This is a genomic window from Lentzea indica (genome assembly GCF_012184385.1).
Taxonomy (GTDB): Bacteria; Actinomycetota; Actinomycetes; order Mycobacteriales; family Pseudonocardiaceae; genus Lentzea; species Lentzea indica.
In genome coordinates, this window is sequence record NZ_VSRL01000006.1 from 1 (window position 1) to 94640 (window position 94640).

General features: G+C 68.1%; 97 protein-coding genes and 3 pseudogenes. 39 read left to right on the forward strand and 61 right to left on the reverse strand.

Annotation, left to right across the window (positions count from 1 at the left end):
- Together FXN61_RS02835 and phoU are read left to right on the forward strand one after the other, a co-directional pair.
- The coding region (locus FXN61_RS02835) for an LCP family protein (RefSeq protein WP_223165293.1) at positions 1 to 1998 on the forward strand (1998 nt) is incomplete at its 5' end.
- A 72-nt stretch (positions 1999 to 2070) separates the two neighbouring features.
- Entirely contained in the window at positions 2071 to 2736 is a 666-nt protein-coding gene (gene phoU, locus FXN61_RS02840) for a phosphate signaling complex protein PhoU (RefSeq protein ID WP_167969922.1), read from the forward strand.
- Positions 2737 to 2740: 4 nt separating this feature from the next.
- Here phoU and FXN61_RS02845 read toward each other — a convergent pair whose 3' ends face one another.
- From FXN61_RS02845 to FXN61_RS02880, 8 genes are all read right to left on the reverse strand, one after another.
- The gene (locus tag FXN61_RS02845; protein WP_167969924.1) at positions 2741 to 3901 is read right to left on the reverse strand and encodes a hypothetical protein; all 1161 of its coding nucleotides are present in this window, start codon (positions 3899 to 3901) and stop codon (positions 2741 to 2743) included.
- Between the two features lie 95 nt (positions 3902 to 3996).
- On the reverse strand, positions 3997 to 4299 hold the full coding sequence (locus tag FXN61_RS02850) for a hypothetical protein (protein ID WP_167969926.1): 303 nt from the start codon (positions 4297 to 4299) through the stop codon (positions 3997 to 3999).
- Positions 4300 to 4486: 187 nt separating this feature from the next.
- Complete coding sequence (pstB, locus tag FXN61_RS02855) at positions 4487 to 5263, reverse strand: phosphate ABC transporter ATP-binding protein PstB (protein WP_167969928.1); 777 nt, start codon at positions 5261 to 5263, stop codon at positions 4487 to 4489.
- Positions 5264 to 5278: 15 nt separating this feature from the next.
- Positions 5279 to 6193, reverse strand: coding sequence for a phosphate ABC transporter permease PstA (gene pstA, locus FXN61_RS02860; protein ID WP_167969930.1), 915 nt, complete (start codon positions 6191 to 6193; stop codon positions 5279 to 5281).
- On the reverse strand, positions 6190 to 7167 hold the full coding sequence (gene pstC / locus FXN61_RS02865) for a phosphate ABC transporter permease subunit PstC (RefSeq protein WP_167969932.1): 978 nt from the start codon (positions 7165 to 7167) through the stop codon (positions 6190 to 6192). The genes pstA and pstC overlap by 4 nt, the downstream gene beginning before the upstream one ends.
- 80 nt (positions 7168 to 7247) lie before the next feature.
- A complete protein-coding gene (gene pstS, locus FXN61_RS02870; protein ID WP_167969934.1) occupies positions 7248 to 8369 on the reverse strand; it encodes a phosphate ABC transporter substrate-binding protein PstS in 1122 nt (373 codons plus the stop codon).
- Positions 8370 to 8568: 199 nt separating this feature from the next.
- Entirely contained in the window at positions 8569 to 9444 is an 876-nt protein-coding gene (mshD, locus tag FXN61_RS02875; RefSeq protein ID WP_167969936.1) for a mycothiol synthase, read from the reverse strand.
- A 10-nt stretch (positions 9445 to 9454) separates the two neighbouring features.
- On the reverse strand, positions 9455 to 10210 hold the full coding sequence (locus FXN61_RS02880) for a response regulator transcription factor (RefSeq protein ID WP_246290612.1): 756 nt from the start codon (positions 10208 to 10210) through the stop codon (positions 9455 to 9457).
- Positions 10211 to 10386: 176 nt separating this feature from the next.
- Between FXN61_RS02880 and FXN61_RS02885 the strand changes: the two genes are divergently transcribed.
- The 11 genes from FXN61_RS02885 to FXN61_RS02930 all read left to right on the forward strand — a co-directional run bounded on the left by FXN61_RS02885 (position 10387) and on the right by FXN61_RS02930 (position 19601).
- On the forward strand, positions 10387 to 11109 hold the full coding sequence (locus FXN61_RS02885; RefSeq protein ID WP_246290613.1) for an alpha/beta hydrolase family protein: 723 nt from the start codon (positions 10387 to 10389) through the stop codon (positions 11107 to 11109).
- Positions 11106 to 11942, forward strand: coding sequence for an LmeA family phospholipid-binding protein (locus tag FXN61_RS02890; RefSeq protein WP_167969940.1), 837 nt, complete (start codon positions 11106 to 11108; stop codon positions 11940 to 11942). The genes FXN61_RS02885 and FXN61_RS02890 overlap by 4 nt, the downstream gene beginning before the upstream one ends.
- Entirely contained in the window at positions 11939 to 12370 is a 432-nt protein-coding gene (locus FXN61_RS02895; RefSeq protein ID WP_167969942.1) for a thioredoxin family protein, read from the forward strand. Before FXN61_RS02890 ends, FXN61_RS02895 begins: the two co-directional genes overlap by 4 nt.
- A 72-nt stretch (positions 12371 to 12442) precedes the next feature.
- The gene (locus tag FXN61_RS56145; protein WP_355300619.1) at positions 12443 to 12514 is read left to right on the forward strand and encodes a putative leader peptide; all 72 of its coding nucleotides are present in this window, start codon (positions 12443 to 12445) and stop codon (positions 12512 to 12514) included.
- A gap of 73 nt (positions 12515 to 12587) precedes the next feature.
- Positions 12588 to 13025: a DUF4395 domain-containing protein gene (locus FXN61_RS02900; RefSeq protein WP_167969944.1), complete on the forward strand. Its 438-nt coding sequence runs from the start codon at positions 12588 to 12590 to the stop codon at positions 13023 to 13025.
- 34 nt (positions 13026 to 13059) lie between these two features.
- Positions 13060 to 13905, forward strand: coding sequence for a sulfurtransferase (locus FXN61_RS02905; protein ID WP_167969946.1), 846 nt, complete (start codon positions 13060 to 13062; stop codon positions 13903 to 13905).
- 5 nt (positions 13906 to 13910) lie between these two features.
- Complete coding sequence (locus FXN61_RS02910) at positions 13911 to 14210, forward strand: DUF1416 domain-containing protein (RefSeq protein ID WP_167969948.1); 300 nt, start codon at positions 13911 to 13913, stop codon at positions 14208 to 14210.
- Positions 14211 to 14815: 605 nt separating this feature from the next.
- On the forward strand, positions 14816 to 15436 hold the full coding sequence (locus tag FXN61_RS02915; RefSeq protein ID WP_167969950.1) for a heme-binding beta-barrel domain-containing protein: 621 nt from the start codon (positions 14816 to 14818) through the stop codon (positions 15434 to 15436).
- An 86-nt stretch (positions 15437 to 15522) separates the two neighbouring features.
- Positions 15523 to 16110, forward strand: coding sequence for a 5-oxoprolinase subunit PxpB (gene pxpB / locus FXN61_RS02920; protein WP_167969958.1), 588 nt, complete (start codon positions 15523 to 15525; stop codon positions 16108 to 16110).
- Positions 16107 to 16958 (forward strand): 5-oxoprolinase subunit C family protein, encoded by an 852-nt coding sequence (locus tag FXN61_RS02925; protein WP_167969960.1) that lies wholly within the window; start codon positions 16107 to 16109, stop codon positions 16956 to 16958. Before pxpB ends, FXN61_RS02925 begins: the two co-directional genes overlap by 4 nt.
- Before the next feature lie 84 nt (positions 16959 to 17042).
- Complete coding sequence (locus FXN61_RS02930) at positions 17043 to 19601, forward strand: glycosyl hydrolase family 18 protein (RefSeq protein WP_167969961.1); 2559 nt, start codon at positions 17043 to 17045, stop codon at positions 19599 to 19601.
- A gap of 3 nt (positions 19602 to 19604) precedes the next feature.
- Here the strand turns inward: FXN61_RS02930 and FXN61_RS02935 are convergent, their stop codons facing one another.
- Entirely contained in the window at positions 19605 to 20447 is an 843-nt protein-coding gene (locus FXN61_RS02935) for an aminodeoxychorismate lyase (protein ID WP_167969963.1), read from the reverse strand.
- A 71-nt stretch (positions 20448 to 20518) separates the two neighbouring features.
- Between FXN61_RS02935 and FXN61_RS02940 the strand changes: the two genes are divergently transcribed.
- From FXN61_RS02940 to FXN61_RS02960, 5 genes are read left to right on the forward strand one after another with little or no spacing between them, the layout of a single operon-like run.
- Positions 20519 to 20908 carry a Fur family transcriptional regulator gene (locus FXN61_RS02940; protein ID WP_167970075.1) on the forward strand — a complete coding sequence of 130 codons (390 nt, stop codon included), beginning with the start codon at positions 20519 to 20521 and terminating at the stop codon, positions 20906 to 20908.
- Positions 20905 to 21966 carry a CAF17-like 4Fe-4S cluster assembly/insertion protein YgfZ gene (gene ygfZ / locus FXN61_RS02945; protein ID WP_167969964.1) on the forward strand — a complete coding sequence of 354 codons (1062 nt, stop codon included), beginning with the start codon at positions 20905 to 20907 and terminating at the stop codon, positions 21964 to 21966. Before FXN61_RS02940 ends, ygfZ begins: the two co-directional genes overlap by 4 nt.
- A gap of 18 nt (positions 21967 to 21984) precedes the next feature.
- Positions 21985 to 22809, forward strand: coding sequence for a beta-keto acid cleavage family enzyme (locus FXN61_RS02950; protein WP_167969966.1), 825 nt, complete (start codon positions 21985 to 21987; stop codon positions 22807 to 22809).
- Between the two features lie 60 nt (positions 22810 to 22869).
- The gene (locus FXN61_RS02955; protein WP_167969967.1) at positions 22870 to 23439 is read left to right on the forward strand and encodes an RsiG family protein; all 570 of its coding nucleotides are present in this window, start codon (positions 22870 to 22872) and stop codon (positions 23437 to 23439) included.
- A gap of 57 nt (positions 23440 to 23496) precedes the next feature.
- Complete coding sequence (locus FXN61_RS02960; RefSeq protein ID WP_167969969.1) at positions 23497 to 24678, forward strand: MFS transporter; 1182 nt, start codon at positions 23497 to 23499, stop codon at positions 24676 to 24678.
- On the opposite strand, the gene FXN61_RS02965 is transcribed toward FXN61_RS02960, so the two are convergent.
- Positions 24621 to 25481, reverse strand: coding sequence for a DUF8083 family protein (locus tag FXN61_RS02965; protein ID WP_167969970.1), 861 nt, complete (start codon positions 25479 to 25481; stop codon positions 24621 to 24623). The two genes, FXN61_RS02960 and FXN61_RS02965, sit on opposite strands and share 58 nt — an antisense overlap.
- 173 nt (positions 25482 to 25654) lie before the next feature.
- Here FXN61_RS02965 and FXN61_RS02970 point away from each other — a divergent pair, with 173 nt between their 5' ends.
- A complete protein-coding gene (locus tag FXN61_RS02970) occupies positions 25655 to 25843 on the forward strand; it encodes a DUF3073 domain-containing protein (protein ID WP_167969972.1) in 189 nt (62 codons plus the stop codon).
- A 72-nt stretch (positions 25844 to 25915) separates the two neighbouring features.
- Here FXN61_RS02970 and FXN61_RS02975 read toward each other — a convergent pair whose 3' ends face one another.
- The 11 genes and pseudogenes from FXN61_RS02975 to FXN61_RS03025 all read right to left on the reverse strand — a co-directional run bounded on the left by FXN61_RS02975 (position 25916) and on the right by FXN61_RS03025 (position 37229).
- Entirely contained in the window at positions 25916 to 26905 is a 990-nt protein-coding gene (locus FXN61_RS02975) for an NADH:flavin oxidoreductase/NADH oxidase (protein WP_167969973.1), read from the reverse strand.
- 84 nt (positions 26906 to 26989) lie between these two features.
- Positions 26990 to 27922 (reverse strand): pentapeptide repeat-containing protein, encoded by a 933-nt coding sequence (locus FXN61_RS55050; RefSeq protein WP_167969975.1) that lies wholly within the window; start codon positions 27920 to 27922, stop codon positions 26990 to 26992.
- 52 nt (positions 27923 to 27974) lie between these two features.
- Positions 27975 to 29829 (reverse strand): annotated as a pseudogene (gene iolD, locus FXN61_RS02985) (3D-(3,5/4)-trihydroxycyclohexane-1,2-dione acylhydrolase (decyclizing)).
- Complete coding sequence (iolB, locus tag FXN61_RS02990; RefSeq protein ID WP_167969977.1) at positions 29826 to 30713, reverse strand: 5-deoxy-glucuronate isomerase; 888 nt, start codon at positions 30711 to 30713, stop codon at positions 29826 to 29828. Before iolB ends, iolD begins: the two are co-directional and overlap by 4 nt.
- Entirely contained in the window at positions 30710 to 31615 is a 906-nt protein-coding gene (locus FXN61_RS02995; protein WP_167969979.1) for a Cgl0159 family (beta/alpha)8-fold protein, read from the reverse strand. The genes iolB and FXN61_RS02995 overlap by 4 nt, the downstream gene beginning before the upstream one ends.
- On the reverse strand, positions 31612 to 32544 hold the full coding sequence (gene iolC / locus FXN61_RS03000; RefSeq protein ID WP_167969981.1) for a 5-dehydro-2-deoxygluconokinase: 933 nt from the start codon (positions 32542 to 32544) through the stop codon (positions 31612 to 31614). The genes FXN61_RS02995 and iolC overlap by 4 nt, the downstream gene beginning before the upstream one ends.
- Entirely contained in the window at positions 32541 to 33311 is a 771-nt protein-coding gene (locus tag FXN61_RS03005) for an ATP-binding cassette domain-containing protein (RefSeq protein ID WP_167969983.1), read from the reverse strand. Before FXN61_RS03005 ends, iolC begins: the two co-directional genes overlap by 4 nt.
- On the reverse strand, positions 33308 to 34357 hold the full coding sequence (locus FXN61_RS03010) for an ABC transporter permease (protein WP_167969985.1): 1050 nt from the start codon (positions 34355 to 34357) through the stop codon (positions 33308 to 33310). Before FXN61_RS03010 ends, FXN61_RS03005 begins: the two co-directional genes overlap by 4 nt.
- Before the next feature lie 15 nt (positions 34358 to 34372).
- Positions 34373 to 35356 (reverse strand): sugar ABC transporter substrate-binding protein, encoded by a 984-nt coding sequence (locus tag FXN61_RS03015; protein WP_167969987.1) that lies wholly within the window; start codon positions 35354 to 35356, stop codon positions 34373 to 34375.
- A 14-nt stretch (positions 35357 to 35370) separates the two neighbouring features.
- Entirely contained in the window at positions 35371 to 36231 is an 861-nt protein-coding gene (locus FXN61_RS03020; protein ID WP_167969989.1) for a TIM barrel protein, read from the reverse strand.
- A 2-nt stretch (positions 36232 to 36233) separates the two neighbouring features.
- Positions 36234 to 37229, reverse strand: a complete 996-nt coding sequence (locus tag FXN61_RS03025) for a Gfo/Idh/MocA family protein (protein ID WP_167969991.1) — start codon at positions 37227 to 37229, stop codon at positions 36234 to 36236.
- 133 nt (positions 37230 to 37362) lie between these two features.
- On the opposite strand from FXN61_RS03025, the gene FXN61_RS03030 reads away from it, so the two are divergent.
- The 5 genes from FXN61_RS03030 (at position 37363) to FXN61_RS03050 (ending at position 41517) form a co-directional block, all read left to right on the forward strand.
- On the forward strand, positions 37363 to 38364 hold the full coding sequence (locus tag FXN61_RS03030; RefSeq protein ID WP_167969993.1) for a LacI family DNA-binding transcriptional regulator: 1002 nt from the start codon (positions 37363 to 37365) through the stop codon (positions 38362 to 38364).
- Positions 38361 to 39854, forward strand: coding sequence for a CoA-acylating methylmalonate-semialdehyde dehydrogenase (locus tag FXN61_RS03035; protein ID WP_167969995.1), 1494 nt, complete (start codon positions 38361 to 38363; stop codon positions 39852 to 39854). The genes FXN61_RS03030 and FXN61_RS03035 overlap by 4 nt, the downstream gene beginning before the upstream one ends.
- 274 nt (positions 39855 to 40128) lie before the next feature.
- Complete coding sequence (locus FXN61_RS03040) at positions 40129 to 40455, forward strand: hypothetical protein (protein WP_167969997.1); 327 nt, start codon at positions 40129 to 40131, stop codon at positions 40453 to 40455.
- Positions 40456 to 40756: 301 nt separating this feature from the next.
- Positions 40757 to 41035, forward strand: a complete 279-nt coding sequence (locus FXN61_RS03045) for a hypothetical protein (protein ID WP_167969999.1) — start codon at positions 40757 to 40759, stop codon at positions 41033 to 41035.
- Positions 41032 to 41517 carry a hypothetical protein gene (locus FXN61_RS03050; protein WP_167970001.1) on the forward strand — a complete coding sequence of 162 codons (486 nt, stop codon included), beginning with the start codon at positions 41032 to 41034 and terminating at the stop codon, positions 41515 to 41517. Before FXN61_RS03045 ends, FXN61_RS03050 begins: the two co-directional genes overlap by 4 nt.
- Here FXN61_RS03050 and FXN61_RS03055 read toward each other — a convergent pair.
- Genes FXN61_RS03055 through FXN61_RS03065 form a run of 3 tightly spaced genes read right to left on the reverse strand, consistent with a single transcriptional unit; the run spans position 41409 to position 44395 of the window.
- Positions 41409 to 42926: a tripartite tricarboxylate transporter permease gene (locus tag FXN61_RS03055; protein ID WP_167970003.1), complete on the reverse strand. Its 1518-nt coding sequence runs from the start codon at positions 42924 to 42926 to the stop codon at positions 41409 to 41411. The genes FXN61_RS03050 and FXN61_RS03055 overlap by 109 nt on opposite strands.
- Complete coding sequence (locus FXN61_RS03060; RefSeq protein ID WP_167970005.1) at positions 42927 to 43430, reverse strand: tripartite tricarboxylate transporter TctB family protein; 504 nt, start codon at positions 43428 to 43430, stop codon at positions 42927 to 42929.
- A complete protein-coding gene (locus FXN61_RS03065; RefSeq protein WP_167970077.1) occupies positions 43427 to 44395 on the reverse strand; it encodes a Bug family tripartite tricarboxylate transporter substrate binding protein in 969 nt (322 codons plus the stop codon). The genes FXN61_RS03060 and FXN61_RS03065 overlap by 4 nt, the downstream gene beginning before the upstream one ends.
- A 130-nt stretch (positions 44396 to 44525) precedes the next feature.
- Here FXN61_RS03065 and FXN61_RS03070 point away from each other — a divergent pair, with 130 nt between their 5' ends.
- Together FXN61_RS03070 and FXN61_RS03075 are read left to right on the forward strand one after the other, a co-directional pair.
- On the forward strand, positions 44526 to 46064 hold the full coding sequence (locus FXN61_RS03070; protein WP_167970007.1) for a sensor histidine kinase: 1539 nt from the start codon (positions 44526 to 44528) through the stop codon (positions 46062 to 46064).
- Positions 46061 to 46732 carry a response regulator gene (locus FXN61_RS03075; RefSeq protein WP_167970010.1) on the forward strand — a complete coding sequence of 224 codons (672 nt, stop codon included), beginning with the start codon at positions 46061 to 46063 and terminating at the stop codon, positions 46730 to 46732. Before FXN61_RS03070 ends, FXN61_RS03075 begins: the two co-directional genes overlap by 4 nt.
- Here the strand turns inward: FXN61_RS03075 and arfB are convergent.
- From arfB to FXN61_RS03105, 6 genes and pseudogenes are all read right to left on the reverse strand, one after another.
- Positions 46715 to 47143, reverse strand: a complete 429-nt coding sequence (gene arfB, locus FXN61_RS03080; protein ID WP_167970012.1) for an alternative ribosome rescue aminoacyl-tRNA hydrolase ArfB — start codon at positions 47141 to 47143, stop codon at positions 46715 to 46717. The two genes, FXN61_RS03075 and arfB, sit on opposite strands and share 18 nt — an antisense overlap.
- Positions 47144 to 47153: 10 nt before the next feature.
- Positions 47154 to 48299: a SigE family RNA polymerase sigma factor gene (locus tag FXN61_RS55055; protein ID WP_167970014.1), complete on the reverse strand. Its 1146-nt coding sequence runs from the start codon at positions 48297 to 48299 to the stop codon at positions 47154 to 47156.
- 61 nt (positions 48300 to 48360) lie between these two features.
- Entirely contained in the window at positions 48361 to 49422 is a 1062-nt protein-coding gene (gene purM / locus FXN61_RS03090) for a phosphoribosylformylglycinamidine cyclo-ligase (RefSeq protein WP_167970016.1), read from the reverse strand.
- 47 nt (positions 49423 to 49469) lie between these two features.
- Positions 49470 to 50974, reverse strand: a pseudogene (gene purF, locus FXN61_RS03095) (amidophosphoribosyltransferase).
- A gap of 216 nt (positions 50975 to 51190) precedes the next feature.
- Positions 51191 to 51529: a putative periplasmic lipoprotein gene (locus tag FXN61_RS03100; RefSeq protein ID WP_167970018.1), complete on the reverse strand. Its 339-nt coding sequence runs from the start codon at positions 51527 to 51529 to the stop codon at positions 51191 to 51193.
- The gene (locus FXN61_RS03105; protein WP_188134611.1) at positions 51529 to 52275 is read right to left on the reverse strand and encodes a maleylpyruvate isomerase N-terminal domain-containing protein; all 747 of its coding nucleotides are present in this window, start codon (positions 52273 to 52275) and stop codon (positions 51529 to 51531) included. The genes FXN61_RS03100 and FXN61_RS03105 overlap by 1 nt, the downstream gene beginning before the upstream one ends.
- Before the next feature lie 83 nt (positions 52276 to 52358).
- On the opposite strand from FXN61_RS03105, the gene FXN61_RS03110 reads away from it, so the two are divergent.
- Entirely contained in the window at positions 52359 to 52694 is a 336-nt protein-coding gene (locus FXN61_RS03110) for a DUF2563 family protein (RefSeq protein WP_312877514.1), read from the forward strand.
- Complete coding sequence (locus FXN61_RS03115) at positions 52691 to 54724, forward strand: alpha/beta hydrolase (protein WP_167970020.1); 2034 nt, start codon at positions 52691 to 52693, stop codon at positions 54722 to 54724. Before FXN61_RS03110 ends, FXN61_RS03115 begins: the two co-directional genes overlap by 4 nt.
- Here the strand turns inward: FXN61_RS03115 and FXN61_RS03120 are convergent.
- Positions 54721 to 55067 (reverse strand): annotated as a pseudogene (locus FXN61_RS03120) (sterol carrier family protein). The gene FXN61_RS03115 and the pseudogene FXN61_RS03120 sit on opposite strands and share 4 nt — an antisense overlap.
- 89 nt (positions 55068 to 55156) lie before the next feature.
- On the opposite strand from FXN61_RS03120, the gene FXN61_RS03125 reads away from it, so the two are divergent.
- Positions 55157 to 56683, forward strand: coding sequence for an FtsK/SpoIIIE domain-containing protein (locus FXN61_RS03125; protein WP_167970021.1), 1527 nt, complete (start codon positions 55157 to 55159; stop codon positions 56681 to 56683).
- The gene (locus FXN61_RS03130; RefSeq protein ID WP_167970023.1) at positions 56680 to 58935 is read left to right on the forward strand and encodes an FtsK/SpoIIIE domain-containing protein; all 2256 of its coding nucleotides are present in this window, start codon (positions 56680 to 56682) and stop codon (positions 58933 to 58935) included. The genes FXN61_RS03125 and FXN61_RS03130 overlap by 4 nt, the downstream gene beginning before the upstream one ends.
- On the opposite strand, the gene FXN61_RS03135 is transcribed toward FXN61_RS03130, so the two are convergent.
- The 5 genes from FXN61_RS03135 to FXN61_RS03155 form a co-directional block, all read right to left on the reverse strand.
- Positions 58930 to 60573 (reverse strand): glycosyl hydrolase family 28-related protein, encoded by a 1644-nt coding sequence (locus FXN61_RS03135; RefSeq protein ID WP_167970024.1) that lies wholly within the window; start codon positions 60571 to 60573, stop codon positions 58930 to 58932. The genes FXN61_RS03130 and FXN61_RS03135 overlap by 6 nt on opposite strands.
- Before the next feature lie 56 nt (positions 60574 to 60629).
- A complete protein-coding gene (locus FXN61_RS03140; protein ID WP_167970025.1) occupies positions 60630 to 61436 on the reverse strand; it encodes an ESX secretion-associated protein EspG in 807 nt (268 codons plus the stop codon).
- Positions 61437 to 61478: 42 nt separating this feature from the next.
- Complete coding sequence (locus tag FXN61_RS03145; protein WP_167970026.1) at positions 61479 to 62666, reverse strand: PPE domain-containing protein; 1188 nt, start codon at positions 62664 to 62666, stop codon at positions 61479 to 61481.
- A 15-nt stretch (positions 62667 to 62681) separates the two neighbouring features.
- Positions 62682 to 63050, reverse strand: coding sequence for a transcriptional regulator (locus tag FXN61_RS03150; RefSeq protein WP_167970027.1), 369 nt, complete (start codon positions 63048 to 63050; stop codon positions 62682 to 62684).
- Positions 63051 to 63173: 123 nt separating this feature from the next.
- Entirely contained in the window at positions 63174 to 63767 is a 594-nt protein-coding gene (locus FXN61_RS03155) for a DUF3558 domain-containing protein (RefSeq protein ID WP_167970028.1), read from the reverse strand.
- Between the two features lie 150 nt (positions 63768 to 63917).
- On the opposite strand from FXN61_RS03155, the gene FXN61_RS03160 reads away from it, so the two are divergent.
- Entirely contained in the window at positions 63918 to 66563 is a 2646-nt protein-coding gene (locus FXN61_RS03160) for a glycoside hydrolase family 2 protein (RefSeq protein WP_167970029.1), read from the forward strand.
- Here FXN61_RS03160 and FXN61_RS54100 read toward each other — a convergent pair.
- From FXN61_RS54100 to FXN61_RS03180, 4 genes are read right to left on the reverse strand one after another with little or no spacing between them, the layout of a single operon-like run.
- Entirely contained in the window at positions 66556 to 66936 is a 381-nt protein-coding gene (locus FXN61_RS54100) for a glycoside hydrolase family 15 protein (protein WP_376770571.1), read from the reverse strand. The genes FXN61_RS03160 and FXN61_RS54100 overlap by 8 nt on opposite strands.
- Complete coding sequence (locus FXN61_RS03170) at positions 66921 to 68348, reverse strand: glycoside hydrolase family 15 protein (protein ID WP_167970031.1); 1428 nt, start codon at positions 68346 to 68348, stop codon at positions 66921 to 66923. Before FXN61_RS03170 ends, FXN61_RS54100 begins: the two co-directional genes overlap by 16 nt.
- A 20-nt stretch (positions 68349 to 68368) precedes the next feature.
- Positions 68369 to 70534: a putative bifunctional diguanylate cyclase/phosphodiesterase gene (locus tag FXN61_RS03175; RefSeq protein WP_188134612.1), complete on the reverse strand. Its 2166-nt coding sequence runs from the start codon at positions 70532 to 70534 to the stop codon at positions 68369 to 68371.
- A 60-nt stretch (positions 70535 to 70594) separates the two neighbouring features.
- A complete protein-coding gene (locus tag FXN61_RS03180) occupies positions 70595 to 71407 on the reverse strand; it encodes an SAM-dependent methyltransferase (RefSeq protein WP_167970032.1) in 813 nt (270 codons plus the stop codon).
- 74 nt (positions 71408 to 71481) lie between these two features.
- On the opposite strand from FXN61_RS03180, the gene FXN61_RS03185 reads away from it, so the two are divergent.
- Positions 71482 to 72387: a hypothetical protein gene (locus tag FXN61_RS03185; RefSeq protein WP_312877515.1), complete on the forward strand. Its 906-nt coding sequence runs from the start codon at positions 71482 to 71484 to the stop codon at positions 72385 to 72387.
- 862 nt (positions 72388 to 73249) lie between these two features.
- Here the strand turns inward: FXN61_RS03185 and FXN61_RS03195 are convergent.
- Positions 73250 to 74143 carry a LysR family transcriptional regulator gene (locus tag FXN61_RS03195; RefSeq protein ID WP_167970033.1) on the reverse strand — a complete coding sequence of 298 codons (894 nt, stop codon included), beginning with the start codon at positions 74141 to 74143 and terminating at the stop codon, positions 73250 to 73252.
- 78 nt (positions 74144 to 74221) lie between these two features.
- On the opposite strand from FXN61_RS03195, the gene FXN61_RS03200 reads away from it, so the two are divergent.
- Positions 74222 to 75061, forward strand: a complete 840-nt coding sequence (locus FXN61_RS03200) for an aldo/keto reductase (RefSeq protein WP_167970035.1) — start codon at positions 74222 to 74224, stop codon at positions 75059 to 75061.
- A gap of 35 nt (positions 75062 to 75096) precedes the next feature.
- Here the strand turns inward: FXN61_RS03200 and FXN61_RS54105 are convergent, their stop codons facing one another.
- Positions 75097 to 75219 (reverse strand): hypothetical protein, encoded by a 123-nt coding sequence (locus FXN61_RS54105; protein WP_281360296.1) that lies wholly within the window; start codon positions 75217 to 75219, stop codon positions 75097 to 75099.
- Between the two features lie 64 nt (positions 75220 to 75283).
- Between FXN61_RS54105 and FXN61_RS03205 the strand changes: the two genes are divergently transcribed.
- Positions 75284 to 75895 carry a lysozyme gene (locus tag FXN61_RS03205; RefSeq protein ID WP_376770572.1) on the forward strand — a complete coding sequence of 204 codons (612 nt, stop codon included), beginning with the start codon at positions 75284 to 75286 and terminating at the stop codon, positions 75893 to 75895.
- A 60-nt stretch (positions 75896 to 75955) separates the two neighbouring features.
- Here FXN61_RS03205 and purL read toward each other — a convergent pair whose 3' ends face one another.
- The 4 genes from purL to FXN61_RS03225 form a co-directional block, all read right to left on the reverse strand.
- Positions 75956 to 78208 (reverse strand): phosphoribosylformylglycinamidine synthase subunit PurL, encoded by a 2253-nt coding sequence (purL, locus tag FXN61_RS03210; protein ID WP_188134630.1) that lies wholly within the window; start codon positions 78206 to 78208, stop codon positions 75956 to 75958.
- The gene (purQ, locus tag FXN61_RS03215) at positions 78208 to 78879 is read right to left on the reverse strand and encodes a phosphoribosylformylglycinamidine synthase subunit PurQ (RefSeq protein ID WP_167970038.1); all 672 of its coding nucleotides are present in this window, start codon (positions 78877 to 78879) and stop codon (positions 78208 to 78210) included. Before purQ ends, purL begins: the two co-directional genes overlap by 1 nt.
- Complete coding sequence (gene purS, locus FXN61_RS03220; protein WP_167970039.1) at positions 78876 to 79115, reverse strand: phosphoribosylformylglycinamidine synthase subunit PurS; 240 nt, start codon at positions 79113 to 79115, stop codon at positions 78876 to 78878. Before purS ends, purQ begins: the two co-directional genes overlap by 4 nt.
- Before the next feature lie 105 nt (positions 79116 to 79220).
- Complete coding sequence (locus FXN61_RS03225; protein WP_167970040.1) at positions 79221 to 79475, reverse strand: hypothetical protein; 255 nt, start codon at positions 79473 to 79475, stop codon at positions 79221 to 79223.
- Between the two features lie 152 nt (positions 79476 to 79627).
- Between FXN61_RS03225 and FXN61_RS03230 the strand changes: the two genes are divergently transcribed.
- Positions 79628 to 80608, forward strand: a complete 981-nt coding sequence (locus FXN61_RS03230) for an NAD-dependent epimerase/dehydratase family protein (RefSeq protein ID WP_167970041.1) — start codon at positions 79628 to 79630, stop codon at positions 80606 to 80608.
- Here FXN61_RS03230 and FXN61_RS03235 read toward each other — a convergent pair whose 3' ends face one another.
- Both FXN61_RS03235 and FXN61_RS03240 read right to left on the reverse strand, forming a co-directional pair.
- Positions 80609 to 80797: a trypsin-like serine peptidase gene (locus tag FXN61_RS03235; protein ID WP_167970042.1), complete on the reverse strand. Its 189-nt coding sequence runs from the start codon at positions 80795 to 80797 to the stop codon at positions 80609 to 80611.
- Positions 80788 to 81741: a trypsin-like serine peptidase gene (locus FXN61_RS03240; RefSeq protein WP_167970043.1), complete on the reverse strand. Its 954-nt coding sequence runs from the start codon at positions 81739 to 81741 to the stop codon at positions 80788 to 80790. The genes FXN61_RS03235 and FXN61_RS03240 overlap by 10 nt, the downstream gene beginning before the upstream one ends.
- A gap of 66 nt (positions 81742 to 81807) precedes the next feature.
- On the opposite strand from FXN61_RS03240, the gene FXN61_RS03245 reads away from it, so the two are divergent.
- Entirely contained in the window at positions 81808 to 82431 is a 624-nt protein-coding gene (locus FXN61_RS03245) for an MBL fold metallo-hydrolase (protein WP_167970045.1), read from the forward strand.
- Here FXN61_RS03245 and FXN61_RS03250 read toward each other — a convergent pair.
- Together FXN61_RS03250 and FXN61_RS03255 are read right to left on the reverse strand one after the other, a co-directional pair.
- A complete protein-coding gene (locus tag FXN61_RS03250; RefSeq protein ID WP_167970047.1) occupies positions 82394 to 83044 on the reverse strand; it encodes a polysaccharide deacetylase family protein in 651 nt (216 codons plus the stop codon). The genes FXN61_RS03245 and FXN61_RS03250 overlap by 38 nt on opposite strands.
- Positions 83045 to 83094: 50 nt before the next feature.
- A complete protein-coding gene (locus FXN61_RS03255) occupies positions 83095 to 83970 on the reverse strand; it encodes a phosphoribosylaminoimidazolesuccinocarboxamide synthase (RefSeq protein WP_167970049.1) in 876 nt (291 codons plus the stop codon).
- A gap of 91 nt (positions 83971 to 84061) precedes the next feature.
- On the opposite strand from FXN61_RS03255, the gene FXN61_RS03260 reads away from it, so the two are divergent.
- The gene (locus tag FXN61_RS03260; RefSeq protein WP_167970051.1) at positions 84062 to 84493 is read left to right on the forward strand and encodes a hypothetical protein; all 432 of its coding nucleotides are present in this window, start codon (positions 84062 to 84064) and stop codon (positions 84491 to 84493) included.
- On the opposite strand, the gene FXN61_RS03265 is transcribed toward FXN61_RS03260, so the two are convergent.
- The 7 genes from FXN61_RS03265 to FXN61_RS03295 are packed head-to-tail and all read right to left on the reverse strand — an operon-like array spanning position 84490 to position 89908.
- Entirely contained in the window at positions 84490 to 85284 is a 795-nt protein-coding gene (locus tag FXN61_RS03265; protein WP_167970053.1) for an MOSC domain-containing protein, read from the reverse strand. The genes FXN61_RS03260 and FXN61_RS03265 overlap by 4 nt on opposite strands.
- A complete protein-coding gene (purB, locus tag FXN61_RS03270; protein ID WP_167970055.1) occupies positions 85281 to 86699 on the reverse strand; it encodes an adenylosuccinate lyase in 1419 nt (472 codons plus the stop codon). The genes FXN61_RS03265 and purB overlap by 4 nt, the downstream gene beginning before the upstream one ends.
- 25 nt (positions 86700 to 86724) lie before the next feature.
- On the reverse strand, positions 86725 to 87480 hold the full coding sequence (locus FXN61_RS03275) for a hypothetical protein (RefSeq protein ID WP_167970057.1): 756 nt from the start codon (positions 87478 to 87480) through the stop codon (positions 86725 to 86727).
- Positions 87477 to 88010, reverse strand: a complete 534-nt coding sequence (locus tag FXN61_RS03280; RefSeq protein WP_167970059.1) for a SigE family RNA polymerase sigma factor — start codon at positions 88008 to 88010, stop codon at positions 87477 to 87479. The genes FXN61_RS03275 and FXN61_RS03280 overlap by 4 nt, the downstream gene beginning before the upstream one ends.
- Before the next feature lie 57 nt (positions 88011 to 88067).
- Positions 88068 to 88652 (reverse strand): TetR/AcrR family transcriptional regulator, encoded by a 585-nt coding sequence (locus FXN61_RS03285; RefSeq protein WP_167970061.1) that lies wholly within the window; start codon positions 88650 to 88652, stop codon positions 88068 to 88070.
- 27 nt (positions 88653 to 88679) lie between these two features.
- Positions 88680 to 89366: a hypothetical protein gene (locus FXN61_RS03290; RefSeq protein WP_167970063.1), complete on the reverse strand. Its 687-nt coding sequence runs from the start codon at positions 89364 to 89366 to the stop codon at positions 88680 to 88682.
- Positions 89367 to 89389: 23 nt separating this feature from the next.
- Entirely contained in the window at positions 89390 to 89908 is a 519-nt protein-coding gene (locus tag FXN61_RS03295; RefSeq protein WP_167970065.1) for a SigE family RNA polymerase sigma factor, read from the reverse strand.
- Between the two features lie 182 nt (positions 89909 to 90090).
- Between FXN61_RS03295 and FXN61_RS03300 the strand changes: the two genes are divergently transcribed.
- Together FXN61_RS03300 and FXN61_RS03305 are read left to right on the forward strand one after the other, a co-directional pair.
- Positions 90091 to 91032, forward strand: a complete 942-nt coding sequence (locus FXN61_RS03300) for a threonine aldolase family protein (protein ID WP_167970086.1) — start codon at positions 90091 to 90093, stop codon at positions 91030 to 91032.
- Position 91033: 1 nt separating this feature from the next.
- Positions 91034 to 91630: an HAD-IA family hydrolase gene (locus tag FXN61_RS03305; RefSeq protein ID WP_167970067.1), complete on the forward strand. Its 597-nt coding sequence runs from the start codon at positions 91034 to 91036 to the stop codon at positions 91628 to 91630.
- Here FXN61_RS03305 and FXN61_RS03310 read toward each other — a convergent pair.
- The 4 genes from FXN61_RS03310 to FXN61_RS03325 form a co-directional block, all read right to left on the reverse strand.
- The gene (locus tag FXN61_RS03310) at positions 91574 to 92299 is read right to left on the reverse strand and encodes a potassium channel family protein (RefSeq protein WP_167970069.1); all 726 of its coding nucleotides are present in this window, start codon (positions 92297 to 92299) and stop codon (positions 91574 to 91576) included. The two genes, FXN61_RS03305 and FXN61_RS03310, sit on opposite strands and share 57 nt — an antisense overlap.
- A gap of 38 nt (positions 92300 to 92337) precedes the next feature.
- Positions 92338 to 92487, reverse strand: a complete 150-nt coding sequence (locus FXN61_RS03315) for a hypothetical protein (RefSeq protein ID WP_166049133.1) — start codon at positions 92485 to 92487, stop codon at positions 92338 to 92340.
- 154 nt (positions 92488 to 92641) lie between these two features.
- Positions 92642 to 93772, reverse strand: coding sequence for a pyridoxal phosphate-dependent aminotransferase (locus FXN61_RS03320; RefSeq protein WP_167970071.1), 1131 nt, complete (start codon positions 93770 to 93772; stop codon positions 92642 to 92644).
- A gap of 468 nt (positions 93773 to 94240) precedes the next feature.
- The coding region (locus tag FXN61_RS03325; protein ID WP_167970073.1) for a transglycosylase SLT domain-containing protein at positions 94241 to 94640 on the reverse strand (400 nt) is incomplete at its 5' end.

Sequence of the window (94640 nt, forward strand, 5' to 3'; positions counted from 1 at the left end):
CCGAACGGGGACATGACCGGCAGGCAGCCGATGCCGTCACGCGCGGAGTCCAGCGGCCCGCGGCCGATGCCCCCACGGGCAGAGTCGAGCGGCCCCCGCCCGATGCCCGGTGGTGGCATCTCCAACCGGCTCGTCGCAGCGCCGGACGGACCCGCGCCGATCGAGGAGCCCAAGGCCGACTTGCCTGGCCCCGAAGCCACCCAGATCGCCTCGGCGGCGGGTGTGGCCAAGATCGAGACGCGCGACGAGATCGACCCTGCGTGCCTCACCACCGAGATGGAGGCCATCGGCGACGACGTGAAGAAGCGTCGCGAGGTCGACCACACCCTCGCGCGGTTCTCCGCGGTGCACGACGAACTGCTCGAGCAGGAGCGCCAGCGCAAGGAGCGGCGCGCCAAGCTCATGCCGTGGGTCAAGGACGGCGACGAGGATCTCGAGGAAGCCACCCAGTTCGCGGACCCGGTGACGCTCGGCGAAGAGGACCACGAGCCGAAGGTCACCGGCCGCACGCCAAAGCAGCGCAGGATGATGCGCGGGGCCAAGGTCGGGGCGATCGCCGCCGCGGCCGCGGTGTTCGCGTCGACCGGCATCGGCTGGGCCGCGATGCAGTGGGCCGACTCCAAGATCCAGAGGATCGACGCGCTCGGCGGCAACTCGCAGGCGGTGCAGCAGGCGGAGAAGCAGCTCGGTGACGAGAACTTCCTGCTGGTCGGCTCGGACACCAGGGCGGGCGCGAAGGCCGGCGACAACGTCGGCACGACGGCCACAGAGGGTGGCGCGCGCTCTGACGTGATCATGCTCGCGCACATCCCCGCCGACCGTAAGCGCATGGTCGTCGTGTCCCTGCCGCGTGACGTGCGGGTCAACCGGCCCGCGTGCCGCAGCTGGAACCCGGACAACGGTCAGTACGGCGGCCCGCTGGCGCCGGAGAAAGAGGTCCTGGCCAACTCCGTCTACAACGACGGTGGGCCCGAGTGCGTCGCCAACATGATGACGCAGCTGTCCGGCCTCAAGATCAACCACTTCGTCAGCATCGACTTCGTCGGCTTCCGCGAGATGTCGACGGCGATCGGCGGTGTGCAGATCTGCACGCCCATCGCGATCAAGGACGAAGAGCTCGGCGTCGTCATCGAAAAGCCGGGCAAGTACACGCTCAAGGGCGACCAGGCGCTGCAGTACGTGCGCGCCCGCAAGGTCGCGGGCGACGGCGGTACGGACTTCGACCGCATCAAGCGGCAGCAGCAGTTCCTCTCGGCGATGCTGCGCCAGGCGCTGTCGAACGAGGTGCTGCTGAGCCCGACCAAGCTCAACAACTTCATCAACGCCCTCACGAAGTCCACGGTCGGCGACAACATCGGTGTCGCACAGCTCCTGGAGCTCGCGAACTCGTTGCAGAGCCTCGACGCGGGCCGCGTCTCGTTCGTGACGATGCCGCACTGGACCGACGAGGGCCCGACGAAGTCGAACAACGACAACATCGAGCGGCTGCGGGACAACGAGGTCAAGACGCTGTTCCAGACGATCATCGACGGAACGCCGTTGCCGCAGGAGAAGCCGACCGACCCGAAGGCCGGTGACCCCGGCAACGCACCAGCGCAGCAGCCCGGCACGGTGATCGACCCCAAGGAAGTCTCCATCCAGGTGCTCAACGGCGACCCGACGAACGCCGGCGCCGTCGCCAGGACCTCGACCGCGTTGGAGCAGAAGGGCTTCAAGGTCGCCCGAAAGGACAACTCGCCGGAGAAGGCCGCGAAGACCACCATCAAGTACGCGAAGGGCAACGAGAACAAGGCCGCGACCCTCAAGGCCGCGGTGCCCAGCGCGGAACTGGTGGAGTCACCCGACATGGGCGGGGCGATCGTGCTGACCATCGGCGAGAACTTCGACGACAAGGTCGTGGCACCTCAGGCGGGCACCCAGGCCGGCAACCAGGGTCAGGGACAGACCGGCGACAAGCTGGACGTCGTGAACGCGGCGCAGGACCCGTGCGCGAAGTGATTCGCCTGCGGTTCACCTGCGGTTCATGCTGGAATGTCGCTGCCGCGATGGTCGGGACGTAGGCTGAGCGCCATGCGCGAGGCCTACCATGACCAGCTAGAACAGCTCGCCGACCGACTGGCCGACATGACCGGCATGGTCGCCGAGGCGATGGAGAACGCGACCGCCGCCCTGCTGCAGGCCGACCTCGGCCTTGCGGAACAGGTCATCAGCGGTGACCAGAAGGTCGACGACGTCCGCTCCAGCATCGAGGAGCAGTCGTACGCACTGCTCGCGCTGCAGGCGCCGGTCGCGACCGACCTGCGCACCGTGCTCGCGGTGATCCACGCCGCCGAGAGCGTCGAGCGCATGGGCGACCTGGCCCTGCACGTGGCGAAGGCCGCGCGGCGCCGGCACCCGGCGTCGGCGCTGCCCGAGGACGTGCAGCCGTACTTCGCCGAGATGGGCCGGATCGCAGTCAAGCTCGCCACCGCGGCGGCGGACATCATCCGCAACAAGGACGTCGACCGCGCGCGCAACCTCGAGACCGAGGACGACGCGATGGACGACATCCACCGCCACCTGTTCTCGGTGATCATGGACAAGGAGTGGCAGCACGGTGTCGCGGCCGCAGTCGACGTGACGCTGCTCGGCCGCTTCTACGAGCGCTACGGCGACCACGCCGTGTCGGTCGCCAAGCGCACGGTCTTCGTCGTCACCGGCCGGATGCCCGGCTACGGTGGCGACGAGAGCCTCTAACAGCTCAGCGGAACTGCCCATCGCGCTCGGCCGCGAGCTCCGGATCGGCGTAAGCCTCCGAGAACTCGGCGAGCACGGTGGGCAGTTCTTCGTCCCACGCCGCCCGCGCCTCGTCGCGCGGCAGATCCCGCGCGTCCACGGTGAAGTACGCCCACGCCCGCACGATCTCCGGCAGCAGCGCCAGATCCGCGTCGGAGACGTGCACGCGCGCGGCCACGTTCAGGATCAGCACCGCGGTGAGCGACGCCGGCCCGTACACAACGGGATCCCTGTTCTGCTCGACCGCCGCACCGGCGACGATTCGCGCGAACGCCCGCGCGGCCTCGACGTCCGGCAGCCCGTGCTCTGAAGCCAGAAACGCCTCGACCACCTCGTCCGTCCTTTCCGGACTGAGCGAGGGGATCTCGTACCCGTCGGGCACCAAAGCGCTCACGCGTGCGTCAGCGAGCGCGATCAGCTGAACGGGGTGCCGCACGTCCTCGTCCCCGATCAGGCCCTCTTCTGCTTCGTCGTCGGGCCCGTCCGCCCAGAACTGCTCGATGTCCGGCCACACCCGGTCGTAGACGTCCGTGGCGCTCAACGGCGTGATCGCGTCCCGGAACGCGTCCGGCGTCGAGGCGATCATGTCCTCCAGCAACGCCACGGTGCCCTCGTCGGGGGTCGCGAACAGCTCGATGGCGGTGGCCCCGAGCACGGGCTGGCGCATGAACAGGACGGTCTCCGCGGCGCCCGCACGTTCCTGGGTGATCGCGACGACTTCCACGTCCCCCAACAGGTTCGTGACGAGGAAGGCCTCGCGGAACTCCAGCGAGGCACCGGCGGAGTACCACGAAGGCTCGGCGACACCGCGTGCCGCAACAGTTTCCGCGGCAGCGGCCGCATTGGCCCTGATCTCCGCTGAGCCCACACCGGACAACGCGCGCAACGCGGTGAGCGCCGCCGGGTCGTCCATCGCCCGCAGCGCCGCGATCAACGGGTCGTACCCGGATCCGGCGAGCCAGAGCGTGGCGTACAGCTCGCTCGCCCAGGCGTCCGCGAGCAACCACGACTCCGAACGCAGCGCGGCCGCGGACTCGAGCAACGCCCCGTACGGGGACTGCTGCTCCGGCCGGCGGGCGGGTGCCTTGCCTTGCTTCTTCTTGCGGGACTTGCTCTGCGGGCTCACCCGCGTGAATTTAGCCGAGGCAGCCGGAGATGATGGCATCTGGGCAGCGAAAGGCCCGCGTCACCGGACACGGGCCTTTCCTCATGCACGAACGATCAGCAGCTCTCGCCACTCAGGTAGGCGCTGCGAATGCTGCTGTCCGCGCCGATGTGGTGCGTCTGGCCAGCACCGATGCACGCCCGGTGAGTCTGGCCCGCGGGGAAGTAGTACTCCCAAACGCCCCAGCGGGCGTAACCGGAACAGTTGGTGATGTTGCCACCACCGCTGCCGTCCACCCAGTAACCGCACGCCAAGGTCCCGACGCCCTCAGACGCGCTGGCGCTGCCCGCGCCCACCAGCACGAACGCCGCCACGAGCGCTCCGGTGAGCAACGAGCTCACCGTTCGAATCTTTCCCATTGTACCCCCATACAATTAGAAAATCGTTCACTTGCCATTAATCTGACAGGCCCGGAAAACAGAAAGCGTCAACAGACGCAAGAAACCCCCCAGAGCCCCCAGACAAGTCGACCTTATCGGCGCGGGCAGAACAAGGCAATGCCCCGCCGCGACAGTTCGCGACGGGGCATCCGTTCAGGAATTCGAATCAGCCGAATCGGCCGGAGATGTAGTCCTCGGTCGCCTTCTGGCTGGGGTTGGAGAAGATCTTCTCCGTGTCGTCCACCTCGATCAGCTGTCCCGGCTGACCGACACCCAGCAGGTTGAAGAACGCGGTCTGGTCGGACACGCGCGCGGCCTGCTGCATGTTGTGAGTCACGATGACGATCGTGTACTCCTTCTTCAGCTCCGTGATCAGGTCCTCGATCGCCAGCGTGGAGATCGGGTCCAAGGCCGAGCAGGGCTCGTCCATCAGCAGGACGTCCGGCTGCACCGCGATGGCACGCGCGATGCACAGACGCTGCTGCTGACCACCGGAGAGGCCGCCGCCCGGCTTGTCGAGGCGGTCCTTGACCTCGTTCCACAGGTTGGCGCCACGCAACGAGCGCTCCGCGACGTCGTCGAGCTGCTTCTTGTTCTTCACGCCCGCGAGGCGCAGGCCCGCGACCACGTTGTCCTTGATGGACATCGTCGGGAACGGGTTGGGGCGCTGGAACACCATGCCGATGGTGCGGCGCACCTCGACCGGGTCCACGTTGGACGCGTAGATGTCCTCGCCGTCCAGCAGCACCTTGCCCTCGACGCGCGCGCCGGGGATCACCTCGTGCATGCGGTTCAGCGACCGCAGCACGGTCGACTTGCCGCAGCCGGACGGGCCGATGAACGCGGTCACGTTACGCGGCGGCACGGCGAGGTTCACGCTGTTCACCGCGTGGAACTTGCCGTAGTAGATGTTCAGGTCCTTGATGTCAAAACGCTTGGCCATCGGTCTTCCGCCGCTTCACTTGGTCTTGATCGCGGAGAACCGCGAGATCAGGGTCGCCACGAGGTTGAAGAACATGATGAGGAGGATGAGTGTCAGCGCGGCGCCCCACACCCGCAACTGACCCGCCTCTTCGGGGTTCAGCAGCTCGTTGTAGATCAGCAGCGGCAGCGAAGCCATGTTGCCGCCGAAGACGTCGAAGTTGATCGAGCGGCTGTACCCCACCAGCACGAGCACCGGCGCGGTCTCACCCATCACGCGGGCGGTCGCGAGCATCACGCCGGTGACGATGCCGGACAACGCGGTCGGCAGCACGATCTTCACGATCGTCTTCCACTTCGGCACGCCCAGCGCGTAGGAGGCCTCGCGCAGCTCGTCCGGCACCAGGCGCAGCATCTCCTCGGTGGAACGGACGACGACCGGCAGCATCAGCAGCACGAGCGCGAGCGACACGGCGAACGCACTCGTCTCGAAGCCGAGCGTGGTGACCCAGAGTGCGAACACGAACAGCGCGGCGACGATCGACGGCACACCGGACAGGATGTCGACCATGAACGTCGTGATCCTCGCGAACCGGCTGTTGTTGCCGTACTCGACGAGGTAGACCGCGGCGAGGATGCCGATCGGCACCGCGATCACCGCGCACACCACAGCCTGCACGATCGAGCCGTACAGCGCGTGGTACACGCCGCCCGTGAACTGCTCCGGCAACACGCCCTTGAGCGACTTGGACCACCAGTCAGCGTTCACCAGCGCCTCGTAGCCGCTCACGACCACCGTGACGAGCAGCCAGACCAGCGGAATCACCGCGACCACGAACGCGAGACCCATCAGGCTCATCGCGAGGTAGTTCTTGAACTGCCTGGCTCCACTGATCTTCTGGAACGCCGGCGTCTGCGCGGGGCGGTTGGGGTCGGTCAGCGTGGCAGTCATGATGCCTTCGCCTTTCCACGGCCCGCGACATAGCGCGCGAGGGCGTTCACGGCGAACGTGAACACGAACAGGACCAGACCGGCAGCGATGTACGCGCCGGTCGACAGCGGCTCGCTGAACTCCGGCGCCGCTGACGCGATCTTGGACGCGAACGTGTAGCCGCCGTCGAAGACGCTGAACGACGAGGGAAGGGGCGAGGAACGCAGGATGAGCAGCACCGCGACGGTCTCACCGAGCGCGCGACCGAGACCGAGCATGGAGCCCGCGATGTAGCCGCTGCGCCCGAACGGGAGCACGGTGGTGCGGACCATCTCCCAGCGGGTCGCGCCGAGCGCGAGCGCGCCCTCGATCTGCATGACCGGCGTCTGCTGGAACACCTCCCGGCTGACCGCGGTGATGATCGGCAGGATCATGATCGACAGCACGATGCCCGCGGTGAAGATGTTGCCGCCACCGGCCAGGGAGACGTTGTTGCCGGAGAAGAGCGGGAACCAGGACAGCTTCGTGTTGAGGAACGTGGCGAGCGGCTCGAGTGCCGGGCCGAGCACCTTCGCGCCCCAGAGGCCGAACACGATCGACGGCACCGCGGCCAGCAGATCGATGACGTAGGCGAACGGCCGGGCGACCCTGGGCGGCAGATAGTGCGTCAGGAACAACGCGATGCCCATCGCCACCGGCATCGCGATGACGAGCGCCACCAGCGACGACAGGATCGTGACCACGAGCAGGTCCCGGATGCCGAACCGGAGGTTCGCGACGTCGCCGGTAGACCACTCCGGGCTCGTAAAGAAGTTGATGTTGTCAACGAGCAGTGAGGGAACGGCCTGGATGAGCAGGAACAGGCCGATCAACACGATGGAGACCACGATCGCGAGGCTCGAGCCCGTGGTCAGGGAACGGAAGATGCCGTCGCCTCGGCGACGGCTCGTTGACCTGGCAGCAGGCGGCGAACTGCCGGCGACTTCGTCAGTCATAGCGCCAATCATCCGTAGTCGGCCGGGAGCGTCCACTCGTGGTGAACGCTCCCGGCGCGGTCCAACTACTACCTAGCTGCTCAGGCGATCGCCTTGATGGCGGTCAGGAGCTTCTCCTGGAACGAGGCCGGAACCGGGCTGTAGCCGGCGTCCTCCAGGCCCTTCTGACCGTCGGTCACGGCGACCGTGAGGAACGCCTTGACGGCCTTGCCGACCTCGGCGTCGGTGTACTTGGAGCAGACGATCTCGTACGCGGCGAGCACCAGCGGGTAGGCGCCGGGGGTCTCGGTCGCGTAGATCGACTTCAGGTCGAGGATCAGGTCGTTGCCCGTGCCCTTGATCTTGACGCCCTCGATGGACTTGCCCGCGCTGGCGGTGCTCAGCTCGACCGGCTCGCCGCCACCAGAGTTGATGATCTTGGCGATCTGCAGCTTGTTGGACTTGGCGAAAGACCACTCGTTGTAGGTGATGGCACCCTTGGTGTTCTTCACCGCGGCCGAGGTCTGCTCGTTGCCCTTGGCACCCTCACCGACGCCACCGTTGAACGCCTTGCCGACGCCCTTGGTCCACGTGCCCTTCGACGCGGCCTCCAGGTACTTCTGGAAGTTGTCGGTGGTGCCCGACTCGTCGGAGCGGAAGACCACGACGATCTTGTCGGCGGGCAGCGTCTTGCCGCTGTTCAGCGCCGCGATGGCCGGGTCGTTCCAGGTGGTGACCGCACCACTGAAGATCTTCGCGATCGTCGCGGCGTCGAGCGCGAGGCCGTCCGCGCCGGGCACGTTGTACGTGATCGCGATCGGGCCGAACACGGCGGGCAGGTTCCACGCGGGAGCACCGTCGCAGCGCTTGGCCGCGTCGTCGGTCTCCTTCTTCTCCGCGTTGAGCACGGAGTCGGAGCCGCCGAAGTCCGTCTGCTTGCCGATGAACTCCTTGACGCCGGCGCCGGAGCCGTTGGAGTTGTAGTCGAGGCTCTGTCCGTCGCACGCGCTCTCATACGCGGTGACGAAGCGAGTCATCGCGTTCGCCTGCGCCGAGGAGCCACTGGCCTTGAGCTTGGCCTTGCCACCGCACTCGACCTTGGAGGCCGCGTTGCTGGTGGTGTTGCCACCCGCGGGGGCGTTGTTGTCGGAACCGCACGCGCTGAGCAGAAGCGCGCCGGCCGCGACGAGGCCGAGCACGGCGCCGTGCCGCTGGATCTTCACTCTGAGTCCTCCACCTTGCGGGAGCATTAGCGGTTTCGCGACGGACGTCGCCGCTTGCTACGGAAGGTAGGTAGCCAGGGTGGACAAACTGCCTAGACGAGGTGAACGCGAGGTGAACAGAGGACGGGAAGTGACCAGGCACACCGCCGGACGGGTGACGCCGTGACCTGCGCGTATGCGGTTTGTGACGTTTTGTTCACTACCGGGCGTACTGGACGTCAGCATCCCAAAGAGTGAAGCCCAACCCAGTGTAAACGCGCACTGCCGGAGCGTTGTCAGCCTCCACGTAGAGCATCACTTCCTTGACCCGCTGCTCCTGCAGATGGCGCAGCCCGGCGAGCGTCAGGGCCTTGCCCAGGCCGCCGCCCTGTGCGTCCGGATCGACGCCCACGACGTACACCTCGCCCAGCTCAGGCGTGTGGACCTTGGTCCAGTGGAAGCCGGCGAGCCGGTCGTCCGCGTCGAACGCGAGCAGGAAGCCGGCGGGGTCGAACCAGGCCTCTTCCTCCTTGGCGCGGACGTCCTCGATCGACATCGAGCCCTGCTCGGGGTGCCAGTCGAACGCGCGGTGGTTCACGTAGACGACCGCGGCCTCGTCCTTGCCGGGGACGAACGGCCTGATGGTGACGCCCTCGGGCAGCTTGGGCTCCGGAAGGTCGTTCTCGACCCGCAGCCGCATCCGCAGCAGCTCGCGAACCTTGCGGAAGCCGAGCTTCTCCGCGAGCTTCTCGGCGTCGGGGTGGCCGCCGTGCGCCCAGACCCGCAGCGACTCCTGAGGGAGCGCTTTCACCAGTGCCTCACCAACGCCCTGGTGGCGGTGCTTCGGGTGCACGGCGAACTCGGCCACCTTGTGGCCGCCGGAGTCACCGAGCATGTCGACGTGCGCGTACCCGGCGAGCTCGCCGTTCAGGTGCGCGAGGAGGTGCCTGCTGCCGGTGGCGCCGGGGCGCATCCGCAGTCGCACCGCCTCGCCGACCGGGGCCACGCCGTCGGTGCTCTCGGCGGCCGCCAGCAGCTGCCCGACTTCGGCAGCCTGCTCACTCGTCAGCTCGTCGTACCAGCTCAGTTGCGCCACACAGGCGAACCTACCGCGCGATCAAACGCTCATCCAGGACGTGGACCGAGTCATCCACCTCGGTGACCTCAGCCGGTCGGCGGGAGGAGCCGGGACGCGGAGGGCGGACGAACTTGTAGCCCACGTTGCGCACGGTGCCGATCAACGCCTCGTGCTCGGGGCCGAGCTTCGCGCGCAGACGTCGCACGTGGACGTCAACGGTGCGGGTGCCACCGAAGAAGTCGTAGCCCCAGACCTCCTGCAGCAGCTGGGCGCGGGTGAACACCCTGCCCGCGTGCTGGGCGAGGTACTTGAGCAGCTCGAACTCCTTGTAGGTGAGGTCGAGCGGGCGGCCCTTCAGGCGCGCGGTGTAGGTGGCCTCGTCGATCACGAGGTCGCCGAGCTGCAGCGCGCCGTCGCCACCGGGCTGGGTGGCGCCGCGGCGCGAGCGCACCAGGCGCAGTCTGGCGTCGACCTCGGCGGGACCGGAGGTCGGCAGCAGGATCTCGTCGACCGACCAGTCGGAGTTCACGGCCACCAGGCTGCCCTCGGTGACCACGGCCACCACGGGCACGTCCACGCCGGACGAGTCGAGCAGGCGGCACAGCGAGCGGGCGCCGACGAGATCAGTGCGGGCGTCGACCAGCACGATGTCGTGGGGACCCGCTTCGAGCAGTGCGGAGACCTCGGGGCGAAGCGGGCGCACGGCGTGCGGGAGCAGCGCCAGCGCGGGCAGCACGGCCTCCGGGTCTGAGTCTGTCGTCAGCAGCAGCACGTCGATGCTCATCGCGGCGCCCTCCTAATCGGCCGTGGTCTGGTCACCCCTGACCAGCACACGGGCGTACGGTGACCGGGCCCCGTTGCCTGCGGATGACGGAGACAATACCTGTGCAACCCCAGAAAGTCCCAGGTCAAGAAGTCGTGCTCACAGTTGTTTCCACAAGCGTCACGCCTGTTACATCCATGTCACACGACGGAGTGCGCCTGCACGGCGTCCACTACAAGGGTGAAAGCGACCTCGTTTTCGTTGTGGGGCATGGGTTCACGAACAACGTGCAGAAGCCGTACGTCGCGCGGGTGCTTGCCCGTTTGGCCACGCACGCCGGCGTCATCGCGTTCGACTTCCGCGGGCACGGACGCTCAGAGGGGCGCTCCACGGTCGGCGCGGACGAGATCCACGACGTGGAGGCGGCCGTCCGGACGGCACGCGAGCTGGGCTACCGGAAGATCGCCACGGTGGGGTTCTCGATGGGCGCCTCGATCGTCATCCGGCACGCGGCACTGGGGGAGACCAGGCCGGACGCCGTCGTGTCGGTGAGCGCACCGGCGCGGTGGTGGTCGCGGGAGACCGCGCCGATGCGCAGGGTGCACTGGTTGCTGGAGCAGCCGCACGGCAAGCTGGCCGCACGGGCGATCGGGGTTCGGCTCGGCGACAGCTGGGCACAACCGCCGGAGAGTCCGTTGGAGGTGGTGGCACGCATAACTCCCACTCCACTGCTGATCGTGCACGGTGACCTGGACCACTATTTCGGTCCGGATCACGCCATGTCACTGCACCGCGCGTCCTTGGGACATGCCGAGCTGTGGATCGAGCCCGGGATGCGGCATGCGGAATCAGCCGCGACTCTTGACCTGGTAGACCGGATGGCGGCATGGGTCGCCGGCAACCTCGAGGACGAGGAATGACTACAGGGTTTTCTGGACAGGCCGCGACGCGCGCCAAGCCGAAGAAGAAGTCACGGCGCGGGAAGTTCCTCATCATCACCGTGCTCGTGCTGGGCGTGCTGCTCGTGGCGGCCGACTTCGCGCTGGCGGCGGCAGGCGAGTACCAGATCGCCCAGCGGATGCGGGAGAAGCTGCAGCTCAACGAGGACCCTGCGGTGAGGATCAACGGGTTCCCGTTCATCCTGCAGGCGTTGCGCGGCGACTACCAGCACGTGGAGATCAACGCGAACGGCGTGCCGATCAAGGACGAGCAGCAGGGCGTCGACCTGCGCGACCTCGACATCCGGGCCGACCTCCGGCACACCCGCGTCGAGCTGGCCGACCTGCTGGCCGGCAACGTCTCCAAGGCGACCATCGACCAGGTGGACGGCAGCATCAAGATCAAGGCGCTGGACCTGAACCGGCTGGCCAACCAGGTCACGCCGTTCGACAAGCTCTCGATCGAACCGGACAACCGCGAGGCCACGCCCACGCCGGCCGCCGACCCCAAGGCGCCCAAGACGACCGCCGCGATCAAGCTCGCGGGCCAGACCAACGTCGCGGGCAAGGTCGTGACTCTCACCGCGTACGGCCAGATCGCGCTCGTCAGCGGTTCCATCCAGATCAACATCGACGACATCGAGCTCGACGACGCCTCGCTCAAGCAGATCATCCCGCAGCTGCGCCAGGCGCTCGCGATCAAGATCGACCCCGGCACGCTGCCCTTCGGGGCGACGCCCACCGCCGTTGAGGTGGAGAGCGGTGCGTTCAAGCTGAGCGGCGTCATCACGGATGTACCGTTGGTCCAACGATGACTGGTGTGTGGGCGCTGCTGGGCGCGCTGGCCGTGGCCGGTGCGATCGGCGTGCTGCTCAAGGGCCGCGAGGGCCGCATCTCCCCCAAGGACTCCACCGGTTCGGCCGCCGACCTGCCCGCTCCCGTGCGCGACCTGCTCGCGCCGGGAGTGACGCTGGTCCAGCTCTCCACCACGTTCTGCGCGCCGTGCCGGCACGCGAAGGTGATCCTGCGCGACCTCGCCGACCGCACCGACGGCCTCAGGCACGCCGAGCTCGACGTCACCAACCTCCCCGACGTCGCCGCCAGCCTCGGGGTCATGCGCACCCCGACCACGCTGGCCCTGACCGCCGACGGCACCGAAGTGTTGCGAGTCGGTGGCGTGCCGAAACGCGACACGTTGCTGGAGGCGCTGCGACCCCATTTGGCGGGTAATCCAGTCGAGTGAACCTGGGTTGTTCCACCCAGTGGACATACCTCCCGGACCGAGGGATCGCGTACTACCCTCGCTGGCATGACCATGCTGCTCACGAAGCGACGCGCGGTTGACCTGTGCCGCGTGCGCAGCAGCCTGTGTCGCACGACGAGCTGATTGGGCCGCTTGACGCCCAGCAGCTGCCTCTGACGGACTGAATTTCTCCTCGTCCGAATGTCCGGAGGTCGTCGTGCCCAATGATGCCCCAGTAGACCCGCGCGGACCGCGCTTCTCCGCCTGGATGACCACCGTCGTCCTGGCCATCGTGCTGCTCACCGGCTGGTGGCGACTCCTCGCCGCCCAGACGGTTCTCTTCGCGATGTGCGCGTTCATCTCGCTGAAGCTCAACCCGTGGGGCCACGTCTACCGCTTCGCGATCCAGCCACGCATCACCCCGACCACCGAACGCGAAGAGGCGGCACCACTGCGCTTCGCCCAGGGCGTCGGCTTCGTCTTCGCACTGATCGGCACGCTCGGTTACGCCACGGGCCTGACCACGCTGGGCATGGTCGCAACCGGCTTCGCACTGGTCGCAGCACTGCTCAACGCCGCGCTGGGCCTGTGCCTCGGGTGCGAGGTGTACCTGCTGCTGCGCCGGTACGCACCCGCTCTCGCACGTCCGCAATAAAGACACGCACGCACTAATACAGGAGCAACTTCCCATGAGCCGTGAGAACGTGCTGGTCTCGGCCGCCTGGTCCGAGGAAAACCTCCAGACGCCCGGCGTCGTGTTCGCGGAGGTCGACGAGGACACCACCGCGTACGACGGCGGGCACATCCCCGGCGCCGTCAAAATCGACTGGAAGAACGAGCTGCAGGACCCGATCCGCCGCGACTTCGTCGATCGCGAGGGCTTCGAGAAGCTGCTCTCCGCCAAGGGCATCTCCAACGACGACACCGTGATCCTCTACGGCGGCAACAACAACTGGTTCGCTGCCTACGCGTACTGGTACTTCAAGCTCTACGGCCACAACGACGTGAAGCTCCTCGACGGCGGCCGCAAGAAGTGGGAACTGGACGGCCGCCCCCTGGACAAGGAAGAGGTCGTCCGCCCCACGACCTCCTACTCCGCCCAGGAGCAGGACCTCTCGATCCGCGCCTTCCGCGACGAGGTCGTGGACTCCATCGGCAACAAGAACCTCGTTGACGTCCGCTCCCCCGACGAGTTCTCCGGCAAGCTCCTCGCCCCGGCCCACCTCCCGCAGGAGCAGGCCCAGCGCGGCGGCCACATCCCCTCGGCGGTCAACGTGCCGTGGAGCAAGGCGGCCAACGAGGACGGCACCTTCAAGTCCGACGACGAACTCCGCGAGATCTACGCCGAAGCAGGCTTCGACGGCTCCCGCAAGACCATCGCCTACTGCCGCATCGGCGAGCGCTCCTCGCACACCTGGTTCGCCCTGCGCGAGCTGCTCGGCCACGAAGACGTCAAGAACTACGACGGTTCTTGGACGGAGTACGGCTCGCTCGTCGGCGTGCCGATCGAACTCGGTTCCGGCAAGGAGGCCTGATCATCATGAGCAACGGCTGCGGCGCGCCCACCCAGGGCGGCTCAATCGACGTCTCGACCACCGAAACCGTCCTCGAGGGCAAGGTCCTCAACGACGGCACCCCGGTAGGCGGCGCCTTCGTCCGCCTGCTCGACTCGACCGGCGAGTTCACGGCCGAGGTCGTCTCCTCGCCCGAGGGCGACTTCCGCTTCTTCGCGGCTCCCGGCAGCTGGACGGTCCGTGCCCTGCACAAGACCGGCAACGGCCAGGCCGACGTCTCAGCCTCGGGCCCAGGCGTCCACGCGGTGGAAATCGCGGTCGCCTAAGACCCGTTGAACGACAGAAGGCCCCGGCAGGTCACCGCCGGGGCCTTCCGCTTTTCACACAGCCAGTGGGTGGGGTGGTCCCGTCACGAGTCGTGCCGATGCCTTTGCCGCGCCCGAGGAGGAGGGTCAAGTCGACACGCTTTTCGTCGACTTGACCCTCCTCCTCGGGTGTGGCTGCCTTCGCGTACGACTCGTGACGGGACCACCCCACACCAACAACACCACCTACGCAGCAGCAAGCCGCCAAAAGCAACAGGCGTGCCATCAACCCGCGCACGGCGCTGGACAGGTCTTTGATCAGATTGGCGGGGTCTGGGGCGGAGCCCCAGAAAGCAACCGGCACACCAGCACGCAACCCGACCACCTACGGACAACAAACCGGCAGCCGCCAACGAAACAGGGAGACGGCCAACGCAACCCACGCGCAGCCCGACCAGCGGACCCAGCACCCGGCGGTGTCCTCCACCACCACAACCCTGCACGTCAAACCAGGCGAGATATCCTCACCGCGTGGAACACATCTTCACAGGACTCCTGGTACTAGTGACGATCGCCGTAATGTGGTTCGCCGGCTACGTCGTCTACCGCCTCTACTCAGACCAGCGATGACCGTCCCAGGCAGCGGCGACGAGGCCATCCGCCTGGCCGAAGAACGAGCGGCAGCCACGCGTGCACGCAACCTCCCGCAGTTCACCGACATGCCGATCCCCGGCGACACGGCGAACCTGCGAGAAGGCGCGAACCTGAACGACGCCCTGCTGTCGGTGCTGCCCCTGGTGGGGGTCTGGCGCGGCGAGGGAGAGATCGTCTACCCGACGATCGACGGACCGTTCCGCTTCGGCCAGCAGATCACCTTCGCCCACGACGGCCGCCCGTTCCTCGTCTACGAGGCCAGGTCGTGGCTGCTCAACGAGGCCGGCGAGGTCATCCGTCCCGCGGCGCGCGAGCAGGGTTTCTGGCGTCCCCAGCCCGACGACACGATCGAGCTGCTGCTCACCCACAACACGGGCATCGTCGAGCTGTACTACGGCAAGGTGCGCACCCAGACGTCCTGGGAGTTCGAGACGGACGCGGTCATCCGCACCGCCACCGCCAAGGACGTCAAGGGCGCGCAGCGCCTGTACGGCATCGTCAGCGGCGACCTCGCGTACGTCGAGGAGCGGGCGATGGTCGGCCAGCCGATGCAGCCGCACGCATCCGCGCATCTCAAGCGCGTCGTCGGCTGACAGAACCGCCCTCGAACGCCGACACGCGGGCAAACTCGGGTCGTGGGATTGTTCAACAATCCCACGATTCCCCGTAGCATGTACCCATGCTGCTGCGGCGCTGCGGAACCGACGCACTCCTCGTCGAGGTCGACTCGCTGACCGAGGTCTCGGCCGTACGCGCAGCGCTCCAAGGCCTCGAAGGCATCGAGGAACTCGTCCCCGCCGCACGGACCGTTCTGGTCAAAGGCGCGCTCAACCAGGTCAGGGAAGCCCTCAAGGACATCGACCTGACCAAGGTGCCCACGACCCACCCCAGCGAGGTCACGATCCCCGTCATCTACGACGGCCCTGACCTCGGCCTCGTCGCGGAGACCGCCGGGATCAGCCAGGACGAGGTCGTGACGCTCCACACGGATGCCGTGTACGAGGTGGCGTTCTGCGGCTTCGCCCCCGGCTTCGCCTACCTCACCGGACTGCCTGAGAGCCTCCAGCAGCCGCGCCTCGACTCGCCGCGCACCAAGGTCCCCCAGGGCTCGGTCGGCATCGCGGGCGAGTTCACCGCCGCCTACCCGAGAGCGACACCGGGCGGCTGGCGGCTCATCGGCCGCACCGAGATCACGCTGTTCGACCCGAAGGCCGAGACACCCGCGCTCCTGCAGCCCGGCGACCAGGTCAGGTTCGTGGTCGCGTGAACCGCACCGTCACGATCATCCGAACCGGCCCGCAGGCGCTGATCCAGGACCTCGGCCGGCCCGGCAACGCGCACCTGGGCGTACCACCGTCGGGCGCGGTCGACCCGCACTCGCTGACCCTGGCCAACCGGCTCGTCGGAAACCCGGAAACCGCGGCCGGGCTGGAACTCCTGCTGGGTGCCCTCACGATCCGCGCCAACACCAGCTGCACGGTCGCCGTCACGGGACCGGCGGTTCAGGTCCACGTCGGCGAGAAGCTCGCCGACTCCCACCACCCGATCCACCTCAGACCGCACGAGGTCCTGGAGATCGGCACCCCGGAAACCGGGCTGCGCAACTATCTCGCTCTCTCCGGCGGCATCGACGTGCCGGAGGAGCTCGGCAGCCGCTCCACCGACCTGCTGTCCGGAATCGGTCCAGACCCGTTGCGGGACAACGATGTCCTCGAACTCGGCACCCCCAGCCCGGCGAACGACGCCGACGTCGTGCCGCCGCACCAGGCACTGCAAACGTTGGTCATCCCGATCAGGCTCGGCCCGCGCGACGACTGGTTCGAAGACGCGGAAACCCAGCTGCGCCAAGGATCTTGGACGGTGTCCGACCGCAGCAACCGGGTCGGCACCAGGCTGAACGGCACCAGGCTGAATCGTCGTGACGGGGAGATTCCGAGCGAGGGTGTGATCACCGGCGCGGTCCAGGTGCCGCCGGACGGCCAGCCCGTGGTCTTCCTGAACGACCACCCGACGACGGGTGGCTATCCCGTTATCGGCGTCGTCGACCGTGATCACCTGCGGTTTTTCGGCCAGGCGCGGCCGGGAACGAGCGTCCGGTTCCGCCCGATCGTCTGAGGACCACGGCGTTGACGCAGTGGTCCAGACCAAATACCGTAACAACCAGGCCGCCGCGGAATCTCTACCAACCTGGAGTTCCGCATGCGCCGAATCCCTGCACTGTTAGCAGTTCTGGTCGCGGTACTGGCTCTGGCGGTGCCCGCACAGGCCGCCACGGGCATCACCGCGTCGTTCTCCCGCACCGGCACGAGCGGCAAGTTCGTGGTCACCAACGCGAGCACGACCGCGCTCAACGGGTGGTCGATCAAGTTCGACCTGCCGTCCGGTGTCACGGTGAGCAACGTCCAGAACGCGACGACCACCCAGAACGGCACGAGAGTGACGCTCACTCCTGCCTTCTACATCAACAACCTTCCGCCGGGACGCAACACCGAGCCGTACAGCCCGGCGTTCACGTTGAGCGCCGCGGCCGACCCGACCGCCTGCACGATCAACAACATGGCCTGCGACGGCAGCGGTGATCCCGCGCCGGCGCCGACCGGCCTCACGGCTGACTACTCGGTCGCCGGTGGCACGGCGAAGTTCATCGTGCGCAACCACACCACCGCCGCGGTGAACGACTGGTCGATCATCTTCACGTTGCCCAACGGCGTGACGGTCAGCAACGGCCAGAACGGCACGGTCTCCCAGAGCGGCAACCAGGTCACCGTCACCCCTGCCTACTACAACAAGACGGTGGCCGCGGGCGGCAGCACCGAGCCGTACAGCCCGACGTTCTCCATCAGTTCGAACGTCGACCCGGTGACCTGCCGGATCAACAACGCGAACTGCGATGGCAGCGCGGACACTCCACCAAGTGCCCCAACGGGTCTCGCCTCACCGACGAAGACCACGCGCACGGTGACCTTGCAGTGGAACGCCTCCACTCCGGGCTCGCTGCCGATCGCCGGCTACGACGTCTACAACGGCTCGGCGCTCGCCGGCAGCTCCACGACGACGTCCACGATCATCACCGGCCTGAACCCGAACACCGCGTACTCGTTCACGGTGCGGGCCAAGGACACCAAGGGGACGCAAAGCACCCCGAGCCCCGCGCTGAGCGTCACGACCAACAACCCCGCCGACGACACCACGCCCCCGACCGCACCCGGAAACCTGCGCGCCACGGCGAAGGACGCGGGCAGCATCACATTGGCGTGGAACGCATCCACCGACAACCGCGGCGTCGCGAACTACGACGTCCACGTCGGCACGACCGTGAAGATGACGGTCAGCGGCACCACGGCAACAGTGACCGGCCTTGCACCGTCCACGAGCTACACGTTCACCGTGCGCGCACGGGACATCTACGACAACGTCTCCGCGCCGAGCAACGCGCTGACCGAACGCACCGGTGACATCGTCGCGGGACACGCGAAGGTCGGGTACTTCGTGCAGTGGGGCATCTACGGCCGCCAGTACTTCGTGCGCAACCTCGACACGTCGGGCTCGGCAGCCAAGCTCACCCACCTCAACTACGCCTTCGCCAACATCGACCCGGTCAACCTGACCTGTCTGCAGGGCGTCACGAAGGGCACGACGCCGAACCCGCAGGACCCGAACCAGGGTGACGGCGCGGGTGACGCGGAAGCCGACTACAGCAGGCCGATGAGCGCCGCGCAGTCGGTCGACGGCGTCGCCGACACGGGCTGGGAACCGTTGCGCGGCAACTTCAACCAGCTCAAGAAGCTCAAGGCCAAGCACCCCCACCTCAAGATCCTCATCTCGCTGGGCGGGTGGACGTACTCGAAGTACTTCTCGCCGGCCGCCGCCACCGACGCGTCGCGCAAGAAGTTCGTCTCGTCCTGCATCGACACCTACATCAAGGGCAACCTGCCGACCTACAACAGCGCCGGCGGACCCGGTTCGGCGGCGGGCATCTTCGACGGCATCGACCTCGACTGGGAGTGGCCAGGCGCGGAAGGACACGCGGGCAACATCGTCAGCCCGAACGACAAGGTCAACAACTCGTTGCTGATCGAGGAGTTCCGCCGCCAGCTCGACGCGCTCGGCGCCACGACGGGCAAGCGCTACCAGCTGACCGCGTTCACGCCGGCCGACCCGGCGAAGATGGACGCCGGCTGGGAACTGGCTCGGGTCGGGCAGTCACTGGACATCTTCAACGTCCAGGGCTACGACTTCCACGGCGCGGGCAGCGACAACTCCTGGGAGCCGAACAGGACCGGGCACCAGGGCAACAACCACGTCGACGTCGACGACCCGTACTCGTTCCACTTCAGCAACGAGGTCGCGATCCAGAAGTACCTGGACGCGGGCGTCAGTCCGCGCAAGCTCACCATCGGACTCGCGTTCTACGGCCGCGGCTGGCAGAACGTGACCGATGGCGGCAAGCGCGGTGAATGGCAGGCAGCCGGTGGAGCCGCACCTGGCCAGTTCCCCGAGGAAGCAGGCACGCGCGGGTACTCGAACCTGATCGCGTCGGTCCCGAACTGCACGATCCACCACGACACCCAGGCCGTGGCGACGTACTGCTACACCGGCAACGGCGGTCAGTGGTGGTCGTTCGACGACACGTGGTCGATCCAGCAGAAGACCGCGTGGCTGCGCGGCAAGGGCATGCTCGGCGCGATGATCTGGGAGATGTCCGGTGACACGAGCAACGGCACTCTCATGAGCGCCGTTGCCACGGGTCTGCCGTAAAGATCAGTACTCGGACTCGTACAGGCCCTGCAGCTCGGTCAGCAGGGCCGACGAGTCGGGCAGCTGCTTGCCGTCCAGCGTGTTGACCCGCGTGATCTTGCGGACGCTGGACGCGAGGAACACGCCCTCGGCGTCGTAGAGCTCGCCGGTCTGGATCGGCTCCACGAGCACGGTCCAGCCGGCGCGCTCGGCGGCGCGGAACAACGCGTACTGCGTGGTGCCGGGCAGGATGCCGAGCTTCGACGGCGGCGTGACCAGCGTCTTGCCCCGCACCAGGATCACGGTCGAGGTCGGGCCCTCCAGCACGGAACCGTTCGACGTCGTGAAGATGACCTCGGCGGCACCGCGGCGCTCGGCCTCGCGGATCGCGGCCATGTTGATCGCGTACGACAGCGACTTCGCGCCCAGCAGCAGCCACGGCGCGCGGTCGGCGAGGTCCGGCTCGATGCCGCGGTCCAAAGTCACCGCGGAGAGACCCTCCGCGCGCTGCTTGAGCACCTTCGCGCCGATCTCCATGCCGAGCGCGAAACCGGTGGGCGTGCCGTCACCGCCGTCGACACCGCGGGTGTAGACGAGCTTGAGCGCGAACTCCCTGCCGCCGGTCCAGTTGCCGATGACGAGCTCGACCGCGCGCTCGAACTCCGCACGCGGAGGAGGCTGCATGTCGAGCATGGCTGCGGACCGGTCGAGCCGGTCCAGGTGCGGCGTGAGTTCGCGGGGCTTCCCGTCGACCACGAGGATCGTTTCGAACACACCGTCACCGCGCATGAGTCCGAGATCGTCGACGCGGATCTGCGGCGAGTCGGGGTCAGCGAGGGTTCCGTCGAGCAGTGCCAGCACGCGCATGCGCCGAGCCTACTAACATCGGTGATGTGGAGACCGCAAGAGGCCTGCGCAAAACGCTGCACGACCGCGGCATGCGGATGACGCCGCAGCGCCAGCTCGTGCTGGACGCGGTCCGCACGCTCGAGCACGCGACGCCCGAGCAGATCTGCCAGCGCGTCCAGGAGACCGCGCCGACCGTCAACATCACCACGATCTACCGCACGCTCGACCTGCTGGACAGGCTCGGGCTGGTGCGGCACACGCACCTGGGCCACGGCGCGCCCAGCTACTCGGTCGACGAGCATCAGCACGTGCACCTCGTGTGCCACGTCTGCGGCCGGATCGAGGAGATCCCGTGTGAGCTTCTCGACCCGTTGGTCGGAACATTGCGGGAGCGCGACGGGTTCGAACTTGATGCAAGCCATCTCGCGCTGTCCGGCACGTGCCGCGACTGTTTGAAGCAGGAGCAGGAGACCGAGTGACCCTCCCCGGAGCCGTCCCGCCGCCCGACGATTCCATCGACGCCGGCGTTGCCTGGCACTACGGCGACCCGTTCGCCGAGCAGCGCTCCGCCGCCCGTTCCGTCGTGGTCGTCGACCGTTCGAACTGCGGCATCATCGCGATTCCGGGTGAGGACCGGCTCACGTGGCTGCACCAGCTGACGAGCCAGCACTTCGAGCAGCTCGGCGAGGGTGCCGCCACCGAGGCGCTGCTCCTCGACGCACAGGGCAGGCTCGAGCACCACATGGTCGTCGCGAACGTCGGCGGCACGGTGTTCCTCGACGTCGAGAAGGTCGACGACCTGCTGGCGTACTTGAAGAAGATGGTCTTCTGGTCCAAGGTCGAACCCCGCGACGCCACGGCTGAGTTCGCGCTGCTGACGATCGTCGGGCCGGACGCGCCCGCCCTGCTGGAAAAGCTGGGCATCGGGCTGCCGGCGGACGTGGACGCGCTGGGCGAGGGCTTCGTGCGCCGGACGTCGTGGCCTGGCCAGAACTCCTTCGACCTGCTGGTGCCGCGCGCCGAGCTGGCGCAGTGGTGGCAGCGGATCACGGACGCCGGCGCGCGACCGGCCGGCAGCTTCGCGTTCGAGGCACTGCGGGTCGAGTCGCTGCGGGCGCGGCAGGGCGTCGACACCGACGAGCGCACGATCCCGCACGAGGTCAATCTGATCGACAGCGCGGTGCACCTGAACAAGGGCTGCTACCGCGGCCAGGAGACGGTCGCGAAGGTCCACAACGTGGGACGCCCGCCGCGCCGGATGCTCCTGCTCCACCTGGATGGTTCTGCCGACGGGCAACCGGAGACCGGTGACCCGGTCACACTCGACGGGCGCGTGGTCGGCCGTGTGGGCACCGTTGCTCTGCACCACGAGCTAGGCCCGGTCGCGTTGGCGCTGGTCAAGCGGTCTGTTCCGATCGAGTCGGACCTGGTCGCGGGCGCGCCCGAACGTGAGGTCCAGGCGCGGATCGACCCCGACTCGGTGCCGCCGGACACCCCAGGACTGGGCCGGGAAGCCGTTCGCAACCTGCGGGGATGAACCCCTAGAGTCGCGCCTATGTCCCTGGGCACGCTCATCACGGTCGCTCCCACCGGAGCGGAACACGCGAAAGCCGACGTCCCGCAGCTTCCAGTGACCCTGGAAGAGCTGGTCTCGACGGCTCAGAGCTGCGAGCAGGTCGGCGCGGCGATGATCCACGTCCACATCCGCGGCGCGGATGCCAAGCCGTCGCTGGACCTCGGTCTTCTCAAAGCCACCGTCGAGGCTCTGCGCGAGCAGACCGCTCTCGTCGTTCAGCTCTCCACCGGCGGGTCGGTGCACGACCCGGAGTCGGACCGGCTGCGCGTGCTCGAGGCGATGCCGGACTCGGCGTCCTGCACGATGGGCACCGTCAACTTCGGTGACGACGTGTTCATGAACCGCTGGGAGTTCATCGTCTCCCTGCACAAGGGCATGCAGGAACGCGGCATCGTGCCGGAGTACGAGATCTTCGACATCGGTCAGCTGGCGTCGTTGAAGCGCCTTTTGGACCAGCACGGGCTGCCAGCGGGTGGCCACGTGCACGTGGACTTCGTCATGGGAGTGCCCGGTGGCATGCCCGGCGACGCGGCCACGCTGGTCGCGGCCGTCAACGCTCTGCCGGACGGAGCAACCTTCTCCGCCACCGGGATCGGCCGGACGACGCTGCCGGTGATGTTCACCGCATTGGGCGCGGGTGGCCATCTTCGTGTGGGCATGGAAGACACGATCAGCTATTCGCGCGGTGTACCGGTGCGGGACAACGCACAGCTCGTGGCACGTGCGGCCGGGTTGTCGAAGATCGCCCAGCGGCCTCCTTTGACCCCGGACGAGGCGCGAAAGCTCCTGGGCGCACACATTTGAGACAAGTTTGGTGCATGGGATGTGTTGGCGGGTGAGGAGGATCTACCGCAGGATGGACACGTGATCGAGGTGCGTCCTGGCGGGCGCCGCCGAATCGACCGGGTGCTCGCCCCCGACTACACGGAGGGCGTCGAGCAGCGCCCGCTCGTCGAGGTGCGCGAACTCCGCGACGAGGCAGCGCAGGAAGAGACCGACCTGTCGTACCTGCGGCGGCTGTTGCACGCGCGCATCGACATCGTGCGCGCGGAACAGGAGCGCCGCAGTTCCGGTGGCTCGGCGGTGGTCGAGCAGCTGGCCACGATCCTGTCCACGAACGCCGTTGGGCCGGCGACCGGTCTCGGCCGGTACCAGACCCATGAGCCGTCACGTGCTGATGCGCATCAACGGCACGTCGAGGCGCTCGTCTCCGACGTGGACCTCTCCGACGTGAGCAAGTTGTCCGACGATCGCCTCGGCGAGGCGCTGGAGACGTTCATCTCGGAAGAGGCCTCGGTGTCGGTGCGGCGGCGCGAGGTACAGGTGGTCGTGGACAAGCTCAACGCCGAGATCGCGTCGCGCTACCAGCGCGGGAGCGCGTCGGTGGACGAGCTGCTGGCTGCCGAGCGCGGGCACCACCGGCGCAAGAGCTGACTCCCACGATCTGGGACGGTCGTTCCACTTTCTGAGCGGCGGACCTAGCGTGCCTGCATGGGGTATCGCTGGGTCGTGCTGTGCATCGGGGCGTTGGCGCAGGGCACGAACGCGGCCGTCTTCCTCGGTCTGCCCGCCATCAGTCCCCAGCTCCAGCAACACTTCTCCCTGACGTTGCCCCAGGTCGGGCTGCTTCTCGGTGCCGTCAACCTCGGCACGATGATCGCGCTGGTGCCGTGGGGAGTCGTCGCGGACCGGCGCGGCGAAAGACTCGTCATGACCATCGGTGGCCTGGGGGCTGCCGGCTGCCTGCTGTCCGTGGCGCTGGGCAACGCCTGGCTCGCGGGTCTCGCGTTGCTCGGGGCCGGGCTGTTCGGGGCGAGCGTGAACGCGGCCAGCGGCCGGGCGGTGATGTCGTGGTTCAGCAGCGGGTCCCGCGGCCTCGCGATGGGCGTCCGCCAGACGGCGACCCCGCTGGGAGCGGCCCTCACGGCGGCCGTCCTGCCCGGAATCGCGATCTCGGCCGGGGTGCCCACGGCGTTCGTCGTGCTGGCGGGCGTGACGGCGTTCGTGACGCTCGCAGTCGCCGTGCTGGTGCGGGAACCACCCGGTGCGGTCAGGGCGAGCGCGGACCACGGGCTGGTGCTTAAGGACCCGAAGCTCCTGCGGCTGTCTCTCGCCAGCGGACTGCTCGTGGTGCCGCAGTTCACCGCCACCGCCCTGCTGGTGCCCCTCCTGCACGAACATCGCGGCATGAGCGTGACGGCCGCCGCGGCCGTCTTCGCCGTCGCCCAGGCGATCGGCGGGGCCGGACGGCTGGCGGTCGGCGTGTGGTCGGACCGGGTGCGCAACCGAATCGGGCCTTTGAAGATCGTTTCGGTGCTCACCGCAGTGGGGTTCGTGCTGGTCGCGGTCCTGGACCAGGCGCCGTTGCCGCTGCTGATAGCGATCCTGGTGCCGACGAGCGTGCTCGCCCTGTGCTGGAACGGTCTCGCCGTCACCGAGGCCGGCGAGCTTGCGCCGGACGGCCGCAGCGCCACGGCGATCGGAATGCAGAACTCTGCGAACTACCTCAGCGCCGCGACCACGCCGTTCATCGCGAGCTTCGTCGCGGTGCACGTGGCGTGGCCCGCGGCGATGGTGCTCGCGGCGATGGCGGCCGTGGCCGCACGGGTGCTGCTTCAGCCGTGGCGTTCCCTGCGGGCCAGCTCGCCCCAGAACTCGCGCAGCGTCTCGTAGCGCAGCGCCACCTCTTCGGCGTCGCCGGTCTCCAGGGCGTCGACGATGGCGTTCACGTCCGCCGCAGAGGTGTCCTCCAGCAGGTCCTTGTCCTCGAGCAGCTGCACCAGGCCGCCGTAGTCGAGCTCGACGGCCGAGTGCGGGTGGAAGTGCTCCAGCCAGCGGCCCGTGTCGGCGAGGATCTTGGCCGGCCCGTCTTCGCCCAGCGAGCCCTTCACGACCTTCAGCGCCCGTGCCACCCTCCGCCGGGCGTCGGCCATCGCCACACGCCACGACACCTGCCGTTCCGGGTCGTCCTGGGCGCTCGCCAGCACCACGCGGCGCTGGGCCGGGTCGACGAGGGAGAACCACGGCAGCGGCACCGTCCAGGTCGTGGAGATGACGTGAACCGCTCCTGCCGCCAGTTCGGCCATCACGGCCGAGGCGCGCGCTCGGACCGTTTCCGGGGCAACGTTGAGAGCCGCGTCCTGCAGGATCGGCGGCGCGGTGGCCAGGAAGCCCACCAGAGCGGCGGCGGAGCGGGCCCTGAGGTCGAGCGGGCAGACGAGTGGTCCCGGGCCGACCTTGGCGGCTTCAGAGGTCGGAACCTCGGCCGGACTGATCGTCATGACGTCGAACGACTCGCCCGGAAGCAGCTTTTGCCCCAACTGTGATCGCAACCACAGCTCCCGTTCCCGGTCCCCTACCTCCGAGCGGGGGATCGGGCCCTTTTCCAGGGCTTTCTCGACCTTCGCCGCTAGCGGTGCGTCCAATACCGATAACGGTTCGTACACCCGTAGGTAGGCGACGAACGGTCTGGGCACCTGTGCATCCTTCCACGCGAGGGCGGCCGCGAGATTTGGCGGTACGTGTCACGCCTACCGCGTCGCGAGGAACCCCATCGGCACGGTACGGTAGTTACCAGGAACTAGTTGTCGAGACGAGTGGGGCCGCCGTTCCCCCGGCCGCCCCCGTCCCTGTGCGAGGGGGTCGAGCCATGGGGCGCGGCCGAGCGAAGGCCAAGCAGACGAAGGTCGCCAGGGAGCTCAAGTACAGCTCTCATGAGACCGACTTCGCTGCGCTGCAGCGCGAGCTGTCTGGTGGCGAAACGTCGTTGTCGAACGGGAGTAGTGGTGAAGAGCACCACGACGACCCGTACGACGACTACGACGACTACCGGCGCTGAATTCAGCCTGACGGGTTCAAGGGTTGGGTGGCTGATCATCAGCCACCCAACCCTTGAACTCTGAAGGCGCTTTCAGAACGCCCTGGCGTACTGCCTCGGCGCCCGGACCTCCACACCCAGCTTCTGTGCCGCGTGCAGCGGCCAGTACGGGTCGCGGAGCAGTTCGCGCGCGAGCAGCACCAGGTCGGCGGAACCATCCGCAAGCACCTGTTCGGCCTGAGTCGCCTCGGTGATCAGGCCGACCGCACCCGTGGGCACGTCTGCCTTGCGTCGCACCGCTTCGGCGAGCGGCACCTGGTAGCCGGGCCCGACCGGGATTTCCGCCTGCGCGGTGTTGCCACCGCTGGACACGTCGATCAGGTCCGCACCCGCGGCCTTGAGCGCCTGTGCCAGCACAACGCTGTCGTCGACGGTCCAGCCGTCCTCCACCCAGTCGGTGCCCGAGATCCTCACGATCACCGGCACGTCCGGGCCGACCGCTGCCCTCACGGCGGCGGTGACCTCGACGGGGACGGCGATGCGTTCCTCGATGCTGCCCTCGTTCGTGAGCGGCGAGTAGTACTCGTGGAGCAGGTAGCCGTGGGCCGCGTGGATCTCGAGCACCTCGAACCCGGCCTCGACCGCCCTGAGCGCGCCGTCGACGAACGCCTTGACGATCTCAGTGTGGTGGGTGAGCTTCTCCGGCGTGTTAAGACCGGGAAACGGCTCGGTCGTCGGCGCGACCGGAACCCAGTCGCCGAACGCCTTGCGGCCGGCGTGCGCGAGCTGAATGCCGGGAACCGCGCCGTGCTCCTTGATGAACGCGGTGATCCGCTTCCAGGCCGCGACCTGCTCGTCGTTGTAGATGCCGACGTCCTGCGGCGAGATCCGCCCGCGCGCCTCGACGGCGGTCGCCTCGGCGAAGACCAGACCGGCACCGCCGACCGCGCGCGAGCCCAGGTGGACGAAGTGCCAGTCGTTCGGCACCCCGTCGGTCGCCGAGTACTGGCACATCGGGCTCACCACGATGCGGTTGGGCAGCGTGACCGAGCGCAGGGTCAGCGGGGAGAACAACAAGCTCACAGGAGGCTCCCTTGAACAGTTCGTAGGCCTACGAACTGTTCAAGGGGCTGCCGTCGGCGTGTTGTTCCCGGATGTGAGGGTGTCTCAGTCACTGGGCGGTAGCGCTGCGGAATCAACGACGCCGCGATCGCGCCGGACTTCTGCGGTGAACTCCGCCGGCCAGATGGTCTTCGCATCCGCGTGCGCGCCGCGCAGATCCGCTTGGCGCAGGTCGGCGAAGCGCAGGTTCGCGCCCTCGAGGTGGGCGTTGCGGAGAGAGGAGTTCCGCAGACTCGCGTTCTCCAGATTGGCCAGGCGGAGGTCGGACGCGTGGAGGTCGCAACCGTCCAGCCGGACGCCGGGCAACCATGCGCGAGCGAGGTTGGACCGGCGGAACGTCGCTTCGCTCAGGTCACCCTCCTGCATGTGGGCGCTGCGCAGGTCCGCCCGTGCCAGGTTCACCGGTGGCGCGTCGCGCGCTTTCGGCTGGCGGGCGAGGATGACCAGCGCGGTCTGGACGTCCGGAGCGCGTATCCGCAACCACGGCACCGTTTCGTCGACGGTCGGCGTCGGATGTTCCGGCCCGTCCGGCGATCCGACCGCCCACGGTGATCGATTGCGCAGGAAGCTGCCGATGGTCACCTGGATGAAGCGGCGGTCCTCCTCGGAGTTGTTCGCGATCCTCTCCAGCGCGTAGAGACCACCGATCCGGATGTCCACGTTGTCGTTGCCGAGGTGCTCGATCGCCCGGCTGTAACGATCGGTGATCTGCCCGTCCCTGTTGACCCTGACCTGGTACCAAGTCGCCGTGGCACCGACCACGACCAGCAGCCCGGCGATGGCCTGCAACAGGACCGAACGTGCGTTGTTCCGCAGCTGGCCCTGGGCCTGCTGCCGCTCGATCTTGGTTTCGGCTCCGGTCACCTGCTGCAGTTCGGCGTCGGACAGGGGCGGGAACTGCAGCTCCGGCACGAACACGACCACCGCGAGAATGAGGACGACACCCGTTGCCCCGAGCCAAGCGGTCCGCCGCGTCACGGTCGGCAATCCTCGTTGACGACCTTGGCGCGGCGGTATCCGCTGTTGGGGTTCAGCTCAAGTACCGGACCTGCTTGGCCTTGCCCTCCAGCACTTCCTCACGGGCCTGGGCGATCCCCGCGCGGTGAGAGACCTCCGGCACACCGACCTCCCACCAAGCCCCGGCCTCGGTCCACGAAGACGGATGCGTGCGGATCACGACGACGGCCGGACGGCGTTCGGACACCGCCACCTCGCGGGCCTTGCGGTAGGCGCCTTCGAGGCCGGCCAGCGAGTCGACCGGGAACACCGCACAGCCCAGCGCGGCCGCGTGGCCGGCGAAGTCGGTGCGCGGGGGTTCGGCGTGATCGGACCGGCAGTCGGAGTAGAGGTTGTTGAAGCCCGCGCCGCCCTGGCCGGTCTGCAGGCGGTGGATCACGGCGTAGCCGTCGTTGTCGCAGACGACCGCGACGAACCCGTGGCCCGCGAAGGCCGCCGAGAAGAGCTCGGAGTTCAGCATCAGGTACGAGCCGTCACCGAGCAGGGTGGTGACCACGCCCTCGGTGTGGGCGATGGCCGCGCCCCAGGCACCGGCCCAGTTCGTAGCCCATGCACGAGAAGCCGTACTCGACGTCCATTGTGGACTCGCCGGTGGCGCGCCAGCCGCCGATCAGCTCGCCTGGCAGGCCGCCGGACGCCGTCATCACGTAGTCCGTCGGGCCGCTGACGTCGTTCACGACGCCGACGACCTGGGCGTACGTCGGCAGGCCGTCCGCAGGCTCGCGCAGGCCGGTGATGTGCCGGTCCCACTTCGCACGTTCCGTCTGGGCACGGCGGGACCAGTCGGCGGCGGCCTGCCAGGAGCCGAGGGCGTCGGTGAGTTCGCGCAGGCCCTCGTCGGCGTCCGCGACCAGGGCGAACGAGCCGTGCTTCACGGCGTCGAAGCGTGCCGCGTTGAGCGACACCAGGTGCACGTCAGGGGAGAAGACGGTCCAGGAGGCGGTGGTGAAGTCCTGCAGACGGGTGCCCACCGCGATGACGAGGTCGGCCTCTCCTGCCAGGACGTTGGCCGACGTCGAACCGGTGATGCCCAACGGGCCGGCGTGCAGCGGGTGGTCGTGGGGAACCAACGTCCGCCCCGCCGTCGTCTCGACGATCGGCATGCCGTGCTGCTCGGCGAACCGCAGCGCGCGACCGGCGGCGCCCGAGTAGCGGACGCCGCCGCCCAGCACCAGCAATGGCCGTGATGCCGAACGAATTGCCCGCACGGCCTCGGCCAAAGCGTTCAGGTCGGGGCGCTGCCGCAACGGGCGGTGGACGACCTCGGTGAACAGCGACTCCGGGAAGTCGTAGGACTCGGCCTGAACGTCCTGCGGCAGGGCCAGGGTGACGGGACCGCAGTCGGCGGGGTCGGTCAGGATCCGCGCCACCTGCGGCAGCGTCGACAGCAGCTGCTCGGGGCGAGTGATGCGGTCGAAGTAGCGGCTTACCGCGCGGAACGCGTCGTTGACCGTCATGGTCGGGTCGTGGAAGTGCTCGACCTGCTGCAGCACGGGATCCGGCGCGCGGCCGGTGAAGGTGTCGCCGGGCAGGAGCAGCAACGGCAGGCGGTTGGCGTGCGCGACGCCGGCCGCGGTGACCATGTTCAGCGCACCGGGACCGATCGACGACGTGGCGACGCCGACCTGGCGGCGGTGCGAGGCCTTGCCGATGCCGACCGCGGCGAGTGCCATGCCCTGCTCGTTCTGGCCGCGCCACACCGGAAGGCGGTCGCGGACCTCCTCCAGCGCGTTGCCGAGGCCGAGCACGTTGCCGTGACCGAAGATCGCGAACACGCCGGGGAACAGCGGCGTGCGCGAACCGTCGAAGAGTTCCGTGCGCTGGGCCAGCATCCACCGGACCAAAGCCTGCGCGGTCGTGAGCCTCATTTGACCCGCCCCTCAGCAGTCGTGACCGGGCAGCGCGGGTCGAGTTCCTGCGTCGCCCAGCTGTCGCGGACCCAGGTGTGCGCCGGGTCGTCGCAGAACGCCATGGACCGTTCCGAGCCCGGACCGGCGAGAACGTTCAGGTAGTACATGGGATATCCCGGCGCCGCGACGCACGGGCCGTGGTAGCCGCGCGGGATCAGGAAGACGTCGCCGTCCCGCACTGTGACGTCCTCGTCGATCGTGCCGTCGTCGGTGTACGTGCGGTGGAAGCCGAAACCGGTACGGGACGGGGTGACCTGGTCCCGGTCCGCGATCCGGAAGTAGTAGATCTCCTCGTTGTTCACGTCGCACGGCTCGGTGTCGTCGTGCTTGTGCGGCGGGTACGAGGACCAGTTGCCGTCCGGCGTGATCAGCTCGCACGCGTTGAGCTTGTCCGCGTGGTCCCACACACCCGGCACGCCGAAGTTCGTGACCTGGCGCGTGGCGTTGCCGGAGCCGCGGACCTCGACAGGAACTCCGTCGGCCGGGCCGTACTTGGCCGCGAGCCGGTTCTCACAGCGCGCCATCGGCAGCGCGACCTCGCACCCGTCCAGAGAGCCGAGACGAACCGTTGCGTCTCGGGGCACGTAGGCGAAGTCCGTGACGCGGGTGAACACCGAGTCGCGGCCCTGCAGTTCGAACCGCTCGGAGTCGACCTCGACCGACAGAGACCCGGCCAGCGGCAGTACGAACGCCTCGAACTCGCCGGTCTCGACCGTGCGCGACCCACCGGCCTCGATCCGCAGCACGCGCAGACCGGTGTAAGTCCAGCCCGCGTCCTCCGGCGTCAAGTGGATGACGTCGGAGGAAGTCGAGAGCGTCCCGTGTGGACGGTGCAAAGTCATACCGTGATTCCCCTTGCGGTACGTAGGACTTCAGCGGCGGCAGCGACCGCGGCGGCGACGTCGCCGTCCGGCGGGTAGAGCAACGCGCGGCCGACGACCAGGCCGCGCACGGTCGGGTGGCGCAGCGAGCGGCCCCACGACGCGAGGTCGTCCTCTGGCCGTTCGGACGGCACGCCGCCGAGCACCAACGCGGGCAACGCGGTGGTGTCCAGCACGACGTCCGGTTCCTCGGGTGCGGGCAGCTTCAGCCAGGTGTAAGCGGAGGTCGCGCCCAGCCCGGCGGCCACGGCCGACGCACGTGACAGGGCCGCGGAGTCCTTCTGCAGCACCAGTTTGTCGTTGTGATCACGCTTGTACGGCAACGGTTCGACCATCGCCATCAGGCCGTGCTCCGCGAGTTCGGTGACGGCTCGCGCGCAGCCTTCCAGCGTCGGGATCGTGCCGGGATCCGAGTCGACCAGGCGCAGCAGCATCTTGCCGCCGTCCAGCCCGAACGCCGCGATGGACGCCGCGTCGTACGCGGTGAACCTGTCGTCGATCTCCCAGTCCGCACCGGCCAGACCGCCGCGGTTCATCGAGCCGATGACAACGCGCTCGTTCAGGCCGTCGAGCAGCAGCAGGTCCTCGATCACGTCCGGCGTGCCGAGCACACCGTCGACCTCGGGGTTCGCCAGCGCCGTCAGCAAACGGGCCAGCAACGACCGTCGATCGGCCATCGCCAACGGGTCGCCGCCGACGCCGAGCGCGCCACGTGCCGGATGGTCCGCCGCGACCAGGAACAGCGTGGACTTGCCGTCCAGCAACGACGTGCGCCGCTTGCGCGCCTGGTAGGCACGCCGGACCGCGCCCGGATCGGTCGCACGGGTCTCCAGGAGCGTTGCCCACTGCTCGTCGGTGATCACAGCAGTTCCTCGATCTCTTTCTGGTCGGGCATCGCGTCCGCACAGGCCAACCGGGACGCCACGATCGCGCCCGCCGCGTTGGCGTAGCGGGCGATCTTCACCGGATCCCAGCCGGAAAGCAGGCCGTGCACCACAGATCCGCCGAACGCGTCGCCGGCACCCAACCCGCACACGACCTCGACCAGGTTCGGCTCGACCGTCCAGCGGCCTTCCTGCGTGGCCACGAGAACGCCCTCCGCGCCCTTCTTGACCAGCGCCAGTGACAGTCCGCGGTCGAGCAGTCGTGACGCGGCCTCGTCCGGGTCGGAGGTGCCGACCGCGACCTCCACCTCGGCCCGGTTGCCGACGGCGACCGTGACGTGGTCGAGCATCCAGCTGATCTCGGCGCGTGCGGTCTTCACGTCCGGCCAGAACATCGGGCGGTAGTCCAGATCCAGCACGGTGTGCGACTTGCGCGCGCGGCTGGCCAGCATCATCCGCTGGCTCGCACGGGCGGGTTCAGCGGAAACGCCGGTGCCGGTGACCCACAGCAGTGGTACGTCGCGGACGACGTCCCACGGCACGTCGTCCTCGCCCAACGTCAGATCCGGCGCGATCGGCAGCCGGTAGAACAGCAGCGGCGGGTCAGCGGGCGGGTTGAGCTCGCAGAACACCACCGGCGTCAGCAGGTCCGGCGAGGTGCCGACGTGGGCCGACGACACCCCGAAGCCTTCGAGCGCCTCGCGAACGTAGGTGCCGAAGCCGTCCGGACCGACTTTGGTGAGCACACCGGCTTTCCGCCCCAGCCGCGCGGCGGCGACCGCGACGTTGGTCGCGGTGCCGCCGAGCGACTTGGCGAAGGTGCTGACCTGGGCCAGGGGCACCCCGGACTGCTCGGGGTAGAGGTCGACACCGACCCGGCCGACGGTCAGCACTTCCAGAGACGTCACGCCTCGACTCCCCGCAGTTCGTGTTCGAGAGCCTCGAGCTCGGCGCCACCGGCCATCTGACGCGTCAGCTCGCCGATGTCGATCTCGGACTTGTCGTAGCTGCCGAGCGCGCGGCCGCGCTTGAGCAGCAGGAACCGGTTGCCGACCGGGTAGGCGTGGTGCGGGTTGTGCGTGATCAGCACGACGCCGAGGCCACGATCACGCGCCTGGGCCACGTACTTCAGCACCACACCGGCCTGTTTCACGCCGAGAGCCGCGGTTGGTTCGTCCAGGATCAGGACCTTGGCACCGAAGTAGACCGCGCGAGCGATGGCGACGCACTGCCGTTCGCCACCCGACAGCGTCCCGACCGGCTGTTCCACGTCACGGAGGTCGATGCCCATGTCGGACAACGCCTTCTTGGTGATCTCCCGGCCCTTCTTCCGATCCAGGAAACCAAAGCGAGTGGTCGGTTCCGAGCCGAGGAAGAAGTTGCGCCACACCGACATCAGCGGCACGACCGCGAGGTCCTGGTACACGGTCGCGATGCCGTGGTCCAGCGCCTCGCGCGGCGACGAGAACTTGATCTCGTTGCCCTCGACCTTGAACGAACCCTGGTCGTGCTGATGGACTCCGGCCAGGATCTTGATCAGCGTCGACTTGCCGGCACCGTTGTCGCCGAGCACGCAGGTGACCTCGCCCGCGTTGACCACAGTGGACACATCGCTGAGCGCGATGACGCTGCCGTAGGTCTTGCCGATGTTCTCGACCTCGATGAGTGACGTCATCGCTTCACCCTTTCCGCCCTGCGGCGAAGCATGTTGTTCACCAGCACGGCCGCCAGCAGCATCACGCCGAGGAACAGCTGGAACCAGTCGCTGTTCCAGCCCGCGTAGACGATGCCCTGCCTGGCCATGCCGAAGATCAGCGCGCCGATCGCGGCACCCACCGCGGAACCGAAGCCACCGGTGAGCAGGCAGCCCCCGATCACCGCCGCGATGATGTACTGGAACTCCAGGCCGATGCCCTGGTTCGCCTGCACGCTCGCGTACCGCAGGATGTTGATCGAACCGACCAGCCACGCGGCGAACGCCGTCGTCATGAACAGCAGGATCTTCGACCGCACGACCGGCACGCCGACCGCGCGGGAACTCTGTGCGGCACCACCGATCGCGAAGATCCAGTTGCCGAACTTGGTGCGCACCAGGATGGTCGACGCGATCACGGTGAAGAGGACCCACCAGATGATCGACACGTAGAAACTGCTGCCGCCGACCTGGAACGTCGACGCGAACAGGAAACCCGCCGACTCGTAGCCGGCGGTCTCCCGCATGCCGGACACCTGCACGCTGCCGGTCACCAGGCGGGTGACGCCGAGGTTGAGGCCCTGCAACGCGAGGAAACTGCCCAGCGTCACGATGAAGCTCGGCAGGCCCGTGCGCATCACGAGCCAGCCGTTCAACGCGCCCACCGCCAACGCGAAGGCGAGCGACACCAGCAACGACAGCCAGACGTTGAGTCCCAGCTGAGTGGCGAGGAGGGCCGTGACGAGCGCGGTGGACGCGGTCATGACACCGGCGGACAGGTCGAACTCGCCGCCGATCATGAGCAGTGCCACCGCGACCGCCATGATGCCAAGCATGGAGGCGTCGTCCAGCCAGGTGGCCGCGCCTCCCAGGCTGAGGAACTGCTCGGTGACCACGGAGAAGAACAGGAACACGAGCAGTGCGCCGAGCATGGCGCCGATCTCCGGACGCACGACCAGCTGGTCGAGCAGCCTGGGCTTGCTCAGCCGTTCGTCGGCAGCCGGTGGAGCCTTGGCTGTCACGGTCATCTCCCCGCCTCCTCCTTACCTCTTGCCGTTCTTGGCGTACTCCGCGACCTTGTCCACATTGGACTTGTCGACGAAGCCGGGACCGGTGAGGACGGGCTTGCCGCCACCGAGGGTGTTGGCGTTGTCCTTGAAGAGCTTCAGCATCACGATCGGCAGGTAGCCCTGCTCGTACTGCTGCTGGTCGACGGCGAAGAGCACGTCGCCCGCCTTGATCGAGCTGACCACGTCCGCGTTCAGGTCGAACGTCGCGACCTGCGCCTTCGAGCTCGCGCCCTTGATCGCGGACGCCGCGTTCACGGCGACCTGCGGATTCAGCGCGAGCACGCCGTCGACAGCGGTGTCGGACTGCAGCTTGGCCTTGATGCGGGCCTCGATGTCGGTCGGGTTGCTGATGTCGACCTGCAGGTTCTCCACCGCGCCGCCGAAGCCGGTGCGGGCACCGTCGCAGCGCTGGTTGAGGCCCGTGTTGCCGGCCTCGTGGATCACGCACAGCAGCTTGGTCTTGCCTGCTGCCTTGAGCTTCTTGCCGGCTTCCTCACCGGCGATCGACTCCTCCTGGCCGACGTGCGCCATGGCACCGAACTCCGCGCTCTTCGCGCTGCCGGAGTTGATGGTGATGACCGGGATGCCCGCCTTGACCGCGTTCTCGATCGAAGTCTTCAAGGCGTCCGGGTTCGCCATCGACACCACGATGCCGCCGACCTTCTGCGACACAGCGTTGTCGATCAGCTTCGCCTGGGCGCCGGGGTCGCCGTCGGAGTTGTACGTGACGCCGACGCCGAGCTGCTTGCCCGCGTCCTCGGCGCCGACCTTCACCACGCTCCAGAACGCGTCACCCGCGGTGCCGTGCGTGATGACGGCGACCTTGAGATCACCGGTGGCCGGCGCGCTGTTGTTCTGCGTGTTCTGGGTGTTGGTTCCCGTGGGACCGCTACAGGCGGCAAGTAGAGCAACACCGGCGAGCGCAACGCCCGCACGGATGACCAAGCGAGACTTCATCGTCTCCAGTCCCTTCAGAGGATCTTGCTGAGGTGCGCGAGGCTGCGCGCGGTGTCCTTCAGTGGCTTGTCCACTGAGCTTCCGTCCTTGAGCCGAGTGTCCTGCTCAAGCACGAACCAACCGGCGTAGCCCGCCTCCTGAACGAGCTTCACCAGCGCTTCCACATCCACGTCGCCGTCCCCGAGCGGCACGTAGATGCCGTGTTCAACGGCATCGGTGTAACTGAGTTCGCCGCTGCGCACCTTCGCCGCGATCTCGTCACGCACGTCCTTGAGGTGCACGTGACCGATCCGGTCCGGGTAGCGGCGCGCCAGCTCGACCGGGTCCGTGCCACCGATGAGCAGGTGGCCGGTGTCCAGGCAGAGCTGGAGATCGGAGTCCGCGAGGAACCTGTCGACCTCCGCCTCCCGCTCGACGTGGGTGCCCACGTGCGGGTGCAGCACGGTCTTCAGTCCGTGCCCGGCGGCGATCTCACGGATCTTCGCGCAGGTGCCGACGAGGGTGCTCCACTCGTCGTCGGTGAGCTGGGGTCGTTCGTCGTAGCCGTCCAGGCCGGTGGCGGCGGCGAGCACGAGCACCTCGGCGCCGCCGGCCTTCAGGATCGCGGCGACGCGGTCGGCTTCGTCCAGAGTGGACTGCACGTCGGTGTGCAGCGTGACCGCGAGGAAGCCGCCGACCAGCGTGAGGTCGTGGCCGCTCAGCAGAGCCTTCAAGGCTTCGGGGTCGGCGGGCAGGTAGTCGGGCGGGCCGAGTTCCGTGGCGCTCAGGCCCAGGGAGTGCATTTCACCGAGGACCGTGCCGGCCGGGAGCACGTTGCCCCAGCCGGGAACCTCGCACACACCCCAGGAGATCGGTGCCCCAGCGATCTTCGCCATGCCTAGTTCCCCTCGATCTTCACCGGTGCGCCCGTGCGGCGCGACTGCTCACACGCTTCAGCCAGGCGGAGGCTGATCAGACTCTCCCGCGCCGGTGACGGGTTCGCGACTTCGCCCTTGATGACCTGCGTGAACAGGTTCATCTCGTTGACGTACGCGCGGTGGAAACGCTCGGGGAAACCGGGGTAGGCGTCCGGCCCTGCCACGTGGCCACCGGGCTCCAGCGAGTTCAGCGGCGTGCGCGGGTCGACACCGGCGACCAGGGAGTCCTTGCTGCCGAGCACCTCGATGCGGTGGTCGTAGCCGACCGGGTCGTGGCGGCCACCGGCCAGCGTGGCGTGCGCACCGCCAGCGAACTTCAGCATGACCACGGCGTTGTCGACGTCGTCAGCGTCCGCGAACGCCTGGTGCACCAGGACCGACCCGCTCGCGTAGACCTCGACGACCGGCTCGCCGACCAGCCACGGCACGCAGTCGAGATCGTGGATCAGCAGGTCGCGGAAGATGCCGCCGGAGGCGGGCAGGTAGGAGAAGTCCGGCGGGTTGGCGTCGTTGCCGACCGCCCTGACCAGGTAGATGTCGCCGACCTCGCCCGCGCGGATGCGGCGGTTCAGCTCGTAGATGGCAGGGTCGAACCGGCGCTGGAAGCCGACCAGGACCTCGACGCCGGAGGACTCGACGTCCTCGACCAGCGCGGTCATCTCGGCGAGGTCGCTCGCGATCGGCTTCTCGCACAGCGTGGGAACACCCTGGGCGATCGCCGCGCGCAGCATCTCCGGGTGGGTGTTCGTCGGGGTGGCGAGCAGCACGCCGTCGACGGCGCCCAGCAGCGTGTCGAGGTCGTCAACCGCCTTGGTCCCGCTCAGTTCAGCCGACGCCTGCGCGGCGCGACCGGGCACCGGGTCGAAGAGAAGCACCTCGTCGACTCGATCCAGCGCGGCGAGGTTGGTCGCGTGCATGGTGCCGATCCTGCCGACACCCGCTACTCCGATCCGCATCGCAGGTTTCCCCTGTTCATCGGCTTGATGTGTTAGAGCGCTCTATTGGTTGGAGCGCTCCAATGCTGTAGCTTCGGTCACACGGGTGTCAAGGGTGGGTTTCCAGCTCGTGACGTGAGGGGAGGTGATTCCGGTGGTCAGGCCAACCATGGAGGACGTCGCACTGAGGGCGGGCGTGTCCCGCGCGCTGGTGTCACTGGTGATGCGCGGTTCACCGAAGGTGAGCGAGATGCGACGCAGCGCTGTCTTGAAGGCGGCGGAAGAGCTCGGTTACTCGCCGCACGCCATGGCCAGGTCGTTGGCGTCGCGCACGTCGACGGTGCTCGGCGTGATGGTGTCCGACCTGCACAACGCGTTCTTCGCCGAGGTCGTCGACGGCATCGACGAGGTCGCGCGCGACCAGGGGTTCGACATCATCATCAACACCGGCGGCCGTTCGCCCGCCCGTGAGCGCCGCGCGTTGGAGAGCCTGCTTTCCTTCCGTCCCGCCGGACTGATCCTGCTGTCGCCCGTGGTGCCCGCGACGGCCATCGGCAAAGCGGCAGAACAACTTCCGATCGTGCTCGTGGCCAGGTCGTCACGGGTGTCCACTGTGGATACCGTGAACGACGACGGCGAGCAGGGTGCGCGGCTGGCGATCGATCACCTGGTTTCGCTGGGACACCAGCGCATTGCGCATTTGGACGGCGGTGAAGGAACGCAGGCCGGACCTCGCCGCCGCGGATACATCGCCGCGATGGAGGCGCACGGGCTCACGCCGCAGGTCGTGTCGTCCGAGTACACCGACGCGGCTGGTGCACGGGCGATCCGGTCGTTGATCGAGTCCGACTCTCTGCCCACCGCCGTCCTGTCCTGCAACGACTTCAACGCCGTCGGTGCCATTTCGGCTTTGGAGGATGCCGGGTTGTGCGTGCCTCAGGACGTTTCCGTTGTGGGGTACGACAACACGTCGCTGGCGGCACTCCGCCACATCTCGCTGACCACGATCGACCAGCCCCGCGCCGAGTTCGGCAGGCTGGCCGCTTCCGCTTTGCTGCAACGGGTTCGCGAGGACCGCACGGAACCGGTGCGGCATCTGCTGAACCCGTCTCTCGTCGTTCGCAACACGACCGCTCCACCAGGAGGCTTGCGTTGAGCACCATCCCCCACTGGATCGACGGCGCCCGCACCACGGGGGTGTCGTCCCACACGTCGGACGTCTTCAACCCGGCCACCGGAGAGGTCTCCGCGCAGGTCGTGCTGGCCGAGCAGGCCGACGTCGACCTGGCGGTGTCCTCGTCGCTGAAGGCCGCCGCCTCCTGGTCCGAGTCGTCGCTGTCGACGCGGTCGCGGATCCTCTTCGAGTACCGCCACCTGCTGCACACGCACCGCGACGAGCTCGCCGCGATCATCACCTCCCAGCACGGCAAGGTGCTGTCCGACGCGGCCGGTGAGGTGCAGCGCGGTCTCGAGGTCGTCGAGTTCGCGTGCGGCATCCCGCAGCTGCTCAAGGGCGAGCACTCCGAGCAGGTCTCGCGTGGTGTCGACGCGTACTCGCTGCGCCAGCCGCTCGGCGTCGTCGCGGGCATCACGCCGTTCAACTTCCCCGTGATGGTGCCGATGTGGATGTTCCCCATCGCCATCGCGACCGGGAACACCTTTGTTCTCAAGCCTTCCGAGCGCGACCCGTCGGCGTCCGTGCGGCTGGCCGAGCTGTTCGGGGAAGCCGGACTGCCTGACGGCGTGCTGAACGTCTTGCAGGGTGACGCTTTCGCGGTCAACGCGCTGCTCGACCATCCTGACGTCTCGGCCGCCTCGTTCGTCGGCTCGACGCCGATCGCGCGGCACGTCTACTCACGCGGCACCGCGGCCGGCAAGCGTGTCCAGGCCCTCGGCGGCGCGAAGAACCACATGGTCGTACTGCCCGACGCCGACCTCGACGTCGCAGCCGACGCCGCTGTCTCCGCCGGTTACGGCTCTGCAGGTGAGCGCTGCATGGCGATCTCCGTGGTCGTCGCGGTCGGCGAGACGGGTGATGCCCTCGTCGAGAAGATCGCCGCACGGACCCGCGACCTGCACCCGTCGGTGCTGCCGGGTACGGACCCGTCCGCCCAGATGGGGCCGCTGGTCACCGGCGTGCACCGGGACAAGGTGCGGTCCTATGTGGACGCCGGTGAGGCCGCAGGTGCGTCGTTGGTCGTCGACGGCCGTGGTTACGCGCCGGAAGGTGCGGAGAACGGCTTCTGGCTCGCCCCAACGCTGTTCGACCACGTCACCCGCGACATGACGATCTACACCGACGAGATCTTCGGCCCGGTGCTGTCGGTCGTCCGCGCCGACACGTTCGACGACGCCGTGGAACTGGTGAACGCCAACCAGTACGGCAACGGCACCGCCATCTACACCGGCGACGGCCTCGCCGCACGCGAGTACCAGCGGCGCGTGCACGTCGGCATGGTCGGCATCAACGTGCCGATCCCCGTGCCGATGGCCTACTACTCGTTCGGTGGCTGGAAGGACTCGCTGTTCGGCGACACGCACGTGCACGGTGCCGAGGGCGTGAAGTTCTACACGCGCGCCAAGGCCGTCACGGCCCGGTGGCCGCAGCAGCACGGCGTGAACCTGGGCTTCCCCACGCACGGCTGATCCGTTCGACCCCACGGCCGCCCCGTCCGCAATTGCGCGGATCGGGCGGCCGTCTCCATGAACTAAGCGAACGATTGTCCTGTTTAAGATTCCAGAAGTTCGGTGATCATGGAATATAAGGACGTTGTTCATCGGTTCGACCAAGGTGCTGGACACGTCGGTAGGATCCGCGTTCACACAGTCGAACAACGCTCTCTTTCTCGCGGGCCTCGTCCCGTTCGTTACAACCACCGAGGAAAGAGCAGAGAACGTCGCAGCAGGAGGATCGAACACGATGTCGCTCAGCGAGGACGACAGTCCGTTCGCGACGGCATGCCGCGCCACCACCCGTGCCGCGTTCATCTGCGCACTGAACCGGCTGCGGCGGTCGAGAGGGCTGTCGTACCAGCAGGTGTCGGCCAACGCCGGCGATCTGGTGCTGCCGAAGAGCACCGCGCACGCGCTCTGCACCCTCCGGTTCCCGAAGCGGGAAGACCAGCTGCGTGCGTTCCTGACAGGGTGCGGCGAGTCCGCCGAGAGGCGCGACGGGTGGGTCGAGCAGTGGCAGCGGCTGCGGTTCCGCCGGCCGCAGAACGACGATCCCGACCAGCAGAGCGCGTGAAAGCCCGTGGACGGAATTGGACCACGCAAAAGGTGACAAATAATGGCCAGCGCGACTTCGTTGGACGAATTTGGACGCCGTCGCCCGCGAGGCCTCGAAAAGCTGGACGCCGATTCAGTTGGCAATCACCCGTGTGAGTGACAGGATCGTGGTCAAGCCGCAATGCCGCCGGGGTCCCGCGAAACCAAGTAACCCACGTGGACCCTTTCCGTGCATCCGGCTCTCCGCTGTTCCGCCATCAGCCGGCGCGCCCCGTTCACGGCGCCGCCCCGCACCGGGTCTCTTCTGATCAGGAGTTCGCATGACCACCCCCTACAGCGGGGCACCGCACTCACGCAGGCGCTGTTCCGCTTCCGCCACCAGCACCGTCCTGCTGGTCGTGACGGCGTTCGCCTTCACCGGCTGGATGCTCACCCAGGGCCACTCACCCGTCGTCGCCGTGTCGACCGCGAGTGCCGTGATGGCGGTGACCATCACGCTGAGCAGGAGCCGCCTGATCAGCATCCGGCCGTTCAGCGCCAGGTTCGGCGTGCTGCCGCCGTCCGACCCGCCGGTGATCTGGCAGGACAGCGAGCGATGACCCAGCCCCACGGTGATCCGCTCGAACGCCTGAATCCGGAGTCCGCACCGCCGTTGATCACGACGTCACCCGCCGAGCTGCGGGCCACGACCGCGACCGAGTTCATCGCGCTGTTGCGGACGATCCACCTGCGGTCCGGGCTGACCCTGCCGGAGATCTCCCGCCGGGCGGGCCGGGTGCTGCCGCGCAGCCAGGTCTACTCGCTGCTCAAGCGCGGCAAGCTGCCGACGAAGCCCGAGCAGGTGCGGGCGTTCGTGAAGATCTGCGGACTGCCTGAGTCGCACGTGGCCCGCGTGATGGAGCTGTGGGTGACGTTGCGCGGCACGGAGGACGAGAAAGCCCCCGCCGGGAGAGCGGGGGCTTTCTCATGCGATCAGGCGTCGACCTTCTCGCGTTCCACCGCCGGAGCGGCAGGAGGGGTTGGCTTGGGCAGAAGGCGTTTGATCAGCGGGAAGAACACGATCACCAGCACGACGACGTAGACGATGATCGCCATCGGGCTGTTGACCAGGCCGATCAACGAGCCGTCTGAGAGCTGCAACGAGCGGCGCATCTGCTGTTCCGCGGCCGGGCCGAGGATCACGCCGATGATCGCGGGCAGCACCGGCAGGCCGTAGCGGCGCATCCCGAAGCCCAGCAGGCCGATCACGAACATCAGCATCAGGTCGAAGACGTCCGCGTTCACCGCGTAGGCACCGACCGAGGCGAAGAACAGGATGCCCGCGTAGAGGTACGGCCGCGGGATGCGCAGCAGCTTCGCCCACAGCGGTGCCAACGGCAGGTTGAGCACCAGCAGCAACGTCAGGCCGATGAACAACGACGCGATCAACGCCCAGACCAGGCCGGATTCCCGCTGGAACAGCAGCGGACCCGGCTGGATGCCGTACGTCTGGAACGCCGCGAGCATCACCGCGGCGGTCGCCGTCGTCGGCAGGCCCAGCGTCAGCATCGTGACCAGCGTGCCGGCGGCGGACGCGGACGCCGTGGACTCCGGACCCGCGACACCCTCGATCGCGCCCTTGCCGAACTCGTCCTTGTGCTTGGAGAGCCGCTTCTCCGTCACGTACGACAGGAACGTCGGGATCTCCGCGCCACCGGCGGGGATCGCGCCGAACGGGAAGCCGATCACCGGGCCGCGCAGCCACGGCTTCCAGGTGCGCTTCAGGTCCCCGCGCGACAGCCACGGACGACCGACCGGGATCGGTTCGAACGGCTTGCGGCGCAGGTGGGCCGCGACCCACAGCGCCTCGCCGACCGCGAACAACGCCACCGCGACCACGACGACGTCGATGCCGTCTGCCAGGTGCAGCGAGCCGAACGTCAGGCGCTGCTGGCCGGTCATCTCGTCGAGGCCGACCAGACCCAGCGTCAGGCCGATGAGCAACGAAGCCACGCCGCGGATTCGCGAGGCACCCAGCACCGAGGTCACGGCGATGAACGCCAGCACCATGATCGCGAACAGGTCCGGCGCGCCGATGTCGATGGCGTGCTTGGCCACGAACGGAGCCAGCAGGACGATCAGGATCGTGCCGATGATGCCGCCGGTGAAGTGGCCGATGGCAGCGGCGGCAAGCGCTTGCGACCCACGTCCCTTGCGGGCCATGGGATTGCCTTCGAACGCTGTGACGACAGCCGCGCTCTCACCCGGTGTGTTCAGCAGGATCGACGTGGTCGAGCCGCCGAACATGCCGCCGTAGTAGATGCCGGCGAACATGATGAACGCGCCGGTGGGCTCCATGCCGTAGGTGACGGGCAGCAGCAGCGCCACCGCCATCGCCGGACCGATGCCCGGCAGGACGCCGATCGCGGTGCCGAGCAGCACGCCGATCGCGGCGAACAACAGGTGTGTCGGCGTCAGCGCGGTCGCGAAGCCGTCGAGCAGTTGTTCCACCTAGAACACCTCCATCAACGGGCCACCGGGGAGCGGGACGCCGAGCAGGTTGTTGAACACCACGAACGTCAGGATCGACAGGCCGGCCGCGATCAACGGGTCGCGGACGTAGGCCCTGCTGCCGAGCGCGTAAGCCGCGCCCCAGAACAGGATCGCGCCGGAGATCGGGAACCCGACCACGCCGATCAGCGCGGCGTTCGCGAGGAAGGCACCGCACAGCAGGAGAACCGTGCGCCAGTCGGCGGGTGCGGACAGGTCGACGTCCTCGCCGCCCTCCGCCTCACCACGGCCGCCGCGCAACACGTCACGGGCCAGCATCACGGCGACGACCAGCAGCAGTGAGCCGACCAGGACCGGCACCGCCTTCGGGCCGACAGGGCCGCGCTGGGCGAAGTCCGTGGGGATGCGCAGCGCGTCGGTCAGCACCAGCACGCCGAGCACGACCAGCAGGGCGCAGATGCCCAGCTCAGAGCGTTCTCGCAACCACGCTTTCGTCGCTGTCATGCCAGCCCCAAGTCCTTGAGCACCGTTGCCACCCGCTTGTTCTCGTTTTCCAGGAAGGTCCTGAACTGGTCTCCCGGTGCGAAGGCGTCCGTCCAGCCGTTGCGCTGCAACGCTTCCGCCCACTGCGGCGTCTTCTGGAGCCGCGCGAACAGGTCGACCAGTTTGTCGCGGTCGGTCTGCGTGATGCCCGGCGGCGCGACGATGCCGCGCCAGTTGGTGAACTCGACGTCCACACCGGCCTGCTTGAGCGTCGGCGCGTCGATGCCCTGGATGCGGTCCTTGCTCGTCACCGCGAGCACCCGCAACGTGCCGGCCTGGATCTGGTCGCGGTACTCGCCGACACCGGAGACACCGAACGCGACCTTGCCGCCGAGCACCGAGGCCAGCAGCTCGCCACCGCCGTCGAACGGGATGTAGTTGACGCTCTTCGGCTGCAGTCCCACGGCCTTGGCGATCAGCATCGGCGCCAGGTGGTCAGGTCCGCCCGGTGCCGAACCGCCGCCGACGGTCACGGTGCCGGGGTTGGCCTTCCACGCGTCAACGAGTTGTTGCATCGACGTGTACGGCGAGTCCTTCGCGACCACGACGATGTCCGGTTCCTCGATCAGCTTCGCGATCGGGGTGGTGTCGAGCAGCGAGTTCGGCGACTTGTTCGTGTACACCGCGCCCACGACGCCCAGGCCCATCGACATGATCAGCTTTCCGTTGCCGCGCTCACCGACCGTGCGCCCGAGCCCGACCGTGCCGCCGGCGCCGGGGAGGTTGAACACCTCGGCGTTGCGCAGCAGGTCAGCGTCCTCCATGGCCTTGGCCGCCGTGCGAGCGGTGATGTCGTACCCACCGCCTGGCGAGTTCGGCACCAGCACGCGCAGCGCCCGCACCTGGCTGCCCTCGCCGCTGTCCGCACCCGGCGTCAGCAGCGGTGGCACCAGCAGGACGGCGAGCAACGCCGTCGCCACCGCCACCCACACCTTCACCGACACTGTGATCCCCGCCTCTCATCCGCGTGGTTGGACATGTTGCTCTGGTGTAAACCTTGATGTCGCTCTTGCGCTTCTAAGGTTTCTTTCGGTCTTTCTGGTCACGGGAGGTTTCATGCGCCGCCGCCGTTCCCTGGCCAGCCAACTTCTCGCGTGGCAACTCGTAGTCGTCACCTTGCTACTGTGCGCGGTCGGCGCGCTGACAGTCGTCCAGACGGGCAGCAACTTTCGCTCCAACGAGGAACGCCGGATGCTGTCGGTCGCGGAGACGGTGGCCGCGAACTCGCTGGTCCAGGAGGAGATGGGCAACTGGCGCCTGCTGTCCGCGCCAGCGGAGACGGCACGCAGCCTGTCCGGTGCCTCCTACGTGCTGATCCTCAACGACCGCAGGCTCGTGATCGCCTCGCCGGACCCGTCCCAGATCGGGTCCACTCTGGACACCAGGACCACCTCGCTGGAGGGCAGGTCCTGGACGGGCACGGTCGGCGACTCGATCGAGGCGCACGTGCCGGTGTTCGACCCGGTCAGCCGCCGCGTCAACGGGATGGTGATCGCGGGCGCGGAGAACCCGGGGATCTTCGCCGGTGCGCTGGCCCAGCCCGTCGACGTGCTGCGCTACCTGGCGATCGCCCTGCTCATCGGCGTCACCGGGTCGTTGCTGCTGGCCCGCCGCGTGAAGAACCAGACGCTCGGGCTGGAGCCGCACGAGATCACCGCGCTGGTCGAGAACCGCGAGGCGTTGCTGCACGGCATCAGGGAGGGCGTCGTCGGCCTCGACGGGCAGAACCGGATCACGCTGGTCAACGACCACGCGAGCGACCTGCTGGCGTTGCCGGAGGACGCGGTCGGCCGCTCGGTCGAGGAGCTGGAGCTCAACGACCGGTTGCGGGACGTGCTGACCGGCCGCGCGACCGGCGTCGACCAGCTGGTGCTGCGGCAGGGCGTCGTGCTGACGTTGAACCGCATGCCGATCGAGGGCGGCGCCGGAGCGGTCGTGACGTTGCGAGATCGGACTGAACTCCTTGCGCTGCAACACGAACTCGACGCGTCGCAGCACGCGACGGACACGTTGCGGGCCCAGGCGCACGAGTTCGCGAACCGGCTGCACACGATCGCCGGGCTGATCGCGCTGAAGGAGTACGACGAGGTCACCAACTACATTCACCAGATCAGCTCGGCGCAGGACCAGTGGCGGGCCGAGGTCAGCTCGTCGATCGGCGACCCCGCCGTGGCCGCGTTGCTGATCGCCAAGGCGTCGCTGGCGGCCGAACGCGGCACGGAGCTGCGGATGGGACCCGACAGCGTGCTGGGACGCGTTGACGAAGCTCTGTCGGCGGATTTGGTGATGGTGCTGGGAAATCTCGTCGACAACGCGTTGGATGCACTGAGCTCGCTCAGCGGCAACGGAGCCGGTAGGTGGATCGAGGTGGGTGTGATGCAGTTGGACGACGAGGTCCAGGTCGTGGTGCGCGACTCCGGTCCCGGTGTGGCGCCGGAACTCGCGGAAGAGGTGTTCCGGCACGGGTTCACGACCAAGGCCGCATCGCACGGTGAACGCGGCATCGGGCTCGCCTTGATCAGGCGGGCGTGCCTGCGGCGCGGAGGTTCGGTGAGCGTGTCGGGTTCGGTCTTCACCGCAAGGCTGCCCTGGTGATCCGCGTGCTCGTCGTCGACGACGACTTCATGGTGGCCAAGGTGCACAGCGGATATGTCGCGCGCACAGAGGGTTTCGAGGTCGTCGGGGTCGCGCACACGGGCGGAGACGCGTTGCGGCTCGTGGCTTCGCTCAAGCCGGACCTGGTGCTGCTCGACATCTACCTGCCCGACCAGAGCGGGATCGAAGTGCTGAAGTCGTTGCGCGCCAACGAGGACGTGGACGTCATCGTGATCACTGCTGCGACCGACGTCGAGACGGTGCGCAGTGCGATGCGCGGTGGCGTGCTGCACTACCTGATCAAGCCGTTCGACTACTCCGCACTGCGTGACCAGCTCGCGCACTTCGCGTCGTTGCGGGAGAAGCTGCACCGGCTCGGGTCGGCGGGGCAGGCGGACGTGGATCAGGTGTTCGGCGCGAGGCCGACCTCAAAACCGTTGCTGCCCAAGGGTTTGACGCCGGAGACAGCGCGGCTCGTGGAGAACGCGCTGCGGTCACGTCCGGAAGGGCTGTCGGCGTCGGAGTGCGCGTCGTCGACGGGCGTCGCACGGGTGAGTGCGCGACGGTACCTGGAGCACTTCGTTTCTACGGGACGGGCCGAGGTGCGGTTGCGTTATGGCGGAACCGGTCGGCCGGAACGGATCTACGCGCTAGTCCCAGGAGCCTGAGCGACCGCGGCCGCGCTTGGTGTCCGCGCGGCGCTTCTTGGACGCGATGCGGCGTTCCTGCGAGCCCTTCGTGGGCTTGGTCGGCCTGCGCATCGGAGGAGGCGGGGCGGCGGCCGCGCGGAGGATCGCGGCGAGGCGTTCCCGTGCGGCGGCGCGGTTCTGCAGCTGTGCGCGGTGCTCGGACGCGGCGATCGTGAGCACGCCCTCGACCAGCCTGCCCTCCAGGCGGTCGAGCATCCGGCGCTTGAGGTGCTCGGGGATCGACGGCGAGGCAGCCAGGTCGAACGAAAGCTCCACGCGGCTGTCCGCCGTGTTCACTCCCTGCCCGCCCGGCCCACCTGACCTGGAAAAACGTTCGCGCAGCTCGGACGCCGGCACCACCAGCGTCCTCGTCACGGTCACGTCGTTCATGCCTCAAAGGCTAATAGGTCAGCCCCGGCAAAGTCGCGATCTTTATCAGCGTCTCGCGGTCGAGCACCGGCGTCGGCCGGGTCTTCGGGCCATCCAGTTTCGGCATGCCGACCACGTTGGTGCGGAACTCTCCCACGTTGACGCTGCTGACCTTGACGTACGTACCGTCTGGTCGAAGCGCCTCCACTTGGTAGATGTGGACGCTGTCCTGCCTGCCCGCGATGCTGGACCGGATCTTGATGCCGTCGACCTCGCGAAGCTCGCACGGCGCGACCTCGGGCTCAAAGCACGTGCTGAGGTCTTCGCCGGCGTTGCCGCGGTGGAGCTCGATCGTCACCGCACCGGTGCCCTGGGCGTCCTTCAGCAGTGCCACGGCACGACGGCTGTATCCGAGGTCGAAGAACTGCAGCGCACCCGCCGGGACTCCCTGGGCGCCCTGCGTGGTGACTCCGGCAGGGATCACGTTGGCGTCGCGCAGGATCGCGGTGAGCTGGTCGTTGCGGTCGACGACCACTTCCCCGGAAGTCGAGGTCGCCCCGGACAACTGCCGCGGCAGTGCCAGATGTCCGACCGTGCCCAGTCCCGCCATCACCACGAAGGCCATCGCCGTCGCGATGGTCGCCCGCCTGCGGGCGAGCTTCGTCTTGCCATTGCGGATGACCTCGGAGCGGTAGATCCGCAGCTCCGGCTCGTCCTCCAGCAGGTCACGCAACGCGGCGAGGCCCTTGGCGGCCTGACTCTTCACCGTGCCCTCCGTCCTGCCGAGGATGCGGGCGGTCTCCGTGATGCTCAGGTCCTCCCAGTACCGCAGCACGACGACGGCGCGTTGCCCCGGCGGCAGGGCGTCGAGCGCCAGCCGCAGGTCGAAGTCCGCCGAGTCGTCGGTCACCGGGTGTTCGGGCACGGCGTCAACGGACCGTTCACGCTGGAAGAACCCGCGGCGACCCTCGTCGATGGCGGTGCGCACCAGCACTTTGCGCGCGTAGGCGTCGACGCTGTCCTTGCGCACCCGCGCCCAGGCCACGTAGAGCTTGATCAACGCGGTCTGGACGATGTCCTCGGCACGATGCCAGTCGCCGCACAGCAGAAACGCCGTGCGGCGCATGACGAGAGCGCGTGCGTCGACGAACTCCCCGAACTCGCGGTCGCGGTCCAAGTGCCCCCTCCTCGGTCGTCGCTTAGTACGCGACGACGACCGGGGGAGGTTGCCTCAGATTTCAGAAACGGGGGTGGTCACCGACGAGCGCGGCGCCGCCCGTCTCGGACTTGGTGATCTCGCCGAGCACCCACGCCGGGACGTGGCGGGCGGTGAGCACGGCCAGCGCGCGGTCGACGTCCTCCGGTGCGACGACGGCGACCATGCCGACGCCCATGTTGAACGCCTTCTCCATCTCGTCGCGTTCGACGCGGCCGCGCTGGGCGATGAGCTGGAAGACCGGCGCGGGCGTCCAGGTGCCGCGGTCGAGCTTGGCGTGCAGGCCCTCCGGCAGGACGCGGGCCAGGTTCGCGGCCAGGCCACCACCGGTGACGTGCGAGAACCCGCGAACCTCGGTCTCGGCGATCAGCGCGAGACAGTCCTTGGCGTAGATCTTGGTCGGCTCCAGCAGCTCCTCGCCGAGGGTGCGGCCGAACTCCTCGACGTGGCCCTCGAGCGGCATGCGCGCGATCTCCAGCAGCACGTGCCTCGCGAGCGAGTAACCGTTGGAGTGCAGGCCGGACGAGCCCATCGCGATCACGACGTCGCCGTCGCGGACCCTGTCCGGGCCGAGCAGCTTGGACTGCTCGACCACGCCGACACCGGTGCCGGAGATGTCGTAGTCGTCGTCGCCCATCAGGCCGGGGTGCTCGGCCGTCTCGCCGCCGAGCAGCGCGCAACCGGCCTGGACACAGCCCTCGGCGATGCCCTTGACGAGCGCCGCGATCTTGTCGGGGACGACCTTGCCGACCGCGATGTAGTCCTGCACGAACAGCGGCTCCGCACCGCACACGACCAGGTCGTCCACGATCATGGCGACCAGGTCGATGCCGACCGTGTCGTGCTTGTCGAGCGCCTGCGCCACCGCGATCTTGGTTCCGACACCGTCCGTGGACGACGCGAGGATCGGCTCCTTCCAGCGGTCGAGCTTGAGCTGGAACAGGCCGGCGAAGCCACCGATCCCGCCGAGCACCTCAGGACGATGCGCCTTGGCCGCCCACGGCTTGAGCTTCTCCACCGCCTCGTCACCTGCGGCGATACTGACTCCGGCGGCGGCGTAGGTGGCCTTGGCGCTGTCGGTCACGTCAACTTCTTCCACTTGGTTCTTCAAGCTCAGGGACGTACCCAAGACTAAGGACGTCGGAGCGCGTCCTCGGCACCATATCCGTTCGCCAGAACGGGAGCGGCCGAGCCCGACACGCCCTTGAGGCCCTCGAGCAGGTGTTTGCCGATGAGCGCGTCCGGCGGCAGTTCGATCGGGTACTCGCCGTCGAAGCACGCAGAGCACAGCCGAGTCTTGGGCTGCTCGGTGGCCGCGACGAGCTGCTCGAGCGACACGTACCCCAGCGAGTCGGCGCCGACCGAACGACGGATGCCGTCGTCGTCCAGTCCGTTCGCGATGAGCTCCGCGCGCGAGGCGAAGTCGATGCCGTAGAAGCACGGCCACTTCACCGGCGGCGACGCGATCCGCACGTGCACCTCGAGCGCACCGGCCTCGCGCAGCATGCGCACGAGCGCGCGCTGGGTGTTGCCGCGCACGATCGAGTCGTCGACGACGACCAGCCGCTTGCCGCGGATGACGTCGCGCAACGGGTTGAGCTTCAGCCGGATGCCGAGCTGGCGGATGGTCTGCGACGGCTGGATGAACGTCCGGCCGACGTAGGCGTTCTTGACCAGGCCCGACCCGTACGGGATGCCGCTGGCCTGCGCGTACCCGATCGCGGCCGGCGTGCCGGACTCCGGCACGGGGATCACCAGGTCGGCCTCGACCGGGTGTTCCTTGGCGAGCCGGCGGCCGATCTCGACGCGGGTGGCGTGCACGCCACGCCCGGAGATCGTGGTGTCCGGTCGCGCCAGGTAGACGTACTCGAAGATGCAGCCCTTGGGCTCGGGGGTCGCGAAGCGGCTCGACCGCAGCCCGTCGCGTCGATGGCGATCAGCTCACCCGGCTCGACCTCGCGCACGAAGCTCGCGCCCACGATGTCCAGCGCCGCGGTCTCGCTCGCCACGACCCAGCCGCGCTCCAACCGGCCGAGCACCAGCGGCCTGACACCGTGCGGGTCACGCGCCGCGTAGAGCGTGGACTCGTCGGAGAACGTCAGGCAGTAGGCGCCCTTGACCGTGGGCAGGAGCTCCAGCGCGGCCTGCTCGATGCCCTTGTCGGCCGCCGCGTGCGCGAGCAGACCGCAGAGGATGTCCGAGTCGGTGGTGGCGCCGTTGCGCTCGACGATGCCGAGCGCCTTGGCCTTCTCCAGCAGCTCGGCGGTGTTCACCAGGTTGCCGTTGTGGCCGAGGCTCAGGCCCGATCCTGCGGCCGTGGTCCGGAACGTCGGCTGCGCGTTCTCCCAGGTCGTGGACCCGGTGGTGGAGTAACGGCAATGCCCGACGGCCACGTGGCCCTTCAAGCTCTGGAGCACCTGCTCGTCGAAGACCTGGCTGACGAGCCCCAGGTCCTTGAAGACGACGACCTGCGCCCCGTCCCCGACCGAGATGCCCGCCGCCTCCTGGCCGCGGTGCTGCAGGGCGTAGAGCCCGTAGTAGGTCAGCTTCGAGACGTCCTCACCGGGAGCCCAGACGCCGAAGACGCCGCACTCCTCACGGGGTTCCTGTTCGGGCTGGGACGGGTCGGCGACCACCGAGTTGGCTCCCTCACGACGGGGCTGGCTACTTCCCGAGTGTAAGTGGAGCAAGGGGCCAACCACCCCCTCCGAACCCCTGGTGAGGTGACGAAACTCATGCCTTCCGGCACTGAAACACCTCGGTGGTGATCGAGTTGGTCTGAAGTGCCCCGATCGTGCGCTGTTTCGCCATCGATTGCGGCAATGTCCACGAGGCGCAAGCGATCTTGCGCATCAAGCCTTCTTGCACCCGCTCAGCTCGGTCTCGATCATGTTGGTCTGGATGCCGGCCGGCTGGTGCTGCTTCGCGGTGCAGATGACCTCGTCGCCGACCTTGACCTCGCCCTCGATTTCCTTCAACTCGACCCCAGTGCCGCTGAAGTTCACGTTGTCCGGTGCGTCCTTGGGCATCGAACCGACCAGGTGGAGCGACGCTGTCTTTTCCACGGGGTCGCCTGGAAGGGTCTGCTGGTCGTAGATCTTGGTGACCTTGAGCCGCACCTCGCCCTGCCAGTCGGAGGCACAACCGGCCAGCACGAGGCAGCCGAGCAGGGCAGCAGCGATCTTGCGCATCAGTGGCCCTTTCCAACCTGGAGCACCTGCAGCAGCTGGGGGTCACCGGACGCGGTGTTGATCGTCATCCGGTTCCACAGCCAGTAATAGAGCAACTCGGCCTCGCCGCTGACGGAGGCGTCGCCCTCCTCGCCGGGTGCCGCCGCGCGCACCTCGGGCACCTCACCAGGACTGAAGGCGACGTGCCACGACTCGGGCACATCGGCCGGCCGCACCACGGCAACGCCCGAGGCTGTGTTGGGCACGTCACTGTCGAGCTTCGCGGCGACGATCGTGGTGAGCACCTCGTCGATGCCGTCGGCCGCGAGATCGGCGCTGGTCGGGACGAGCTGGCGCAGCGTCGCCTGCACGTCGAAGCGGCGCAACGTCATCTCGTGCGCGATCCGCCGGTGCCACACCCACGCCAGGTCCGGAGCAGCAGGCGAGAACGTCCACACAGGCCGGTTGCCAGGAACGGCGGGCAGGATCTCGTTCGCCGCGGTGAGCTGGAGATCGAGGTACTCCAGCGGGGTCAGGCTGCCGGGCACGGGCGGCGGGCCGAGCTGAACGCGGCTCCCGGTGCGCAGGTAGCCGGTGGCGGTCTCCAGGAACCGGGCGACATGCACCACGAGGTCCTGCAACGTCCAGCCCACACGGGTCGACACGTCCGTGGCGAGGTCGGCGTCGCCGACCGCCTTGCGGAACATGTCGGCCTGCTCCGCGAACACCTCGGTCCAGCGCTGCGCCGTCCATCCTGTCTGCACCATGCGCGACATCGTGCCCGAAACGGATCACACATGCGGGTGGAACCGTCCATGATGTGACTGCGTCGCAGGATCAAGGACCAACTGTGGGGGTGGCGATGTTCGGCGTTGAGCCCGAGCTGCTGCGCAACGCGTCCAAGGAGTTCGGCAACGGCTCCGACGCGGTGCGCGAGGCGGCGGAGATGATCTCGATGCTCAAGCTCGACGCCGGTGCGCTCGGCGAGGTCGACGCGGCCGCCGAGTTCGCCGACGCGCTGTCGAAGTTCGTCGGCACGCACGCGCAAGACCTCCAGCGTGGTTCCGCGTGGATCACCGACGCGGCTGAGGGCCTGGTGTCGAACGCCGACGCCTACCAGCGCACGGAGGACGATCACGCGGCGGCGCTGACGAAGCTCATGCAGGGACTTGGGGGCGGCAAGTGAGCTACACCGACCCGGAGAGCCTGTACGGCAAGCTCGCGGCGGGCGACGCCGGTCGGATCGCCGCGGCCGCAGACCCGATCACCGGCGCGATCAGCGCGGTCGGCAGGGCAGGCGAGTCGGTCGCCAATGGCGGCAAGACCGCGGTCAGCAACTGGACCGGCGCAACGGCGACGAAGTTCACTGCACGTGCCGAACTCTCCGCCACCGCCGCCAAGGCCGCCGGTGAACGGCTCGGTGCGGGTGCCGAGATCGTCCAGGCCGCGTCCAAGGCCTATGGCCAGATGCGCACCGCCGCCGACCAGGCGATCAGCGTGTGGCGCAGCCGTCCGCCTGGCCTGGACGAAGAGCAGACCCGCACACTCGCCAACCAGGTCAACGACTCGCTCGGCAAGGTCAAGTCCGGCTACGAGAACGTGCTCCGGTCCTACGCGGGCGCACTCACCAAGATCCCGCCCGGCTTCGAGGAGTCCGCGCGCACCGACTGCGGCTGGGGCCGCGCCGCACAGGGTGGAGCCACCGGACCGCAGGTGCCGGGGCCCAACACCGACCCGAAGGCCGTTGCCGAGTGGTGGAAGTCGCTGACGCCCGAACAGCAGCAGGCGTTGCTGCGCGACCGGTTCCAGGAGCTGGGCAAGCTGCGCGGACTGCCGTCGGACGTGCTCGACAAGGCCAACCGGGCCCGCATCAAGGACGACCTCGGCAAGGCGAACGCCACGATCGACCAGTCCACGAAGGCGATCAACGAGCGGGCCGCACAGCTCGGGCTGGACCCGAACAACGAAGCCCAACTGCGCAACAGCAACGACCCCGAGCTGGCGAAGCTGCTGGACGAGCGGCTGGCCGCCACGAACGTCAAGGAGAACTGCGAGAAGGCCGGCAACAGCCTGAAAAAGGCCGACCAGGAGTCACAAGCGAAGTTCGGCGAGCCCTCCCGCGTGATGGCGTGGGACCCGACCGGACCGCGTGGGGACGCGCAGATCGCCCTTGCGTTCGGAAACCCGGACACCGCGAAGAACCTCGCGGTGTGCGTACCGGGCACCGGGTCGGACGTGGGCGCTTTCAGCTATGGCCAGGCGATCAACCTCCGCGAGGAAATGGGCGGTGGCAAGGACAACGCCACCATCCAGTGGCTGGGCTACGACGCGCCCGGCTGGTCCCCCGGCGAGGTCGACAACCCCGCGCAGGCTCGTGAGGGCGGCCAGAACCTGGTGAAGGACGTCGACGGCTACCGCGCCGCCGGACCCGAGGGCCAGCACCTGACCGTGATCGGCCACAGCTACGGCAGTGCCACCGTCGGCCACGCCGGCATGAACGGCCTGAAGGCGGACGACATCGCGTTCGTCGGGTCGCCTGGCGTCGGCGCGTCGAACGTCAACCAGCTCTCCGCCGGACCTGGCCACGTCTACGTCGGTGGCACCGAGCACGACCCGGTCGTGCAGGGCACCAGCTCGAACTGGTTCACCGAGGACGGCTCGTCCACCGGCCCGTACGACAAGGAGTTCGGCGGCACGCACTTCGGCACCACCGAGTCGAAGGGCATCAAGGAAGCGCACTCCGCCTACTACGACGAGAACAGCGAGTCGCTGGACAACCTCGGCAAGATCGCGACCGGTCGCGGCAGCGAGGTCAGCAGCGACCCGTGGTACGACCGCCCGACCTCGCCGAACCTGCCCGGCTCCGACCTTCCCGTGGTCGGCCCGGTGCTCGACTGGGGCAGCGGCGTCGTCAAGGAGGGCGTCGACATGGCGGGCGACGTCTACGAGGGCGGCAAGCAGGTGGCCGGCGACATCGGCCGTGGCGACTGGGGCGCGGCCGGCGGGCACGCCTGGGACACGGCCAAGGAGGTCGGTAGCGACGCACTCGACGCCACCGTCGACACCGTCGGCAAGACCGCCGAGCTGGGGCGCGACGTGTACGAGGGCGGCAAGGCCGTCGTCGAGGGCGGAGTCGAGATGGCCAAGGACGCGGGCGGGGCGATCGCGGACGGCGCGAAGTCGGCCTACGACAACACGATCGGCCGGATCTTCTAGAACTTCACGACCGGCAGCAGGTGTGAGAGGTCGGCTCGGGTCCCGGAGGCGGTGACCCGAGCACCGTCCAGGGCGTCGGCCCAGGCGAGGCCGCCGGTGGCGAGTTCCAGCCACGTGCGGGGTCGGTCTCCACGACGTTCGGGGGCGTGCCGCGGGTGTGGCGCGGGCCCTCGACGCACTGCACCGCGGCGAACGGGGGAACGCGCACCTCCACGCTGCGGCCGGGCGCGACCTGTTCCAGGGTGCGCAGGCTCAGGCGGACGGCGGCGGCCAGCACGGGGCGTTCTGGCTGGTCAGCCTCGCCTCGCAGCCAGGGGAGGACGGCCTGCACCGCGGCTCGCATCTCGGCGGGGTCGACGGCTTTGGCTGGCACGTGGCTCACATTAGCGAAGGGGCAGCGGCGCTCCTGGCGCTGTTGGTATATCTGGGGCGGTGATCAGGAACTTCGCCGTGGTCGGTCCAGGGCAGGCGACCAGGGAGCGGCTGACGGCGGCTCTCGCGGCCGCGCCCGACATGGCCGTCTACCGGATCGGGCGGGGTGCTGACCCGTTGCCCGTCTCGGCCACCTTCGACCCCGCGGACCAGCCGGGCTGCCGGAGCCTGCTGGACTGGTTCGAGCGCGGTGCGCCGTCCGGTGCGGTGTTGCTGGTCGACGACTGGGCGTTGTGCTTCGAGCAGGATCCTGAGCTTGACAGGACCGTCGAGTGGATCGCGGCGTTCGGGCCCTCGCGTGGTGTGCAGGTCGTTGTCACGGCGCGGAAGTGGGCGGATCTGCCTGACCGGCTGCGGCGGCACTTCCACGGCGAGCCGACGGACTTCCTCGGGCTGCACGGCATCGAGGCCGATCTGGGCGACATGTGGCAACGGGACGACCTGAAGGCGGCCGTCGGCGTCGACGAGCGCGGCTGGCCGGTCGACGTCCAGGTGGAGATCGGTGGCGCCGTGCACCGCGGCACGCCGGAACAGCTGCAGAGTTCGTTGCTGGGCCTCATGGCCACGCACTCGGCCGACTACCTGCAGTACCTCTTCATCGACGGCAGCGGCAGCGGTGTCTTCGACCCGCTGGCCTTCGCGTCCCAGGTCACGCACACGCTGACGCCGGCAGCGGACGACGCGACCGTCCTGCGGCTGCTGGATGCGCTGGCAGGCGAGCTTGGCAGACGGCAGGAGATCGTCCACAACGCCGGCAAGTTCAGGAACCTCGCCGACTACCGCGAGGCCGTCCGCAACGGCGCCCCTCTCGATCCGATCGCCGACCTGATGATCTGCGTGGACGGCGCGGAAGCGTTGTTCAGCAGGGAGCCGCTGTTCGGCCAGCATCTGCTGACCGCGATGCGCGCGGGACGTGTGCTGGGCATGCACGTCCTGTACTCGGGAGGCATTCCGCAAACCCCTTACGAGTTGCCGGAATGGCCGCTCGCCACGCCGACCTACGACCTGGCCGAGATGCTGGAGCTCCTCCCGCACGCCACCGGCGGCGGAGTCGCGCACGAGATCATGCTTCCGCCGCTCGGCCACGACGGCACACTGCTGACGCTGGACATGCTCCCGCCCGGCGCGCTCGGTGTCGTCGACAAGCCCTACGAACACCGCAGGGATCTCCTGGTCCCGGACTTCACGACCGAACTGCGTCACGGCGCCATCGTCGGCGCGCCCGGCACCGGCAAGTCCACGACCCTGCGCACGCTGGCCACCGTCCTCGGCGATCTCAGCGCGTACCAGCTGCTCGACGGACCGGGCGAACCCCTTGACCCGCAACGGCACATCGTCGTCACCGCACGCACGTGGGATCAGGTGCCGCCGTTCATCAGGGACAGCCTGGCGTTCGGGATCGAGCTGCGCTTGGACGACCCGAACACCTCGCTGATCAACGCCCGCAGCGCGTCGCACGTGCCGCACCTGCCCGGCATCGGGCTTTCCGTGCGCGACAAGACCGCTGTCCAGATCGCACTCCCGTGAACCAGCAGATCTACCGCATCGGACGAGGTGCGCCGACCGGCCAGGTCGCCGTGTCGTTCGACCCCGGCGATCACCGCCGCTGCCAGAACCTGCTGGCGTGGTTCGAACGCGGCGGCGAGCCCGGCGCGACGCTGCTGATCGACGACTGGAAGCTGTGCGTGGAAAGCGATCCCGGACTGGCGAGTTCGGTCAGGTGGATCGCCACGACGGCACGCGACGTCCAGGTGATCATCACCGCCGGCGTGCCGAACGATGTGCCGGAGCACCTGCGATCGTTGGTACGACTGGACTTCCTGGCCCTGCACGGCCTGAGCGCCTTCACCAAGGCCGACGCATGGAAGGGCGAGTGGCGGCAGGTTCCGATCGGTGCCGGCGACACGGGCGGTCCTGTCGTCGTCGAGCTCACCCACTTCCCCGACGGGCGGTATCAAGCAGGTTCGCATCTTCACGCGACCACACCGGAAACCTTCCGCAGTCTGATGCTGGGACTGATGACCACCCACTCGCCCAAGATGTTCCAGGCGGTGTTCATCGACGCGCACGACACGGACACGTTCGCCGGACTCGACGCGGCACCACACGTGCACACGCACTATCGAGACGTGGCAACAGATCCCGCGCTGATCAAGCAGGTCACCGAGATGCTGCTGGCAGAGTCGGAACGCCGCCTCGAACTCGTCGGCAACACCTGGACGATCTTCCACCACCGCGGCGTCGACCAGGTCCTCCCGCAGCTCCTGATCTGCGTCAACGGTTTCCACGAGATCCTCGCCGCGGAACCGGGCTTCGCCACCACCATGGCGGCCATCGCTCAGGACGTCGGCAAGTCCGGGATGCAGCTGCTGCTCGACAGCCCGCACGACGTCGCACCGCACAAGGTCCCCGACTGCACCGTGCCTGCGAACCTCGACGACATGGCGAGGTCGTTGCCACAGCTGATGCACCAGGCCGAACCGGTACCCGGATTCTTCGAACTGCACGGAGTTCCGGACGGTTTCGACCGGCAGCAAACGTGGCGGATACGTCCGGTCCACGACCAGTACCGGGTCGTTCTCGGCACGGACGAGCACGGCCAGCCGATCGAGATCGACATCAAGTCGAGCAGCCTGCAGGACGGAATGGGCCCGCACGGCGAGGTGGTCGCGCCGATCGGCCGCCGTGCCGAGTTCCTGCGCGCGATGCTGCTCAGCCAGATGCTGTGGCACTCACCGGACGACCTCCGGCTCGTCCTCATCGACTTCCACGGCACGGGCGTGTTCGCGGGGCTCGACAAAGCACCGCATGTGCACGGGTACTACCGCGACCTGGAACCCGCGATCGCCGACCGGATCGTCGAAGCGTTGAAGGGCGAGCAGGAACGCCGCACCACCGTGCTCGCGGCCGGCCACTACAGGACGACCTGGGACTACCGCACGGCGCGCTACGACGGCGCCCCGCTCGACCCGCTGCCGGAAGTGCTCGTCTGCATCGACGGCGTGCAAGGCCTGCTCGAAGCGCATCCGGAGTTCGCCGACGTTCTGGTCACGTTCGGGCGGTCGGGACGCAGCTACGGCCAGCACCTCCTGCTGTCCGATGCCACGTCGGCCGACGACGTGAAGGACCTCAACACCTTCATCTCGTACCACTTCGAACTCGCAGGAGAAGGCTGGACCCGGCGCATCAGCAGATCGGTGGAAAATCTCGCTCTCCCACCAGATCTCGACGAGGTGGTGCGGTCACTGCCGCACGCGATGCAGAAGGTCGAACCCCTTCACGACCACCTGTTGCCGCCGCCGCTGCACGAGTGGTCCGCACTGACGCTCGACCAGTTCGGCGCCGTCTCGACGGAACACCCGGTGATGCCGATCGGCCTGCGCGACTGCCCGTTCGAGCACCGCGTCGAGGTGTTCTGCGCCGACTTCTCGCAGGGCGGGCACGGTGCGATCGTCGGCAAACCGGGCTCCGGCCGCACCACGGCGATGCGGACCTTGACGGAGTCGATCATCAGAACCTTCGGCTCCACCACCGGTTTCCACCTGGAGGACGGCCCGCTCTACGGCCGCCCCGACGCGCAGCACGTCGTCGTCACCGCGTCGACGTGGGCCGAGGTGCCGCAGTTCATCAGGGACAACCTGGCGTGGGGTGTCGAACTGAAGCTCGCGGACCCGTCCTGGTCGATCGTGGACGAACGCCGGCAGGCGAACCTCCCCGACCGACCGGGTACGGGCCTCTGCGTGCACCTCAAACAGCAGGTGCGGATCGCCACCTCATGAGCGGCGCAGCTTCCGTTGCGCGTCGTAGAGGTTGCGAGGGGTGACGTCGGTCGTGCCGTAGAGCTCCAGCCGGGAGTTCAACGCACCGGCGAAGTCCGGCTTGTCGATCTGGCCGAAGTCGCGAACCTCGGAAATGGCAACGGTGGCGCTGCACGGAGCCACCTGGTCGATTCGGACGTTGCCGGCACGTTGGTTCGTGACCGTGACGTTCCAGTGCGCGAAGCGGGCGCCGTACAACGGGCCCGCGTTGGCACTGCCGCCGTGGGCACCGACGTTGTTGATGGTGATCTCGGTGCGGACGTTGGCGAACGGCAGGCCGCGGTGGGTGTCGAAGACGTCGTGGTCCATGCGGCCGCGGGTCCAGACGTTGCCGCACGACAAGCCTTCGACGTTCAGCCCGTGGTTGCCCGCGCCCGCCTGCGAGGGTTCGGACGGGGCCTCGATCACGAAGCCGTCGGTCAGGTTGTCGTGGGACTGCTCGCGCGTCGCGTACGCGTGGTGGTGACCACGGCCGGAGACACGGGTGTTAAGCAAGGAGACTCCCTTGGAGGACACCAGGAGGAAGCCGTTGTCGACGTCCTGGACGTGCACGTCGTCTGCCCAGCAGTCCCAGGCGCACTGGAACGCGAGGCCGTTGTAGCCCTTGTCCTGCAGGTGTTTCGGGGTGGGCACCTTGAACATCTCGATCTTGATGCCCTCGACGCCCGCGCCGGTGACGACCGGGGCCATCGTGGTCAGGCGCGGCTTCCACTCCGGGCGGATCTCCAGCGGCAACGGCTGCGCGAGCTTCACCCTGTTGCCGCGCACCCACTCCACGCGCACCGGCCACAGGAACGGGAAGTACGACAGGAGCTTGTCCTTGTCGTCCCACCTGTACGTGGCCGTGCCGGGAACGTCGCCGCACATGTGCTTCGGCAGCGAGTAGTTGTCGTCGTCAAGCCGCAGCAGCACCCGCTGGCCGACTCGCAACCTCCGTCCATTCTCGACGGTGATGACGAACGAACCACGTGCCGCAGAGCCGGAAACCGCCGTCAGCGTCTCACCGGCCTCCAGCTCGTTGCCGGTCCAGCCCTCGAAAGGCCACTTGCGAGCCTTGATCGCGTCGACCAACGGCCGGTAGCGGTCGCGGTGGCACACCCACACCAGGCCGCCGGACCAGCTCCACGCCGAGTTCTCCGAGCCGTAGCGGCTGCGGTTGATGCCGACGATCTCCTCCAGCGAACGGGTCGCGTAGAAGGTCGTCTTCGCGCTGCCTGCGCCGCGCAGCACCACGTTGTCGTAACCGATGCGGACGATGTCGTCGATCCGGTAGCGGCCTGGAGGCACGAACACCGTGCCACCGCCCAGCTTGCCGACGAACTCGATCGCCTTGTTGATCGCGACGGAAGCGTCGGCGGAACCGTCCCGGCGTGCGCCGAAGAACAGCACGTTCGCCAGAACGGGCCGGCGGGCAGGTCGCTCGCCCGTCCGGTAACCGGCGTAGGCGACGTTCGGAATCTGCGGGTGGTTGTAGGGGTTCGCCACGAACTCCTGCCACAGCGATGCGGAGGACGCTGCCGAGGCAGTCCCCGCCATCGCCGGCGTTCCGAGCAGCGCGACCCCTGTAGCCAGCAGGAATCGCCGTCTGTCGATGTTCATTTCGCCGTCTCCAAGGGGTCTTGGCCACGGCGGCGGTGGTCAGATCAAACCAGACATCAGCCGCCCGCGGAACGAACCGCTTCGGAGATCAGCTCGTCCACCTGGTGCATCATGCGGCGGGCGTCGGTCGGCGTGAACGTGCTCCACGGCGGCTGACCGTTCGAGGCACGGCGTTGCTGCAGGTAGCGGCCTTCTTCAGTGTCGAAGAACGCGACCACTCGCTCGGGACGCCAGCGTTTGCCGTACTTGTCGCGGGCCGCTGCACCGAAGTTCCCGGTGTGCACGAGCCCGGTGAACATCTTCACCAGCGCCTTGGCGTCGTCCTCGCGCAGGCCGATGGTCCTGAACGCGGCCTCCATCGACTTCGGCGAGCCGTCGGTCTGGGAGATCGCCTTCTCGATGTCCTCGCTGGGCAGCGTCACCGAGAGACCCGTGCCGGCGGGGTGTGCGGGCAGCACCGACAGCACCGCGGAGGCGAGCCCCGAGCCCGCCCACGGCTGGAACGTCAGCTGGTTGTCCCGCAACGTCGCCAGCGCGCCCCAGTCGCCGTTCGCGACGGCGAGAACGCGCAGGCTGTGGCCGATCCAGAGGCGGCCGTCCGCCTCCCGCTCCGGCTTGACGAACATGCGCAGCAGTCCGTCCAGTTCGGACGAAAGCCCACGTGAGTTGCCGAGGCGGCGGTGGTCCAGCTGCTGGTAGACGCGGTTCTCGAGCGCGATGCGCTCGTCACGCGTCTTACCCGGCGAAGGAACCTTGAGCACGAGCGGCATGGGACCGGCGTTCATCCGCTCCCACACCACGTCGAACTCCTCGGCGGAGAGAGTGATCGGCTCCCTCTCCGCCGGGCCGCCGAACAGGCTCACTCGGTGAAGCCGCCGATGACCGGCGGCGCGACCATGCGTTCGTCACCGAACACGTCGTCGGTCTCGACCAGGTAGTCGGCAGCCTTGTGCTCGATGTCGTCCTCGCCCTCGCCCTTCTGGCCGTGCGCGCCACCGGCACCAGCGCCGGCACCCGCCGCACCACCCTTGCCACCCGCACCGGAGCCCATGGCACCGCCGCGCATCGCGTCGGGGCCGGCACCCATTCCGGGCATGCCGCCGGGCTTCATCGTGCCCTGACTGGACGAGCCGAGCGAGCCGGACATCGGGCCGAACGCCTTGCCACCACCGAGCTGACCACCGCGAACGCCACCGAGCTGACCACCGCGGCCACCACCGGGCACGCCCGTGGTCGGCCGGGTGAACACCGGTCCGCCAGGCGTGGGGCGTCGGGGTGGGCTGAGGCGTCGGCTGCGGGAAGTTCGTCGGCGGCGGCGTCGGAGTGTGACCCGGCGGCGTCGACGGAGGCTGCGCCCACGACGTGTTGGTGGTGTCGCCGGGCGGCGTCCACGTCTGGGACACGGGCGGCTGAGCCGGCGGCGGCGTCCACGACGGCGTGGTCGTGCCGGTGTTGCCGGACGGCGAGTGCACGCCGGTCGAGGTGTAGCCGGCGCGCGAGCTGCCGGTGCCGGTGTCGCCAGGCGGAGGCGTGTCGATCACGACCTGCGGCGGCGTCGGGAACTCACCGAGCGTCGAGCTGTTCCAGCGGCTGTCGGACTGGTAGTCCTCCATGACCTTGACGGCCTGGGCGGCGGCGTTGTCCGCGGCGGCTTCCTGCCGCTCGTGGTCCACCTGCTGGCCCACGACGTGCGCCATGCCGACCGGACCCGTCAGCGCGCCGACGGCGATGTCCATGAAGCCCGGCTTCTCGGTCGTGACCGGGACGACCTCGGGCATCTTCTTGCGCGCGTCGGCGATGTACTCGCCCTGCAGGCGCGCGGAGCTCTCCATCGTGGTCGCGCCCTGCTCGGCGAACCCGGCCCACTCGGCCAGCGGCGACAGCGCGCCCTGAGCGGCGGCGCCGGCGTCGGACTCCCAGTCCGCGCCCATCTTGGCGAGCGACTGGTGCAGGTCGCCGTCGATCTGGGCGAGCGTGGCGGCGATCTGCTTCCAGCTGCGCTCGACCGGGATGGAGGCGCTGACGCCAGGGCCGGAGTTGATCATGTTGTACAGCTCGGGGTGGCCATACCCCTGAAAGCGGTGGTCAGTCATCGGTCAGTCCCCCTCTCAGTCCCGGTCCCGCAGGTGCTTGCCCCACATGGCCTCGTTGTCGCCCTCGGTCTGGCGGTACTGCTCCTCGATCATCTTGAGCTGATCGATGACGCCGACGAGCTGCTGCCGGTAGGTCTTCAGCGCGGCCAGCGCCTTGCCGGAGGTCTGCTCGTTGAACGCCTTCGACGTCTCACTGCTGATCGGGTCCCCCGCCCAGGGCCTCGTGGGCAGGTCGTCCGCGACCGGCGTGATCTTCGCGTCGAACTCGTCGAGCGCGTGCTCGAACGCCGCTCGCGTCTGCGGAATCGCATGTGGTTCGACCTTCAGCTTGCGCTGGCCGAACTCCGGGGGCGACGAGCTGCCTCCACCATCCGCGAGATACACGGGCACACCCTCCTCAGTACGGCCCGCAAGGATGGGCCGTGTGTGCATTTGGGACGACTTTAGCTCTGATGCATTACGCGGGTGACCGGTTCCCGGTACAAGGCACGTAGTTCTACTCAAACGTCACTTGGTCGCGAGCACGGCTCCGACGGCGTTCGCGAGCGCCTTCGCCTTCTCGCACGCTCCGTCCATCGTGGCCTTGTCCCCGCCCAGCCCGGCAATGGCGTTCACCAGCAACAACTGCCCGTCGTTCGCGTCGAGGTAGACCTCGCAACCCGGGCCTCCGCCGACCGCCTCCCGCTGGGTGAGGTACCCGGGATAGCCGGCGATCTGGAGCGAGGTGAGCTTGGCCTCACCCACCGTCCTCTTGAGCCTGTCAACTCCGCCGTTGACGAGCGTGTAGATGGACGAGGAGTAGGTGCGGTCCTCGTAGTTGTTGCTGCACGTCTTGCTGCCCTCGCCGTACTCCGCGAGCGGCTCGCGCGGATTCACGAGCCGGATGCCGAGGGCGGTCTTCACCTCGGGCGTGATCAGCGAGCACGGGTCGAGCGTCTTCATGTCGACGGCCTTGGGCCTGTTCACGGGGGCGGTACCGGCCGAAGTTCCGGTCGTCGGCGCCGGGGAGTTCTGGTTCCCCGCGGAGGGTGATCCCGGTTCCGTCGAAGAACACCCGGTCAGGACGGCTGCCAGCAAGAACGGGACGGCAAGTCGACGCATGACGGCCAACGTATCGGATCGTCGCGCACGGAGGGTGGCGAACGGCGTGTCCCGTGTCACCCGTAAGGCGCATTGCCGGTGACCCCACAAAAAGGAAACCTTCTTTACGATACCCCGAAGCGCCGCCGCCCCGATGCGTCGAGGAGCGACATGCTGCGCAACCGACCGCTACCGACACTGGTCGTGGCCGCGGTGGGCCTGGCTTTGCTCGTGCCAGGCACCTCAGCCAACGCGGGACCCGTGCCCGGCACGGGAGCGGCGCTCAAGGTGGCCGCGAGCCCGGGAACGACCTCCACCGTCCCCGACTGGCGGATGCAGACCAGCGCCAAGGCCACGCAGTCCGGTGACGTGATCTCCGGACCGGCCTATTCGGACAACGGCTGGCTCACCGTGCCCGCGCGGTCCACCGTGATGGCCGGCCTGATCGCCAACAACAAGTACGGGGACGTCAACTACTCGGACAATCTCAAGAAGGCCAACCCCAGCGACTTCAAGGTCGCCTGGTGGTATCGCAAGGTGTTCCAGGCGGACCCGCAGCCGGGCGTGAACACGTTCCTCAAGCTCAAGGGCGGCATCATCTCGCGCGGCGAGATCTGGCTGAACGGTCAGAAGGTCGCCGGGACGGACAAGGTCGTCGGCGCGTACCCGACGCACGAGTTCAACGTGACCTCGTTGCTGCGCAAGGGGGACAACGCCCTGGCGATCAAGGCCTCGACGTCCGACCCGCAGAACGACCTGCTGATCCACTTCATCGACTGGGCTCAGCTGCCTCCCGACCGCAACCAGGGCATCTTCCGCGACGTCACGTTCGAGCCGAGCGGCCCGGTCTCGCTGCGCAACCTGCGCGTCGACTCCGACCTGCCGCTGCCAAGCCTGAGCAGCGCGAAGATCACCACGAAGGTCGACGCGCGCAACAACACCGGTTCGGCCGTGAACGCCGAGGTCACCGCCACCGTCGCCGGCCAGGTGTTCAAGCAACAGGTACAGCTCAACGCGAACCAGACCAAGACCGTCACGTTCACCCAGGACCTGCAGAACCCGCAGGTGTGGTGGCCGTTCCAGATGGGCGCACAGCCGCTCTACCTGGCCACGCTCGCCGCGAACGTCGGTACGACCGAGTCCGACACGGCGAAGACGACCTTCGGCGTCCGCGAGGTCACGTCGTCCATCCGCGGCAGCGGCCGTCAGTTCACCATCAACGGCAAGCCGTTCCTGGTCCGCGGCGGCGGCTGGGCGTCTGACCTGTTCCTGCGCACCGACCTCCGCTACATCGAGGACCAGCTCGACCTCGTCAAGGCGATGGGCATGAACACCATCCGGCTGGAGGGCAAGCCGGAGAACGACGAGCTCTACGACCTGGCCGACCGCAGGGGCATCATGCTGCTCACCGGCTGGGAGTGCTGCTCGAAGTGGGAGAAGTACGACTCGTTCGACGCCGAGGACAACCGGGTCGCCGGTGAGTCCGCGGAGAGCGAGGCCAAGCGCATCCGCAACCACCCGAGCATGATCGGCTTCATGATCGGCTCCGACAACGCGCCCGGCGCGGGCCTGGAGAAGATCTACCTCGACGCGTTGAAGCGGGCGGAGTGGAACCTGCCGGTCATCTCGTCGGCGAAGAACATCAGCTCGCCACAGCTCGGCAACCCCGGCATGAAGATGGACGGCCCGTACTGGTGGGAGCCACCGGTCTACTGGTTCAACAAGCAGAAGGGCGGCGCGGCGGGCTTCGCGTCCGAGATCGGCCCCGGCGCGACCATCCCGGAGATGGACGAGCTGAAGAAGTTCCTGTCCCAGGGCGAGATCGACAAGCTGACCAACTACAACGCGACGCAGTACCACCTGTCGCCGTCGAGCACCTTCAACAAGCTCACCTTCTGGGGCACGGCGCTGGACAACCGCTACGGCAAGCCGACCAACGTCGAGGACTTCGTCCGCAAGGCGCAGCTCGCGAACTACGAGACGAACCGCTCGCAGTTCGAGGCGTTCGGCGACAACTTCAACGACGCCAGCAACCCGTCCACAGGTGTCATCTACTGGATGCTCAACAACGCGTGGCCGACCCTCTACTGGCACCTGTACGACTACTACCTCGCCACGGCGGGTTCGTACTTCGGCGCCAAGACCGGTCTGCGTCCGCTGCACGCCCAGTACTCCTACGACGACAAGTCGCTGGCCGTCATGAACACCGGTCTGCAGGACGCGAACGGTCTGAAGCTGCAGGTCACGTTGTTCAATCTGGACGGCACGCAGAAGGCCGACGAGACGCGCAACGTGAACTCGAAGGCCAACGGCCCCACCAAGGTGGGCTCGCTGCCGCAGCCTTCAGGACTTTCCACGACGTACTTCGTGCGCCTGCTGCTCAAAGACGCGGCAGGCAACGTGGTGGACCGCAACGTCTACTGGCTGTCCACCAAGGCCGACACGCTGAACTACGGCGGCTCGACCTGGTACCACACGCCTCAGTCCGGGTACGCCGACCTGAAGGGCCTCAACACCCTGAAGCCCGGCACGGTGTCCTCCACCGTGTCGACCGCGCCGGTCGGCGACGACAAGCAGGTGACCACCGTGACGCTGAAGAACACCGGCAACACCGTTGCCTTCTTCGTGCGGGCGTCGCTGCGCAAGGGTCAGGGCGGTGCCGAGGTGCTGCCGACGCAGTGGAGCGACAACTACGTGACGCTGTGGCCGGGCGAGACCCTCACGCTCAAGGCCGAGTACCGCAGTTCGTCGCTCGGTTCCGCCCAGCCAGTCGTGGAGATCTCCGGCCACAACGTCGCGAAGAAGTCCTTCAGCTGAGATAACGCGACACGACAACGGATGGCCGCTCGACCGGCGCACCCCGGTCGAGCGACCACGCCAGCCGCACGTACTGCGCGTGCGTCCAGGCGAGCGGGGTGGCCGAGGTGGTTCCTCGGCCACCCCACACCTGTTCTGGCAGCATGAGACCGCTGTTGGCGGTCGCCGCGATCTCCTGCAACCGTTCGGCGGATTGCTTTCCCAGGAGCAGCTCGTACTCACCGCGCTCACCGCTGAGCAACGGCCACAGCCGTCCGTACGTGCGCGTCGGAGTCGGCCAGTTGAGGTTCCACGGCCTGCCGTCCGCGGTCTCGCCGTAACCGTCGTTGGTGAACCGGTGCCAGTAGCCCTGTTCCTTCAGCTGCTGGTCCACGACCCGCACGGTGTTGCGGATGACCGGGTCGTCGGCGCGCTTGACGCCCAGCCGCACCAGCTCCAGGAAGCTCGGGTCCACGACGGCCCGCTGGTCGATGTCGGCGGGGTTGTTGTCACCCAGGTTGTACCTCTGGTTACCGCGTCGGGCCGGCCGTCCTTGGTGAGCCGCAGGTAGTACGGCTTGGGCTCGTACGGCCCGGTCCGCGTCGCCGTCCAGTTCTCCACCTTTCGCTGCCACTCGTCAGCGGCCTTGAGATACCGATCGGCGTTCTCCCCGTTGCGCTGCACCAGGTGCGCGAAGCACACGAGTCCTGCGACGACCGAGGCGATCGTGGCGGGCGAGTAGCCGCTCTGGTTCTCCCACCGCTCCTGCTCGCTGAACGGCGAGTTCGGGTAGCTCAGCAAGTAGTCGGCGGCTCGGCGGAGAGAATCCATTGTGGACCGGTCGCGTCGATCCAGATGCCAGGCCAGCAGCAGTGGTGCCGCGGTCTCGTCCAGTTGGATGCTCTTCCAGAACGGCGTGCCGTCGACGCGCGTGTTCTGCGGCAGGTGGCCGTCCGGTTGCTGCTGCCTGCGAAGCATGAAGTCCAACGCGCGCAAGGCAATGCCACGATCACCGGCCGCGATCATGGCCGTCGCCACGTGGTAGAGATCGCGCGGCCACACCAGCGCGTACGGCCCGAGTTCCGGCGCGAGCTCGCGGTCGAACCCGAACGCCCACGGGAAGCTCGGCGACGCGATCAACGCGCCGGGGTTGCGCTTGTCCTCGGTCGCCGCCAGCACCATCACGGACATGTCGTAGAGCCGCCGGTCCGCCGCCTTCGGCCGCCGCAGCCCGTCCAGGTACGCGTGCCAGCCCCGCGCGTACTCCCGCGCCACCGCACCGAACCCGCGGTTCAGCGCGGCCTGGGCGACGCCTTCACCGAACCCGACCACGACCGTGCCGTGAGCGTGCCGCACCGGCTCAGTGGGCAACGTGCTGACCACTTCGCTGGAGCCCTTCATCGGCACGTGCTCGACCGACAACCGGACCGGGCGCTGAGCCGTGACCGCGACGTCCGCGAGCACGGCCGCTCGCTGCGGATCGGCGACGTAGGTGATCTCGGCCTGCCAGCCGTCGCCGCGCAACCGCTGCCGGAACGTCAGCGACCGGTCGTCGGCGGGCTCGGTGCGTGCCTGGCCGGGCTTGCCGTCGACCAGCAGCCGCGTCTCACGGGTCGCGGGCGTGCTCAGGTCGGGGTGGAAGATCTCGGACAGGCCCTGGTGGCCGAGCGTGAACCACACCGGACTGGCCGCGGACCTGGCCGTGCCGAAGCCCTGTTTGTCAGCGGGCAGTGGAACGACATCAGCTGCGCGGACGACCGGGGCCATCATCACGAGCAGGAGCACGACCTGGGCCAATGACTTCATGACCCACGGTGTTCCCCGAGCTAGAGATCACCACGCAGGAGGCTGTCGATGTTCTCCGGTGGACCGGGCCGGGCGAAGAACCAGCCCTGGCCCGTGTCGCAGCCCAGCCGCAGCAGACGAGTGGCCTGAGCCGGCGTCTCCACGCCTTCGGCCGTGACGCCCAACGACAACGCGTGCGCGAGCTGCACCAGCGTCGCCACGATCTGCGAGTCGACGGGGTCTTCCTCGTTCTCGGCCCGCAGGCCCTCCATGAACGAGCCGGCGATCTTCAGCTCGTGCACGGGCAGGTGCTTCAGGTATGCGAGGTTCGAGTAGCCCGTGCCGAAGTCGTCGATCGCGATGCGCACACCCATGTCGCACAACGCCCGCAGTGCCTCCAGCGGCTCGTCCGCCGTGCCCATGATCGCCGACTCGGTCAGCTCCAGCTGCAGGTGGTGCGGCGGCAGCGCGCACTCGTCGAGGATCCGCTTGACGTCACGCACCAGCTCAGGGTCGCGGGACTGCCGTACTGCCAGGTTCACCGACACGAACGGCGCCGCGTCACCGAACTCGACCAGCCAGCGCCGCGCCTCCTCGCAGGCCTTGCGCAGCACCCACCGTCCTAACGGGACGATGAGGCCGGTCTCCTCGGCCAGCTCGATGAACCTGTCCGGTGCGAGCCGCCCGAACTCGGGGTGCTGCCAGCGCACCAGGGCCTCGACGCCGGTGACCGTGGAGTCCTCCAGCCGCACCAACGGCTGGTACTCGACGTAGAACTCGCCGCGTTCCAGTGCCCGCGGCATCGTGGCGGACAACGTGAACCTGGCGACCTCGCGGGCGTTGCGCTCGGGGTCGTACAACGCCCAGCGCGCCTTGCCGTCCGCCTTCGCCCAGTACAGCGTGATGTCCGCGTCTCGCATGAGATCCGCTGAGGTCGTGCCGGACAGCTGCCGCTCGACGATGCCGATGGACGCAGACACGGACAGCTCGTGGCCGGCGATGCGGATCGGCGCCTCCAGCTCGGTCAGCACCCGGTCCGCCACGTCGACGATGTCCTGCTCACCGGTCGAGCCCTCGACCAGGATCACGAACTCGTCGCCGCCCATGCGCGCGACCAGCTTGCCCTCGCCGGACACGGAGTGGTCGAGCCTGCGGCCGACCTCGACCAGCAGCTGATCACCCGTGTCGTGGCCCAGCGAGTCGTTGATGACCTTGAAACCGTCCAGGTCGAGGTAGCAGAGGCCGGCTCGCACGTGCTTGGCCCTGTTGTTGAACACGCGCCCGAGCCGTTCCAGGAACAGCGCCCTGTTCGGCAGCCCGGTCAGCGGGTCGTGCAGCGCCTGGTAGCGCAGCCTGTTCTGCAGCAGGTGGCGGTCGGTGACGTCCTCGATCATCGCGACCTGGTACTGCGGCTCGCCGTGGTCGTCGCGGACCAGCGACAGCGTCAGGTGCGTCCACACCTGCTCGCCGTCGGCGCGGTGGAACCGCTTCTCGGCCCGGTAGTGGTCGCACTCGCCCGCGATGAGCTGGTCGTAAAGCCGCCACACGCTGCCCGCGTCCTCGGGGTGCATGAGGTCGCGCACGTTGTACTGGCGCATCTCCTCGACGCTGAACCCGAGCATGTCCTGCAGGGCCTGGTTGACGTCCAGTATCCGGCCGTCGATGTCGGCGATGCCGATGCCGATCGCGGCCTCGGTGAACATCGCGCGGAACCGGGCCTCCGAGGCCCGCAGCATCGACTCGGCCTGGTCGCGGGCGTCCAGCACGGCCGCCCTGATGGCCTCCTGCTCGGCGAGCGTGCGTTCCCGCAGCGCGCGGGCGTACCCGGCGGCCAGGGCGCCCTGAAGCGCGGCCAGCCGGGACTGCAGGCGGTCGTCACCGGTCGCGCCCAGCTCGGCCAACAGGTCGTCGCCGAGCAGCTGGATGGTGCGGCCCAGCGTGTCCGTGCCGGTGAAGTGCGCGTCGACCAGCCGAGAACCGATCTCGTAGCCGGGTGCCGTGCGGAACGGGCTCGCGAAGAGCGCCTCGACGAGCATCTCTGTGAGGTCCTGGAGGTGCTGCGCGACCTCGGCACGGGTCATCGGGACGTAGCTCGACCCGATCACGGCCGTGGCCCAGCTGCGCGCGAACGACTCGGCACCGGCCAAAACGGCCGGGTCCAAAGGAGAGGTGTCGTCACGCACCCGGTGGTCAACCCGTTCGGTCATCTGCTCGGCCCTAACGCCACGAACGCGCAGCATACGGGCGGTCGCCGTGCGGAGTCATCATTACGCCTTCCGGCCTACCGCGGCGAAGGCGGGAAACGGCCTCCCCGACGGCTCGAGATCGTCAGGGGACTCGGGCCGCCAAGCGGGCATGCGCACCACGCCCGGCTCGACCAGCTCGAACCCGTCGAACAGGCTGGTGAACTCGGCCTTGTTACGGTACGTCATCGGCGTGACGCTGCGGTCGTACATCGATCGCACCGCGCGATACGACCCGGTCTCCTCGTCCGCCTCGTACCCGGCGTGCGAGACGGCGAGGAAGCTTTCGGGAGCGAGACGGTCGCGGTAGCCGCCGATGATGGCCGCCGGCTTCTCGTCGTCCGACACGAAGTGCATCAGCGCGATCATGAGCACCGCGATCGGCTCGTCGAAGTCGAGCAGGTCGTTCACCTCTGGCGACGCGAGCACCGCCGCGGGGTCGCGCACGTCGGCCTGCAGCACGTTCACCCGCTCGTTGCCGTTGAGCAGCGACCGGCTGTGCGCGACGGCGACCGCGTCCAGATCGACGTAGACGATCTTGGAGGTCGGGTCGGCGCCCTGGGCGATCTCGTGCACGTTGCCGACCGTCGGGATGCCGGAGCCGAGGTCGAGGAACTGCCGGACACCCCGCTCGAGCAGGTGCCGGACGGCCCTGCGCAGGAACGAGCGGTGGTTGAGGATGACGTCGCGCAGCTCCGGCATGTACTCGAGTGCCTTCTGCCCGACGGCGCGGTCGGCGGCGAAGTTGTGCGCGCCGCCCAGCCAGTAGTCGTAGATCCGTGCGACGCTCGGTCGTTCCAGGTCGATGTCCCCCGGCGCCCAGTTGGGCCGCTCCACCTGCTCACCTCACCCCCGCGTTCGGACCGGTTCCAGCCCATCATGCCCCTGCCGCTTGGCAGAATGCCGACCTCGTGAGGTTCCTGTGGGGCACGGGCGAGCGCAAGCACCGCCGCCAAAGAAGTTTGCTGCTGATGACCATTCTCGCGTCCATCGGCATGTTTGCGCTGGTCGGCGGTGTGCTGCTGCTCGTGGACCCCGGTGCGCCGAAGCACGAGGCGATCAAGACCGGCGGTCTCGCGGGCGGCGCGATCGTCGCGCTCTACGCGTTGTGGCTCAACGACCGGCGGCGCAAGGTCGAGGAGGCCCGCCAGGAGCTCGAGAGCCAGCGCATCGAACACGACAGGTCCCGCGTGGCCGACGAACGGTTCGCGCGCGCTGTGGAGCTGCTGGGGCACGAGACGGCACAGGTGCGTGTGGGCGCGATGCACGCGCTCGCCGGCCTCGCGAAGTCCAGGGCCGAGTACACGCAGACCGTGCTCGACATCCTCTGCGCGTACCTGCGCCGCCCGTACAAGAAGACGAAGAACGACCCCGAGGAGACCGAGCTGGAGGTCCGGCTCACCTCGCAGCGGCTGATCGAGGACCTGCTGCCGCGCCTGGAGGAGGAGAACGCGCCGCGGTACGACCTCAACCTGACCAAGGCTCACCTCGAGTTCATGGACCTGTCCTACCGGCAGGTCGGCGACCTGTACATGCGGGTCGCTCGCTTCGAGGACTCGAACTCGTTCCACCACATGCTGATCCACGGCCACTTCTACGTGACCGAGGCCGAGGCGAACGGCCGGTTCCACATGCACCACACGGAGATCCGCGGCAAGGCGTGGTTCAGCCGGTTCAAGTCGCGCGGTATCGCCGTGTTCACGGACACGAAGTTCGGCGGCGAGACCAAGTTCGCCAACTCGGAGTGGGCAGACGTGAAGGCGGACGGCTGTACGTTCGCGCTGGAAGCCGATCTTCCGGAAGCGTGGAGGAACTGACGTGCGGATGGCATGGCTTGCCGCGGTCCTTTCGGCTGTGGTCGTCACGTCGGCGACGGCCGTGACGCTCTGGCTGGTGAAGGCGCCACCGATCGAGATCGTGAAGACCGCCGGTGTCGCGGGTGGTGCTGTCGTCGCGCTGTACGCGTTGTGGCTCAACGACAGGCGGCATTTGCTGGAGAGCGAGAAGGTCGCCGACGAACGGTTCGCGCGTTCGGTGGAGATGCTCGGCAACGAGGCCGACCAGGTGCGGGTGGGTGCGATGCACTCGTTGGTGTGGCTGGCGAACTCCACACCTCGCTACAAACAGACGGTGGTCGACGTTTTGTGCGCGTACCTGCGCAGGCCCTTCCACCACCCCTCGTGGGACAAGAACGGCGCCGACCCGGACACGGTGTTCGTCAAGGTGGCTCCGGAAGACCAGCAGGAGCAGCAGGTCCGGCGCACCGCCCAGCGGTTGCTGCGCGACCTGCTGTCGTGGGGGAACGCCAAGAAGGAGTACTTCGACCTCGACCTGACCGGCGCGGCACTCGAGTACTTCCGCCTGGACGGCAGGCGCGTCCACAGGTTCACCGCGCGCCGCGCCCAGTTCTACGGCATCACGACACTGCGCGAGCTCGAGGTGAAGAAGCCGACGTTGTTCTCCGGCGCGACCTTCCACGGACGGCTCGACCTGGCGGAGGCCGAGTTCAAGGGTGGGATCGCGTTCACCGCGGTGACGTTCAGCGCCAAGAAGGTCGACTTCCGGGACACCGAGGTCGGCACGTTCCTCGCGCTCGCGGAGGCACCGCCGGTGGTGCAGATCGGCGAGCTGAAGTTGCTGCCCGGCACGCAACTGCGCACGTCCTACGACGGCTGGGCGCTAACCGGCGATGTGCAGACGCCCCGACCGCGCCTCCAGGACCATGTCGAGGAGAACACCGGTGGCAGCGCTGACGGTGTTGCTCGTGACGACAACGGTCTCGGCAACGGGCACGTCCCCGCGAAGACCGACGAAATGCGCCCTGGTGGACTTGGCCGCGAAGGACTGCGGGACGAGCGCAACCCCGAGACCGAACCCGACGAAGTCGAGAAGTGAGTGCACGTCGTTGACCTCGACGGTGACGCGCCGCTCGACGTTCGCCGCAGCGAGTGTGCGGTCGGCCTCGTCGCGCGTGCCCCAGTCGGCGTTGAAGTCGACGAACGGCTGACCCGCCAGATCTTCGAGGGCCACGGATTCCCTGTCGGCAAAGGGACTTTCCGGCGCGCACGCGAGCACGAGCGGCTCACTGGCCAAAGTGGACACTCGCAGATCGTCGGCGATCTTCGGCTGACGCGTGACGAACGCGAGGTCGAGCCGGCCGGCACGCACCTCCTCGACCAGCTCCGCGTTGCCGGACTGGCGCATCCTGATCTCCACGCCGGGGTGCAGCTCGTGGAACCGCGACAGCACCGCGGGCAGGTGCACGACGTGCAGGCACTGCAGGCTGCCGACGGACAGCGTGCCACGCAACAGTCCCTGCACCGCGGCGACCGCGTCCCTGGCCGACTCGATGCTGCCGAGCGCGCGACGGGCCTCCGGTAACAACGCCCGTCCTGCCTGGGTGAGCTCGACCTGACGGGTGGTGCGCAGGAACAGCGGCGCGCCGAGCTCCACCTCCAGCGCGCGGATCGACGCCGAGAGGCCGGACTGGGCGACGTGCATCCGGCGCGCAGCCCGCGTGAAATGACACTCCTCGGCGACCGCGAGGAAGTACTCCAGCTGTCTGAGTTCCACGATTCATCACCTGCGGTGCTCAATGAGATCACTTCTCTGCGTTGGACAGCTTAATCGGGGAGGTCCAGAGTGGAGGCCATGGAGAAGCGTCGTATCGGAGAAGTGGAAGTCAGTGCCATCGGCCTGGGCGGCATGCCCATCTCCGTGCAGGGGAGGCCGGACCGCGCGCAAGCGATCGAGACCATCCACGCCGCGTTGGAGGCGGGCGTGACGTTCATCGACACCGCCGACGCCTACTCGCTCGACGACACCGACTTCGGCCACAACGAGGAGCTGATCGCCGAGGGGCTGCGGGGCCGTTCGGAAGAGGTGTTCGTGGCCACCAAGGGCGGCCACACCCGCGTGCCTGGCGGCGGCTGGGGGCTCGACGGACGCCCTGAGTACCTGCTCAAGGCCGTGGACGGATCGTTGCGGCGGCTCGGGGTCGACCAGATCTTCCTGTACCAGTTCCACCGGCCCGACCCGAGGACGCCGATCGCCGAGTCGGTCGGCGCGCTGAAGGAGCTGCTGGACAACGGCAAGATCCGCTACGCCGGTGTCTCGAACTTCAACCCGGACGAGATCGTGCTGGCCAACGAGATCCTGGGCGGGCGGCTCGCGGCCGTGCAGAACCAGTTCTCGCCGTTGTTCCGGTCGAGCGAGCCCGAACTGGAGCTGTGCGCGAAGCTCGGCATCGCGTTCCTGCCGTGGAGCCCGTTCGGCGGCATCGGCAAGGCGGGCGCGTTGAGCGGTCCGTTCAAGGAGATCGGCGACGCGCACGGTGTGAGCGCGCATCAGGTCTGTCTCGCGTGGATGCTGGCGAAGTCCGAAGTGGTCGTCCCCATTCCGGGTGCTTCCCGGCCCGCGAGCATCCGGGATTCCGCAGCGGCCACCCACCTGGAGTTGACCGCGGAGGAGTTGAGCCGCCTGGACGGGTGACGCCAGTGGCCGATCAGGACAAATGGTCGGACGATCTAGTCCATGCGGACCTTGATCAGCATCGTGGCGATCGTCGCCGGCATCACGCCGGCCCCCGCGTCCGCGGCGCCCTTGCCCGAGGGCTCCGCGGACCACTTCGCGGGTTCCCAGATACTCAAGCACGAAGGCGGTGGCAGCCCGCGAACAACGGAATCGCCGCCCACAGAAGGCAAAGTGCCCGGCATGGACGTGAGCAGCCACCAGGGCGACGTGGACTGGAAGTCCTCTTGGGACAAAGGTGCCCGGTTCTCCTACGTCAAGGCGACCGAGGGCACGCACTACCGCAACCCGAAGTTCACCCAGCAGTACAACGGTTCCTACGACGTGGGCATGATCCGCGGGGCGTACCACTTCGCGCTGCCCGACCGTTCCGACGGCGCGACGCAGGCGAACTTCTTCGTCGAGAACGGCGGTGGCTGGTCCCCTGACGGCAGGACGCTGCCGCCCGCACTGGACATGGAGTACAACCCCTACGGCGAGACCTGTTACAACATGAACCAGGCGGCGATGACCGCGTGGGTGAAAGCGTTCAGCGACAAGGTCTTCGAGCGCACCAAACGGCATCCCGTCATCTACACGTCCACGAGCTGGTGGAACAAGTGCGTCGGCGGCTCGGTGAAGTTCGGTGACAACAACCCGTTGTGGGTCGCGCACTACAACTCGACGCTCGGGCCGTTGCCGGTCGGGTTCGAGTTCCACACGATCTGGCAGTGGCAGGCCGCCGGGCTGTTCCCCGGCGACCAGAACCTCTTCAACGGCAAGTTCGAGCAGCTTCAACGGATCGCGACGAGCTGACCGCAGGCGTCTGCAAGTACCACCAACCTCGAGTCGGTAGTACTTGCAGACGCCGAACAGCTAGTCGAACAGGGCAGGGAGGGTGCCCTCCCAGGCCTCGCGGAGCTCGTCGAGCGGGAGCTCACCGAGACCCTGGATCTCCAGCGCGTTCGACTCCGGGTCGACGACACCGACCTTGCGCCACGGCAGAGCGCGCGCGGTGCACATGTCGGTGAAGCGCTGCTCCTCCGTGCGCGGCACGGCGACCAGCACGCGGCCGGCGGACTCACTGAACAGCTCGGTGAACAGGTCGCCGGAGAGGAAGACCCGCGCACCCGTCTCGCCGATCAGGCACGTCTCGACCAGCGCCTGGGCCAGACCGCCCTCGGCGAGGTCGTGCGCGGCGGAGACCATGCCGTCACGGGAACCCGCGACGAGGATCTGGCCGAGCAGCTTCTCGCGCTGCAGGTCGGCCTTCGGGGGCAGACCGCCGAGGTGACCGTGGACGTGGTGCGCCCACTCCGACCCGCCGAACTCCTCACGCGTCTCGCCGAGCAGCAGCAGCGTCTCGCCGGCCTCGGCCCCGATCCCGGTGGGGATGCGGCGCCGCACGTCGTCGATCACGCCCAGCACGCCGACGACCGGCGTCGGCAGGATCGCCGTGGAACCTGTCTGGTTGTAGAAGCTGACGTTGCCGCCGGTCACCGGGATGCCCAGCTCGGCGCAGCCGTCCGCGAGGCCCTTCACGGCCTGCTCGAACTGCCACATGACCGCGGGGTCCTCCGGCGAGCCGAAGTTGAGGCAGTTCGTGACGGCGACCGGCGTGGCACCGGTGGCCGCGACGTTGCGGTAGGCCTCGGCCAGCGCGAGCCGCGCGCCCTCGTACGGGTCGAGCTTGGTGTAGCGGCCGTTGCAGTCCGTCGAGAGAGCGACACCGCGGTGCGTCTCCTCGTCGATCCGGATCATGCCGGAGTCGCTGGGCTGCGCCAGGACGGTGCCACCGCGCACGTACCGGTCGTACTGCTGCGTGACCCACTTCTTGGAGGCCAGGTTGGGGCTGGCTGCCATGGTCTTGATCAGCGCGAGGACGTTCTCCGGCCGGGGCAGGCTGTCCGGCGTGTTCGCCTGCAGCTCGTCCTGGTCGGCCGGCCGCTGGATCGCCCGGTTGTAGACCGGGCCCTCGTGGGCGACGGTGCGCGGCGGCACGTCGACGACGACCTCGTCGTTGAACGTGATGACCAGGCGGTCGCCGTCCGTCACCTCACCGATCTCGGTGGCGATGACGTCCCACTTCTGACAGACCTCCATGAACGCCTCGACGTTCGCGGGCTCGACGACCGCGCACATGCGTTCCTGGGACTCGCTGGAGAGGATCTCCGCCGGGGTCATGCCCGTGGCCCGCAGCGGCACCCGCTCGAGCCACACGTGCATGCCACCGTCACCGGCGGACGCCAGCTCGCTCGTCGCGCAGGACAGGCCGGCGCCGCCGAGGTCCTGGATGCCGACGACGATGCCCTTCTCGAAGAGCTCGAGCGAGCACTCGATCAGCACCTTCTCGGTGAACGGGTCGCCGACCTGGACGCTCGGCAGCTTCTTGCGCTTGCCGACGCTGTCGTCGAACGTCTCACTCGCGAGAACCGACACGCCACCGATGCCGTCGAGCCCGGTGCGCGCGCCGTAGAGGATGACCTTGTTGCCGGTGCCCGACGCGTGCGCGAGGTGCAGGTCCTCGACCCGCATCGCGCCGACGCACAGGGCGTTGACCAGCGGGTTGCCCTGGTAGGACTCGTCGAACACGACCTCGCCGCCGATGTTCGGCAGGCCGAGGCAGTTCCCGTAGCCACCGACGCCGGCGACGATGCCGGGCAACACGCGCTTGGTGTCCTCGGCGTCCGGCTTGCCGAAGCGCAGCGGGTCCATGACCGCGAGCGGCCGCGCGCCCATGGCGAGGATGTCGCGGACGATGCCGCCGACACCCGTGGCCGCACCCTGGTAGGGCTCGACGTACGACGGGTGGTTGTGGCTCTCGACCTTGAACGTGACGGCCCAGCCGTCACCGATGTCGACGACGCCGGCGTTCTCGCCGATGCCCGCGAGCATCTTCGAGCGCATCCCGTCGGTCGTGGTCTCGCCGAAGTACTTCAGGTGCACCTTGGACGACTTGTAGGAGCAGTGCTCGCTCCACATGACCGAGTACATCGCGAGCTCGGCGTCCGTCGGGCGGCGGCCGAGGATCTCCTTGATGCGCGCGTACTCGTCGTCCTTCAGGCCCAGCTCCTTGTAGGGCTGCTCCTGGTCGGGAGTGCTCTCCGCGTTCTTGACGGTGTCGATCATCATGCCTTCACCACCGTGTCGAGCAGGGACAGGAACATCCCGAGCCCGTCGTCAGTCGGACCGGTGAGCGCGTCGATGGCGTGCTCGGGGTGCGGCATGAGGCCGACGACGTTGCCCTTGGCGTTGGTGATGCCCGCGATGTTGTTGCGGCTGCCGTTCGGGTTCTCGCCGACGTACCGGAAGACGACCCTGTTGTTGTCTTCGAGCTCTTTGAGGGTGTCCTCGTCGGCCTGGTAGCCGCCTTCACCCGACTTCAGCGGCACGAGGATCTCGGCTTCGAGGTCGTAGCGGCTCGTCCAGGCGGTGGTGTTGTTCTCGACGCTGAGCCACTGGTCGCGGCACACGAAGTGCAGCTTGTGGTTGCGGACGAGCGCGCCGGGCAGCAGGTGCGCCTCGGCGAGGATCTGGAAACCGTTGCAGATGCCGAGAACCGGCATCCCCTTGTTCGCGGCCTCGATCACTTCCTGCATGACCGGCGCGAACCTCGCGATGGCACCGCACCGCAGATAGTCGCCGTACGAGAACCCGCCGGGCACCACAACCGCGTCAACGCCCTTGAGATCGTGGTCGCCGTGCCACAGCGGCACGGCCTCCCCGTCGGCGTACTTCACGGCCCGTTGCGCGTCGACGTCGTCGAGCGTGCCGGGGAAGGTGATGACACCGACCCTCATGCCTCGACCCTGCGCACGATCCAGTCCTCGATCACGGGGTTGGCGAGGAAGGTCTCAGCGATCTTGGCGAGCGTGGCGTCGTCGACGTCGTCGGCGACCTCCAGCTCGAAGTGCTTGCCCTGACGGACAGCGGTGATGCCGTCAAAGCCGAGGCGTGGCAGCGCGTTCGCCACCGCCTGGCCTTGGGGGTCGAGAATTTCGGGCTTCGGCATGACGTCGACGACGACTCGGGCCACGACAGACTGCTCCCGGGTTTGAAGGGCTGGCGGTACCTCGGGAGCCTACCTGACCTGGGCGTTCATCTCTTCGACACGTGGTCGGGGGCACATCTTCACGGGGCTTCACCATCGGGTGAACCGGCTTGTCATGGCCGCGCTGCTTGGGCGAGTAGATCTCGCCAAGGCCCCGTAGGCCGAGGAAGTGAGCACGGTGCCCGTCCGGACGGTCGGCCGCCGTGCTTCGCGCTTTCTGGACCAGTTGTCCATCGCCGTCTCCTTCGCGACGAGCGAGTGCACGCGCCTGGCCCAGTCGCCCTCGGCGCCGTGACACCACGCCACCACGTCCGGAATCCACAGCAACTCGTCCTGTGTGCTCACCAGTGCTCGACTCGTCGACGAAGGCGTGCAGACTCACGAAACGTCCATCGACCGGGGCCGAACGGTACTGAAAGAAGTCCAGCCGATCGAGGCGTTACGCCGAAAGCAGAGAGCGCTGGCACTCGCGCCGGATCGGACGGATGCTGGAGATCATGAAGATCCTGGTGCTCGGCGGAACCGTGTTCCTCAGCAAGGCCATCACGGCGGAGGCTGTCCGCCGAGGCCACGAGGTGGTGTGTGGCGCGCGCGGCGCCTCGGGTGGCGTTCCCGAAGGCGCACGCCTGATCCCGATCGACAGAAACAAACCGGGTGCGTTCGACCAGCTGGCCGGTGAGCAGTTCGACGCGGTCATCGACGTGGCGAAGTACTCGGTGAACTGGGTGCGCGACGCGCTGGAGGCGTTCGGGGCCACGACGCCGCATTGGACGTTCGTGTCCAGCATCTCGGTCTACGCCGACCACGCGTCGGGCAGCGACGAGCTCCTCCCGCCCCTCGAGGACGACCCGGCGGCGGAGTTCTCGTCGGAGCGGTACGGCAGCGTCAAGGTGGCCAGCGAGAACGCCGTCAGGGAGGCGGTCGGCGGCCGTGAGTTCATCGTCAGGGCAGGGCTGGTCACCGGGCCGAACGACCCGTCGGACCGGTTCGGGTACTGGCCGGCGCGGCTGTCGCAGGGCGGGCGGGTCGTGGTGCCGGACAGCCCCGACCTGAGTTTCCAGCACATCGACGCGCGCGACCTGGCTGAGTGGATCGTGCTGGCCGCGGAAGAGCGCATCACGGGGACCTACGACTCGGTGGGGCCGGTAATGCCGTTCCAGATGGCGATCGGGGAGATCGCCGGTGCGGTGGCGCCGCAGGACACGCAGCTCGTTTCCGTGCAGGAGAGCGTGCTGGAGAAGCTGGGGATCAACCCGTGGGGCGGGCCGCGGTCGCTTCCGCTGTGGTTGCCGAAGGACTTCGCGAAGATGACCAGCCGCGACGTCAACGCGGCGCTGGCCAACGGGCTCAGGCAGCGGCCGCTGGCCGAGACCGCGCTCGACTCGCTGGAGTACGAGCGCGGCCTCGGGCTGGACAGGCCTCGCAAGGCGGGGCTGAGCCCCGCCGAGGAGGACGAGATCCTTGCAGCGGTGAGTTGATCAGAGCAGGGAGTTGATCTGCGCGGCGACGAGGTCGATGCGCACGCCCTGGTTCGGGCAGCCGCCGAAGTGGTGGAGCCCGATCACCTTGTGCGTGCGCCTCGACAGCACCGGTGAACCGGACGAGCCGCCTTCGGTGTCGCACATGTAGCTGATGTCGGACTGCGACGAACTGCCGTTCACGCGCACCGCGCGCACGATGCAGTAGCCGCCACCGTTGTTGTTGTCGCGCAACGACAACTTCTTGAGCTTCCCGGCCGGTGGCCGACGACGTACATCTCCTCACCCACGGCCGGGACGCGCGCGTCCAGCTCGAGGTAGCCGAACGAGCTGATGGCCGCGAAGTTGTTCACGGTGAAGAGGGTGTAGTCAAGCCCGGCGTTGGTCTTGAGGACCTGGGACGCCAGCACCTTCGTCGTCGGAGCGGACGCCGTCCCGCCGCAGGTCGGGCACTGGTAGTTGAACCACACCTCGATGCCGGTGGTGCTCGTGAAGCAGTGGTTGTTGGTCAGCAGGCGGTTGTTGGGACCGACCCGCCACGCCGTGCACAGCGAGCTGCCGTTGCGCAGCAGCTTCGCCACGGACTTGGTCTTCCCGAACTCGGTCGGGTTGCTGGACTGGTAGCAGACCGCGTCCTTGTAGTCGTTCGTGCCGCAGATGCTCTGCACGGACGGCTGCGAGGACATCTCGGCCTCGGTGTACCCGCGCGTGATCTTGTCGATCCGCACGCGGCTGAGCGGGTTCGTCAGCGACACGACCGCCTTCTCGCCGGTGATCGACATGGCCCAGAAGCCGGTCTTGTCGATCGTCGCGGTCTGGGAGGCCTTCAGGTCCCGCGTGTACGTGTACTTCTCGGTGCCGTCAGGGTTCGACACCGTCAGCACGTCACCGGGCAGGATCCGGAGATCGGCGAAGTGGATCTTCACGTACCCGGAGCCTGGCCGGTCGATCACGGTCGAAAGGGACTTTCCACCCACGCGGACCGAGAGCGACTCCTCGGTGCCGATCTCCTGCGACTGAGGCGCCTGAGGCGCCTGAGCCTGAGCAGGTGTAGAGGTGGTGGTTGCAGGGACAAAGGACGTCATCGGCAGGGCGAGCGCCAGTGCCGTGAGGAGTTGCAGGGTTTTCCTCATACCATTTGATACTTCCGACGTCACCTGACCGTGTCAGCCCGCCAAACGTCGGTAATGGAGGAATCCATGCGAGTTGTCCATTTCGGTCATGCCTGCGTGCTTCTCGACTCCGGGACAACGCGCATCCTGATCGACCCCGGCACGTTCTCCAGCGGGTTCGAGGACGCGAAAGACCTGGATGCGGTGCTGATCACGCACCAGCACTACGACCACCTGGACACCGAACGGCTGCCCGCGCTGCTCAGGGCGAACCCGCGGGCGCAGCTGATCGTGGACGAGGGATCAGCACCGAGCGTCGAAAATCCGACGGTCGCCCAACCGGGCGAAACGCTCAAAGTCGGCGACACGACGGTCAAGGTCGTCGGCGGCAGGCACGCGATGATCCACGAGGACATCCCGATCGTGCCGAACACCGGCTACGTGGTCGGCGACGGCGCGTTCTACCACCCCGGCGACTCGCTGTTCGTGCCGGACGAGGACGTCGACGTGCTCGGCCTGCCCACGGGCGCGCCGTGGATGCGGCTCGGCGAGGCCGTCGACTTCCTCCGCGCGGTCAAGCCCCGCACCGCCGTGCCGATCCACGAGAAGCTGCTGTCGATGCCGGAGAACGCCTACCGCATCTTCGAGATGCTCAAGCCGGAGAGCACCGAGATCAAGCCGCTGACGCCTGGCGAGGTGACGGCAGTCTGACGTAGGTGGTCGGCGCGGCGTCGTGGGCGAGAGCGACGTCCACGGCGTCGAGCACGGCCTGCCTCGCGCCTGACCGGTGCAGATCGCGAGCGTCCACGGTGATCCTGGTCAGCCCACCGCGGCGTGCGGACCGTGCCGTCGCGTAGACCAGCGCCAGTGTTCGCAGCTCACCGAAGCTGCTGCGTTCGGTCAACGCGTGCAGGCGGCCGAGCGTCGCGAGCCCGGTGCCGAGGTCACGCACGGCGTGCGCGTCGGCGCACCGGTTGAACCGGTGCTTGGCCAGCGCGATCAACGTTCCCGGCGACGCCACGCAACGACGTGGCGCGAAGGTGTCGGCGTTGAGCCCGATCGCGTCCATCTGGACACGCGCGCCCATCAACAACAACCCCGCCTCGTGGGCGGGCAACCGCCGTTGGCCGAGACCGTGCAGCACGACGGCGTCGCCGAGCGAGGCGCGATGCCGCACCCATTCCTGCGCCCTGCCGAGCTCGCGAGGTACCACGAGCAGCGACAACGGCACCCGCCGCGGATCAAGGGCCGCGGCAAGATCAGCGCATCGGTCGAGTGTCTGCGGACCGATGCCGGACAGTGAGACCACGAGCTGTGAGTGCACGTTCTGAGTGCGCCACGCCGTGGTGACATCCGCGTGAAACCGGAGCTAACTCACGCGAGCCAGTCAGCGAAAGACCGGCCAGTAAGCCTCTCGTACGCCTCGACGTACCTGTTGCGGGTGGCCTCGACGACGTCCGCGGGCAGCGGAGGCGGCGGGGCGTCGCTCTTGCGGTCCCACCCGGAGGCATCGGAGGTCAGCCAGTCGCGCACGTACTGCTTGTCGAACGACGGCTGCACGCGACCGGGCTCGTAGCCCTCGGCCGGCCAGTACCGCGAGGAGTCCGGCGTGAACACCTCGTCCGCGAGGATCAGCTCGCCGCTCGCGTCCAGCCCGAACTCGAACTTCGTGTCCGCCAGGATCAGGCCGCGAGTCAGCGCGTACGCGCGCGCCTCGCTGTACAGCTCGATCGTGCGGTCACGCAGCTTCGACGCCAGCTCGACACCGTGCTTCGCGGCGATGACGTCGAACGACACGTTCTCGTCGTGCGCCCCGATCTCGGCCTTCGACGCGGGCGTGAAGATCGGCGGGTCCAGCTCGGACGCCTCGACCAGCCCGGCCGGCAGCTCGATCCCGCACACCGCACCGGTCGCCTGGTAGTCGGCCATGCCCGAGCCCGTGAGGTACCCGCGCGCCACGCACTCGACGTCGACCATCTCCAGCTTGCGCACCAGCAGCGCCCGGCCGCGGACCTCGGCGGGAATGCGCGGGTCGTCGTAGGCGACCAAGTGGTTCGGGGTGAGCCGCTCGAACCAGAACACGCTCATCGCGGTGAGCACACGACCCTTGTCCGGGATCTCCGTGCTCAGGATGTGGTCGTAGGCCGAGATGCGGTCGGACGCGACGAACAGCAGCAACTCGTCGTCGACGTCGTACAGATCGCGAACCTTGCCGCGGGCGACGTGCTGGTAGTCAGCGAGCGTTGGCACGCTGGTCAGCCTACGTGCACGTCTTCGGCGAAACCGACCTACACCCCTTCACCCCTACAGATCAAGCCCGAAGGGCCTTAAGGTGCACTCCGTGCTCACCCGAAAGGCGTTGTGGATCCCGGCATTGGCCAGCGCGGGACTGCTCATCGTGCTGGGCGTCGCAGGGTGGAGCATCGACTCCACCCCCATCTCGTCGCCGTCGTCGGGCTCGCAGAACACGAGCACGACCCAGTCGGTCAGCATCGTGCCGACCCCGGACGTCGCCGACATCACGGTCAAGACCACGACCTCAACGACGACGACCACCACGACGACCACCACGCAGCCGAAGCCGCCACCCGTGCAGGCACCGCCGCCCGCGCGGCCGACGACGACCAGCGAGCCGCCGCAGCAGGGCCTGTTCGTCAGCGAAGGCGGCCGGTGCAATCCCGAAGGCGCGCGCGGCATCGGCTTCCTCGGCGAGCAGTTGGTCTGCCGCAAGGACGACAACCGCGGCGGCCGTCTGCGCTGGCAGAAGGCCTAGGGACGCAACTCCAGCACGTCGATCTTGTCGCCGGACCTGATGGTGCCGGTGCTGATGACGGCCGCCTTCATCCCGAAGGTCACGCCGCCGTCAGGGTCACGGCGGTAGGTGGCGAGCGTCCGGATCGGCTCCGGCCCGTCCTTCAGCCCGGTCCGCTGGTCGACCATCGGCACGGCGCACCGCACGCAGTCCTTGGCGTAGGCCAGTTCCACGTCACCGATCACCGCGCGCCGCACCCGGTCCTCCGTGTGCGGTTCCTGCCAGCCGGACACGACCACGTTGGGGCGGAAGCGATCCATCGGCACGGGCTCGCCGCCGCGTTCCAGGATCCGTTCGTTCAGCGCGTCCAACGAGGACAGCGAGGTCATCAACACCGCGCTGCCGTCGGCGTATCCGACCAGTCCGGTGGTCTCCCCGGTCGTCTCGCGCCGCAGGTCCGGTGGCGTCCGCACGAGCCGCACGGACTTGCCCAGGGCGTCGGAGAAGTACGCGGCCGCCGCGTCTCCCTGGTCGATTCCGGATCCGTGCCACGTGTGCACGACCACCGGGACCCGAGGCCCGTCGACGACGAGAGGGAACCGCTCCCCGCCGATCAGCAGCGAACCGTCCACGAGGGAGGGTCGCAGCGCCGCCATCGCGGGCACCTTGCGCTGCGACAGGAAGACGCCCTCGTCGTCGACCAGCATCATCATCCGGTCGTCCCGCAACCCCGTGAGGTCGACGGCGGAGGACGTGACGGAGAACCCGCCACACCCCTTGACCGGGTAGACGAGCAGGCTGGAAACGATCACAGAATCGGCTCCGGCTCGTAGGCCGGGTACTTGTCGACGATCGCCGCCACCTGCTCCACCACAGACGCGACCTGCGCCGACGCCACGCCGGTGAACGACAGGCGGTCGGCCAGCAGCGCGTCGAGCGCGGCACGGTCGAGCGGCAGGCGGGAGTCGGCGGACAGCCGGTCCAGCAGGTCGTTCTCCGCGAGGCCCTGCTCGCGCATCGCCAGCGCGACGGCCACCGCGTTCTCCTTGATGGCCTCGTGCGCGGTCTCGCGTCCGACACCCGCGCGCACGGCCGCCATCAGCACCTTCGTCGTGCCGAGGAACGGCAGGTAGCGGTCCAGCTCACGCGCGACCACGGCCGGGTACGCGCCGAACTCGTCCAGCACCGTCAGGAACGTCTCCAGCAGCCCGTCGAACGCGAAGAACGCGTCCGGCAGCGCGACCCGGCGGACCACCGAGCACGACACGTCGCCCTCGTTCCACTGGTCGCCAGCGAGCTCGCCGACCATGGACAGGTAGCCGCGCAGGATCACCGCGAAGCCGTTCACGCGCTCGCACGAGCGGGTGTTCATCTTGTGCGGCATCGCACTGGAGCCGACCTGGCCGGGCTTGAAGCCCTCGGTCACGAGCTCGTGGCCCGCCATCAGGCGGATGGTCTTCGCCACCGACGACGGCGCCGCCGCCAGCTGCACGAGCGTCGACACGACGTCGAAGTCGAGCGAGCGCGGATACACCTGGCCGACGCTCGTGAGCACGCGCTCGAAGCCGAGGTGACCGGCGACCGTGCGTTCCAGCTCCTCGAGCTTCTCCGGCGTTCCGAGCAGGTCCAGCATGTCCTGGGCGGTGCCGACCGGGCCTTTGATGCCGCGCAACGGGTACCGCGCGATCAGCTCGTCCAGCCTGCTGAACGCCACCAGCAGCTCGTCCGCGCCGGTCGCGAACCGCTTGCCCAGCGTCGTGGCCTGCGCGGCCACGTTGTGCGAGCGTCCGGCCATCACCAGATCGGAGTGCTCCGCCGCGAGCCGCGCCAGCCGTCCGAGCACCGCCGCGACCTTGCTCCTGATCAGCTCCAGCGAGCGCAGCACCTGCAGCTGCTCGACGTTCTCGGTCAGGTCGCGCGAAGTCATGCCCTTGTGGACCTGCTCGTGGCCCGCGAGCGCGTTGAACTCCTCGATGCGCGCCTTCACGTCGTGCCGCGTCACCCGTTCACGCGCCGCGATCGACTCCAGGTCGACCTGCTCCAGCACGCGCTCGTAGTCGGCGATCGCGGTCGCCGGCACCTCGATGCCCGCGGCCGCCTGGGCACGCAGCACGGCGATCCACAGCTGGCGCTCCAGCACGATCTTGTGCTCGGCCGACCAGAGCGTCGCGAGCGACGTGGAGGCGTAGCGACCTGCGAGGACGTTGGCGATGCGCGGCTTGCTCACCCCGCCAGGTTAGTGCACGCGGGACTCACTCCCAGTCGATGCTCGGGTCCGTGACCAGCGTTGTGAGCACCTCCACACGCACCGGCACCGTCTGCCGCAGACCGCTGCTCGACGCGGGGTTGTAGTTGTGGCTGGAGATCGTCACGTAGTACCCGCTCGGGAACTGGCGCACCACCTCGGACCGCGCGATCTCCGTGCCCCCCTCGTTGAACTCGGCCTCGATGACGGTCGTCCCGTCGTTCTGCTGCACGTTGCGGCACACGACGGCGCTGGAGCAGAAGTCCTTCGTGGAGAACTGGCCTTTCATGCCTTGCACGCGCAGCGAGGTCGGCCCGATGTGATCGGTCAGGAACACGTAGCCCGAAAGCTCAGGGTCGGACGGCTTCCTGGGCGCCGTCGACGTCAGGTTCGGGGGGTAGCTGAAGCCGTTGGGACGGAGCGCCGCGTAGACCTCCTTGAAGTTGGTCATCGTCAGCGCGAGCTTCTCGGCCAGCTTGTCGCCGATGCGCTGAGCCTTCTTCTCCGCCGGCTCGCTCGGGGCCGTGGACGAGGTCGTCTGGCCCTCGGAGGCGAGCTGGCCGCCCCGGTCGCGCGGCAGCAGCCCCGGCAGCGCGAACGACGCCACGGCGATCACCGCCGTAGCCACGCCCACACCGACCAGCGCTCGTCGGCGACTTTTTTTCTGTTCGACCCGCTTGATCAGCGTGTCGGGGTCGAAGTCGAGCGGCGGCTCGTCCCAGACGGCCAGCAGCATTCCCTCGCGGATCTCCTGCTCACTCACGACGCGACCCTCCCCGAACTGCTGTCGAGCTTCTCCACGATGGTGCGCAGTGTCGCGAGACCACGCGCCGTCTGGCTTTTGACCGTTCCCTCGGTACAACCCATGGCCACCGCCACCTCGGCGACCGACAGGTCCTCGAAATAACGCAGCACGAGCACCGCTCGTTGCCTCGGCGGCACCTGCAGCAACGCGGTGTGCACCAGCTCCCGCGCCCACAGCTTCGCGCTGGTGGTGTCGGGATCGACGGTGGCGTCAGCGGCGTCCGGCAGCTCCCCGTCCCGCTGCTCGGCTCTGCGCCACGGCCTGCGCTTCTCGTCCAGCCAGGTGCGCAGCAGCACCTTGCGGGCGTACGCGATCAGGTTGTCGAGGTCCTTGATGCGCTTCCAGGCCATGTACATCTTCATGAGGCTCGACTGCATCAGGTCTTCAGCCGTGTGCCAGTCGCCACAGAACAGATAGGCAGTGCGCCGCAAAGACGCGGCATTGGCCGCCGCGAATTCGCGAAAGCCCTGCTCATCGGCCTTGCGCATGCGTTCCCCTCTCGCGTCCTCAACAAGGGGAACGCATCGGAGGAACGCGAGGTTGCATCACCCGTGACGCGAAAGAGCCGAACGGAGCATCCTGGCCGCGACACCGCGTGGGTCGGACTTCAGCTCGATGAACGAGTTCACCACCGAGCCGTCCACCAGCGCGATCAACTCCTCGATCCGGTCGCGTGGGACGTCGCGGCCTGAGCGGGCGAAGATGTCGGCGATCAGATCGTGCAGCTCCTTGGACAGCACGCGCATCAACGGCCGCAGGTACGGGCGGCGGCCGGTCGCGACGAGGCGTTCGTAGCGCAGCAGCATCGTCTCGGTGTCGGTGACGTCCTGGCCGATCAGCAGGTCGAGGATGAGCTCGATCAGCACGTCGTCGTCGGTCAGCTGCTCCGAGATCGTCGCGAGGCGTTGCTTGCAGCTCGCCAGCTCGCTGTGGCCGTGGAACTCGACCGCCGCGGTGATCAGCTCGTCCAGCGAGTCGAAGTAGTACGTGGTCGACGCGAGCGGCAGACCTGCGCGTTCGGCGACCGCGCGGTGCCTGACCGCGTCGAAGCCGCCCTCCACGAGCAGTTCGGCCGCGGCCTCGACGAGCGCCTGCCTCCTGCGCTCACCCTTGGGGGTTGCTGCCGTCATAGTCGCGCCAGAGTACTTGGCGGCCGCTCAGAACTTCGGAGCCAGTGCGTCCGCGAACCGCTTGGCCTGGCCTTTCAGCTCACCGTCGCCCTGCGTGAACACGTACAGGTCCTTGTCGCCGACGGTCTTCACCTTCTCCGCTCCCGCGGGCGCCTCGAAAGGCTGCGCTGTGACGATCGCGGTGATCGTCAGGCCGTCGATCTTGAACGCGGCCGCGCGGGAGTCAGGCGAACACGTCACCTTCGGTGGCTCCGCGTGCTCCGGTGAGACCGAAAGCTCTCCGGCGAGGGCGTCGGCGAGCTCTCGGTCCACACCCGCGCAGCCCTGCACTGCGCGTTCACCGGTCGGAAGACCGGTGCTCCCCGGCGTGACCCCGTCCCCCTGCGTGGACGGGTCGCCAGGAGAGTTCTTGGCGGGCGGTTGGGCCTCCAGGGCGGTCATCGGTCCAGTCTGCGGAGATTGTGCCGTGTCGTTCCCCTGCTGCCCAGAACCTGCCATCGTGTTGCCGGCTTTGTCCTGAGCCAACCAGCCGTTGGCCGCGACGGCACCGCCGAAGCCGAGCACCACGACCAGCGTAGTGCCGGCGGCGATCGAGTTGCGCCTGCGGAGAGTGGCGCGTCGCGAAGCCTTTCGGACGTCACTCGCGTCGAAGGACGCCGGTGGTGCGTCGTGTGCGGCGTCGCGGAACAGGTCCGCGAGCTTCTGCTCATCCATCTACGTCCTCCTCTCGCTCGTGTTCACGACGCCGGTCGCAGATCGTCGATGGCGTCACCAAGAGCTTCCCGCAACGCGGTCAGCCCGCGGGCGGTCTGACTCTTCACAGTTCCTTCCGAGCACTTCAGCACCTCGGCCGTGGCCGTCACGTCGAGACCCTCGAGGAACCTCAGAACGAGCACGGCCCGTTGCCGCGGCGGAACTCTGCGCAGGCCTTTCATCAGCGCCTCGCGCGTCGCCACGGTGTCGCCGATCTCGTTGTCCGCGGCCGGCGACTCCGGCAGCACGTCGGTGAACTTCTCGCGCCGCCAGGGCCTGCGCGACTCGTCGATCACCGCGCGCACGACGGTGCGCCGGACGTAGGCGTCGAGAGCCTGCTTGTCCCGGATCTTCCGCCACCTCCTGTGCACCGCTACGAACGCTGTCTGCGCGAAGTCGTCAGCGCGGTGCCAGTCGCCGCACAGCAGGTATGCCGTTCGGCGCACGGCCTCACGGCGAGCCACGAAGTACTCCGCGAACTCCTGCTCGTCGCGCTGATCCACGCGGACTGCTCTCCGCTCGTTCCTCGAGTTGCACTTACCGGACGGAATCTGAGGCAACAACGGTTGCACGAACCTCCGGCGAGAGCTACATCACCCCCTCGGTCGTTCACCGGATGTGATGTGATCGGGTCGTGACCCCCATCGACCTGCGTTCGGACACCGTCACCCAGCCGGACGAGGAAATGCGTCGCGCGATGGCGTCGGCCGAGGTCGGCGACGACGTGCTGGACCACGACCCGACCATGGCTGCCTTGGAGGAGCGGGTCGCCGCACTGCTCGGCGTCGAGGCCGCCCTGTGGGTTCCTTCCGGGTCCATGGGCAATCTGATCGCGCTGTTCGTGCACTTGCGGCGGGGTGACCGGTTCCTTGCGCCCCTGGGTGCGCACGTTCTGGACGCCGAGCTCGGGACCGCCGCGTGGCTGGCGGGCGGGATGCCGCACGGACTGCCGGTCCTGTCTCCGGAAGCCGTGGTGGCCGCTGGCGGTGGCGAGTCTCCTTATTACGGGCTTCGCACCACGTTGTTGTGTCTGGAGAACACGCACAACGCGTCCGGTGGCACGGTGACCGCGCCCGACGAGCACGCGCTGCTGGTGTCCGCGGCTCGGTCCACCGGCTTGGCCGTGCACCTGGACGGTGCCCGGCTGTGGAACGCCTCGGTCGCTCTCGGGGTGCCGCCTGCCGCTCTGACCGTGGGGTCGGACACCGTGCAGGTGTGCCTGTCCAAGGGGCTCGGGGCGCCGGTCGGGTCCGTGGTGGCCGGGTCTTCGTCTTTCGTGGTCGAGGCTCGTCGCGTTCGGAAGATGCTCGGTGGCGGGGTTCGGCAGGGTGGGGTCCTGGCTGCTGCCGGTCTGGTCGCTCTGGACCGGATCTCGCGGTTGGAGGCCGACCATTCGAACGCCTCCGCCCTGGCCGCCGGGTTGCGGTCGCTGGGCTGGGAGGTGGAGGAGCCGGCGACGAACATCGTTCTGGCGTCGGTCCCAGACGTGGAGAAGACGTTGGGTTCGATGCGCGATGTCGGGGTTTACGCCAGTCCGATGTCCGGCAAGGTCCGGTTCGTGACGCACGGCGACGTGGACTCGTCCGACATCGCCGAACTGCTGCGCCGGCTACGAGAGGACGCCTGAGATGCGCTGGATCGTGTTCGACTTCGGCGAGGTCATCAGCCAGCGGAACCCGGCGCTGCCTTCCATGGCGGCTCGGCTCGGAGTGTCGTTGGATGCCTTCGAGGCCGCGTACTGGGACCGTGACGCCTACGACCGAGGTGGGTCGGACTCAGCGTACTGGTCGTCGATCGGCTCTTCGCTCGGGCTGAGCCTCGATGACGCTGTCGTGCAAGAGATGACCGCCATGGACAACGCCGGTTGGCTGGACGATCCGGTGGCGGAAACCGTTGCGCTGATCGAGGACCTCGCTTCGTTGGGGCTGCCTCTGGCGCTGCTGTCGAACGCGCCCGTGACGTTCGCGCGGCTGGCCGAGAAGGTGCCGTGGGCCAAGCACTTCCGGCACCTGATCTTCTCCGGCGACCTCGGCTACGCCAAGCCGGACGCGGCGATCTGGAAGCACGTGGAGTCCGTGATCGGTTCGTCCGACGTGATCTTCTTCGACGACCGCCTGTCCAATGTGGAGGGAGCTTTGGTGGCGGGCTGGGACGCGCGCTTGTGGACGTCAGCTCTTGTTGCGCGCGCTGAGCTCCGCGCGGAGTTCGGCGATCTCGGAGCGTAGGCTCCGCAGCTCCTGCACGATCTCGAGCTCGGCCTCCTCGACGCCGCGCAGCTTCTCGACCAGCCAGCTGGCGATCGTGCCGGTGATGACACCGAGCAACGCGATGCCGCCGACCATGAGCAGTGCCGCGACCAGCCGCCCCTCAGCCGTGACGGGATAGCGGTCGCCGTACCCGACCGTCGACATGGTGGTCATCGTCCACCACAACGCGTCCCCGAACGTGGTGATGCTGGCGTTTTCCGCATGCCTTTCCGCGTCCAGCACCGCCAGGCTGGCACAAAAGCCGACGATCATCGTCACGCCGGTGACATAAATGCTGACCCTCTGCCTGATCTTGTGCTGGAACTTCTTGTTCAGCAGCGTGACGACTGTGATCAGCCTGAGAACCCTGAGCTGCCGCACCATGGGCAACACAACCGCGACAAGATCGAGGACATGCGTTTTGAGAAACTGGATCTTGTTCTGCGCAAGGGCGAACCTCGTCGCGTAGTCGGCCGCAAACACGGCCCAGACCAGCCACAACACGATCTCGAGCGCCAGGTGCATGCTCCCGTGATCATCAAACACCTGCCACGCGTACACGACGAGAAAAAGCACGGCGAGAGCCGTCAACGGCCACTCGACCTTTCGTTCCCACCGCTCGAGGCGGGCCTCGTTGGCTAGCAACACCGCCCCATGGTGAGCGGTTTGTTCGGTTTAATCCAGGGTCATCGCTTGGATTTGATCGCACCGTAAGCCGCCGTGCCTGCGAGGAGTAGTCCTCCAATCACAGCGAGCCAGAACAACCCTTTCACCACGGCCCCGACAACGGCCAGCACGATCCAGATCGCCACCAGCCACCCGATGATCGCCCACATAGGCCCTCCCCTTCTCCCTACCGTGAACGTTCGGTGGGCCCGCTTTGTTGCGCTCTCAAGCCTTCGGCCTCTTCGGTGTCCCGCACGGCCCCGCCTTGGGCTGGGCCTCTTCGATGCTCCGCGAGGGCCGGTTTCGTTCCCGGTTTCGTTGCTGTCAGAGCCACGCCTTCAGGCGCCGCAGCGCCTCCTCGATGTCCTGCGTGGATCCCGCGAACGACATCCGCACGAAGTGATGTCCGTCCACCGGGTCGAAGTCGATGCCGGGAACGATCGCGACCCCGGTGTCGTCCAGGAACCGCCGGCAGAACCCCATCGAGTCGTCCGTCAGATGCCTGACGTCCGCGTACACGTAGAACGCCCCGTCCGCCGGCGCCAGCTTGTCGATCCCGAGGTTCGTCAGCCCTTCCAGCAGCAGATCCCGATTCACCTTGTACCGCTTGAGGTGCTCCGCCGTCTCCGCGTAGGCCTCCTCGCTGAACGCCCCAACCGCGGCGAACTGGGCCAACGCAGGCGGGCAAAGCGTGAAATTGCCCGTCAAACAGTCCACTGCCCGCCTGAGCCGCTCCGGCAGCAACATCCACCCCAGCCGCCACCCGGTCATCGCGAACGCCTTGGAGAACGAGTTCACGACAATCGCATCTCGCGACGTCTCCCAAGCACACCGCAACGGCTCCCCGTAGCTGATCCCGTGGTAGATCTCGTCGCTGACCAGCTGCACCCCGTTGTCCGCACACCACCGCGCAATCGGCTCGACGTTGGCGACGGTCCCGGTGGGATTGGCCGGACTGGCCACGATCACACCCTTGAGGCCGGGGTCGAGCATCTCCACCGTGGGCTGGAACCGCGTCTCGGGCCCGCACGGCAACTCGACAACCTCACACCCCAACGCCTTCAGGATGTTGCGGTAAGCGGGATACCCGGGCCGCGCCAGGGCAACCCGATCCCCAGCGTCGAACGCGGCCAGAAAGGCCAACGTGAACGCCCCCGACGACCCCGTCGTCACCACCACGTCGTCAGGCGTCACGTCGAGGTCGTACTGCCGCTTGTAGTGCCTCGCGATGGCACCGCGCAGCTCAGGAATCCCCAACTGCTCGGTGTACCCCAGCGCGTGCTCGCTGAGGGCCCGCGCCGCAGCTTCCCGCACGGGCCGCGGTGCCGGGCTCGAAGGCTGCCCGGCGGCAAGGGAGACCACGTCCCCGTGGGTTCGCTGCCGCTGCGCTGCGGCAGAAAGCACGTCCATGACGTGGAAGGGTGGGACGTCGGCGCGGGCAGCCACGGTCAGCATGCCGCCAGGCTAACTCCCCACCACCCCACCAGCTCCCGCCGTCTCGGGCGCACACTCCAGGCCTCTCACTCCAGGCTCGCTCACCCCAGGGCCTTCTCGCTTCCCAGGCCTTCTCGCTTCCCGGGCTCGCCCACCGCAGGCCAACTCTCACTCCGGCCCGCGTCTCCGTGATCCGGCGCAACCCCGCCCGCGCCAGGCGTCGCTCAAGCCGGCTCGCAACCCCGAAAAGCCGGCACGGCCCGGCGGGGCCGTTCGCCATCCGAGCGATCACCTCCTCTGTCCGTTCCGCCCTTCGCCTTCGGCCGCAACCCCCGCGCTTCCGCATATGCGGGAGAAACTGCAACAGTGTTTCGGGACATTCCCTACCCGAGTGGGTGTGGATAAGCAGAACTCGGCACATTTCCGTCACGAATGACTAGAGGAAGAAGTGCCGGGTTCCGGACAAAGTCCACCCGATCGAGCGACCGGTTAATACCCTTGGTAGCCGCCGCCTTGGGCCATTGCCTTGAGGCCTGGGTGGCCTTCGAAGCCGCCGTAGCGCGAGAACGTGTAGCGAACGCCGGCGATGATGTTGTCCACCGGGTTCCAGATGTCGTCGTGGCCTGGCAGCTTGTGGGCGTTGAACGTCGAGTCGATGCACTGCATCAGGCCCTTGGAGGGCGTGCCCTTCTGGGCGTTCGAGTCCCAGAGGTTGATGGCGTGCGGGTTGCCGCTGGACTCCTTCTCGATGATCTTCCAGATCTCGTCGATGTTGTCCTCGGTGACCGGGATGCCGTTGGCCTGCAGGATCTTGATGGCCTCGCGGATCCACTCCTCGACGTTGCCGGGAGGCGGGCTGCCGGACGGCGGGCCACCGCTGGAACCGAGG

Excerpts from the sequence above, each read along its gene's own strand:
- FXN61_RS02950 (WP_167969966.1), top strand. The coding sequence starts at position 21,985 with ATGTCCCTGGGCACGCTCATCACGGTCGCTCCCACCGGAGCGGAACAC.
- FXN61_RS02885 (WP_246290613.1), top strand. The coding sequence starts at position 10,387 with ATGTCACACGACGGAGTGCGCCTGCACGGCGTCCACTACAAGGGTGAA.
- purL (WP_188134630.1), bottom strand. The coding sequence starts at position 78,208 with ATGATCGACACCGTCAAGAACGCGGAGAGCACTCCCGACCAGGAGCAG.
- FXN61_RS03135 (WP_167970024.1), bottom strand. The coding sequence starts at position 60,573 with ATGAACATCGACAGACGGCGATTCCTGCTGGCTACAGGGGTCGCGCTG.
- FXN61_RS02940 (WP_167970075.1), top strand. The coding sequence starts at position 20,519 with ATGCGGATGACGCCGCAGCGCCAGCTCGTGCTGGACGCGGTCCGCACG.
- pxpB (WP_167969958.1), top strand. The coding sequence starts at position 15,523 with ATGCTGCTGCGGCGCTGCGGAACCGACGCACTCCTCGTCGAGGTCGAC.
- pstC (WP_167969932.1), bottom strand. The coding sequence starts at position 7,167 with ATGACTGACGAAGTCGCCGGCAGTTCGCCGCCTGCTGCCAGGTCAACG.
- FXN61_RS03020 (WP_167969989.1), bottom strand. The coding sequence starts at position 36,231 with ATGGCGAAGATCGCTGGGGCACCGATCTCCTGGGGTGTGTGCGAGGTT.
- FXN61_RS03050 (WP_167970001.1), top strand. The coding sequence starts at position 41,032 with ATGACCCAGCCCCACGGTGATCCGCTCGAACGCCTGAATCCGGAGTCC.
- FXN61_RS03025 (WP_167969991.1), bottom strand. The coding sequence starts at position 37,229 with ATGCGGATCGGAGTAGCGGGTGTCGGCAGGATCGGCACCATGCACGCG.
- FXN61_RS03045 (WP_167969999.1), top strand. The coding sequence starts at position 40,757 with ATGACCACCCCCTACAGCGGGGCACCGCACTCACGCAGGCGCTGTTCC.
- FXN61_RS02960 (WP_167969969.1), top strand. The coding sequence starts at position 23,497 with ATGGGGTATCGCTGGGTCGTGCTGTGCATCGGGGCGTTGGCGCAGGGC.
- FXN61_RS03170 (WP_167970031.1), bottom strand. The coding sequence starts at position 68,348 with ATGAAGTCATTGGCCCAGGTCGTGCTCCTGCTCGTGATGATGGCCCCG.
- arfB (WP_167970012.1), bottom strand. The coding sequence starts at position 47,143 with ATGAACGACGTGACCGTGACGAGGACGCTGGTGGTGCCGGCGTCCGAG.
- FXN61_RS03305 (WP_167970067.1), top strand. The coding sequence starts at position 91,034 with ATGCGCTGGATCGTGTTCGACTTCGGCGAGGTCATCAGCCAGCGGAAC.
- FXN61_RS03240 (WP_167970043.1), bottom strand. The coding sequence starts at position 81,741 with ATGAGGAAAACCCTGCAACTCCTCACGGCACTGGCGCTCGCCCTGCCG.
- FXN61_RS03145 (WP_167970026.1), bottom strand. The coding sequence starts at position 62,666 with ATGACTGACCACCGCTTTCAGGGGTATGGCCACCCCGAGCTGTACAAC.
- pstB (WP_167969928.1), bottom strand. The coding sequence starts at position 5,263 with ATGGCCAAGCGTTTTGACATCAAGGACCTGAACATCTACTACGGCAAG.
- FXN61_RS03300 (WP_167970086.1), top strand. The coding sequence starts at position 90,091 with ATGCGTCGCGCGATGGCGTCGGCCGAGGTCGGCGACGACGTGCTGGAC.
- FXN61_RS03245 (WP_167970045.1), top strand. The coding sequence starts at position 81,808 with ATGCGAGTTGTCCATTTCGGTCATGCCTGCGTGCTTCTCGACTCCGGG.
- FXN61_RS02935 (WP_167969963.1), bottom strand. The coding sequence starts at position 20,447 with ATGCGCGTGCTGGCACTGCTCGACGGAACCCTCGCTGACCCCGACTCG.
- FXN61_RS03015 (WP_167969987.1), bottom strand. The coding sequence starts at position 35,356 with ATGAAGTCTCGCTTGGTCATCCGTGCGGGCGTTGCGCTCGCCGGTGTT.
- FXN61_RS02910 (WP_167969948.1), top strand. The coding sequence starts at position 13,911 with ATGAGCAACGGCTGCGGCGCGCCCACCCAGGGCGGCTCAATCGACGTC.
- FXN61_RS03175 (WP_188134612.1), bottom strand. The coding sequence starts at position 70,534 with ATGACCGAACGGGTTGACCACCGGGTGCGTGACGACACCTCTCCTTTG.
- FXN61_RS03285 (WP_167970061.1), bottom strand. The coding sequence starts at position 88,652 with ATGACGGCAGCAACCCCCAAGGGTGAGCGCAGGAGGCAGGCGCTCGTC.
- FXN61_RS02930 (WP_167969961.1), top strand. The coding sequence starts at position 17,043 with ATGCGCCGAATCCCTGCACTGTTAGCAGTTCTGGTCGCGGTACTGGCT.
- FXN61_RS02895 (WP_167969942.1), top strand. The coding sequence starts at position 11,939 with ATGACTGGTGTGTGGGCGCTGCTGGGCGCGCTGGCCGTGGCCGGTGCG.
- FXN61_RS03105 (WP_188134611.1), bottom strand. The coding sequence starts at position 52,275 with ATGGTGCAGACAGGATGGACGGCGCAGCGCTGGACCGAGGTGTTCGCG.
- phoU (WP_167969922.1), top strand. The coding sequence starts at position 2,071 with ATGCGCGAGGCCTACCATGACCAGCTAGAACAGCTCGCCGACCGACTG.
- FXN61_RS03040 (WP_167969997.1), top strand. The coding sequence starts at position 40,129 with ATGTCGCTCAGCGAGGACGACAGTCCGTTCGCGACGGCATGCCGCGCC.
- FXN61_RS03205 (WP_376770572.1), top strand. The coding sequence starts at position 75,284 with ATGGACGTGAGCAGCCACCAGGGCGACGTGGACTGGAAGTCCTCTTGG.
- FXN61_RS02970 (WP_167969972.1), top strand. The coding sequence starts at position 25,655 with ATGGGGCGCGGCCGAGCGAAGGCCAAGCAGACGAAGGTCGCCAGGGAG.
- FXN61_RS02890 (WP_167969940.1), top strand. The coding sequence starts at position 11,106 with ATGACTACAGGGTTTTCTGGACAGGCCGCGACGCGCGCCAAGCCGAAG.
- pstA (WP_167969930.1), bottom strand. The coding sequence starts at position 6,193 with ATGACTGCCACGCTGACCGACCCCAACCGCCCCGCGCAGACGCCGGCG.
- FXN61_RS03155 (WP_167970028.1), bottom strand. The coding sequence starts at position 63,767 with ATGCGTCGACTTGCCGTCCCGTTCTTGCTGGCAGCCGTCCTGACCGGG.
- FXN61_RS03010 (WP_167969985.1), bottom strand. The coding sequence starts at position 34,357 with ATGACCGTGACAGCCAAGGCTCCACCGGCTGCCGACGAACGGCTGAGC.
- FXN61_RS03005 (WP_167969983.1), bottom strand. The coding sequence starts at position 33,311 with ATGACGTCACTCATCGAGGTCGAGAACATCGGCAAGACCTACGGCAGC.
- FXN61_RS03280 (WP_167970059.1), bottom strand. The coding sequence starts at position 88,010 with ATGCGCAAGGCCGATGAGCAGGGCTTTCGCGAATTCGCGGCGGCCAAT.
- FXN61_RS02905 (WP_167969946.1), top strand. The coding sequence starts at position 13,060 with ATGAGCCGTGAGAACGTGCTGGTCTCGGCCGCCTGGTCCGAGGAAAAC.
- iolB (WP_167969977.1), bottom strand. The coding sequence starts at position 30,713 with ATGACTTTGCACCGTCCACACGGGACGCTCTCGACTTCCTCCGACGTC.
- FXN61_RS03100 (WP_167970018.1), bottom strand. The coding sequence starts at position 51,529 with ATGCGCAAGATCGCTGCTGCCCTGCTCGGCTGCCTCGTGCTGGCCGGT.
- FXN61_RS03060 (WP_167970005.1), bottom strand. The coding sequence starts at position 43,430 with ATGACAGCGACGAAAGCGTGGTTGCGAGAACGCTCTGAGCTGGGCATC.
- purQ (WP_167970038.1), bottom strand. The coding sequence starts at position 78,879 with ATGAGGGTCGGTGTCATCACCTTCCCCGGCACGCTCGACGACGTCGAC.
- FXN61_RS02915 (WP_167969950.1), top strand. The coding sequence starts at position 14,816 with ATGACCGTCCCAGGCAGCGGCGACGAGGCCATCCGCCTGGCCGAAGAA.
- FXN61_RS03320 (WP_167970071.1), bottom strand. The coding sequence starts at position 93,772 with ATGCTGACCGTGGCTGCCCGCGCCGACGTCCCACCCTTCCACGTCATG.
- FXN61_RS03230 (WP_167970041.1), top strand. The coding sequence starts at position 79,628 with ATGAAGATCCTGGTGCTCGGCGGAACCGTGTTCCTCAGCAAGGCCATC.
- FXN61_RS03200 (WP_167970035.1), top strand. The coding sequence starts at position 74,222 with ATGGAGAAGCGTCGTATCGGAGAAGTGGAAGTCAGTGCCATCGGCCTG.
- FXN61_RS02850 (WP_167969926.1), bottom strand. The coding sequence starts at position 4,299 with ATGGGAAAGATTCGAACGGTGAGCTCGTTGCTCACCGGAGCGCTCGTG.
- FXN61_RS03290 (WP_167970063.1), bottom strand. The coding sequence starts at position 89,366 with ATGGATGAGCAGAAGCTCGCGGACCTGTTCCGCGACGCCGCACACGAC.
- FXN61_RS03160 (WP_167970029.1), top strand. The coding sequence starts at position 63,918 with ATGCTGCGCAACCGACCGCTACCGACACTGGTCGTGGCCGCGGTGGGC.
- FXN61_RS03070 (WP_167970007.1), top strand. The coding sequence starts at position 44,526 with ATGCGCCGCCGCCGTTCCCTGGCCAGCCAACTTCTCGCGTGGCAACTC.
- FXN61_RS02880 (WP_246290612.1), bottom strand. The coding sequence starts at position 10,210 with ATGAGCATCGACGTGCTGCTGCTGACGACAGACTCAGACCCGGAGGCC.
- FXN61_RS03315 (WP_166049133.1), bottom strand. The coding sequence starts at position 92,487 with ATGTGGGCGATCATCGGGTGGCTGGTGGCGATCTGGATCGTGCTGGCC.